The organism is Desulfosporosinus sp. HMP52, from assembly GCF_000765145.1.
Lineage (GTDB): Bacteria > Bacillota > Desulfitobacteriia > Desulfitobacteriales > Desulfitobacteriaceae > Desulfosporosinus.
The window spans coordinates 173,014-288,356 of record NZ_JMGA01000018.1 but is presented as its reverse complement, the minus strand read 5'-3'; the positions used below and the strand labels follow the sequence as shown (position 1 = coordinate 288,356).

General features: G+C 42.9%; 112 protein-coding genes, 1 pseudogene and 1 riboswitch (2 of these 114 only partly in view). Of the genes and pseudogenes, 9 read left to right on the top strand and 104 right to left on the bottom strand.

Annotated elements, in window-relative coordinates; genetic code table 11:
• From infB to ablA, 9 genes are all read right to left on the bottom strand, one after another.
• Nucleotides 1-1,909: the 5' portion of a translation initiation factor IF-2 gene (gene infB / locus DP73_RS08035; protein ID WP_034598686.1), read on the bottom strand. The gene continues 1,091 nt to the left of window position 1, outside the view; 1,909 of the gene's 3,000 nt are visible here — the first part of the coding sequence; its start codon is at nucleotides 1,907-1,909; the stop codon falls past the left edge of the window.
• A 44-nt stretch (nucleotides 1,910-1,953) separates the two neighbouring features.
• On the bottom strand, nucleotides 1,954-2,250 hold the full coding sequence (locus DP73_RS08030) for a ribosomal L7Ae/L30e/S12e/Gadd45 family protein (protein ID WP_034598685.1): 297 nt from the start codon (nucleotides 2,248-2,250) through the stop codon (nucleotides 1,954-1,956).
• On the bottom strand, nucleotides 2,247-2,510 hold the full coding sequence (locus DP73_RS08025; RefSeq protein ID WP_014904415.1) for a YlxR family protein: 264 nt from the start codon (nucleotides 2,508-2,510) through the stop codon (nucleotides 2,247-2,249). Before DP73_RS08025 ends, DP73_RS08030 begins: the two co-directional genes overlap by 4 nt.
• 4 nt (nucleotides 2,511-2,514) lie before the next feature.
• On the bottom strand, nucleotides 2,515-3,864 hold the full coding sequence (gene nusA, locus DP73_RS08020) for a transcription termination factor NusA (RefSeq protein ID WP_034598684.1): 1,350 nt from the start codon (nucleotides 3,862-3,864) through the stop codon (nucleotides 2,515-2,517).
• Between the two features lie 37 nt (nucleotides 3,865-3,901).
• Nucleotides 3,902-4,360: a ribosome maturation factor RimP gene (gene rimP, locus DP73_RS08015; RefSeq protein ID WP_034598683.1), complete on the bottom strand. Its 459-nt coding sequence runs from the start codon at nucleotides 4,358-4,360 to the stop codon at nucleotides 3,902-3,904.
• A 257-nt stretch (nucleotides 4,361-4,617) separates the two neighbouring features.
• The gene (locus tag DP73_RS08010) at nucleotides 4,618-5,706 is read right to left on the bottom strand and encodes a GIY-YIG nuclease family protein (RefSeq protein ID WP_052090471.1); all 1,089 of its coding nucleotides are present in this window, start codon (nucleotides 5,704-5,706) and stop codon (nucleotides 4,618-4,620) included.
• A 92-nt stretch (nucleotides 5,707-5,798) separates the two neighbouring features.
• Complete coding sequence (locus DP73_RS08005; RefSeq protein WP_034598681.1) at nucleotides 5,799-6,218, bottom strand: universal stress protein; 420 nt, start codon at nucleotides 6,216-6,218, stop codon at nucleotides 5,799-5,801.
• A gap of 8 nt (nucleotides 6,219-6,226) precedes the next feature.
• Entirely contained in the window at nucleotides 6,227-7,054 is an 828-nt protein-coding gene (ablB, locus tag DP73_RS08000; RefSeq protein ID WP_034598680.1) for a putative beta-lysine N-acetyltransferase, read from the bottom strand.
• Complete coding sequence (gene ablA, locus DP73_RS07995; protein WP_034598679.1) at nucleotides 7,047-8,324, bottom strand: lysine 2,3-aminomutase; 1,278 nt, start codon at nucleotides 8,322-8,324, stop codon at nucleotides 7,047-7,049. The genes ablB and ablA overlap by 8 nt, the downstream gene beginning before the upstream one ends.
• A gap of 352 nt (nucleotides 8,325-8,676) precedes the next feature.
• Between ablA and DP73_RS07990 the strand changes: the two genes are divergently transcribed.
• From DP73_RS07990 to DP73_RS07980, 3 genes are all read left to right on the top strand, one after another.
• Nucleotides 8,677-9,465: an ABC transporter substrate-binding protein gene (locus tag DP73_RS07990; protein ID WP_034598678.1), complete on the top strand. Its 789-nt coding sequence runs from the start codon at nucleotides 8,677-8,679 to the stop codon at nucleotides 9,463-9,465.
• Nucleotides 9,466-9,591: 126 nt separating this feature from the next.
• The gene (locus DP73_RS07985) at nucleotides 9,592-10,260 is read left to right on the top strand and encodes an amino acid ABC transporter permease (RefSeq protein ID WP_034598675.1); all 669 of its coding nucleotides are present in this window, start codon (nucleotides 9,592-9,594) and stop codon (nucleotides 10,258-10,260) included.
• 32 nt (nucleotides 10,261-10,292) lie between these two features.
• Nucleotides 10,293-11,018: an amino acid ABC transporter ATP-binding protein gene (locus tag DP73_RS07980; protein WP_034598747.1), complete on the top strand. Its 726-nt coding sequence runs from the start codon at nucleotides 10,293-10,295 to the stop codon at nucleotides 11,016-11,018.
• Between the two features lie 157 nt (nucleotides 11,019-11,175).
• Here DP73_RS07980 and DP73_RS07975 read toward each other — a convergent pair whose 3' ends face one another.
• The 21 genes from DP73_RS07975 to DP73_RS07875 all read right to left on the bottom strand — a co-directional run bounded on the left by DP73_RS07975 (nucleotide 11,176) and on the right by DP73_RS07875 (nucleotide 34,944).
• On the bottom strand, nucleotides 11,176-12,555 hold the full coding sequence (locus DP73_RS07975) for an alanine/glycine:cation symporter family protein (protein ID WP_034598673.1): 1,380 nt from the start codon (nucleotides 12,553-12,555) through the stop codon (nucleotides 11,176-11,178).
• Nucleotides 12,556-12,712: 157 nt separating this feature from the next.
• Nucleotides 12,713-12,805, bottom strand: a riboswitch (glycine riboswitch).
• 315 nt (nucleotides 12,806-13,120) lie between these two features.
• Nucleotides 13,121-14,848, bottom strand: coding sequence for a proline--tRNA ligase (locus DP73_RS07970; RefSeq protein ID WP_034598672.1), 1,728 nt, complete (start codon nucleotides 14,846-14,848; stop codon nucleotides 13,121-13,123).
• 67 nt (nucleotides 14,849-14,915) lie between these two features.
• Nucleotides 14,916-15,998 carry a flavodoxin-dependent (E)-4-hydroxy-3-methylbut-2-enyl-diphosphate synthase gene (gene ispG / locus DP73_RS07965; RefSeq protein WP_205623370.1) on the bottom strand — a complete coding sequence of 361 codons (1,083 nt, stop codon included), beginning with the start codon at nucleotides 15,996-15,998 and terminating at the stop codon, nucleotides 14,916-14,918.
• 37 nt (nucleotides 15,999-16,035) lie between these two features.
• The gene (rseP, locus tag DP73_RS07960) at nucleotides 16,036-17,106 is read right to left on the bottom strand and encodes an RIP metalloprotease RseP (RefSeq protein WP_034598670.1); all 1,071 of its coding nucleotides are present in this window, start codon (nucleotides 17,104-17,106) and stop codon (nucleotides 16,036-16,038) included.
• A 194-nt stretch (nucleotides 17,107-17,300) separates the two neighbouring features.
• On the bottom strand, nucleotides 17,301-18,449 hold the full coding sequence (locus DP73_RS07955) for a 1-deoxy-D-xylulose-5-phosphate reductoisomerase (protein WP_034598669.1): 1,149 nt from the start codon (nucleotides 18,447-18,449) through the stop codon (nucleotides 17,301-17,303).
• A gap of 58 nt (nucleotides 18,450-18,507) precedes the next feature.
• Nucleotides 18,508-19,614: a sporulation integral membrane protein YtvI gene (ytvI, locus tag DP73_RS07950; RefSeq protein ID WP_034598668.1), complete on the bottom strand. Its 1,107-nt coding sequence runs from the start codon at nucleotides 19,612-19,614 to the stop codon at nucleotides 18,508-18,510.
• A 10-nt stretch (nucleotides 19,615-19,624) separates the two neighbouring features.
• Nucleotides 19,625-20,407, bottom strand: a complete 783-nt coding sequence (locus DP73_RS07945) for a phosphatidate cytidylyltransferase (RefSeq protein ID WP_034598667.1) — start codon at nucleotides 20,405-20,407, stop codon at nucleotides 19,625-19,627.
• 9 nt (nucleotides 20,408-20,416) lie between these two features.
• Nucleotides 20,417-21,181 carry an isoprenyl transferase gene (locus DP73_RS07940; protein ID WP_034598666.1) on the bottom strand — a complete coding sequence of 255 codons (765 nt, stop codon included), beginning with the start codon at nucleotides 21,179-21,181 and terminating at the stop codon, nucleotides 20,417-20,419.
• A gap of 390 nt (nucleotides 21,182-21,571) precedes the next feature.
• Entirely contained in the window at nucleotides 21,572-22,129 is a 558-nt protein-coding gene (frr, locus tag DP73_RS07935; protein WP_034598665.1) for a ribosome recycling factor, read from the bottom strand.
• A complete protein-coding gene (gene pyrH, locus DP73_RS07930) occupies nucleotides 22,129-22,851 on the bottom strand; it encodes a UMP kinase (protein ID WP_034598664.1) in 723 nt (240 codons plus the stop codon). The genes frr and pyrH overlap by 1 nt, the downstream gene beginning before the upstream one ends.
• Nucleotides 22,852-22,949: 98 nt before the next feature.
• Nucleotides 22,950-23,603, bottom strand: a complete 654-nt coding sequence (tsf, locus tag DP73_RS07925) for a translation elongation factor Ts (RefSeq protein ID WP_034598663.1) — start codon at nucleotides 23,601-23,603, stop codon at nucleotides 22,950-22,952.
• Nucleotides 23,604-23,814: 211 nt separating this feature from the next.
• A complete protein-coding gene (gene rpsB / locus DP73_RS07920; RefSeq protein ID WP_014904437.1) occupies nucleotides 23,815-24,540 on the bottom strand; it encodes a 30S ribosomal protein S2 in 726 nt (241 codons plus the stop codon).
• Between the two features lie 183 nt (nucleotides 24,541-24,723).
• Nucleotides 24,724-25,191, bottom strand: coding sequence for a hypothetical protein (locus DP73_RS07915; RefSeq protein ID WP_034598661.1), 468 nt, complete (start codon nucleotides 25,189-25,191; stop codon nucleotides 24,724-24,726).
• 48 nt (nucleotides 25,192-25,239) lie between these two features.
• Entirely contained in the window at nucleotides 25,240-26,031 is a 792-nt protein-coding gene (codY, locus tag DP73_RS07910; RefSeq protein WP_034598660.1) for a GTP-sensing pleiotropic transcriptional regulator CodY, read from the bottom strand.
• A gap of 46 nt (nucleotides 26,032-26,077) precedes the next feature.
• Nucleotides 26,078-27,466: an ATP-dependent protease ATPase subunit HslU gene (gene hslU / locus DP73_RS07905; RefSeq protein WP_034598659.1), complete on the bottom strand. Its 1,389-nt coding sequence runs from the start codon at nucleotides 27,464-27,466 to the stop codon at nucleotides 26,078-26,080.
• Between the two features lie 11 nt (nucleotides 27,467-27,477).
• Nucleotides 27,478-28,008: an ATP-dependent protease subunit HslV gene (hslV, locus tag DP73_RS07900; protein WP_034598657.1), complete on the bottom strand. Its 531-nt coding sequence runs from the start codon at nucleotides 28,006-28,008 to the stop codon at nucleotides 27,478-27,480.
• 89 nt (nucleotides 28,009-28,097) lie between these two features.
• On the bottom strand, nucleotides 28,098-29,009 hold the full coding sequence (gene xerC, locus DP73_RS07895; protein ID WP_034598656.1) for a tyrosine recombinase XerC: 912 nt from the start codon (nucleotides 29,007-29,009) through the stop codon (nucleotides 28,098-28,100).
• Nucleotides 29,010-29,011: 2 nt separating this feature from the next.
• Nucleotides 29,012-30,331, bottom strand: coding sequence for a methylenetetrahydrofolate--tRNA-(uracil(54)-C(5))-methyltransferase (FADH(2)-oxidizing) TrmFO (trmFO, locus tag DP73_RS07890; RefSeq protein ID WP_034598655.1), 1,320 nt, complete (start codon nucleotides 30,329-30,331; stop codon nucleotides 29,012-29,014).
• A 22-nt stretch (nucleotides 30,332-30,353) separates the two neighbouring features.
• A complete protein-coding gene (gene topA / locus DP73_RS07885) occupies nucleotides 30,354-32,453 on the bottom strand; it encodes a type I DNA topoisomerase (protein WP_034598654.1) in 2,100 nt (699 codons plus the stop codon).
• Between the two features lie 207 nt (nucleotides 32,454-32,660).
• On the bottom strand, nucleotides 32,661-33,791 hold the full coding sequence (gene dprA / locus DP73_RS07880; RefSeq protein WP_034598652.1) for a DNA-processing protein DprA: 1,131 nt from the start codon (nucleotides 33,789-33,791) through the stop codon (nucleotides 32,661-32,663).
• Nucleotides 33,792-34,005: 214 nt separating this feature from the next.
• Nucleotides 34,006-34,944: a Ku protein gene (locus DP73_RS07875; RefSeq protein WP_034598650.1), complete on the bottom strand. Its 939-nt coding sequence runs from the start codon at nucleotides 34,942-34,944 to the stop codon at nucleotides 34,006-34,008.
• 125 nt (nucleotides 34,945-35,069) lie between these two features.
• Here DP73_RS07875 and DP73_RS07870 point away from each other — a divergent pair, with 125 nt between their 5' ends.
• Nucleotides 35,070-35,573 (top strand): DinB family protein, encoded by a 504-nt coding sequence (locus DP73_RS07870; protein WP_034598649.1) that lies wholly within the window; start codon nucleotides 35,070-35,072, stop codon nucleotides 35,571-35,573.
• Between the two features lie 96 nt (nucleotides 35,574-35,669).
• Here the strand turns inward: DP73_RS07870 and DP73_RS07865 are convergent, their stop codons facing one another.
• Together DP73_RS07865 and DP73_RS07860 are read right to left on the bottom strand one after the other, a co-directional pair.
• The gene (locus tag DP73_RS07865; protein WP_034598647.1) at nucleotides 35,670-36,275 is read right to left on the bottom strand and encodes a DUF3786 domain-containing protein; all 606 of its coding nucleotides are present in this window, start codon (nucleotides 36,273-36,275) and stop codon (nucleotides 35,670-35,672) included.
• 136 nt (nucleotides 36,276-36,411) lie between these two features.
• Complete coding sequence (locus DP73_RS07860) at nucleotides 36,412-37,239, bottom strand: TIM barrel protein (RefSeq protein ID WP_034598645.1); 828 nt, start codon at nucleotides 37,237-37,239, stop codon at nucleotides 36,412-36,414.
• Between the two features lie 249 nt (nucleotides 37,240-37,488).
• Here DP73_RS07860 and DP73_RS07855 point away from each other — a divergent pair, with 249 nt between their 5' ends.
• On the top strand, nucleotides 37,489-37,674 hold the full coding sequence (locus tag DP73_RS07855; protein ID WP_014904450.1) for a protein sspF: 186 nt from the start codon (nucleotides 37,489-37,491) through the stop codon (nucleotides 37,672-37,674).
• Nucleotides 37,675-37,724: 50 nt separating this feature from the next.
• Here DP73_RS07855 and DP73_RS07850 read toward each other — a convergent pair whose 3' ends face one another.
• The 48 genes and pseudogenes from DP73_RS07850 to DP73_RS07620 form a co-directional block, all read right to left on the bottom strand.
• Complete coding sequence (locus DP73_RS07850) at nucleotides 37,725-38,159, bottom strand: Hsp20/alpha crystallin family protein (RefSeq protein WP_034598643.1); 435 nt, start codon at nucleotides 38,157-38,159, stop codon at nucleotides 37,725-37,727.
• Between the two features lie 159 nt (nucleotides 38,160-38,318).
• Complete coding sequence (locus DP73_RS07845) at nucleotides 38,319-38,744, bottom strand: hypothetical protein (RefSeq protein WP_034598641.1); 426 nt, start codon at nucleotides 38,742-38,744, stop codon at nucleotides 38,319-38,321.
• Nucleotides 38,745-38,976: 232 nt separating this feature from the next.
• A pseudogene (locus DP73_RS07840) lies at nucleotides 38,977-41,594 on the bottom strand (HD domain-containing phosphohydrolase).
• A 384-nt stretch (nucleotides 41,595-41,978) separates the two neighbouring features.
• Nucleotides 41,979-43,541 carry a YifB family Mg chelatase-like AAA ATPase gene (locus DP73_RS07835; protein ID WP_034598640.1) on the bottom strand — a complete coding sequence of 521 codons (1,563 nt, stop codon included), beginning with the start codon at nucleotides 43,539-43,541 and terminating at the stop codon, nucleotides 41,979-41,981.
• 330 nt (nucleotides 43,542-43,871) lie between these two features.
• Nucleotides 43,872-45,689 carry an ATP-binding protein gene (locus tag DP73_RS07830; protein WP_081962989.1) on the bottom strand — a complete coding sequence of 606 codons (1,818 nt, stop codon included), beginning with the start codon at nucleotides 45,687-45,689 and terminating at the stop codon, nucleotides 43,872-43,874.
• Entirely contained in the window at nucleotides 45,690-46,379 is a 690-nt protein-coding gene (locus DP73_RS07825; protein ID WP_034598639.1) for a response regulator transcription factor, read from the bottom strand.
• 96 nt (nucleotides 46,380-46,475) lie between these two features.
• On the bottom strand, nucleotides 46,476-46,829 hold the full coding sequence (locus DP73_RS07820; RefSeq protein WP_205623368.1) for a YraN family protein: 354 nt from the start codon (nucleotides 46,827-46,829) through the stop codon (nucleotides 46,476-46,478).
• A 216-nt stretch (nucleotides 46,830-47,045) separates the two neighbouring features.
• Nucleotides 47,046-48,482, bottom strand: coding sequence for an NADH-quinone oxidoreductase subunit N (locus DP73_RS07815; RefSeq protein ID WP_034598638.1), 1,437 nt, complete (start codon nucleotides 48,480-48,482; stop codon nucleotides 47,046-47,048).
• Complete coding sequence (locus DP73_RS07810) at nucleotides 48,482-50,029, bottom strand: NADH-quinone oxidoreductase subunit M (RefSeq protein ID WP_034598636.1); 1,548 nt, start codon at nucleotides 50,027-50,029, stop codon at nucleotides 48,482-48,484. The genes DP73_RS07815 and DP73_RS07810 overlap by 1 nt, the downstream gene beginning before the upstream one ends.
• Entirely contained in the window at nucleotides 50,029-51,975 is a 1,947-nt protein-coding gene (gene nuoL, locus DP73_RS07805) for an NADH-quinone oxidoreductase subunit L (protein ID WP_034598635.1), read from the bottom strand. Before nuoL ends, DP73_RS07810 begins: the two co-directional genes overlap by 1 nt.
• Nucleotides 51,976-51,996: 21 nt before the next feature.
• The gene (nuoK, locus tag DP73_RS07800) at nucleotides 51,997-52,338 is read right to left on the bottom strand and encodes an NADH-quinone oxidoreductase subunit NuoK (RefSeq protein ID WP_014904462.1); all 342 of its coding nucleotides are present in this window, start codon (nucleotides 52,336-52,338) and stop codon (nucleotides 51,997-51,999) included.
• Nucleotides 52,335-52,838: an NADH-quinone oxidoreductase subunit J gene (locus tag DP73_RS07795; RefSeq protein ID WP_014904463.1), complete on the bottom strand. Its 504-nt coding sequence runs from the start codon at nucleotides 52,836-52,838 to the stop codon at nucleotides 52,335-52,337. Before DP73_RS07795 ends, nuoK begins: the two co-directional genes overlap by 4 nt.
• Before the next feature lie 2 nt (nucleotides 52,839-52,840).
• The gene (locus DP73_RS07790) at nucleotides 52,841-53,242 is read right to left on the bottom strand and encodes an NADH-quinone oxidoreductase subunit I (protein ID WP_034598634.1); all 402 of its coding nucleotides are present in this window, start codon (nucleotides 53,240-53,242) and stop codon (nucleotides 52,841-52,843) included.
• A gap of 4 nt (nucleotides 53,243-53,246) precedes the next feature.
• A complete protein-coding gene (gene nuoH, locus DP73_RS07785) occupies nucleotides 53,247-54,314 on the bottom strand; it encodes an NADH-quinone oxidoreductase subunit NuoH (RefSeq protein ID WP_014904465.1) in 1,068 nt (355 codons plus the stop codon).
• Nucleotides 54,315-54,339: 25 nt separating this feature from the next.
• Nucleotides 54,340-55,443 (bottom strand): NADH-quinone oxidoreductase subunit D, encoded by a 1,104-nt coding sequence (locus DP73_RS07780; RefSeq protein ID WP_034598633.1) that lies wholly within the window; start codon nucleotides 55,441-55,443, stop codon nucleotides 54,340-54,342.
• Between the two features lie 11 nt (nucleotides 55,444-55,454).
• Nucleotides 55,455-55,943, bottom strand: a complete 489-nt coding sequence (locus tag DP73_RS07775; RefSeq protein WP_034598632.1) for an NADH-quinone oxidoreductase subunit C — start codon at nucleotides 55,941-55,943, stop codon at nucleotides 55,455-55,457.
• On the bottom strand, nucleotides 55,933-56,454 hold the full coding sequence (locus DP73_RS07770; protein ID WP_014904468.1) for an NADH-quinone oxidoreductase subunit B: 522 nt from the start codon (nucleotides 56,452-56,454) through the stop codon (nucleotides 55,933-55,935). Before DP73_RS07770 ends, DP73_RS07775 begins: the two co-directional genes overlap by 11 nt.
• Nucleotides 56,445-56,804, bottom strand: coding sequence for an NADH-quinone oxidoreductase subunit A (locus tag DP73_RS07765; RefSeq protein ID WP_014904469.1), 360 nt, complete (start codon nucleotides 56,802-56,804; stop codon nucleotides 56,445-56,447). The genes DP73_RS07770 and DP73_RS07765 overlap by 10 nt, the downstream gene beginning before the upstream one ends.
• Nucleotides 56,805-56,996: 192 nt before the next feature.
• Nucleotides 56,997-57,779 (bottom strand): ribonuclease HII, encoded by a 783-nt coding sequence (locus tag DP73_RS07760; RefSeq protein ID WP_205623367.1) that lies wholly within the window; start codon nucleotides 57,777-57,779, stop codon nucleotides 56,997-56,999.
• Between the two features lie 113 nt (nucleotides 57,780-57,892).
• The gene (gene ylqF, locus DP73_RS07755) at nucleotides 57,893-58,720 is read right to left on the bottom strand and encodes a ribosome biogenesis GTPase YlqF (RefSeq protein WP_034598631.1); all 828 of its coding nucleotides are present in this window, start codon (nucleotides 58,718-58,720) and stop codon (nucleotides 57,893-57,895) included.
• Between the two features lie 43 nt (nucleotides 58,721-58,763).
• The gene (gene lepB / locus DP73_RS07750; protein WP_034598630.1) at nucleotides 58,764-59,294 is read right to left on the bottom strand and encodes a signal peptidase I; all 531 of its coding nucleotides are present in this window, start codon (nucleotides 59,292-59,294) and stop codon (nucleotides 58,764-58,766) included.
• 398 nt (nucleotides 59,295-59,692) lie between these two features.
• Complete coding sequence (gene rplS, locus DP73_RS07745; RefSeq protein WP_014904473.1) at nucleotides 59,693-60,040, bottom strand: 50S ribosomal protein L19; 348 nt, start codon at nucleotides 60,038-60,040, stop codon at nucleotides 59,693-59,695.
• Between the two features lie 131 nt (nucleotides 60,041-60,171).
• Nucleotides 60,172-60,729, bottom strand: coding sequence for an RNA methyltransferase (locus tag DP73_RS07740; protein ID WP_034598629.1), 558 nt, complete (start codon nucleotides 60,727-60,729; stop codon nucleotides 60,172-60,174).
• A 51-nt stretch (nucleotides 60,730-60,780) separates the two neighbouring features.
• Nucleotides 60,781-61,593: a tRNA (guanosine(37)-N1)-methyltransferase TrmD gene (trmD, locus tag DP73_RS07735; protein WP_034598628.1), complete on the bottom strand. Its 813-nt coding sequence runs from the start codon at nucleotides 61,591-61,593 to the stop codon at nucleotides 60,781-60,783.
• A gap of 66 nt (nucleotides 61,594-61,659) precedes the next feature.
• On the bottom strand, nucleotides 61,660-62,157 hold the full coding sequence (gene rimM / locus DP73_RS07730) for a ribosome maturation factor RimM (protein WP_034598627.1): 498 nt from the start codon (nucleotides 62,155-62,157) through the stop codon (nucleotides 61,660-61,662).
• 67 nt (nucleotides 62,158-62,224) lie between these two features.
• Nucleotides 62,225-62,455, bottom strand: a complete 231-nt coding sequence (locus DP73_RS07725; RefSeq protein ID WP_034598625.1) for a KH domain-containing protein — start codon at nucleotides 62,453-62,455, stop codon at nucleotides 62,225-62,227.
• Nucleotides 62,456-62,480: 25 nt separating this feature from the next.
• A complete protein-coding gene (gene rpsP / locus DP73_RS07720; protein WP_014904478.1) occupies nucleotides 62,481-62,747 on the bottom strand; it encodes a 30S ribosomal protein S16 in 267 nt (88 codons plus the stop codon).
• A 210-nt stretch (nucleotides 62,748-62,957) separates the two neighbouring features.
• Nucleotides 62,958-64,316 carry a signal recognition particle protein gene (ffh, locus tag DP73_RS07715; protein WP_034598624.1) on the bottom strand — a complete coding sequence of 453 codons (1,359 nt, stop codon included), beginning with the start codon at nucleotides 64,314-64,316 and terminating at the stop codon, nucleotides 62,958-62,960.
• 88 nt (nucleotides 64,317-64,404) lie between these two features.
• Nucleotides 64,405-64,773, bottom strand: coding sequence for a putative DNA-binding protein (locus DP73_RS07710; protein WP_034598623.1), 369 nt, complete (start codon nucleotides 64,771-64,773; stop codon nucleotides 64,405-64,407).
• A 72-nt stretch (nucleotides 64,774-64,845) separates the two neighbouring features.
• Complete coding sequence (locus DP73_RS07705; RefSeq protein WP_034598621.1) at nucleotides 64,846-66,150, bottom strand: amidohydrolase; 1,305 nt, start codon at nucleotides 66,148-66,150, stop codon at nucleotides 64,846-64,848.
• Nucleotides 66,151-66,226: 76 nt separating this feature from the next.
• Nucleotides 66,227-67,264: an S-methyl-5-thioribose-1-phosphate isomerase gene (gene mtnA / locus DP73_RS07700; RefSeq protein ID WP_034598620.1), complete on the bottom strand. Its 1,038-nt coding sequence runs from the start codon at nucleotides 67,262-67,264 to the stop codon at nucleotides 66,227-66,229.
• 15 nt (nucleotides 67,265-67,279) lie between these two features.
• Nucleotides 67,280-68,062, bottom strand: a complete 783-nt coding sequence (gene mtnP / locus DP73_RS07695; RefSeq protein ID WP_034598618.1) for an S-methyl-5'-thioadenosine phosphorylase — start codon at nucleotides 68,060-68,062, stop codon at nucleotides 67,280-67,282.
• On the bottom strand, nucleotides 68,062-68,997 hold the full coding sequence (ftsY, locus tag DP73_RS07690) for a signal recognition particle-docking protein FtsY (RefSeq protein WP_034598617.1): 936 nt from the start codon (nucleotides 68,995-68,997) through the stop codon (nucleotides 68,062-68,064). The genes mtnP and ftsY overlap by 1 nt, the downstream gene beginning before the upstream one ends.
• A 630-nt stretch (nucleotides 68,998-69,627) precedes the next feature.
• On the bottom strand, nucleotides 69,628-73,224 hold the full coding sequence (gene smc / locus DP73_RS07685; protein WP_034598616.1) for a chromosome segregation protein SMC: 3,597 nt from the start codon (nucleotides 73,222-73,224) through the stop codon (nucleotides 69,628-69,630).
• Nucleotides 73,217-74,002, bottom strand: coding sequence for a ribonuclease III (gene rnc / locus DP73_RS07680; protein WP_034598615.1), 786 nt, complete (start codon nucleotides 74,000-74,002; stop codon nucleotides 73,217-73,219). The genes smc and rnc overlap by 8 nt, the downstream gene beginning before the upstream one ends.
• Nucleotides 74,003-74,004: 2 nt before the next feature.
• Nucleotides 74,005-75,261 (bottom strand): beta-ketoacyl-ACP synthase II, encoded by a 1,257-nt coding sequence (fabF, locus tag DP73_RS07675; protein WP_205623371.1) that lies wholly within the window; start codon nucleotides 75,259-75,261, stop codon nucleotides 74,005-74,007.
• On the bottom strand, nucleotides 75,258-76,211 hold the full coding sequence (locus DP73_RS07670; protein WP_034598613.1) for a nitronate monooxygenase: 954 nt from the start codon (nucleotides 76,209-76,211) through the stop codon (nucleotides 75,258-75,260). Before DP73_RS07670 ends, fabF begins: the two co-directional genes overlap by 4 nt.
• Before the next feature lie 298 nt (nucleotides 76,212-76,509).
• Entirely contained in the window at nucleotides 76,510-76,737 is a 228-nt protein-coding gene (gene acpP / locus DP73_RS07665) for an acyl carrier protein (protein WP_034598612.1), read from the bottom strand.
• A gap of 41 nt (nucleotides 76,738-76,778) precedes the next feature.
• Complete coding sequence (gene fabG / locus DP73_RS07660) at nucleotides 76,779-77,522, bottom strand: 3-oxoacyl-[acyl-carrier-protein] reductase (RefSeq protein ID WP_034598611.1); 744 nt, start codon at nucleotides 77,520-77,522, stop codon at nucleotides 76,779-76,781.
• Nucleotide 77,523: 1 nt separating this feature from the next.
• A complete protein-coding gene (gene fabD, locus DP73_RS07655; protein ID WP_034598610.1) occupies nucleotides 77,524-78,462 on the bottom strand; it encodes an ACP S-malonyltransferase in 939 nt (312 codons plus the stop codon).
• Nucleotides 78,463-78,465: 3 nt separating this feature from the next.
• Nucleotides 78,466-79,422: an enoyl-[acyl-carrier-protein] reductase FabK gene (fabK, locus tag DP73_RS07650; RefSeq protein ID WP_034598740.1), complete on the bottom strand. Its 957-nt coding sequence runs from the start codon at nucleotides 79,420-79,422 to the stop codon at nucleotides 78,466-78,468.
• A complete protein-coding gene (locus tag DP73_RS07645) occupies nucleotides 79,419-80,420 on the bottom strand; it encodes a beta-ketoacyl-ACP synthase III (protein WP_034598609.1) in 1,002 nt (333 codons plus the stop codon). Before DP73_RS07645 ends, fabK begins: the two co-directional genes overlap by 4 nt.
• 37 nt (nucleotides 80,421-80,457) lie before the next feature.
• A complete protein-coding gene (gene plsX, locus DP73_RS07640) occupies nucleotides 80,458-81,441 on the bottom strand; it encodes a phosphate acyltransferase PlsX (protein WP_034598608.1) in 984 nt (327 codons plus the stop codon).
• Nucleotides 81,442-82,026 carry a transcription factor FapR gene (fapR, locus tag DP73_RS07635; RefSeq protein WP_034598607.1) on the bottom strand — a complete coding sequence of 195 codons (585 nt, stop codon included), beginning with the start codon at nucleotides 82,024-82,026 and terminating at the stop codon, nucleotides 81,442-81,444. It abuts the gene before it with no gap.
• A gap of 189 nt (nucleotides 82,027-82,215) precedes the next feature.
• Nucleotides 82,216-82,395, bottom strand: a complete 180-nt coding sequence (gene rpmF / locus DP73_RS22455) for a 50S ribosomal protein L32 (RefSeq protein WP_014904496.1) — start codon at nucleotides 82,393-82,395, stop codon at nucleotides 82,216-82,218.
• Between the two features lie 32 nt (nucleotides 82,396-82,427).
• Nucleotides 82,428-82,937, bottom strand: a complete 510-nt coding sequence (locus DP73_RS07630; RefSeq protein ID WP_034598606.1) for a DUF177 domain-containing protein — start codon at nucleotides 82,935-82,937, stop codon at nucleotides 82,428-82,430.
• 88 nt (nucleotides 82,938-83,025) lie between these two features.
• Nucleotides 83,026-84,219: an acetate kinase gene (locus DP73_RS07625; protein WP_034598605.1), complete on the bottom strand. Its 1,194-nt coding sequence runs from the start codon at nucleotides 84,217-84,219 to the stop codon at nucleotides 83,026-83,028.
• A gap of 161 nt (nucleotides 84,220-84,380) precedes the next feature.
• Entirely contained in the window at nucleotides 84,381-85,145 is a 765-nt protein-coding gene (locus DP73_RS07620) for a patatin-like phospholipase family protein (RefSeq protein WP_034598604.1), read from the bottom strand.
• A gap of 71 nt (nucleotides 85,146-85,216) precedes the next feature.
• Between DP73_RS07620 and ylbJ the strand changes: the two genes are divergently transcribed.
• The gene (ylbJ, locus tag DP73_RS07615) at nucleotides 85,217-86,365 is read left to right on the top strand and encodes a sporulation integral membrane protein YlbJ (protein WP_034598603.1); all 1,149 of its coding nucleotides are present in this window, start codon (nucleotides 85,217-85,219) and stop codon (nucleotides 86,363-86,365) included.
• Between the two features lie 153 nt (nucleotides 86,366-86,518).
• Here ylbJ and DP73_RS07610 read toward each other — a convergent pair whose 3' ends face one another.
• Together DP73_RS07610 and rsmD are read right to left on the bottom strand one after the other, a co-directional pair.
• Entirely contained in the window at nucleotides 86,519-87,013 is a 495-nt protein-coding gene (locus tag DP73_RS07610; protein ID WP_034598739.1) for an ATPase, read from the bottom strand.
• A gap of 16 nt (nucleotides 87,014-87,029) precedes the next feature.
• The gene (gene rsmD, locus DP73_RS07605; RefSeq protein WP_034598602.1) at nucleotides 87,030-87,581 is read right to left on the bottom strand and encodes a 16S rRNA (guanine(966)-N(2))-methyltransferase RsmD; all 552 of its coding nucleotides are present in this window, start codon (nucleotides 87,579-87,581) and stop codon (nucleotides 87,030-87,032) included.
• A gap of 345 nt (nucleotides 87,582-87,926) precedes the next feature.
• Here rsmD and gpr point away from each other — a divergent pair, with 345 nt between their 5' ends.
• Nucleotides 87,927-88,913 (top strand): GPR endopeptidase, encoded by a 987-nt coding sequence (gpr, locus tag DP73_RS07600; protein WP_034598601.1) that lies wholly within the window; start codon nucleotides 87,927-87,929, stop codon nucleotides 88,911-88,913.
• A gap of 141 nt (nucleotides 88,914-89,054) precedes the next feature.
• Here gpr and DP73_RS07595 read toward each other — a convergent pair whose 3' ends face one another.
• From DP73_RS07595 to DP73_RS07570, 6 genes are all read right to left on the bottom strand, one after another.
• Nucleotides 89,055-89,183, bottom strand: coding sequence for a small, acid-soluble spore protein, alpha/beta type (locus DP73_RS07595; protein WP_034598600.1), 129 nt, complete (start codon nucleotides 89,181-89,183; stop codon nucleotides 89,055-89,057).
• A gap of 181 nt (nucleotides 89,184-89,364) precedes the next feature.
• Nucleotides 89,365-91,929, bottom strand: coding sequence for an ATP-dependent DNA helicase RecG (recG, locus tag DP73_RS07590; protein ID WP_034598599.1), 2,565 nt, complete (start codon nucleotides 91,927-91,929; stop codon nucleotides 89,365-89,367).
• On the bottom strand, nucleotides 91,926-92,789 hold the full coding sequence (gene sdaAA, locus DP73_RS07585; protein ID WP_034598598.1) for an L-serine ammonia-lyase, iron-sulfur-dependent, subunit alpha: 864 nt from the start codon (nucleotides 92,787-92,789) through the stop codon (nucleotides 91,926-91,928). The genes recG and sdaAA overlap by 4 nt, the downstream gene beginning before the upstream one ends.
• Before the next feature lie 110 nt (nucleotides 92,790-92,899).
• Nucleotides 92,900-93,568, bottom strand: coding sequence for an L-serine ammonia-lyase, iron-sulfur-dependent subunit beta (sdaAB, locus tag DP73_RS07580; RefSeq protein ID WP_034598597.1), 669 nt, complete (start codon nucleotides 93,566-93,568; stop codon nucleotides 92,900-92,902).
• 108 nt (nucleotides 93,569-93,676) lie between these two features.
• Nucleotides 93,677-95,320 (bottom strand): DAK2 domain-containing protein, encoded by a 1,644-nt coding sequence (locus DP73_RS07575; protein WP_052090486.1) that lies wholly within the window; start codon nucleotides 95,318-95,320, stop codon nucleotides 93,677-93,679.
• 80 nt (nucleotides 95,321-95,400) lie between these two features.
• The gene (locus DP73_RS07570; RefSeq protein ID WP_034598596.1) at nucleotides 95,401-95,757 is read right to left on the bottom strand and encodes an Asp23/Gls24 family envelope stress response protein; all 357 of its coding nucleotides are present in this window, start codon (nucleotides 95,755-95,757) and stop codon (nucleotides 95,401-95,403) included.
• Nucleotides 95,758-96,035: 278 nt separating this feature from the next.
• Here DP73_RS07570 and rpmB point away from each other — a divergent pair, with 278 nt between their 5' ends.
• Nucleotides 96,036-96,224, top strand: a complete 189-nt coding sequence (gene rpmB / locus DP73_RS07565; RefSeq protein ID WP_014904509.1) for a 50S ribosomal protein L28 — start codon at nucleotides 96,036-96,038, stop codon at nucleotides 96,222-96,224.
• A 359-nt stretch (nucleotides 96,225-96,583) separates the two neighbouring features.
• Here rpmB and hslO read toward each other — a convergent pair whose 3' ends face one another.
• From hslO to priA, 16 genes are all read right to left on the bottom strand, one after another.
• Nucleotides 96,584-97,459, bottom strand: a complete 876-nt coding sequence (gene hslO / locus DP73_RS07560; RefSeq protein WP_034598595.1) for an Hsp33 family molecular chaperone HslO — start codon at nucleotides 97,457-97,459, stop codon at nucleotides 96,584-96,586.
• 550 nt (nucleotides 97,460-98,009) lie between these two features.
• Nucleotides 98,010-98,657, bottom strand: a complete 648-nt coding sequence (locus DP73_RS07545; protein ID WP_034598737.1) for a thiamine diphosphokinase — start codon at nucleotides 98,655-98,657, stop codon at nucleotides 98,010-98,012.
• Nucleotides 98,658-98,667: 10 nt separating this feature from the next.
• Complete coding sequence (rpe, locus tag DP73_RS07540) at nucleotides 98,668-99,327, bottom strand: ribulose-phosphate 3-epimerase (RefSeq protein ID WP_034598592.1); 660 nt, start codon at nucleotides 99,325-99,327, stop codon at nucleotides 98,668-98,670.
• A 1-nt stretch (nucleotide 99,328) separates the two neighbouring features.
• On the bottom strand, nucleotides 99,329-100,219 hold the full coding sequence (rsgA, locus tag DP73_RS07535) for a ribosome small subunit-dependent GTPase A (RefSeq protein ID WP_034598590.1): 891 nt from the start codon (nucleotides 100,217-100,219) through the stop codon (nucleotides 99,329-99,331).
• The gene (gene pknB, locus DP73_RS07530) at nucleotides 100,216-102,006 is read right to left on the bottom strand and encodes a Stk1 family PASTA domain-containing Ser/Thr kinase (RefSeq protein ID WP_034598589.1); all 1,791 of its coding nucleotides are present in this window, start codon (nucleotides 102,004-102,006) and stop codon (nucleotides 100,216-100,218) included. Before pknB ends, rsgA begins: the two co-directional genes overlap by 4 nt.
• On the bottom strand, nucleotides 102,003-103,442 hold the full coding sequence (locus DP73_RS07525; protein WP_034598587.1) for a penicillin-binding transpeptidase domain-containing protein: 1,440 nt from the start codon (nucleotides 103,440-103,442) through the stop codon (nucleotides 102,003-102,005). The genes pknB and DP73_RS07525 overlap by 4 nt, the downstream gene beginning before the upstream one ends.
• On the bottom strand, nucleotides 103,442-104,725 hold the full coding sequence (locus DP73_RS07520) for an FtsW/RodA/SpoVE family cell cycle protein (RefSeq protein ID WP_034598584.1): 1,284 nt from the start codon (nucleotides 104,723-104,725) through the stop codon (nucleotides 103,442-103,444). Before DP73_RS07520 ends, DP73_RS07525 begins: the two co-directional genes overlap by 1 nt.
• 4 nt (nucleotides 104,726-104,729) lie before the next feature.
• Nucleotides 104,730-105,449 (bottom strand): Stp1/IreP family PP2C-type Ser/Thr phosphatase, encoded by a 720-nt coding sequence (locus tag DP73_RS07515; RefSeq protein ID WP_034598582.1) that lies wholly within the window; start codon nucleotides 105,447-105,449, stop codon nucleotides 104,730-104,732.
• Nucleotides 105,430-105,879, bottom strand: a complete 450-nt coding sequence (locus DP73_RS07510) for an FHA domain-containing protein (RefSeq protein ID WP_014904519.1) — start codon at nucleotides 105,877-105,879, stop codon at nucleotides 105,430-105,432. The genes DP73_RS07515 and DP73_RS07510 overlap by 20 nt, the downstream gene beginning before the upstream one ends.
• A gap of 52 nt (nucleotides 105,880-105,931) precedes the next feature.
• Nucleotides 105,932-106,750, bottom strand: coding sequence for an FhaA domain-containing protein (locus DP73_RS07505; protein WP_034598570.1), 819 nt, complete (start codon nucleotides 106,748-106,750; stop codon nucleotides 105,932-105,934).
• Nucleotides 106,747-107,820 carry a 23S rRNA (adenine(2503)-C(2))-methyltransferase RlmN gene (gene rlmN / locus DP73_RS07500; RefSeq protein WP_128751389.1) on the bottom strand — a complete coding sequence of 358 codons (1,074 nt, stop codon included), beginning with the start codon at nucleotides 107,818-107,820 and terminating at the stop codon, nucleotides 106,747-106,749. The genes DP73_RS07505 and rlmN overlap by 4 nt, the downstream gene beginning before the upstream one ends.
• Before the next feature lie 48 nt (nucleotides 107,821-107,868).
• Nucleotides 107,869-109,233 (bottom strand): 16S rRNA (cytosine(967)-C(5))-methyltransferase RsmB, encoded by a 1,365-nt coding sequence (gene rsmB, locus DP73_RS07495; RefSeq protein WP_034598566.1) that lies wholly within the window; start codon nucleotides 109,231-109,233, stop codon nucleotides 107,869-107,871.
• A complete protein-coding gene (locus DP73_RS07490) occupies nucleotides 109,226-109,918 on the bottom strand; it encodes a zinc metallopeptidase (protein WP_034598565.1) in 693 nt (230 codons plus the stop codon). Before DP73_RS07490 ends, rsmB begins: the two co-directional genes overlap by 8 nt.
• 124 nt (nucleotides 109,919-110,042) lie before the next feature.
• Nucleotides 110,043-111,014 (bottom strand): methionyl-tRNA formyltransferase, encoded by a 972-nt coding sequence (fmt, locus tag DP73_RS07485; protein ID WP_034598563.1) that lies wholly within the window; start codon nucleotides 111,012-111,014, stop codon nucleotides 110,043-110,045.
• 51 nt (nucleotides 111,015-111,065) lie between these two features.
• On the bottom strand, nucleotides 111,066-111,518 hold the full coding sequence (gene def / locus DP73_RS07480; RefSeq protein WP_034598560.1) for a peptide deformylase: 453 nt from the start codon (nucleotides 111,516-111,518) through the stop codon (nucleotides 111,066-111,068).
• An 87-nt stretch (nucleotides 111,519-111,605) separates the two neighbouring features.
• Entirely contained in the window at nucleotides 111,606-113,885 is a 2,280-nt protein-coding gene (gene priA / locus DP73_RS07475; protein ID WP_034598557.1) for a primosomal protein N', read from the bottom strand.
• Between the two features lie 338 nt (nucleotides 113,886-114,223).
• Here priA and DP73_RS07470 point away from each other — a divergent pair, with 338 nt between their 5' ends.
• Nucleotides 114,224-115,343, top strand: partial view of a solute carrier family 23 protein gene (locus DP73_RS07470; RefSeq protein ID WP_034598555.1) — the 5' portion only. Its footprint extends 110 nt past the window's final position; 1,120 of the gene's 1,230 nt are visible here — the first part of the coding sequence; it begins with the start codon at nucleotides 114,224-114,226; its stop codon lies off the right edge, out of view.

The following is a 115,343-nucleotide window of genomic DNA, read 5'->3' as shown; positions in this document are numbered from 1 at the left end:
TTGTATCTCCGCCCCATTCTTCGACAACAAGACCATACTCTGTTAGTTCCTGTTTGACTTTTTCTGGGACAGCATTCTCTTTATCTATCTTGTTAATAGCTACAATAATAGGAACCTCAGCTGCTTTAGCATGATTTATAGCCTCAATAGTCTGGGGCATTATTCCATCATCAGCTGCTACTACTAGAATAGCAATATCCGTTACCTGAGCACCACGAGCACGCATAGATGTAAACGCTTCATGCCCCGGTGTATCTAAGAAAGTAATTTTTTGGCCGTTTATTTCAACTTGATAGGCCCCAATATGCTGGGTAATGCCCCCTGCCTCAGAAGCGGTTACATGTGTCGTCCGAATGGCATCAAGGAGAGAGGTCTTGCCATGGTCGACATGCCCCATTACTGTAACTACAGGCGGACGGGTAACTAGGTCTTGGGGATCATCTTTGATTTCCTCAATAACAGCCAATGACTTCTCGGCCTTTACCTCAATAGTTACTCCCATTTCACCGGCTAGGATTGTTGCAGTTTCAACATCCAATTCCTGGTTAATAGTGGCCATAACTCCCAGGTTCATAAGCTGTTTAATCAGTTCTCCGGCTTTACGGCTCATCTTAGAGGCTAAGTCCTGAACTGATATTGATCCCTGTATCACAATGTGCTTCGGCGTTGTATCCTTAACTTCTTTTTTGACATGTTTTTGCGGACGTCTATGGGGTGACCGAATTGCATTTTCTCTTTCTTTTTCTATTTCTCTTTTTCGTTCGTAAGCCTTATCCTGAGCTTTCTTATTTGCAGGCATCTGCCTTTTCGCTTGTTCAATAATAACGGGTGATGACGGCGGGGCACCCCCACCGGCACGCGGAGGCATTCCTGGACGAGCACCTTGCTGCTGGCCCTGGTACCCTGGGCGCGGACCTTGCTGCTGACCTTGATATCCCGGACGGGGGCCTTGTGACTGTCCCTGATATCCCGGACGGGGACCTTGCGGCTGTCCCTGATATCCCGGACGAGGTCCTTGGGGCTGTCCTTGATATCCCGGACGGGGGCCTTGGGGCTGTCCTTGATATCCCGGACGAGGTCCTTGGGGCTGTCCTTGATATCCCGGACGGGGGCCTTGGGGCTGTCCTTGATATCCGGGACGGGGGCCTTGGGGCTGTCCCTGATATCCCGGACGAGGTCCTTGCGGCTGTCCTTGATACCCCGGACGAGGTCCTTGCGGCTGTCCTTGATATCCCGGACGAGGTCCTTGCGGTTGTCCTTGATATCCCGGACGAGGTCCTTGCGGCTGTCCTTGATATCCCGGACGAGGTCCTTGCGGCTGTCCTTGATATCCGGGACGAGGTCCTTGCGGCTGTCCTTGATACCCCGGACGAGGTCCTTGCGGCTGTCCTTGATATCCCGGACGAGGTCCTTGTGGTTGACCTTGATATCCCGGACGAGGTCCTTGCGGTTGACCTTGGTACCCTGGTCGCGAACCTTGTGGCTGACCCTGACTCCCTGAACGAGGACCTTGTGGCTGACCTTGATATCCAGGTCGAGGACCTTGTGGCTGTCCTTGATTTCCTGGCCTTGGGGCTTGTGGACGCCCTTCGGCTCCTGGACGTCTTCCTCCCTCAATTTCCGGGCGAGCACTTTGAGGCTGCCTTTCCATTGCTGAACGGGGATCTTTCAGCTCTCCATCTTGTACAGATTCAGTTGTCATTGGTCTTGTTTCTTCAGTATTTTTGTGTTCAGAATGCTCCAAATTTGTCTCCTTTCCTTTCAGTTGGTTCCTTAAGCGATCTGCGTCTTTTTGATCGACCGTACTTAAATGATTTTTTACATCAGTTCCCATAGCCACGAGTCTTGTCATCACTTCTTTACTACTAAAATTTAATTCTTTTGCTAATTCATGAACACGAATACTCATTTAACCACCCCCACATAATCGGCTCCCACATTACGCTCCAAGCATCAGCTCCTTGCTAGTAATATAGCCTTAGCAAACCCTTGATCCAAAATAAGCACTGCTGAACGCGGCGAAAGTCCTATAGAACATCCCAGTTCTAGTTTTGTACCAGTGATTAACACCGGTAGTCTTATATCTTCAGCCCATTGAGTATACTTCTTTTGTGCTCCCTGGGCATCTTCCGCAATAATTAAGAGAAATCCTTTTCGTTTTTTAAGCATGGCCTCAATTTGAGCATCTCCGGAAGCGATTTTTCCAGCTCGTCGTGCAATTCCTACTAATGATTCTATCCGTGTATTCAAGAGGATATTTTCCCTTCTAAATTCGCGAAAACTGCAGGATCCACGTCGACTCCAAAAGCTTTACGAAAACGGCGCTCCTTAACAGCGGCTTGAAAACAGACTGAGTTTGGACAAAGGTAAGCACCGCGGCCATTCCGTTTTCCAGTTGGATCTAATTCCACAACCCCCTCTGGAGTTCTCACGACTCGCAAAAGCTCTTTCTTAGGCTTCATTTCTTGGCACCCCAAGCACATCCGCATCGGGACTTTTCGTGTCTTCATCCCCTCACCCCTTCTCTTTGGGTTTTTCGGAAAGCTCATTTGGGGCAAGCAATGTATCCAAATCCTCTGGGAGATCTTCTAACACTAAAGAATCATCATCATTTGAAAGAAGTTCTTCTTCATATGTTTCAACGTAATTGTCTTCATCTACTTTTGGCTTAGGATCCCCATTTATTATATCCTCTTGATACTCTTGCTCTTCCTGATATTCTTGATAATTATCGGAATCTACATACTCATCATATTCTGAGTACTCTTCATATTCACCGAACTCAGTATAAGTTTCATACTCTTGTTGCCCTTGAGGAATGATATTGTGGGCAATTGCTTGTGACTCACTCTTTATATCAATCTTCCAACCGGTGAGCTTAGCCGCCAAACGTGCATTTTGCCCTTCTTTACCAATTGCTAATGAAAGCTGATAATCCGGGACTACTACAACAGCAACTTTTTCATTGAGTTTTGGATAGACTTGTAATACTTTTGCGGGAGATAAGGCATTAGCCACAAATTCTTGAGGATCAATTGAGAAATTTACAATATCAATCTTTTCACCTTTTAATTCTGTGACAATGGTCTGCACACGTACTCCCTTAGGTCCAACACATGCCCCTACAGGATCAACATTTTGGTCACGTGAATGAACCGCGATTTTGGAACGCGCTCCAGCTTCACGTGAGACTCCTTTTATTTCAACAATTCCGTCATGAATTTCTGGAACTTCAAGCTCAAATAGACGTTTTATCAACCCTGGATGTGTCCGTGAAAGCATTATCTGAGGTCCCTTAGTCGTTTTTTTCACCTCTACGACATAAGTTTTAATGCGCTCGAACGACTGATATTCCTCCCCAGGTATTTGTTCCTGAGCAGGAAGTACAGCTTCCACCTTTCCTAAATCAACAATGACGTTTTTTTGCTCATACCGTTGGACAACTCCGGTAACAATGTCCCCTTCACGATTGACAAATTCATCATAGATCATACCGCGTTCTGCTTCTCTTATGCGTTGAACGACGACCTGCTTCGCTGTTTGAGCTGCAATTCGGCCAAATTCACGAGGGGTTACTTCGTATTCTACAATGTCTTCTAGTTGGTAATTAGGATCGAGATTACGAGCCTCTGCCAAACCAACCTGAGTCCGAGGATCCTCCACGATATCTGTAACGGTTTTTCGGGCATAAACTTTAAACTCACCGGTTAAACGATCAATTAGAACTCGCACATTTTGCAATGATCCGAAATTCTTCTTGTATGCGGAAATCAGTGCTGCCTCAATTGCCTCAAATAGAATTTCTGCAGAAATTCCCCGTCCTTTTTCTAACTCATGAAGGGCCTCGATGAACTCCATATTCATTTTTCAATTTTCCTCCTTATTCTGTTGTGCTTAGAACTCAAAAATCCAGTGCCAAATGGGCTTTCTTAACTAAATTGTATGGAATGGCAATATGCTCATCATTGTATTCTAAAACGATCTCATCATTGATTAGTCCAATAAGATTTCCAGAAAACTTTTTAAACCCCTTAAAGGATGATGTTGTATGAACCATGACCATACTTCCCCGAAAACGAACAAAGTCCTCTTCCTTTTTAAGAGGACGTTCCAGTCCAGGAGAAGACACTTCCAGCATATAGGCTTGAGGGATAGGATTCTTCTGATCAAGCATTTCACTCACAACGTGACTGATAGCCGAACAATCGTCCATGTCCACACCGCCTTCTTTATCTATATAAAGACGCAGATACCAATGTGCACCTTCTTTTAAGTATTCTACAGCGACCAATTCCAGGCCCTTTTCTTTTATAAGAGGTTCAACCATAGACCCAATTTGTTTTTCTATTACCTCACTCATATGAATTCTCTCCTTTAAACGCAACGTATGGACATTTTCCTATAGTCTTACGAAGATGTCCTTATGTTATACCAACGTTACGAATTGGACAAACGAAGGAGCGGGTTAGAACCCACTCCTTACCATCAAGACTACAAATTTCCTTATACTAATATAGCATATTAGTTATGACTGTGCAACCTGCTGCTAAATTCGAATCATTTAAATTGCCCTTTTTTTGCAAATAAATACTGTAAGCTATCATTAGAAAAGGCAGCTTAATTTATTCTTTGAGTAATTTGGGCAATTATCTTCTGAACGGCGGTATCCAAAGTTTTTTCGCTTTTTAATTTAGTAATCGGTATCGAAAATGTAAGGACTCGTTTCCTATTCTTTTTGAGATAAGAGAAAATTATTTGAGCCTCATCAATATCTCTCTCAGTCAGTTTGCAATCTTCTTGGAGTTCTGTTGTAAGGTACACCTTTCTGATTATTTGCAAAAAGGCTTGCTTCATTTCTGTTTTATCTATTTGGGTACTAATAACTTTTCCGCTAAGAAGTTGGTTTCCTTTAATGAAAAATAATTTGGCCTGTGAGCTGCCCATAAACTCTACTGCTAATATATTTCTATTTTTACTTGACTGGTTAACCAGGCGCTGCTTATTGATAACATGGCTAAGACCTTTGTAATACTCTCTATATTCGGACGCTTTTTCAAAATTAAGATTCTCTATAGCAATATCGATCTTCTTTACCAGATCCTGAATGGCTGATTGATTCTTTCCGTTTAAAAGCTGCTGAATCTTTTCAATGTACGTCCAGTATTCTTCAGTTTTTACCTGCCCGGTACAAACACCCAGACAGGAACCTAATTGCATAAAGAGGCAACCGTTATGTCTCTTGACTAATTTCGGGGTAAGACATTTTCGCAAGGGATAAAAGTCATTTAAATACCTAATTACATTCTCCACCCCACGAGAACTGGTAAACGGACCATTGTATGAACCCCCATTATCCAGGATTTCGTTAGTTACTGTCACCTGAGGGTATTGTTCATCGGCAATTCTTAAGTAAATATATTTTTTAGTATTCTTCATCTGACTGTTATAACGGGGTTTGAGTTCTTTAATTAAACGACACTCTTCAATAAAGGCATCTAATTCCGTATCAGTAGTTTGATAATGAAATGTATGAATGTGTTTTATCATATCTGCAACCTTGGGATCCCTATCCTTTTGGTCATAGAAATATTGAGATATCCTGCTTTTCAAATTTTTAGCTTTTCCGACATAGATAATATTCCCCAATGAATCGCACATCATATAGACCCCAGGGCTTTGAGGGAGTTGCTTCAGTTTTTCTTTCAAAATAATTCTCTCCAAAGCTTATTTCCATGTACTTGTAGTATATCACATGACTTTGGAGCATCAGTAATAATCATAACCTTTCTTGCTATGGGTTATTTTACGACAAGAACTGGACAAGTGGCATGTTTAATGACTGAATTGCTTATATTTCTAAATCCAGCTAGCCGACCAAAAAGTTTATTATCCATTACAATAAGATCTGCTCTTTCCTCTGCCGCTATTTTAATGATTAAAGTGGTGGGATCACCCGTTGCAGCTCTTCTATCAATAGCGTCAGGCGGAATACCCATATCCGCTATTATATCCTTTAGGATATCTAGGGCATCACTATTTTCTAAAGGCACATACTTTCTTACAGGTACTAGCCCAAAATTCAAGTATAGGGGAATGATGGGGTTTATATAAATCACCATGGGCTTAGAGCTGGTTTGTTGGGCTAACTTTATTGCATGAATTAAGGCATTTTTGGAATGTCCAGCGGAATCCACCGGAACTACAATTTTATGATACATAATCTGCCCTATTTAACCCAAAGATTCATGTCTTCAAAAGAACCAGCAATATCGCAGTTGTTTATTAAACGGCCTTGAAATCTGTATCCTAGTTTGTGAAATACTCTGTTCATTCCATAAGACTGTGCTCGTGCAAGAGTAAATAGGTTTAATGTTTGATGCTTTAGTACCTCATTTTCTAAAATGCCCAATAAACGTTCTGTTAGGGAATTTCCTCTATACTCTTCTAACGTTGCGCAATCCGTCATCTCGCAACGATTTAATTCTTTATCCGGATACGCAGCAGCAACACCGATCAGCTTCTTTTCAATAAACGCCCCAGCAAAAATATTACCATCTTTTATTAACGATCGAATATATTGAGAGTCTTCCACAGGAGAGGGATAACTTTCAAAGACACGGGTTAATAATTCAGATATTTGTTCTGCAAAGGATTGATTTAGGAGTTTCAACCTTATTCCTTCGGACAAACTTGACAGACGTCGGATAGGTTCAGTCCGAACACTATCAACAATGTCGTTTTCGCTCTGTAATTTATCGGAAAACGCCCTAACCGGATTTACATAATAGGCCAAGCTAATAGCAAACTCCTCGAAATTATCTCTAAAAAGACTTCCTTCCGTACGAAAGCCGAATCCTAGAAATTCAGGAACATCAGCGGGTAACGCCCACAGCCATATTTTTTCCAGCTTCTTATTGACCGCTAATTCAATCAATTCTCTGCTGAAGATAGCTGGCTTTATTCCTCGTATGTAGCCGTTAACAACCAACCGTTTATTCCTTACATCCACGATAATGTGACTTGAGGAAATAACCGAGCTCATCCTACTAAGCATTTTTACTACCTCCACTAGAAACTTTTTTTCGTCTCTGCTCTCTGCTATTCTCTTTAGGCGTAAGGCTAATCCTTTCACCCTTTAGAAGCTTAACCAAGCCAATCTTGTGATTTTTCGTACTTGTACAGGAGTTTGAGCATGTCTTGCAAGGGCCTTCTTTGTCATCAGGTTCCTGATATACACTAATGACTCCTTCATAGTTGCGTAGGATCACTTTGTCATTGGATTGAGAAATCAAGTAGTTTGGCTGTAAGGGAATTTTTCCTCCGCCTCCCGGTGCATCAACAACAAATGTTGGGACTGCGAAACCAGAGGTATGTCCCCTAAGCATTTCTATGATTTCTATGCCAGTACTGACAGAGGTACGGAAATGTTCGATACCACGAGATAAATCACACTGGTACAAATAATAAGGTCTAACCCGGCATTTGACCAGTTCATGAACCAGTTTTTTCATAATCACCGGACAATCGTTGATCCCCTTAAGTAAAACCGATTGGTTGCCAAGGGGTATACCAGAATTGGCTAGTTTGTTGAGAGCATTCCGTGCTTCAAAAGTAAGCTCTTGAGGATGATTAAAGTGTGTATTGATCCAAACCGGTTGGTATCTCTGCAAAACTTCAATGAGATGGTCAGTAATACGCATAGGCAGGACTACCGGGGTTCTTGTTCCAATCCTGATAATTTCAACATGGGGAATCGAACGAAGATTAGAAAGTATATAGTCTAAACGATCATCCGATAATGTAAAGGGATCTCCTCCTGATATTAAAACATCTCGAATTTGTGAGTTGGCACGAATATATTCAAGGGCAAGCTTAAACCGATTTAACGGCAAGGCCTTATCCGTTTGCCCGGCCATTCTTCTTCTGGTGCAATGTCTGCAGTACATTGAGCATTGATCAGTTACCAATAGTAAAACTCTGTCAGGATAACGGTGTGTTAATCCTGGTACCGGAGAATCAGCTTCTTCATGTAACGGATCCTCTAAATCACAGGAGGACTTATTTAATTCTAGAATTGAAGGAATTGCTTGTTTTCTAATAGGGCAGGTTGGATCTTGAGGATTCATAAGTGAAAAGTAGTATGGAGTAATTGCCATACGAAAATCTTCCAAACACTTCTCGATTTGATCAGCCTCCTCTGCGGGAAGAGACATAGATTCAAGTAATTCTTTATGATTCGTTATTCGATTAGACATTTGCCAATTCCAATCATTCCATAGGCTGTCATTGATATTAGGCCATATCGTTTCCCGTTGCTTATTCATTCTTCTACCTCCTCGTCTGGTTACCCGAAAGTTATTACAGGATAGCGCAGGCTTCGGTTAATAAAAGTGAGCGCCAAAAAATAAACACTGACAACTTTCAGTAATAGAATAAGTTGTTTGTAGATAATTGTCAACTAAAAGATTTGTAGAATTTTGATGCTAAAAATATACAATTATTGGTCATAAATCGTATTGTATGGTATACTATAAGTACTAACAACTTATCTTTTTTATATAAGTTGTATGTATGAATAATCTATAATTGCTCAGTTTCATTTGGAGGTGGTTTCATTGCTCTTTTAAAAGCTGTAATATATGATCCCAATTAAAAGGTACATAGGAGGTAGAAAGAATGAAAAAGTTCAGATTGCTTGTCCTTGTTACAATAGCTTTGCTGGTAATCACAGGCTGTGGTACGTCAAAAGGCAATTCCGAGAAAACCCCTACAGCAACCTTAGATCAGATTAAGGCTGATGGCAAAATAACCTTTGCTATGAGTGGGCAGTATCCACCCTTTAACTTTTTTAATGAGCAAAATAAGCTAACAGGTTTTGATGTGGAAATAGGACAGGAAATTGCCAAAAGAATCAATGTAAATCCAAACCCTATCGCAACTGAATGGGATGGAATTATCGCAGGATTAACAACAGGGAAATTTGATATGATTTTGGGAAGTATGGCCATTACAGACGAGCGACTTGAGAAAGTAAATTTTAGTACACCTTATTATCGATCAGGAGCTCAAATTATTGTACCCTCTGACTCAAACATCAGTGGATCCGCCGATCTTAAGGGTAAAAAGGTTGGGGTTGTGCTTGGCACTACATTTGAAACGAAAGCACGGGAATTGGGTGCTACTGTAAATACTTACAAAGGAGACCCCGATGCCTTTAACGATATGCTTAACGGAAGAGTTGATGCCGTGATTACCGACAAAATAGTTGGTTTAAATGCGATTAAGAAAAATAGTTATCCGTATAAACTGGTCGGAGATTTATTATATGTAGAAAAAATGGGTATTGCAATTCGTAAAGACAGTCCAAAATTGCTTGAAGCAGTAAACAATGCACTCATAGAAATGATGGATGATGGAACCTATAAACAGATTAGTGAAAAGTATTTCAATCAAGATATCCGTTAAACCCAATTAGATCTAAATAGCGGCTCACAGCAGATATTTCAACTTATTTACCACATATAGTTAGGAGCTTAAGATTAGACATATTCGGCAAAGGGGTGTTTATTGATCAGACTGGAGGCATTGGTTATGAATCTCGATTTTAGTATCATCATTAAATATCTTCCTTTCTTATTGCAGGGAGCAGGTCTGACTATAGAACTTGCTGTACTGGGAATTGCTTTTGGTATCTTTATTGGCCTAATTGCCGCACTTTTAAAGATATCTCATACCCCTCTGCGATATGTTGCTCACTTTTACATTTGGCTGGTTCGAGGAACCCCTTTGCTTGTTCAGCTATTTCTCATTTATTTCGGGTTACCACAACTTGGAATTACCTTAAGTGCTTTTACTTCTTCGGTATTAGGACTGGGAATTAACAGTGGAGCTTATCTGGCAGAGGTCTTTCGGGGTGGAATAGAAGCAATTCCTAAAGGACAAACTGAAGCTTCTTTATCACTTGGAATGGGAAAAATCTTAACCCTGCGCAGAATTATCTTTCCACAAGCCTTACGAATTTCAATTCCCTCATTAGGCAATCAGTTTATCATCTCTCTGAAAGATTCATCACTATGTTCAGTAATCACTATGTCGGAACTCCTTCAAACTTCGCAACGTTTTGCCAGTGTTACATTTGGTTCTTTGGAGTTCTATACTACCGCTGCTCTCCTCTATTTGCTGATGACAACTGTAATATCAGCAGTATTACGCAGCCTAGAATGGAGATTATCTAAAGAAAATAGGACAAGGGCGTGTTGATAATGGAATTAACTAAAATACATGAAAAGTCGATGATCAATGTAAACTGTTTAGTTAAAGACTTTGGCTATCATAGGGTTATAAACGGTATAGATGCTACAGTGTCTCCCGGTGAGGTTGTAGTGCTGATCGGAGCAAGTGGTTCGGGAAAAAGCACTTTTCTGCGCTGTCTAAATGGGCTTGAGGCCTTAACTTCGGGGGAAATATTGATTGATAGCGTCCCGTTGGAAAGGAACTCAAAAAGTCTGAAACAGATTCGTCGTCAAGTAGGTATGGTATTCCAGCAATTCAATCTGTTTCCCCACCTAACAGTCTTGGAAAATATCATCGAAGCACCTGTTCATGTTCTTAATCAACCAAAGAGCCAAGCAATCAAAGATGCCCAGGAGTTACTATCTAAGGTGGGACTTTTGGACAAACAGAACTGTTATCCTGGGACATTGTCTGGTGGACAGGGCCAAAGAGTTGCCATTGCGCGAGCACTAGCTATGCATCCGAAAATAATGCTTTTTGATGAGCCCACCTCAGCCCTTGACCCCGAGCTGGTTGGGGAAGTTCTTACTGTTATGAAGCAGTTAGCCGAAGACGGAATGACTATGGTTGTCGTAACCCACGAAATGGGGTTTGCCAAGGAAGTCGCGGACAGGGTAATTTTCATTGACGAAGGCCGGATCATAGAGGAAGGCTCACCTACTCAGATTTTCGGAAACCCTCAAGAAACCCGCACTCAAACTTTCCTTGGCCGGTTAAGTCATTAACTACTTGAACGTTGCATCAAATAAGATCCGTGGATACTCCCCTGGTATGACGGGCTCTTACGAATATATATTGATAAAAGTGCACTCAATTCAAAAAACGACCTTTAAGGTCGTTTTTTTTGAGTAAGATATAGTATAGAATTAATGTTACAGAATGTTAATTTTTAATAACCGGAATGGGATCCTTGGAAACCTCGTCTAAATTATCCTCCCACAGATACTTTTTTGTTTCTGAGACGATAACTCCACTTAACAGCAACAGGGAAACGAGGTTTGGTATAGCCATCAATGCGTTCATAGCATCTGCCATATCCCAGACCAGTTGAAGAGTCATTATGGACCCTAGGAATACAGCAAGTACCCAGACCCCTCGGTATGGCATAATCGCAGCCTTTCCAAACAAGTATTCAATGGCTCTTTCTCCATAATAGGACCACCCGAGGATCGTTGAAAACACGAAAGTTAAAAGCCCAACTGTTAAGACAATGGGGCCAACTACGGGTATTTGAGCAAAGGCGATTTTCGTTAGCGCTGCACCTTTTAATCCTTCAGTAGCAGCAGGATTGCTCATAATGCTGCTAACTACAACGATTCCAGTCATTGCACAGACCACAACAGTATCCCAGAAGGTTCCGGTTGCAGAGACTAAAGCTTGGCGAACTGGATTTCTTGTTTGAGCCGCTGCTGCCACAATTGGAGCCGATCCTAATCCTGACTCATTGGAGAACAGCCCTCGGGCAATACCGTAGCGTGCTGCCATCATGATAGAAGCTCCGATAAATCCACCCCCAGCTGCTTGAGGAGTGAAGGCTGATTTAAAAATCAGGCTGATTGCAGGTACTACAAATGAAGCATTCAGAACTAAAATAATAATACAACCAATCACGTAGAATATAGCCATAAAAGGCACAAGCCTTTCACACACTCGCGCAATGGACTTAACTCCCCCAAGAATAACAAAGCCAGTGAGAGCAGCCATTACACCGCCAGTAATATAAGGCGAAATATTAAATGTCTCATTGACCATTGTGGCAATGGAATTGGCTTGAACTGTGTTGCCAATTCCAAAAGCCGCAATCGCTGTAAAAATACAAAATAAGACCGCCAGCCACTTTTGACCCAAACCATTTTCCAAAGCATACATAGGTCCACCAAGCATTGTCCCATCTGAGGTCTTAACTCTATACTTTACCGATAACAGAGCCTCAGAGTACTTAGTAGCAATACCAAAGACTCCCGTTAACCAGCACCATAGTACAGCCCCAGGGCCTCCCAAAGCTACGGCAGTAGAAACCCCTACGATATTACCGGTTCCTATCGTTGCCGCTAATGCTGTGGTGAGAGCCCCGAACTGGCTTACATCTCCCTCAGAAGACGTATCTTTCGTTAGCGAAAGCTTAATGGCTTTAATAATGTGTTTTTGGATGAAGCGAGTACGAAAGGTTAGAAATAAGTGCGTACCGAAAAGTAAGATGAGCATTGGGGGACCCCAGAGGTATTCGTTTAGCCAAATGATAGTATTGTGAAATGATTCCATGTCCTTTTCCTCCTCCGTAAATATAATACCTTTGTGGATTGCTGCTATGCGCTCCATCTTATATATAAAAAGAGCCAAATCTTGCGATTTGACTCTGGATTTAAATAGTAAACAGTACAAGTTTATGGTGAGATCACAAATGTGATTGACCATTAAACTTCAATACTCTGTCCTTTTGCCTGAGAGATTAGCAAAGCATTTTGCGTTGCCCCTTCGGCGCCCATTAATGGATCTCTCCAGAGTCCTGTCAATTTACGGTCCTGCTTAAATGTAAGCTCCTGAAAGTACAACCTCTTCGGCAGGCAAATTTGCCTATCTCCCGTAAATATCATCCAGTAATTATTTAGTTAAGTTTTTAGCGAGCTAGGCTCTATTATAATTTTAATTAAAAGATTATTCAAGGATTTAACAAAATAACCATCAAATAATATTGTATTTTTTAGCAAGTGAATCTGCCTTAATTAAATTGCATTTCAAAAAGGGCAGATTCACTCGATTCTGAAAGTCTCCAAACTTGCATGTTTCCACGAATTGATGCTCCCGCAAGTTTTATGTTCCGAAATATTTAGTTAGCACTAAGAGCTTTTTCAATTCTTGTCTTTACCTCTTGCGAGAGATCCTCTACCCGTACCAGGTAGGTTTCACCGGATTTTCGTTCTTTAAGTTCAACTTGACCATTGGCCAAGGTTTTACTTCCCAAAGTTACCCTTATTGGATAACCTACTAAATCTGCATCCTTAAATTTCACACCAGCACGTTCATCTCGATCATCCAGAATGACTTCGACTCTCAAATCTTTTAACTCTTGATAAAGTTTCTCAGCAGTTTCAACAACCAATGAATCTTTATTACTAGTCGGTACGATTATGCAATGGTATGGAGCAATTGGCATTGGCCAAATAATCCCATTATCATCGTGGTTTTGTTCAATGGCAGCGGCAATTGTTCTGCTTACCCCAACACCGTAACAACCCATCACACAGCTTTTTTCGACTCCGTTCTCATCTAAAAAGTTCGCACCAAGTGCTTTGCTGTATTTAGTCCCAAGTTTGAATACTTGACCGACTTCAATTCCTCTGGCCTCTTTAAGTGGAGCCCCACATTTAAGACACGCTTCGCCCGGTTCGACCATTCTTAAATCAAGAACCTTGTCTATACGGATATCTTTACCGGGAACAACATTTACATAATGATGATCGGATTTATTAGCTCCACAAACAGCCCTCTTCATCAAAGGAACCTCTTGATCAGCTACTACCCAAAGTCCATCCGGTGCTCCGACTGGACCTACAGACCCAGGTTCACACCCTAAAGTCTGCAGAACTAACTCAGATGAGGCAAGCTGAAGGGAGACAAATCCGCCTAAAGCGTTATTCAGCTTTATTTCATTGAGTGTGCGATCCCCACGTATTAACACCAAAAAGATTTTATCATCCCCTTGGTAAAGCAACGACTTAATGGTGGAGCTCTTCGGTACTGCCAAAAACTCACTGAGGTCTTCAATGGTCTTTACTCCCGGCGTAGACACTAACTTACTCTTCTCTTCCGGAGCTGCATCGTCAATCACCTGAGGGCGACACTCAGATTTTTCCATATTAGCTGCATAATCACACCCAGAACAATGAACGACAGCATTCTCTCCGGAATCTGCTAGAACCATAAATTCATGGGTTCCCCCTGTACCTCCAATAGCGCCGGCATCTGCTTCAACGGGACGGAAAGTTAAACCACAGCGGGAAAAAATTCTACAATAAGCGTCATACATTTTTTGATAGCTTTCATGGAGTCCAGCCTCATCACGGTCAAAGGAATAGAGGTCTTTCATAACAAATTCACGGCCACGCATTAATCCGAAGCGAGGACGCCGCTCGTCCCGATATTTATTTTGTATTTGATAAAGAAGCATCGGGAGCTGTTTATAAGACCGAATTTCACCCCGAACTAGGTCTGTGATAATTTCTTCGTGAGTCGGACCTAGGCAGAACTCACGGTTATGACGATCTTTTAGCCGAAATAACTCTGCACCATATACATCCCAGCGACCACTTTCTTTCCATAATTCAGCCGGTTGCATAATTGGCATAAGAACTTCCTGTCCGCCTTTGGCATCCATTTCCTCTCGAACAATAGCTTCGATCTTTTTTAAGACTTTTAATCCCAAAGGCAAATAGGTGTAAAATCCGGAAGCCGACTTGCGAATTAAGCCTGCCCGGAGCATTAACTGATGGCTGATAACTTCTGCTTCAGCAGGTACTTCGCGAAGTGTAGGATTTAATAATTGGCTGACTAGCATTGTGTCCATTCCCTTCTATAATCATCAATTTATTTTTTAAGTTAGTATTATAGCTAATTCACTATGTCTATTTTCTCTGGTGTTCCTTAACATACTCCTCAATTTCGTGAAGCAAAGCTGCCAGTAACTCATGTTCCGGAAGGCGAGCTACTATCTCTCCCTTGCGAAATAAGAGCCCCATGCCTTTACCGCCGGCAATCCCGTAATCCGCTTCACGAGCCTCGCCAGGCCCGTTGACTGCGCACCCCATAACTGCTACCTTTAACGGCTTGTCCAAGGGGGGGAGTTGAGCTAGTCGTTCCTCGACTTGCTCTGCCAATCCGGCCAGATCAACTTGAGTTCGACCACAGGTAGGGCAACTGATTAACTCTACACTACGTTGCCGTAAGTCCAAGACATGCAAAATTTCTAAAGCCACCGGAATTTCGCGCACTGGATCACCGGTTAATGATACCCGAATGGTATCCCCTATGCCTTCGGCCAGAAGAGTACCGATTCCTATTGCCGATTTCACTACGCCGGAACTCACCGTCCCGGCTTCTGTGACCCCTAAATGTAAAGGATACTCGGTAACTTCGTGAATCTTTCGATAGGCTTCCAGCATCAAAGGAACAGAGGATGCTTTTAGAGAGACCTTAATTTTATCATATCCCTCTTCTTCCAGAAGTCGAATATGTCCCAAGGCACTTTCCACCATTCCCTCGGCAGTAGGCCCCCCGTACTTTTCCAGGAGTTCCTTCTCTAAGGAGCCGGCGTTAACTCCGATCCGAATAGGGATTTGCCGTTCCTTAACTGCCTTTACAACCTCTTGTACCTTCCAGCGAGCTCCAATATTCCCCGGATTCAACCTTAGACCATGAACCCCTTGCTCAACTGCTTGAATAGCTAAACGATAATCGAAATGTATGTCAGCAATTACCGGAAGTGGGCTATCAACTGCAATTATCTTTAAGGCCTCGCCGGCATCCTGATCTAGAACTGCCAGTCGCACAATTTCACACCCAGCTTTCGCTAAAGAATGAATCTGGGCTAGTGTGCTGACAATGTCTCTGGTATCCGTATTAGTCATAGATTGTATTACGATCGGAGCCCCTCCGCCTACTTTTACAGATCCAACCTGCACAGCTTTGGTGTTTTTTCTGTGAATCATGAATTCCGTTCCCCCTGTACATCAATCAAGGCAAGATCTAACCTGCTTTAACAAACAATCGCAGAACATCTTTATAAGTTACAGCCAGCATTAAACCCATAAGCAAGACAAAGCCCACCAAATGGATCATATTTTCCTTTTCAGGATTAAGGGGTTTGCCTCTCAAACCTTCAATTAATAGAAAAACGAGTCTGCTTCCATCAAGTGCAGGAATTGGGAAAAGGTTAATGAGACCTAGTTGAATACTCAAAACACCTGTTAAGCCTAATAGATTGGAGAAACCTTCTTTAGCACCTTCTCCAATAACCTGGGCTATCATGACCGGGCCACCCACGTCTGCAGGAATTTTTCCAGTGATCATTTGTACTAGGGTTACAACGATCAGCTTAGTGAAATCAACAGATCGTTGAATTCCGACTCTTGTTGCCTCCATAATAGAGGCGTGAACATAACTAACTTCAGGTGCGATCCCTATCATTCCGTACCCTGTCTGAGCATCCTTTTCGGTCTTTACGGAAACAGTATGATGTTGTTGATCGGTGCCTCTCTCGATAGTCAGGTTTATCACTTGATCTGGTTTAGAATGAATTACTTCAGTTAAACGTGTCCAGTCTGGAGTTGGGGCTTGATTGACAGCAATAATTCTATCACCGGCAAGGAGCCCAGATGCTGCAGCCGGCTTATCTTTTAGTAATGAGCCAATCGTGTTAGTATTGCTCTGAGCCGGAATCCCCATGTAAGCAAAAACACTGACAAACATAATAATTGCCAATACAAAATTCATAATAGGACCGGCAGCTATTACCGCCATACGTTGCCATATGGGCTTGTTCATAAAACTTCTGGCATCTTTGTTTGAGGCAATTACAGCTTGACCATTATCATTGATTTCCGGGTCCATACCATGAAGTTTGACAAACCCCCCAAGAGGAACAATCCGTAGAGAATAAAGTGTTTCTTTCCCCTGATAACCCACGATTTTCGGACCAAAACCAAAGCTAAACTCAATCACCTTAACTCCAATCCACTTTGCGACAATATAGTGTCCAAATTCGTGAATCATGACCATGCTTCCAAAGACAAAAACAATGGCTAGTGTCGTTAACACTTTAACCCCCCCTTTATCGATATTCGCGGCTCCAGATCGGAACCTGGTTCGTAGTTCATGGATCGAAAGGTTTTATGATCTTAATTCCACTGAATGATATTTATGTGCCAATCTTTAATTTAGAAATTATCTTGTTAATCTTCACAAAGTTTTTAAACAATAATCCTTTTATCCTTATCCCCTATCCCTTGAGCTTAGAATCTAGAAATTAATTCTTCGGCCCGTTGACGAGCCCAATTATCGGCATCGAGTATCCTACCCAAATCTAGATTATCTAAAACACAGTGTTCCGAGCAGACTTTTTCAACAATCTCGATAATTGCCGGATATGAAACCTTCTTTTGGAGAAATGCTGAAACTACAACCTCATTAGCCGCATTCATTACAGCTGGGAGAGTCCCCCCTCGTCGTCCGACTTGATAGGCTAAAGCCAGAGCTGGAAACGCTTCAAAATCCGGCTCATGGAAGGTCAAGGTTTTCCCCCGAAGATTGAGTCGCTCAAAGGGATTCTTCCATCGTGTTGGGTAACTTAAAGCATATTGTATTGGCAATCGCATATCCGGCCTCCCTAACTGAGCCAATACGGAACCATCCTGATATTCTACCATAGAGTGGATTACACTCTGGGGATGAATGAGCACCTCGATTTCATCATACTCCATATTGAACAAATGATGGGCTTCAATAACTTCCAATCCTTTATTCATCATTGTTGAAGAATCTATGGTGATTTTTGCACCCATTTCCCAATTGGGATGGCAAAGAGCCTTCTCTAAAGTGACAGTTTCTAGCCTTTCTCTTGTCCAACCAAAGAAAGGCCCCCCTGAAGCTGTCAAAATAATCTTTTCAATAGTTTCAGTACTTTCTTCTAAACACTGAAATATTGCGGAATGTTCACTGTCCACCGGTAGAATTTTGCAGCCATTTTTTTCAGCGGCTGACATTACCAAATCTCCGCCCGCCACTAGTGTCTCTTTATTGGCAAGTGCAATAGTTTTCCTTGCAGCAATTGCAGCTAGCGTAGGCTCCAGGCCTACTCTGCCTGATAGTGCAGTAACAACTATATCGACTTTCTCTGCAACAACAGAGTTAATTATCCCTTCCATTCCTTGAGCCACTTTGATCGGTAAATCTCTCAACCGACTGCGTAGATCACTGGCAGCAGATTCATCCATCATTATTACAACTTCAGGTCGAAACAACCGAGCCTGTTCTTCCATAAGCCGTACATTTTTCTCTGCTGCCAAGGCGTAAATTTTAAGGCGTCCTTCCGCATGATTGACAACATCTAATGTTTGGCGCCCGATCGACCCTGTTGATCCCAGGATTGTCAGTGTTTTCAAGACGAATCATCTCTTCCTGCTCATAAGCTTATTCTATTAATATCTGGTATCACGATAATTAATAATCTTTCGGAGGTCCAAATACACCAACTCTCCGCACAGCTTCGTAACATATTACCAGAGCCGGCCCAATAATCAGACCAAACCCCCCTATCAATTGAAGCCCTACGTACATTGAAATAAGAGTTGGCAGTGGATGAATCCCAATTCCTTTAGACAATACTTTCGGCTCAAGTAACTGTCGTATTGTCATTATAACTATCCACATAACTAAAAGCTTTAGGCCCTCTCCAAAAGAACCCATGATAATTAGTCCTACAGCCCAAGGCACGAATAACATTCCTGTCCCAACTATTGGCACAATATCCAGAAGGCCAGCTATAACGCCAAGGGTGACTGCATAACGATTGCCCATAAGCAATAATCCAGCTATGGTTGCCAGTGAAGTTACCGATACCAAAATTGCCTGAGACCTTAAGTAACCCACAACAGCTGCTCCCAGATCTGAGCTGATTGCTTGGGCACTTACATGCCATCTTCGTGGAAACAAGTTGGATATAAATCGCTTTACATCAGGATAGCTTGAACTTATCAGTAAAGTGGCAACAACTGACACCACTAATACTATAAATACTCTAGGCAAAGCAGTTAAAAACGACAATAAGAATGTGCTGGCAGATTTTGCCCAAGCTTGTAGGGTTGAAGCCAGTGATTGAGTCGCGGTAAACAAAGTATCTTGTATCTGGGGATTTACTTCAACAAACCTTTCTGCCGTCTCCACTTGCTTGGATACCAAATCCACCAGGTAGCCATAATTAGGTAAACTAATGGCTAACTCAGATAGCTCAGTATAAAGGCGGGCAACGATTAGAAAAACAAAAAGGCTTAGGCCAGCGATTGCCATAAGTAGCGAAAGCACCGCTGCATAGGGCCTTCCAATCCTTGCTGCTCTCATTAACCTGACAAGAAGCGGTTCAAGTAAAAAAGCAATGATTAGAGCAATAATAAAGGGGAGAAAAGCACTAAACAAATCACTGACAACTCCAACGAAAATCGGCAAGAAATCATGGAAAAAATATGTAAAAAGTTTCAGGAGGATAAGCAGACTTGTTACTATTGCCAGCCTATTGATATTTGCCCATAGAGGGTGTTTTTGAATACTCATTACTTTCACCTCATGACAGCAATATTATTCCATAGTATACCAATGGTAAGGCAAATATAAGACTATCAAAACGATCTAAAATCCCCCCATGCCCTGGTATAAGGTTCCCAGAATCTTTAACTCCTGCACTGCGTTTCAAGGCTGATTCAAATAGATCTCCAATTTGAGCGCTAATTCCAATTATTACGCCTATGACTATATAGATATGCCAAGGTGCTCCTCCGATTATGTTCCAGCTGACAAGGGCTACAATGACACTGAAGGCCAAGCCTCCAATTGAACCTTCTATAGTTTTTTTGGGGCTTACATTAGGAGCTAAAAGATGTTTCCCAAATTGTCTCCCTATAAGATATGCACCAGTATCTGTAGCCCATACCAAAAAGATTGTAAGCATTGTCCACTCTATTCCTCTCGGAAGTTGCCGAAGCAAGTAGAGGTGAGACAGCATGACTACTGCATAAAGAACCGCTAATAAATTAAAATTTGCTTCAGTGAGCTGAGTCTTAGGATATGTTAAGGCAAGGCGTCCCAGGCAAATAAGAAACCAAAATATAAGGGCCGCCATTATCCATTCTTCCCTACCAATGAATAAACTAGTCAGCCATACAGCAGTGGCTGTAGAAGTTTGTATATACCAAGGGGCTACTCCCATCTGAACACCAATTTGTAAATATTCTCGCAAGGCCAGGAATGTCAACACAGCTATCAGAAATGCTGTATAAGATCCCCCCAAATATATTAACCCCAGTAATATTGGCGCACCGATAAGTGCACTCATGGTTCGTTTAAACATGTACTATCCTCAATCTGTATGTATTCCACCAAAGCGGCGATCCCGTTGTTGGTACGCTTTAATTGCATCAAGTAATGACTTTTCCCCGAAATCGGGCCAAAGCTCCTCGGTAACTACAATTTCAGTATACGCTAACTGCCAGAGCAAGAAATTGCTTAGCCTCATCTCTCCTGAAGTCCGAATCATTAAATCAGGATCAGGCAAGCCCTTTGTAAAAAGTGCATCACTCATGGATTTTTCGTTAATGTCTTCTATTTTCTGTTTCTGATTTAAGACTTCGTTACTTATTTTTTTGACAGCATCTATAATTTCTGATCGTCCACCATAGTTTAAGGCAATATTAAGTATAAGGCCCGAATTATTTTGAGTACGTTTAATTGAGTTTTCTAACTCCTTCTGCGCTTCCGAAGGCAGAGCTGAAATACCCCCTATAGCCCGAATAACTACATTATTATGATGAAGTTCTTGCAGTTCTTTCCTTAAGTATTCTGTAAGAAGAGTCATAAGAACACCGACTTCATCCTTTGGCCTACTCCAGTTTTCCGTAGAAAATGCATAGACTGTCAAAACCTTAATTCCTAAGTTGGAACAGGTCTTCACAATCTTCCGTAAAGCCTCGACTCCCGCCCGATGTCCCATTGATCGGGGAAGCCCACGCTTTTTAGCCCACCGCCCATTCCCATCCATGATTATGGCAACATGGCGAGGAAGACGTTCGAGGGCAATCTGGTCAATGGAATTTTCTTTGTTTTGTTTCCAAGCCTTGAGCCACATCATTTACACCCCTAACTCGTCCTTCGATATTCGTTGTTCGTGGTTCATATTTTGAAGCAATACTCTTATACTACGTCCTAAATAAAAAATTTCGTCCCGCTTCTTAAAGCAGATCACCCCATTCAAGGTCTTTCGATCCACGAACTACGAACCTCGAATTACGACATTGACCCCCTTAATCTTAGGGGGTCAATGTCTGTCTAATCGAGAAATTCTCATGTGCTAATACGAAATCCAGATGGTCACAAAACTCTCTGATTCGAACAACTCGGTAGTTTCCCCACGATTCTATATTACCATGAGGACGTGTGATTTGGAAAGCGTAAGGTTTCGCTAACCTCTCAATTTCGGGTTTGACCTCATTCCAATCTCGACCGAGCCAAGACTCACTCATACTTCTACGATTTCACTTTCTTTTGTTTCCATGACGCGGTCTATCTCTTTAATAATTTTATCAGTAATCTTCTGTACCTCTTCTTGAGCACGTTTAACTTCATCTTCAGAAGCTTCATGATCCTTCTCTAACTTTTTCAACTGATCATTAACATCCCGACGTACATTACGTACGGCAACCCGGGCTTCTTCTGCCTTCTTCTTAACGGTCTTTACCAATTCCGTTCTTCTCTCGGCAGTCAGTTGAGGTATCATTAGACGTATAACATTTCCATCACTGGAGGGATTAAGGCCCAAATCCGATTTCATAATTCCCTTTTCAATTGCCGGTAAAACCGTTCTGTCCCAAGGCTGAATCAGCAACATTCTGGCTTCGGGAGTAGAAATATTGGCAAGTTGATTAATCGGAGTAGGAGCGCCATAATATTCGACCATTACCTTATCCAAGACACTCGGGTTAGCCCGGCCTGCTCGTATTGTGGTGTATTCCCTGCGCAATGCATCAACCCCTTTGTGCATTCGCTCGTTAGCGTCTTTAATAACCTCAGAAATCATTAACTATCCCTCCCAACATATGTTCCGATCGATTCACCCATAAGAACTCGACGAATATTACCTTGTTTGGTAAGGTCAAAAACAATAACCGGTATATTATTATCCATGCATAGTGATGTAGCCGTGGAATCCATTACCCCAAGACCTCTACTGAGTACATCTAAATAGCTCAATTTCTCAAATCTTTGAGCATCTGGATTTTTCATTGGATCAGAATCATATACTCCATCAACCCGTTTAGCCATTAAAATCACTTCAGCCTCAATTTCCGCTGCTCTTAATGCTGCCGTAGTATCCGTTGAGAAGTAAGGGTTACCGGTTCCGGCTGCAAAAATCACAATCCGCCCTTTTTCCAGATGTCGTATGGCTCGCCGGCGAATATATGGTTCAGCCACCTGTCGCATTTCAATAGCGGATAGAACCCGGGTATCTGATCCTGCTTTTTCCAGAGCGTCCTGTAAAGCCAAGGCATTCATCACTGTTGCCAGCATACCCATGTAATCAGCTTGAGAGCGATCCATTCCTTGTGCGCTACCTGTAATACCACGCCATAAGTTTCCCCCGCCAACAACCAGGCTGACTTCAACCCCCATGTCTCGGATTTCAGCGACTTGCTCCGCTACGGAAACCAGCATATCATGTTGAAGGCCAAATCCTTGATTCCCTGCCAGCGCTTCCCCGCTTATCTTAAGGACAACTCGTTTATACCGTGGTTTTTCCATGGATTAACCCCCATTATTCTATTTCTATCTTTATTTTCATTTTAGAATATTTCAAAAAGAGAACACCAGGGTGTTCTCTAGATTGCTAATTATGTCAATTATCGATTTAACTCTTTCATTACCTCAGCTGCGAAGTCATCTTGCCGTTTTTCGATACCTGCACCCAACTCATAACGAGTGAAGCGACGAATGACAATACGTTCACCGATCTTAGCTGTCTTATCTAGAACTAGATCTTTAATGCTCTTATCTGGATCTTTGACAAAAGCTTGTTCTAATAAACATACTTCTTTATAGAACTTTTCAATTCGACCTTCTACCATTTTTTCAATGATTTTTTCCGGTTTACCTTCATTAAGAGCTTGAGCCTTCAAAATATCTCTTTCATGTTGGAGCACGTCTGCCGGAACTTCTTCTTTGTTTAAGTATTGTGGATTTGCAGCCGCAATGTGCATGCCAATATCGCGAACCAATGTCTTAAATTCGTCTCCGCGAGCCACAAAATCAGTCTCACAGTTCACTTCTAAAAGTACACCGATCCGTCCGCCACCATGAATATAAGCTTCAATTAATCCTTCTGCCGCAACACGTGCACCCTTCTTCGCTGCTGCAGCAAGTCCTTTTTCACGGAGATAGTCACAAGCCCTTTCCAATTCACAACCACATTCTGTCAGTGCCTTTTTACAATCCATCATGCCTGCACCAGTACGTTCTCTGAGTTCTTTAACTAGAGCTGCAGTTACTTCTGCCATTGTTTTAACCTCCTATTTTCGAGGCGCAAAACGCGAGGGACGATCATCGATTTTATCTCAACACTCGATGTTTAACGCCAACTATATTATATGTGTTTTCTACAAAGCCAAACGCTTTAAGTAAATGTTATATCGAATAAGTTGTAAGTAATATCAAACATGCGAGGTTCGAACTTCGAACTTCGAACCTCGCATTTCAATAATACTTGACTTATGCTTCAGCAGCTTCTCCGGCTTCTTCAGCTTCCTCTTCATTGCCTTGTTGTCCTTCAATGATAGCATCAGCCATTTTAGCTGTTAACAGCTTGACTGCGCGAATAGCATCATCATTTGCAGGAATAACAACATCAATTTCATCTGGGTCACAGTTAGTATCAACAATTGCTACGATAGGAATATTCAAACGGCGTGCTTCTGCAACAGCAATACGCTCTTTACGAGGATCTACAATAAACAGAGCATCCGGGAGTTTCTTCATGTTTTTGATACCACCCAAGAAGCGCTCCAATTTTTCCATCTCGTGACGCAGTGCTGAAACTTCCTTTTTCGTAAGCACTTCAAAAACGCCTTCAGCCTCCATACGCTCTAAAACACGCAAACGATCTACACGTTTTTGAATAGTTTGGAAGTTAGTCAACATTCCACCGAGCCACCGCTCATTAACAAAGTACATGCCACAACGTGCAGCTTCTTCTTTAACTGATTCTTGTGCTTGTTTCTTGGTACCTACAAACAGCATGGTACCGCCTTCAGTGGCAAGATTCCGTACAAAGTTATAAGCCTCATCTACTTTTTTAACGGTCTTTTGCAGGTCAATAATGTAAATTCCATTACGCTCAGTAAAAATATAACGTGCCATCTTCGGATTCCAGCGACGAGTTTGGTGTCCAAAGTGAACACCCGCTTCCAGTAATTGTTTCATTGAAATTACAGCCATTTTAAATACCTACTCTCTTTTTGTTTTGTCCACCGCAGGTTCATCTCAAAGTACCCCTTGCCTCCCGACAAGGAACTGATACTTTCATCCCACTGCGTGTGTCATTAAATCACACTGTTACTAGCTTAACATATTCCCTTTTTCATTGCAACGATATCCATTAATGTTTTGGTGTTGTCTAAGTTAGCAGGCAGCATGCCTGGAAAGATTTGACCGGATATCATATTTCTGGATAAAGATCTCCAAATCACTCATAAGTTCAGGAAAGGGGAAATAGAATTCGCTCACATAATATAAGTCCTGGCCTGTCCGTATCTGAGCGATCTCTTGACCTTTATCATCAAAATAAAAGGCAACTCGTCTAATATCTTGTGGCTCCAAAACACGTTCTCCAAGTAAGGATTGAAAGATAATTTGCCCCTTATCAATAATAACATGTTTGCTCTTTCCAAATACCCACAAGGTTATAATACCGAGTACTGCAACAGCATAGATTCCAATCAGCACTCGAAGCTCTAAAGGAGGCAACTTACTAAAAGTGTGTATACCCCCAATAATCAAGGGATACAGAATAAGAAACACAAGGCCCGGTACAATAAGGGGCTTCAGTTGGTAAACATAATCATGTTGTTCCTCATCATGTTCTTCCATCGTAACACCTCCTAAAGAATACTGGCTGGTGTAGATTGCTGTGGAACTTTACTTCATGTGCTTAGTGTGTTTTTCCAATTCATCAAGTAAGTAATCGTTAAGAACGCGAATATAAGTTCCTTTCATCCCTAAAGATTTTGACTCGATGACTCCGGCAGATTCAAATTTTCTCAGAGCGTTAACAATTACGGAACGAGTGATTCCTACACGATCAGCAATTTTGCTGGCGACCAAAAGACCTTCTCCGCCTCCTAATTCGGCAAAGATATGCTCAACTGCTTCTAGTTCAGAATACGACAAGGTTCCTACTGCGATTTGCACAGCAGCTTTTTTACGCGCCTCTTCTTCAGCACGTTCTGCCTTCACACGTAAAATCTCCATACCAACGACAGTTGCTCCATATTCAGCAAGCACTAAATCATCTTCATTAAACTCCACATCATATTTAGCAAGTACTAGTGTCCCTACACGCTCTCCGCCACCTAAAATCGGTACAGTTGTGGTCAATTTATTGGTAAATCCACAGGATTCGGTGCTATTAAAAATACAGCCATTAGCAACTTGAGTAGTATTTGTCGTTGTTCCGGTAATCTTCATTAAACCTTCATTGTAGCTTTCCGGAAACCGCTCGCTATGAACAACAATGTCTTCCATGATTCCGCAAGCAAAACCATCCATAAAGCTGTAACCAAGGATTTTTCCACGTCGTCCTACAATGTAACAGTTGGCCGTTACAGCCTGCCTTAATACTTTGGCCATTTCCTCAAAATCTACTGGATTACCAGCAGCCCTTTGAATTAATTTATTAATAGTTCTTGTTTTTTCTAATAAAGTCACCATGTTAAATATCCCCCTTTATCTTTTAAGGTCATAGTTTAGTCGAATTTTACAAAATATAACGCGCCAGATCTTGGTTTTTGACGACATCGCCTAAGCGATGTTCAACATACTCCTTGTTGATAGTTACTGTATAATCTTCAGGGAGTTCAGAGGCTTCAAAAGATAACTCTTCCAGAACCTTTTCTACAATCGTATGGAGTCGTCGTGCTCCAATATTTTCTGTGGTTGAATTAACTTTGTAGGCAACTTCTGCTAATTCATCAATAGCATTCTCTGTAAAATCGACGTTTATCCCTTCAGTTCCCAATAATGCACTGTATTGTTTGATCAGTGATGATTGAGGCTCTGTAAGAATTCGTTTGAAATCCGCAACACTTAAGGATTCAAGTTCCACCCGGATCGGGAATCTCCCTTGAAGCTCAGGAATTAAATCTGAAGGCTTACTTACGTGAAACGCTCCTGCAGCAATAAACAAGATGTGGTCGGTCTTAACCGGGCCATATTTTGAGACAACTGTCGAACCTTCAACGATTGGAAGAATGTCACGTTGAACTCCGCCTCTAGAAACATCCGCTCCACTTGTACCTTCGCGTCCGGCAATTTTATCGATCTCATCTAAGAAGACAATTCCTTCTTGTTCAGTTCTACGAATTGCTTCCTGCACAGCTTCATCTTGATCAATTAAATTTTGGGCTTCTTCCTGAATAAGAATCTTCCGCGCTTCGCGAACGTTAACTTTTCTTTTTTTATGACGCTTGGGGAGCATACCGGACATCATGTCCTGGATATTAAGCCCCATCTCCATCATATTATTGTTACCACCAAGCATATCCGCAAGAGGGGTACTTTCCTCAACTGTAATATCAATTACCTTCTCTTCAAGCTCCCCACGCAGTAAGTGCTCTTTAACAAGCTTACGTTCTTTTTCAATTTCCGGAGTCACTTGCGGTTCCTTTTCCTGGTTTGATGCCTGGCCAAATAACATTTGAAAGGGGTTGCTCGATGTACTCTCGGCCCGCTTTTCCGGAACCAGTAACTCGAGCAAGCGTTTTTCGGCATTAACCGCCGCCTGAGCCTGCACCTGTTCCATTCGCTCGACCTTAACCATGCGTAAGGATATTTCAACTAAATCTCTGATGATTGATTCAACATCCCTGCCTACATAACCTACTTCGGTAAATTTTGTTGCTTCAATCTTTATAAAGGGGGCTCTGACGAGCTTAGCTAACCGTCTGGCAATCTCTGTTTTACCAACACCTGTAGGGCCAATCATCAAAATGTTTTTGGGTATAACTTCTTCTTGCAAATCTTCCGGCAAACAAGAGCGTCGGTAACGATTCCGTAAAGCAACGGCAACAGCTCGTTTTGCTGCATTCTGTCCGATAATATACTGATCCAATTCTAAAACAATTTGACGCGGAGTCAAGTGTTCCATAGTCACACCCCCTATAACTCTTCGACGATTATTTGATCATTGGTATACACACATATAGACGCAGCTACTAGCATTGCTTCTTTTACAATAACAGATGTGGGTAGATCCGAATGTTTAGCTAAGGCACGCGCCGCTGCCAGCGCATAGTTTCCACCTGACCCAATAGCTGCGATTCCATCATCTGGTTCAATCACTTCACCTGAACCGGATACAATTAAAAGATTTTGGGTATCGGCAACAAGTAATAAGGCTTCAAGATTCCTCAGCATTTTATCCATTCGCCATTCCTTCGCTAACTCTACAGCTGAACGCTGAAGGTTTCCATGATACTCTTCGAGTTTTTGCTCAAATTTATCAAAAAGAGTAAATGCATCCGCAACGGATCCGGCAAACCCTGCAATGACTTTCCCATGAAATAAGCGACGAACTTTGCGGGCCGTATGTTTCATAATGGTCGCTTGCCCCATAGTTACTTGACCGTCACCCGCTATAGCTACTTGTTCCCCTTTCTTCACAGCGACAATAGTTGTTGCATGAAACATAATCAACCCCCCTTAAATCAAGTTTACTAGGGCAATTTCAGCATGTCAAGTTGAATTGTAGGTAATTTACATTTTTTTGAGAAAACTTATCATTTCTCGTTGTTTATAGAGAGTTTTGCTCGAGGATGAGCTTGACTAAAAACCTCTTTAAGTCGTTCCCGAGTTAGATGAGTATATATTTGAGTGGAAGAAAGCTTCTTATGCCCTAATAGCTCCTGGACACTTCTTAAATCCGCTCCTCCATCCAACAAATGCGTAGCAAAAGAATGACGCAACATATGAGGGTGGACATGCTGTTCAAGGCTAATCTTAGCAACCAATTTATCTAAGATCCTACGAACCGATCTCTCCGAGAGCCGCGTTCCTTTGTAATTCAGCAACAGCGCTTTATTATGATTTGCCCGCATCTCCAGATAGGTTTTTATAGCTTGAATAGCGTAGTTTGTAACCGGCACCACCCGCTCTTTATTCCCCTTGCCAAGCACTCGTATCAAGCCGCTGTCTAAATCCAAACTGTCTCGATCCAGGCTAATCAACTCACTCACCCTAAGCCCCGAACCGTAAAGAAGCTCTAGAATTACTTTATCACGACAGCCTAAAAGATCAGAATCATCCGGAGCCTCAAGCAAACCTCCAATCTGATCTGTATATAGGAAATGCGGGAGTTTTCGCCCAAGCTTCGGACTTGCTACCCGCCGTACCGGATTATCTTCTAGAATGCCCTTGTAGCATAAAAATTTAAAGAATGAGCGCAGAGCCGCCAGTTTTCGAGCCATACTCTTTCTTGCTATGCCATGTTCGGATAGGATACCAAGAAAACTACGAACAGTATAAATATCGATCTGATCCACGGTGAGTGCTTCAGGCTCTTGTCCCAGGTCAGACGCCGCAAAACTAAAAAACTGGTTCAAATCCGTTTGATAAGCAACAATCGTATGCTCTGAACGATTTTGAGAGTTTTGATAGCCTATAAACAAACTTAACGCTTGATCGATAAGCATTTCTACCTCCCTATATCCTCTCTAAGGCAAAATTCCTCTATGGCAGCCAAGGCCCGTTCGGCAATCTTGGTATTCTTTTCCCGTTTATCTCTTATCCGCTGCGGCAAAGGCGGGAGTAAGCCGAAATTTATGTTCATCGGTTGAAAACTTTGACTCGGGGATCCTTCCAAATGACGTGCTAATCCCCCTATAGCCGTTTCAGGAGGGAATACCAAGGTCTCCATCCCATTTAGCCTCCTCCACACATTCAGTCCTGCCAGCAGCCCACTGGCTGCAGATTCCACATATCCTTCGACTCCTGTCATTTGACCGGCAAAGAAGAGCTCGGGGTTAAGACGTAAGCTAAAGTCAGCCTTTAGAACTTTCGGAGCATTCAAGAATGTATTACGGTGCATTACTCCATAACGTACAAACTCGGCCTTTTCTAAGCCTGGAATTAAAGCAAATACTCGCTTTTGTTCTCCCCATTTTAAATGAGTTTGAAACCCTACCAAATTAAATAAAGTTCCTGCCTGATTTTCTTTACGAAGTTGAACTACAGCATAGGATCTTTTGCCGGTTCTCTTGTCTACTAAACCCACTGGCTTTAAGGGGCCAAATGTTAGTGTCTGTGGTCCACGCTTGGCCATCACTTCAATAGGCAGACAACCTTCAAAAACTTTGCCTTGTTCAAAACCCTTAACTTCCGACATCTCTGCCTCAACTAAGGCCTGATAAAAAGACTCATACTCCTCCTTACTCATTGGACAATTCAAGTAATCTGCTTCTCCTTTATCATACCGGGAAGCCCAAAAAGCTTTCTCTAGATCAATAGATTCCAAGGTAACTATTGGAGCAGCCGCATCATAGAAGGATAATGCATCCTCACCGGTTGTCCTTAATATATCCTCTGCTAAATCATTTGAGGTTAATGGACCGCTAGCGACTATTGTAATTCCTGTTAACGGTAGCTTATGCACTTCTCTACGATGAATACTTACATTGGGATGTTGTTCTAATCTTTTTGTAACTTCACTTGAAAACAGTTCCCGATCGACAGCTAAGGCGCCGCCAGCGGGAACCGCATTATGATCTGCCGCACTCATGATCAAGGATCCTAAGCGGCGCATTTCTTCTTTCAATAAACCAACGGCATTCTCAATAGCAGCTCCTCTTAGTGAATTGCTGCAAACAAGCTCAGCAAATCCATCTGTTTGATGAGCAGGTGGCATTTTAGTCGGACGCATTTCAAATAACTCGACCTGAACACCGCGCTCGGCGAGTTGCCAAGCAGCCTCAGATCCTGCTAGACCTGCTCCAATAACAGTTATTGACTTTTGCATGTAATTTATTCGCTCCTAAAGTTTAATTAGATTCACTTTCCTCAATTACTTTTGTGTGTCGACATTCCGGATTTGTACAAACGTGCTTCTTTTGTCGTTTTGTTGATTTGATAACCATCAGTTGCTGACACTCTGGGCAAGGGTCAGGAGCCGGCATTTCCCAAGAAACAAAGTCACATTCCGGATAACCGAGGCACCCGTAAAATTTACGTCCCTTCTTGGAACGGCGAACCACAAGAGGTTTGGAACAGGTGGGACAGTTGGCCCCCACCTCTTCAAACAGAGGTTTAGTATTTCGACAGTCAGGAAAGCCTGGGCAAGCTAAGAATTTACCATACCGCCCCATTTTTATGACCATATTGCGGCCACAGCTTTCACAGATTTCCTCTGAAACCTGATCCTCTATCTTTACCTTACCAATCTTCTCTTCAGCTTCTGCCAAGGCCACTGAAAAGGGATCATAATAGTCTTGAACTACTGCCTTCCAAGGGGCTTTGCCTTCTTCGATAAGATCCAGACGCTCTTCTAAATTCGCTGTAAACTCCAAATTCAGGATGTCTGGAAAATGCTCTTTAAGCAAAGTTATGACAATATCACCAAGTTCGGTAAGCAGCAACTGTTTTTCCTCTTTAAGAACATAACCCCTTGTTTGAATGGTCTCAATAGTTGGGGCATAGGTACTTGGTCTTCCGATCCCCTCTTCCTCCATCTTTCGAACAAGAGATGCCTCCGTGTATCGTGGCGGTGGTTCGGTAAAATGCTGTTTCTCTTGGAGTTTAATGACCTGCAGTTTTTCTCCTGGAGTAACTGAAAGGGTCAAAGAGCTTTGTTCGTCCTCAGTCGATTCAGCATCATCATTGCCTTCTTCATAGATCGCCAAAAAACCTGGGAATCGAACGCTGGAGGCATTTGCCCTAAATAAGTAATCCTCCACTTGAGATTCTACTGTCAAGGTATCAATAATGGCTACACTCATCTGGCTAGCCATAAAGCGCTCCCAGATTAAACGATATAATCTCAGTTGATCACGAGACAAAATCCCCTTTAAAAAATCAGGAGTTCGCAAAGGGAGAGTCGGTCTGATTGCTTCATGGGCTTCTTGAGACCTCCCTTTATTAGCAAACTGACGGGGTTCCGGCGGATAATACTCATTACCGTAGTTAGCCAGAACCCATTCCTTAGCCTCCTCCTGAGCCACTTCTGCAATTTTAACCGAGTCTGTACGCATGTATGTAATTAAACCGACAGTACCTTCTTTGCCGAGATCAAGACCCTCATACAACTGTTGAGCTAACATCATGGTGCGCTTTGGTGAAAACCCTAATTTCCGATGAGCTTCCTGCTGTAAACTACTTGTAGTAAAGGGTGGCGCAGGAAGTCTTTTTTTCTCTTTAGTACGCACATCAGAAACTTCAAACACTTTTCCAGCTAAATCCGCTAAAACAGTGTCCATTTCTGTTCGGCTGGAAATAGATATTTTCTTGCCGGATTTCTTCATAAGTTTAGCAAAAAATTTCCCCCCGGCAGATTGAAGGTTCGCATTTAAACTCCAATACTCTTCCGATACAAATGCTTGTATTTCTTCTTCTCGGTCATCAATTAAACGGACTGCGACAGATTGAACCCGTCCGGCACTTAGTCCTTTCTTAATCTTCCGCCAGAGTAATGGACTTAGTTGATAACCCACCAAACGGTCTAACACCCTGCGCGCTTGTTGAGCATCCACTCGATCCTGGTCAATCTGACGGGAATGTTTGATCGCAGATTGAATAGCTTGTTTAGTAATTTCGTGGAATTCGATCCGATTTTTATCCTCTTTGTTAAGACCCAACAAATGGGATAAATGCCAAGCTATTGCTTCTCCTTCTCGATCCGGGTCAGAAGCTAAGAAAACCTTGTCCGCTCCTTTAGCAGCGGCCCGTAATTCCTTAATCAGATCTCCTCGTCCACGAATGGCAATGTATTTCGGTTCAAAATCATTTTCTAAATCCACACCTAATTGACTTTTTGGCAAGTCTCGTAAATGTCCCATTGAAGCTTTAACGGTATACCTGCTTCCTAGAAATTTGCTGATGGACTTTGCCTTAGCTGGAGACTCTACTATTACAAGCGTTTTTGACATTATTTCACCTCTATAACATAAAGAAAACTCTTTGGAGGTTCGAAGCCCGATACACCGAGAATCGAACTTGAATGTTTTCTTTCAGAAAACAGTAATAACCTAATTGCTTTCTTATACTACACTTATATCCAGAATAGTTTATTCTCAGTACTTAAGAATAAAAATGATAAAACTAAGCCCTATCTTAACGCCTTTTTCGTAGTATGTCTAGCGTTCTCGAGCTAATACATAATGTTGTCCCGGTAATTGAGTCACTTTTCCCCCTAATTGAAGTTCTAATAGGGCCAAAGAGATTGCCGATACCGTGAGGCTGGAATTCATTGTAAGTTGGTCAATATGTATTGGTACATCACTTAATTGACTTAAAAGAGACTCATGGTCTAATTCCTCTTTTGCAAGACCAGAGCCCTCTTTACTGGCGTCTGAAAGCCCTCTAAGCAACGAACTATATCCCACATGGTTTGACCATGCAGGCAGTTCGTTGCAAATGTCATCAATACCTTCAACAATTTTTGCCCCTTGGCGAAGCAAATGATGAGACCCCCGACTTACCTCGCTAAAAATCGGTCCCGGAACCGCAAATACTTCTCGCCCTTGTTCTAGGGCAAAATCAACTGTTATTAGGGCACCGCTTCTTTCAGCTGCCTCTACAACCACAACTCCTCTGGAAGAACCGCTGATCAAGCGATTACGGGCGGGGAAATGTACAGCATTAGGTGGAGAGCCCGGTACAAATTCACTGATTAAGGCTCCATTTTTCAGTATTTCTTCAGCAAGTCCTTTGTTTTCTTGAGGATATATTTTGTCAAGGCCACAACCGAGGAAGGCCCAGGTTATTCCATCTGCTTGCAGACTCCCTTGGTGAGCAGCAGTATCAATCCCTCTTGCCAGGCCGCTGATAACAATGATTCCTTTGGCAGCAGCATCCCGGGCAAGCATCTTGGCAACTGCTTTTCCATAAGGAGTCGCCTTTCGAGATCCTACAATGGCCAGCCCATCCCCATCCCCTTTTAATTGCCCACGATAATATAATAGAGGAGGCGCATCCGATAACTCAGCTAACAAAGAAGGGTATTCTTTCTCATCTGGTGTTATTATCTTAATTCCTTGTCTTATTAGCGCATCCCCTACCTTTTGAGGGTCAATTGATAGTCTGGCTTTTAGTAATTCCTTAATCCACGTTTCCTGATTAAATATATGCAGATATTCCTGCGTAGAAGCTTCCCAAGCTTTGACTGCACTGCCAAAGCAGGCAATAAGCTGACGTAAGTGCTGGCTTCCCAGGCCCTTAACTGTCCGAAATGCCGCCCTAACTATTTTTTCTCGTTCTATTCCCATACCCGCGCCCCCCTTAGCCTCCTCTTCGGGACAATAGGCTACTTCTCCTGCGCAGAATATTGTTGCATTTTCAGATTTTATGCATAATACCGTAAGATGTAGGGGAAATCGTTGGTTTTAGTCATAACTTATCTAAATCCTCAATTTTTCAACGTTTATGCATGGAATCTACTGTCATAGGGTGAAACGGCAATCCTATTAATTGAACCCTTCCCTATGCTTCCTTTGCTCGTCGGGAAGTTCTTTTTCGAGGTGTCAATGTGGATTTGGGTTTGTTGATAATTTTATCTTGTGAATTGTCTGCATTTCTTTCCTCAAGGCCATCACCATCGTTAACTGAATTAATTAAACTTATTGTTTCATTGGGTTTTATTGGCTGTGATTGGCTTTTTTCGTTTCCGGTCAAAACAATGCTAGCTTTGAGAGCTTCCATTAAATCGACAACTTTTCCACCTTTGCTTGGGGTTTCTACTTGATATGTTTCTCCAGTGACCTTGCTTTCTATTAAGCCAACCATTTGCTCATGTAATTCATCATGATATTTGTCGGGGTCAAAGGGGCGAGCCAGATTCTCTATTAATTGCCTAGCCATAGTTAGTTCCGCTTCAGTTAGAGCTACACGATCCGTAACTACGTCCATGTGACGAATTTCTTGCGGATAATACATGGTTTCCATCACCAGGCCATTTTCAAATACACGCAAACAAGCTAGATGCTGTTTAGAGCGCAAGGTTACCCTCGCTAAGGCGACTTTTCCACTCTCCTCCATGGATTGACACAGTAACCGATAAGCTTTCAAAGCAGTTTCTTCGGGGGAAAGATAATATGATTTTTGATAATATATCGGATCAATCTCCGGAAGATTAATAAAATCAAGAATATCAATGGATCTGCTCATAGGTTTTTCTAAAGAAGCAAGCTCCTTCTCGTCTAAGACAACATATCGATCCTTTTCATACTCAAATCCCTTAACTAAATCCTCTGACCCAACCTCTAAATCACAAACGGGACATTTTTTGATTTGACGAATGCGGTTCTTACACTCTTTATGCAGATAATTAAACTTAAGATCTCGTGCTTCCGTGGCAGCATGCATTTTGACTGGAACATTAACTAAGCCAAAACTAATGGAGCCTTTCCATAATGTATGCATTTGACATTCCTCCCCGTTTTATTGTGATCTACAAAGGAGGTAATAATGCATTGTGTTTGATTGACCTTTCAGATCATTAACTGGTAATATTAAGATTAATTTAAAGTTCTAGGAGGACTATGCATATGTTTACTTCTTTAGCAACATTTATTCTCAGCTGGGAAAAGGAATCGGAATCTACCCAAAAACTATTAGACTGTTTAACTGACAAATCCCTTGGACAATCTATAACAGTTAATGATCGCACTTTAGGTCGCATTGCTTGGCATATTGTGACAACAATTCCTGAGATGCTCGCAAAGACCGGTTTGGAATTTGATGGTATTCAAGAAGATGCCCCCGTGCCAAAGGATGCAAAAACAATTGCTCAAACCTACACAGACATTAATAAGACAATCCTTGCTGAAATAAAAAGACATTGGAATGATCAAACTCTTTCCGAAAAACGAGATATGTATGGAGAATCCTGGACCATCGGCACTACATTAAGTGTCCTTATTAATCATCAAATCCATCATCGTGGGCAGATGACTGTCCTTATGCGTCAGGCAGGACTTAAAGTACCCGGGCTAATGGGGCCGTCCCGTGAAGAGTGGTCTCAATTCGGTATGGAGCCTCCTTCGGTATAGATAGCCAAAAAATCTTTGCTCATATTATTAAGGCCCAAGCAAATTGAAGTTTGCTTGGGCCTTAATATACAAGCTCTTTAAACACGAAATTATCCTTTATAACCTTGCCTTGATCCGCTTAAAGCCAAAGACAACCGTACTGGCTAAGACTGCAAAATCCTCAGTTGGCAAAACAGTTGGTGCAGAAGCATCAAAAAGGATGTTTCCTGCGGCAGGAAATTCCTCATCTGCTCTCCAAAGGATCAACGCTATCGGAACGCGGGGAAATACCTTATATGTAATTCCTACGTCTCCCAAACTATTGGCTTGCCCTCCTAAGTGCTTCGCTACTGCAAGGAGGCTCTCCGGGTCAGACCCAAAAATTCTAACCAGTGGGTCTATAGCCCTTCCGGTAAATGGCTTAATATAAATAGCTCCTCCGGGTAATTCCTTGTAAGAAATAAATGAACCTACTTCAAAGGGTTCATTAAGATTCGAAACGTAGTGCAGAATTAATATTTGAGTTGCTATCGGAAGTTCTCCGTCTGAAACCTGTATCGGCTTAAAAGTACCCCTCGGATAGTCTAATTCAAAATGCTGGCCTAAAAAATCTATCAGTAATGAATTGTCTTTTATTGGATAGCCTGAACAGCGGGACATTTCTTCCAAAGAACAAGACTGAAACTTATCTAGGGCTACCTCGTGAGCTGCAGAGTAATTCATTCAATCTCCTCCTACTCGTTCCTCTTCTAACCAAGATATTCTTTCTTTTCTTTAAATTGTAGTGACTAATCAGCCAAAGCTGAACATCCCTCTCTATAGATACTAAGGCGTCCTATCAAGTACATTTTTCTGATTTCTATTGTACTGTGTATACCTTTTGTAATAAGAGTGCATCCTCCTCCAAATTGGGGCTCTCGCAGATCGCCAACCCATCCACACCAAAGCTATGACAGGCTTTGATAAGTTCCTCATACCGGCAATCAGATTCCCTTAGGGGAAGATGGCGTTTTTCACCCTTTAATCCATATTCAATCCCAGAAATGTGAAAATGAACATTCTTTACCCACCGATCTCCTAAACTCTCGGCGGTTATATCCAAGATCTCACAAAATTCGTCATAGGAATTGTACCGGCCATTTGACCGGGCATGAAGATGTCCAAAGTCAATACAAGGTAAAACTCCAGGTACTTCTTGAGCGATCAAAATAGTTTCTTGCAGATCCCCAAATTGTGTCCCTTTTCCAGTAGTTTCTGGACGAAGGATGACCTCATTACCCTCTGCATCAAGGGTTTCTCGCACGAGAGATAGTTCACGAACTACTCGCGCTAAGACTATCTCAGATGAATTATCGTGATTGAAAGCTGGATGAAATACTACACTACGCACACCTAAAATTTTTGCAATTCGTGCAGTTTGTAAAATACGATCCCGGCTTGCCGAAATTTTCTCAGGTTCGCGAGAGTTTAGATTAATATAGTAAGGAGCATGACAACTTAAAGCAATATTGTTTTCTTGGGCAATCATACCAACTTTTCTTGCTTTCTCTTCCCCCATTCGTACTCCCTGGACAAACTCTAACTCTAAGGCGTCGAGATTTAACTCTCGTATACGACGCACCCCTCCTTCACTGGAACGATCTTTCGAAGAGAGCGGGACACCTGCTGTTCCAAATAATAATGGCAAAAAGGTTCACTCCATTACTGTTTTTTCTAAACATTATATCCTTTTTCTTCTAAAAAGCCAATGAACCCTAAGCAGAGTACCTAGTGTTCATGCCCAATTATTTTAAATTTCAAGCCCCTAATTATTGCTCAATTTCCAATAATAGTTGATAGGTTAACTACATACTGTTTTGAAATATTGTTATACTAATAGTACTTTCATCATAAATGTTGAAAGAAACTGACCCCACTTTGAAAGGAGGATTCCCTTATGTCAAGACGTCGTAGCAGCATTATGTCTGATGCCTTAAAAGAACAGATTTCTCAAGAGTTAGGTTTTGCGGGAACCCTTCACCAAGAAGGATTTGGCGGTGTTTCTTCAAGGGATTGTGGCAATATGGTGAAGATGGCTATTGAAATGGCAGAACGTAATCTGCCCGGAAAAAGCATGACGTAATATTTTCAGAGCCGAGCAATTTAATGCTCGGCTCTGACTCTAAATCTGGACTAATGAAAATCTACTTCTATGTTACGTGCTGCCGGGTGAGCATCTTTTAAAAAGCTCAGTTTTAATACCCCGTTTTTATAACTGGCATGAGCACCATCAGTTTTAACCATAACGGGAAGTGTTAACAATCTTGAAAATTTCCCGAAATGCCTTTCCGAATGTCGAGAAATACTCTCTTCATCGCCGTCATAAGTGGATTTTCTGACCTCTCCCTGAATTGTTAATCGATTTTCATCTAATGTAATATTAAGATCCTCCGGTTTTTCAATTCCAGGAATTTCTGCGACTACAATAACTTTATGTTGGGTTTCTTCAACATCTATACGATACAAACCTTCTGTAAATAGTTCCTTTCCTTGCTTCAAAAATCGATCCATCTCATTCCAAAAAGGATCAGACAAACTAAATGGTTCGTTAGGAATCAATGACGACATATTACTCACCTCTTGTTTTTAACCTTAGGATACACTTTTTTAACCTTGATTATCCTTGCCATATATACAGAGAATTATGATAAACGAACTAGTTGTTAAATTATTAAAAGGGTGAAGCAATCGACTTGATAAAGCAGTTTGCCCCCCCCTTTCTTTAGCTTAACCGATGACTTTCCCGGAAATATTAGCTGGCCCAATAATTGTTATTGTCCCTTGAGAAGTTTGAAGGTTACGAGCAAATAATTGATAGACATGATGCCCTGCAGCAACATTAGTTAGGACAGCTTGAAATGTGCTTAAATTCTCCAGAGGTGTATCTGATCCATCTTCAATTGATTCCTGATTAATTGAGGCAACAACTAAGCCATCTTGTAGAATGGTAAGAGCAATAATCGGTTGATCTGGTTCCAGTGGGGTGACATTGGTGACAGTCCAACCAATCGTTGTCAGCAGTTCGACAAAATTTGTTGATTGAGGAACAAAGAGTCCAAATTGTAAAATTAATTGGTCAAAATCATCGAGTACGATAGCAGAAGTATAAGCTTCATTCGTTAGAATACTTCTGTTGTAATTTAAGAGGGCCATTTATAATCCTCCCTAAATAAATTAATAGAGATTTATTTTTGTTAGTTCCCTTTTTCTCTATTTAATGTTAATATATGTAATTTATAAAGGGTTGGACATTATTGTCTGATATTTTTAGGATTTCCCGCTTATTTTCGTATCGACACCATTCAAGCAAAAAGCAACAAAACCTACAACAAAACGCAAAGATATCTATCCAAGAAATAAGTTTCCAAGAATAGATACCTTTTGATCATCGCTTAACGCCTAATTCCATGGTAAATATTCGGGCTAGTTCTGGATCAAACTGTGTCCCCGAATTCTTAAGTATCTCTTGTAAGGCAGCTTCCTCACTTAAAGCTATTCGATAGGGGCGTTCACTTATCATTGCATCATAACTGTCAGCCAGAGCAATGATTCTTGATACTTTAGGAATTTCTTCACCTTTTAACCCTTTTGGATAACCCTTACCATCCCACCGTTCATGATGAGCCAAAATACCTTCGGCTAGTTCTAACATTTCATAGGAAGTACTCAATATTCTATAACCGATATCAGGATGCTTCTTAATTTGTTCCCACTCGTTCTTGGTAAGCTTTTCGGGTTTATTGAGAATATGTTCTTCAATGGCGATTTTCCCTATATCATGCAACAAGCCTATAATCTTTAGACCACTTACTTCGATTTCGGGTAAGCCTATTGCTCTCCCAATATCTTGACATATTTGACTGACTCTTTTGGAGTGTTGTTCCTCCCGAGGGTTCTTTTCATGTAAGGTATTAATGATGGTATTAATTGTATTTCCTCTCATGCCTTCATTCTCGATAATTTTATTTTTGTACATCGAATCTTCAGCACTCTTAAGAACTTTAAATATACTTTCATCCGATTTTGTTTTGGTATCCCATCCAAATGAAATACTGACACGTATTGAGTTTACTTGTATATTGGCATATTTTTCTCTTATTCTTGTTACAACTCTTTCCGCGTCTTCCATCGTTGTTTTTGGCAAAAGGATAACAAATTCGTCTCCACCCCAGCGGGCGACAATATCATCTGCTCTGCACGCCCGCTGAATCACCTTAGCTGCTTTTACCAGGAGTTCATCCCCTTTATCATGTCCAAATGCATCATTTAAGAGTTTAAGTCCATTCACATCCCCTACAATTATTGAAATTGGAATGTTACGCTCTGTATCCAAACGTTTAATTTCTTCTTCATAGAACCTTCGATTATAAAGACCAGTCAAAGAATCATGATAGCTCAAATAGCGGTTTTCATCTTCCTTTTTCTTGCGATCTGTGATATCTCTCACGATACTGAGAAGAACTCTTTTTTCACCTAAGTAGGTACCTTGTGAACTTACTTCAACATTAATCGGAGTTCCATCTTTTAAGTAATGAATTGCGTCAAAAATAATTCCCTCGTTATCCGCCAAAGCCATTTGATCAACAATTTTTGAGGGATCGATACGCCTTAAATCAAATATTTTTAAGTTGAGGAGTTCAGAATATGTATAGCCATAGATCTTAACCGCGGCATCATTAGCTTCGAGAATATTTCCTTCCTTATCGATAAACAGCATTGCATCATTAGCCTTTTCGGCTAAAACCTGATACTTTTTAACTCTTTCATTTAACTGCTTCCACTCTGTAGTATCAATTCCTAATCCTGCAAAATATTGTTTACCATTGATAACTACAGTACTTGCAGTAAAGTACATAGGAATTTTTGTACCGTCCTTTGTTTGTAAGTTGGCTTCAGCGGTTCCAAAGCCATTCTTAGAAACCATTCTGATTCCTTTTAAAACAGCACTCTTGCTCTTCTCGTCTCCTTCGTACCAGTCTAATAAACTCTTATGAGCTAACTCTGCAGAAGTATACCCGGTCATCTCCTCATGCTTCTTATTCCATCGAATTAGTCTTTGCTTATCATCGTAAAGAAAAATCATTCCTTGAGCACTGTCAAATAAGGCATCGGTGAAAACTCTTTCTTGACTCAACTCATTTTCAGCTCTTATCTTCTCAATTATCTCCTCTTCAAGGATTGCATTGATATCCTGCAGTTGGTTTGTTCGTTCAATTACCTTATTTTCTAGATCTTCATTTAATAGCCTAATTTCATGTTCAGCCCTTTGACGTTTAGCGATTTCTTCTTCAAGCATTGCATTAATCTCTTCAAGTTCGGCATTTGTTTCTTCCAATACAGCATTTGTTTCTTCTAGCATAGCATTGCTGTCTTGCAACTCTATATTAAGCTCTTCGAGTCGTGTAGTTCTTCTTTTTACTTTTAGTTCTAGTTCCTTATTTAACTCTTTAATTTCCAATTCCGTATTAATTTTACTGGCTATTTCATGCTCTAAGGAAACTCCTTTGAGAGCATATTTAGAAAGCATTTGAGCATTTAGATACAAATAATTACAAACTGGGATTTGCTCATACGCTTTACTTGCCCTAATTCTTTTGCATAAATATTCCGCTTAATTCCTATCAAATCCGCATAATTATTTAGGTTTATATCACATTCGTCATCAACGATTTGACCGATTAACCAGTTAGCAATGTGTTTACCACCAACAATGATACTTGCTCCTCCATCAAGCAGTCCTCCACTTAAACATCGCTTGATATTCGGCCCTTCCTCATTAGGACTTCCAATGATCGAATCCGAGATAAGGCAATTTCTAAGACCTATTTCAGTCTTTCTTATTTCGTTACATAAACCACAAAAGCCACTGGGTTCGGTAATGGGGGTTCCATCAGGTTCCGTTATGAGTGAAGCTACACCCATCGCATCCGAAAAAAGATCCTGCAGCTTCTGGATTTCAGATAGATCGAAAAAGTCTGTGAATTTGTATTCCATGCTTTTCATATTTCACCAACCTTGCAAATAAAGTTGTCAATAGCCTCTGACAAATCGCCCCCCCGGGCTCCGGATCTTGGGTCATTCCTCTCAGAAATCATTAAACTTAACCATTTTCTTGAAAATTATACTTTCTAATAAAGACTTTCATTTTGTAATCTTATTATTTAAATAGTTCCACAAATCTATCTTTTTTCCTCTTATTTTAGACAACATATTTCTACAATAATTCGTTACATACTTTAAAAGTTCGACAATTATCCACTAATACTGTAAATGAAAGTGACAGACGATTGTTACTTACACGAACATAAAGAGGACGCGCGAAAAAACTCACACAACGTCCTCTTTGGTTTTTTAACCAATTGATCCCGTACCAATTTCTAATGACTATTACATTCGTTTATCCAATGAACGCAACTGTATTGACTCAGCTAAATGCTCTGGAAGAATCTCTCTCTTGCCATCCAGGTCAGCAATCGTACGTGCAACTTTTAAAATCCGGTCATGTGCACGACCACTAAGATATTGAGCATCAAAAATCCTCTGCAAAAGTGACTCACCAATGGAAGTTAGTTGAGTATGATCTTTAGACTCTTTGGCAGTCATTTCTGCATTGGTTTTTGTAGATCCCAGGCGACTCCATTGAAGCTGGCGGGCTGCCATTACTCGCTCCCTGATCACTTGAGAAGATACTTGGTTATTGCTAGTTCTCAACTCCGAAAAACTAAGTCTGGGAACTTCGATATGTATGTCAAATCGATCTAAAAGCGGTCCTGAAATTCTACCTCTATAGTTTTGTATTTGAAAAGGCGTACACTGGCAGACTTTCCCCTGATCGCCATAATAACCACACGGACAGGGATTCATGCTGGCTATAACACTTACATGAGCTGGATAAGTAATACTTCCTGATTGCCGAGTAATCGTTAATTCCCGATCCTCTAGAGGTTGCCGGAGGCACTCTAAAACTTCACGTGAGAACTCCGGCAGTTCATCTAAAAACAATACACCATGATTTGCCAAGCTAAGCTCACCCGGGCGTAACTTACGTCCTCCTCCAATCATACCAGCTTTAGTAACTGTATGATGAGGATTCCTAAATGGTCGTTTTCGCACTAGAGAACCATTAGTATTTAACAACCCACAAACACTATAAAGCTGTGTAACCTCAATACTCTCTTGCTCATTTAACTGGGGAAGTATCCCTGAGTAAGCTTTTGCCAGTAAAGTCTTGCCTGATCCCGGTGGTCCAATGAGAATTGTATTATGACCACCCGCCGCAGCTATCTCCAAGGCACGTTTAACATGTTGTTGTCCATGAATATCAGACCAGTCTATTTGTTTGGTGGTATTTTCTTCAGTTTGATTCAGATGACCATGACCAACTGGTTCATCCTCAAAGTTGATCTTGTTTTCAAGCGCCATAACTATATTCAACAGTGTGGAAGAGCAATGTGTTTCGACAGCACTTACTAAGCGTGCTTCAGCTAAATTATCGGGGGGAATTATTAGAGCTAACCCTTCTGAATTCCTCTCCTCATCAGAGTCTAAGTGGGAATACTCTTGATTTAAAGTAATGGCCATAGTCAAAACACCGGGTACAGGACGGAGAGTTCCTTCTAAGGATAATTCACCGGAAAAAACATAATGATTTACTGAAGGACATAAGCACTGTTGGGTTGCAGCTAGAATTCCAATCGCAATCGGGAGATCAAGTCCTGCGCCTTCTTTTCGTAAATCGGCAGGAGCCAAATTGACGGTTACCCGCTGAAATGGAAATTGATAGCCTGAGTTACGGATTGCAGACCGAACTCGATCTCTAGCCTCTCTAACAGCTGTATTTGGCAAGCCAACAATGTCAAAACATGGAAGACCATTCGCTACGTCAACTTCAACACGTATCAAATGAGCTTGTAAACCAAGGACTGTCATCCCATAAACCGCAGCAAACATACGGATCTCCTCCTTGTATAAAGAAGTTCGTGATTATTCTGTTTTTTCCTTCCCTATTCAATATATAGTAACAATTAATAACTTTATAGCAATATAATTCCAAATACTATCTAGAAAAAGGCTGTCTCATAATGAGAGTCCTCAGACATTCATTATGAGACAGCCTTAGTGTATGTGAATAATATTGTTGTACAATGATAGACCCTAATTTGAAGGCAAAAACAAAACCTCATTCACAGCATGTCCCAGAATCGTAAACGTTGACGTGACGATTCTGGGACATGCTTAATTGCCTTTAGATGGCAACCCCTAGGACAAATTCTTATTCAATCATAACCGGGGAAGAGAAATCCAAAAGGCAGTCCCTCTTCCCATGTCACTTTCCACTCGGACGTTGCCTCCATGAGCTTCTACGATTTGACGAACGATAGCCAGACCTAACCCCATACCTCCGTCCTTTCGAGTCCTAGCTTTATTGACTCTAAAGAAACGATCGAAAATGTAGGGCAAAGCTTCTTTGGGAATTCCTTCTCCTTCATCTTGGACTACCATACGCATTTCATTTTGCTCTTCCAACATAAAAACTCTAACCGTTTTTCCGCTGGGGGTATGACTCAAAGCATTATCTAAAAGATTAATAAAAACTTGTAAGAGACGATCCTGATCTGCATACAGTTCTCCAAATCCTTTGGAAACCTCTAGTTTGACACCCAATTCTTGTGCTCTGCCTTGAAAACGATGATCCAATTCTAACATAAAGTTCTCCATGTTTATGGCCGTCGGCTGCATAACCTGTCCCCGTTCGAGCCAGTTAATTTCTTGTAACTCCTGGACTAAACGAGCCAATCGTTTAGCTTCTTCAAGAACGAGGTCAATATATTCTTCACTTTGATCTTTTGGTATCACCTCGTCTTGGATCGCTTCCAAATAACCTTGAATTAAATGCAGCGGTGTCCTTAGTTCATGTGTCACACTAGCTAAAAATTCGCGCCGGTTTTTTTCTGCCCTTAGAGAAGCTGTAACATCTCTAAGCACTGCTACATGCCCCCGAATTCCTTCATTTTCGGACATCGGCGCCATAACAATCTGTAGCACTTGAATTCCTATTGTAACTACTTCGAAATTTTCAGCTTGATTCTCACGTACTGCCATAGCTTGAAGAATGGTTACAATCTGAGTTTTTCGTTCCTGAACTACTATCTCATTTTCTTGCCATAAAGCCTTAGCAGAATCATTCGCATATAGTATTGAGCCGTCTATACTCAACATTACGACAGCATCACTGATACTTTCCACGATTCCCTGAAGTAAGTTCTTCTCTTGAGAAAGCCAAGCCATATGATTTTTCAGGCTCTCTCCCATCCAATTCAAGGCCTCTGCTAACTCCCCGATTTCATCTTTACTCGTCACACCTTGAATAGGCAAGAAATCTCCTTTGGCCATTCTTGACGCTCCTCGCTGCATTAAACCGAGGGGACGCGTAACATGCTGAGCAAAAATCAAACTAACCACCGTAGCCAGGAAAACCGCTATTAAAGATGCATAGAGAATTAAGCGTCTAAAAGTTGCAATGCTCTCTTGAATGGGGATTGGAGAGCTCCCTAAGAGCACGACTCCTTTAACGGGGTTTAGTCCTACAGGGGTGGCAGCCAGCAACATAGCCTGGGCACCACCATTAATAGGCAAGGCTTTGATCGAGATTGTTTGACCTGACAGCACCTGATCTAGGTAGTTCTCGGTAAAAAAATCAGATGGGCGCAAATCCCTAGACAAGCCGTTTAGAGATCCTCCCAATAGACTCTTAGGGTACCATTCTATTGTGTTCTGGGAACCTTTCTGGGATATTGATCCTGCCAATACGATAATATTCCCTTGAGGGTCAAGGAGAACCAATTGAGTTCCCGATGTAAGCTTAAGAGATTCTAACAAATTAAGCCGGCCGCTCCAGTTTGGGACGGAAGCCAGCTGTGCTGATATTTCTACAGCTTCCGAGCGCAGGGAATTTAACTTCTGCTGAAGATAAAAATCTCCAAATAACCAAGTGAGGGTAAACCCTAATCCACCTAAGACAGCTAAAATTAATAGCGTCATAGCAAACCATAGTTTTATAGAAATCGACCATGAATGATGCCTTCTCATAATCATCATTTAGTGAACCTGATCAGGATCAAATTTATATCCCACACCCCATACAGTAACTATCATCCCTTTAACACTTGGATGGTTAAGTTTCTCTCTAAGTTTTTTGACATGTGTATCAACAGTTCGGGCATCCCCATAAAAATCATATCCCCAGACTGTCTCCATAAGCTGCTCCCGTGAGAAAACCCGTCCTCTGTTCTTGGCCAAGAAATATAGCAAGTCAAATTCTAAGGGGGTCAAATTAACAACCTCCTCACCAATGCATACACGATGCCTCTCCTTATCGATGCAAAGTAAACCTGCCGTTATCTCCGAAGACACAGGCTGGAGTTGTCCTCTAGATCGTCGTAAGAGAGCTTTGACTCTGGCCACTAATTCCTTAGTGCTAAATGGCTTGACAAGATAATCATCCGCCCCAAGTTCAAGACCAAGAACTCTGTCAAATTCTTCTCCCCTTGCTGTCAGCATAATAATAGGAAGTCCAGAGCTTTCTCGAACCTCACGACAAACACGCCATCCGTCTATATCAGGCATCATAAGGTCTACGATCAAAAGTGAATAATTACCTGCCCGAAATTTTTCCAGTGCAATCCGGCCGTCCTCCGCCTCGTCAACAACAAAACCTTCGCGCTCAAGATATAGTCTAACTAAGCTTCTGATTTTTTCTTCATCATCTACGATTAAAATCGGATCCAATTTGCTACTCCCCTTTGGTTGACCGATTGTAGTTTAATATCCTACTTAACTCAAGTTTAACATGTATCCGTGAATTTTGTGTGATAAAACTATGTATTATATCGATTTAATCCAATTAATCTCTGGCATGTCTCCAATCCATCGAATAGCAATTACGTCGAATCTTATAGATGGCCAGTTGGGGTAGCCTTGCTGAAGCAGATAATAAGATGCTACAGTCTGTATGCGCTGAACTTTTCTCGGAGTAATACTCTCTTCACCCCATCCTCGAAACGACGACCGGCGGGTTCGAACTTCTATAAATACTAGTACTTCTCCATCACGGGCAATTATATCCATTTCCCCTTTTGGACATCGATAATTTCGGGCAATTATTCTTAAGCCAGATTCGGTTACGAAACGAGATGCAAACTCTTCGCCGGATTTCCCTAGAGATTGTTTACTCTCCACCAGGAAAAACTCCTTTCCCAACGCCTGTCGCACATTAGATCCAGCACTTGTTAGCTTCTCTTGAAAATATCAGATAGGTCATTTTACTAATTGGCACATTTGATATTCCCCTAAAAGCCGTCAAGTTAGCTGTAACGTATAAAACTTAACCCCTTGCAAAAGAGATTCTCAGTAAAAACTGAGAATCTCTTTAATGATTATAATAAACTTTTTAAATTAAAATAGGCTTTGGGCTGCAGCAATTGCCATCTTAGCAAGAGGAGTTGGGTAAAGACCGATGGCAATTGTTATCAGCATAGTGAAGACCATCGTAAACTTCATCGCTCCATGCACTGGAACCTCTGGCAGGCCGTCCCCTTCAGCAAGGAACATAACTTTGACAACCGAGAGATAATAGTACACAGAGATCATGCTCATAACGAAGCCGATATAAGCAATGGCTACATTTCCTTGGTCCATGGCAGCTGAGAAGAGGTAGAATTTCCCTACGAAGCCGGCAAGAGGTGGAATTCCCGCTAAAGATAGCAAGGAGGCTGTCATGACAACGGTTGCCAAGGGAGAACGATGCCAGAAACCAGCCAAATCCTTGATCTCACTGCTGCCTTGTTTCTCTGCCACAAGAGTTGCTACCGCAAAGGCCCCCATATTAGCGAAGACATAAATCATGGCATAGAAGATAACCCCTTTGATTCCTGAGATTCCCCCGGCAATAATACCAACCATTAGATAACCAGCCTGAGCGATACTGGAAAAGGCTAATAAGCGTTTAATGTTGGTTTGAGGAATCGCAATTAAGTTACCAACAATCATTGTAATCGCGGCCAGAACGAATAAGAGTGTTTGTCCTGTGGCCGAAAAAGTTTGACTGTTCATCGTTAATAGGTAGACACGAATCAGGACTGCGAAGGCCGCTGCTTTTGAAGCTATAGCCAAGAAAGCTGTAACCGGTGTCGGGGCACCTTCATAAATATCCGGTGACCACAGGTGGAAAGGTACAAGAGAGATCTTGAAGCCCAAACCTGCCAATATGAAAACCGTAGCCAAGAGGGAAGCAGGGGTTAGGTTTCCACTAAGTTTACTGGCAATCTCCAACAGTTCTGTGGATCCCGTTAAGCCGTATATGAGACTGATTCCGTAAAGCAGTATAGCTGATGAAGTGGCACCGAGAATGAGGTACTTGACACCAGCTTCAGAGGAGCGTGCATCCTCTGCCAAATAAGCTACAAGGATGTAAAAGGAAATCGTCATTAGCTCTAAACCTACATACATGGTGATCAGTTCGCCTGCTCCGGCCATAAGCATCATGCCTAAAGTCGCCATTAAAAGCAAGGAATAGAACTCTCCCCGATGTTTGGGCAATTTCTGCACATACCCCCCTGAAGAGAGTACCACAAGCAGTGCCGCAGCTAAGAACAGGATTTTGAAGTAGACCGCGAACTGATCGTGCATATAAAGCCCGCCTAAGAAAGCTGCTTCCGGTCCATAGAAGAAGTCATACAGGGTATAGCCAAGTACCCCCATTAAGGAGAAAACAGTGAGAGGCATCATGCCTTTACGGGCACCGGCAGGAATCAGCAGTCCAATGGCCAACAAACTCAAGGATAGCACGGCCAGCGCAATTTCAGGCGTAAGCACTGTAGTAATATTGAACATTAGAACAACCCTCCAATCTTCGCCTGACTCACCGTCTCAAGTACCTTGGCAAGGCCTGAAGAGGTAACTCCGCTATCGATCATACCCAACAGAACATTCGGGAATATTCCTGCAAAGAAGATCACGAACCCGAATATCACTAGTGGTACTAGTTCTGGGCCTCGAATGTCTGTTAAATGATCCCATTCCGCACGGCGCGGCCCAAAGAGTACGTTAGCAATCGTCCGTAAGATGTATACGGCGGTGAAGATAATCCCGGCAATACCCAGGATTGCGTGTACGGGTAGAACGTTAATAACTCCCATGAAGATTGTAAACTCTGTGATGAAATTTACAGTTCCCGGTAATCCCAGGGAGGCCATACCGGCAATCATGAACCCAATTGCTAAGCGTGGCATCTGATGAGCCAGTCCACCCAGATCGGCAATATTACGAGTATGGGTCTTCTCGTAAATAAACCCTATCATGGAAAAGAACAGCGCTGCCATAACACCATGGGCAAACATCATGCCCACTGCTCCTGTAGCTGCTGTGGGGTTCAAGGCTGCAACAGCGATGATAACATATCCCATATGACTCACGGATGAATATCCGACAACATACTTGAGATCTTTTTGGGCTAAAGCGATGAAGGCCGCATACAGCACGCTGATTACCGCTAAGGTTGCAATATAAGGCGCCCAAAAGCTTGCTCCGACAGGAAGGACATAAATCCCTAAACGGATTAAACCATAGCCTCCGATTTTCTTCAGAACCCCTGCGTGAATCATACTAACAGCAGTAGGTGCTCCGGCATAACCGTCAGGTGACCAGGAGTGGAAAGGAAACATGGAGATTAGTGATCCAAAACCAACAATCATTAAAGCAAAGGCAACCTTTTGAAAGGCCGGACTGTAGAGATCTTGCCTAGCTGACAGTTGATCAAACATAAAGGTGGGATTACCGTTAGCCCCAGCTGCCAAGTAAAGAGCAACCATTCCCACAAGCAGGAAGGCAGATCCAATTAACAAGTAAATGGTTAACTTCATGGCGGCGTATTCCTTAGTAACCCGCTTCGTACTTCCCCAAATGATAACCATGATATAAATTGGAATAACCACAATTTCATAGAAAAGGAAGAAGATAAACAGGTCGCGGGCAATGAAAGTTCCCATTACTCCGGCAATAAGAATGAGCAACAGTACGAAAAATTCTTTAACACGCTTATCGATATTCCAAGAAGCGTAGATGGAAGCGAAACCAATGAGGTTGGTTAAAAGAAGCATAGGCAAGCTTAAACCGTCAACCCCTAAGGCCAAGTTCACACCCAGATCCGGAATCCAGGGAATGGTTAGAGTGTACTGCATTCCACCCGGCTCCCATTGATAGTTTAAGAAGGCGTAAAGAGAGAGCACTAAAGATACTAACATTCCCATGGCCGCTACAATTTTGATTGTTTTTGTTTCTTCCTTAGGCAGGAAAACAATCAACAGCATTGCAGCTAATGGTGCTAGCAGAGTGAAGGGCAGAAGCATTGACATTGAACTCACTGTTGGTAGAGCAGTCATTATTTCACACCTCCTAGCGTCGCTAAGGGGTTAAGCGCCGACAGTTGACCTTCCCCAAAGGCGAAGACCATGAATATGATCACTACTGCAAAGAAGAACACCATAGCGTAGGTTTGTAGTTGTCCTGTATTTGTTCGACGAAGGACTCTGCCACTTCCGCGAGTAATTAGAGCTAGTCCATTGACAACTCCATCAACGATATAGATATCAAACCAGTACAAGATCTTAGCCAGACCATCCATGATGTGATGAATCAACCAAAGATATAACTCATCGACATAATATTTGTTTTTGAGCAGCTTATAGATTCCAGAGTATTGAGCAGCCACCTTCTCAGCCGAAATGGCTTTTTTAATATAGGTTGCATAGGCCAAACCAATACCTAGAAGTCCAGCAACAACAGAAATTCCAGCTAAGCCCCAAGCAATCGGTTCATGATGGAATGTTCCATAGTGAATAAAGAAAGCAAAGTTATGCTCCGGTAAAGCCACAAATCCACCGAAAACACTGAAGAAAGCTAGAATCATCAAAGGAATTGTCATACTCCAAGGTGATTCGTGAGGATGGTTTTCCTTCTTCTCCGGCCCCATAAACACCACAAAGAACAATCTGCTCATATAAAATGCGGTTAAAAAAGCAGTGAACAGACCTACTCCATAGATAATCGGATGACCATTATGCAGGGCATGAGCTAAAATCTCATCCTTGGACCAGAATCCTGCAAAAGGTGGGACTCCGGAAATAGCTAAAACACCTATGAAAAAGGTCGTTCCGGTGATAGGCATCTTTTTCCAAAGTCCGCCCATTTCCCAAATATCCTGTTTATGGTGCATAGCGTAAATAACGGAACCGGCACCTAAGAACATTAAAGCCTTGAAGAAGGCATGGGTCATCAGGTGAAACATAGATGCTGTCAGCGAACCGACTCCCAAGGCAAACATCATATAGCCAAGTTGACTTAAGGTTGAATAGGCCAAAATACGTTTAATATCATCTTGAGCAATTGCAATTGATGCGGCAAAAATTGCCGTGAAAGCTCCCAAGCCTGCTATAAACTGCAAGGCCATAGGGTCAGCATGATCAAAGAGGAAAAACATTCGCGCTACTAAATAGACACCTGCAACAACCATGGTTGCAGCATGAATCAAAGCACTTACCGGTGTCGGGCCTTCCATGGCATCAGGAAGCCAAACATGAAGGGGAAATTGTCCGGACTTCCCAACGGGACCCATAAAGACGAGAAAAGCCATGACAGTTACATACCCGGCAGTTCCAATGACTGCAACATCTTGGATATTTGTGTTCATCGCTGCCGAAAGTGCAACAAAATCAAGGGTGCCAAATTTTACATAGAGGAAAAGCATCCCTAAAAGCAAACCAAAATCTCCAACCCGGGTTGTTATGAAGGCCTTTTTTGCGGCTTCCCGTGCAGAAACTTTAAAGAACCAAAAACCTATCAGCAAGTAGGAACAGAGTCCCACCAGTTCCCAGAAAATAAAGAGCTGCAAGAGATTGGTGGCCAGCACCATTCCCAGCATAGAGGATGCAAACAAGGATTGGTATGCATAGTAACGTGAAAAGCCTTCATCTCCATGCATATACCCTAGTGAATAGATCTGAACCATAGATGCTACCAAGGTTACAACAAACAACATCATGGCGCTTAGAGGATCGACGATAGTTCCAAAATCGATCTGTAAACCCACAATATTTAGCCAATTCACATTTACGATCGCAGGATGTTCCACAATTTTCTCACCCGACTGAATCACACCTAGCCCAATAGCAACGGCCAGGCTCAATGAGGAGAGAATAGCGAGAATAGATATTGTGGAAGATAGTCTTTTGGATCGTTTCGTGACAAAGGCGATGATTAGGAACGACAAGAAGGGCAAAAAAGGAATTAACCACGCCCACTGAAAGAGATCATGCATTTCCTTGAACACCTACCTTCTCCATAGTCTCTCTTACCACTTCAACCAGTTTAAATCGTCTACGTCAGTCGATTGCCGATTGCGATAAATAGTAATAATCAATGCCAATCCTACGGCAACTTCAGCAGCTGCAACGACAATTACAAAAAGTGCCGCTACGTGTCCTGTCAGCAAATAGTTAACACCAATCTTTTCGTTCCAAATAAATCGATTGAAGGCAATAAAATTGATATTAACGGCATTTAGCATCAGCTCAATGGACATGAGAACAGCAATAATATTTCTCTTGGCAAATACTCCGTACAGTCCGATACAAAAGAGCATAGCCCCAACCAAGAGGTAGGTCGAAAGCCCAACACTAAAATTTCCTATCATTTGCTCTCGTTCACTCCCTTCGCCAAGATCACAGCACCCACTAAAGCTACTGTAAGCAGTACGGCTGCTGCTTCAAAAGGAATCATATACCGAGTGAGCAAGAGGAGTGAAAAGTCCTCAGCTGATCCGCCGCTAGTCCAGGGTGCAGCCAAAACTCTCCAATCCGCATTCGTAAAAACTACTAACCCAATGACAACAAAGAGCAAGCCAGAAACCAACGCTCCTGCAAACCAACTCTTGTTTTCAGTATTGCTCTCACAAATATCTCCACGCAAGGTCAACATCACTGCGAAGATGACCATAAGCGATACTGCTGCTGTGTAGATCAACAACTGAACAGCTGCCAGGAAATCTGCATTCATCAAGATATAAAGCACAGCCACTCCGGAAAAAGATAGAGCTAGATAAAGCGCGCTGTGCACAATGTTTTTGGAGGTGACAACCATCCAAGCCGCTGCAATCGATAGGATTGCAAAGATAAAGAAAACGATAGTGCCCATGCTCACTCCACCTTTCCTTTTCGCTCGGCACGCTTAATCATATCCCATTGCATGTCTTCCGGCTCATATATTGCGTTTTCAAATTCTTGAGTCACTTTTAAAGCCTTAGTCGGACAAACTTCGGCACACATACCACAGAACAGGCAACGACCTACGTCCATATGATAGGTCTTAAGAACTTTTTTATTAGCTTCATTCTTCTCGCTGGTCAATTTGATAACTGAGTTAGGGCAAGCCATAGCGCACATATTGCAGGAAATGCACTTATCCTTTTCAAGCCCCATGGAACTACGCACCCGAATCGGAAGATTAGGCTTTTCCTCCGGGTAGAACTCAGTGATATTCGGACCGACCATGCGTTTGAAGGTGATGCCTAAACCTTGTAGTAAACCTTTACCAAACACTGTGTCACCCTCCCATCACGAATCGATAGATGTAAATCCCCAGACCCGTTAACAAAATGTTTACTATTGAAAGCGGTAACAAAACCTTCCAAGCTAAATGCATCAGATGGTCAATACGAATTCTTGGGAAGGTCCAGCGAACCCACATCATGATGAAAATCATAACTCCAACTTTCATAAAGAACCAAACATAACCAGGCAAGAAACCGGGACCTTGCCATCCGCCTAAAAAGACTGTCGCAGCAAGTGCTGACATGGCTGTCATGTTTCCGTATTCACCGAGAAAGAATAATCCCCAACGGAGTCCGGTGTACTCTGTAAACGGACCGGCAACTACCTCCTGATCCGCTTCTACCAGGTCAAAGGGTGCTCTATTGAGCTCCGCCAAGCCAGCTATCATAAAAATAACAAAGGCTATAGGTTGAAGGACAATAAAAGGAATCGTACCCTGTGCTTCTACGATAACCCCTAAATTAAAGGACTGAGTGATCATAACGACCCCAAGTAAAGAGAAAAGTAAAGGGATCTCATAACTGATCATTTGAGCTACTGCCCTCATACCCCCTAATAAGGAGTATTTGTTGTTGGAACCCCAACCAGCCATTAAGAAACATAGGGTCGAAATGGAGGAGATCGCTACAAAATAGAAAATTCCTAAGTCAATATCGATTGGCGCCATTCCTCTTCCATAAGGTATAACTGCCAAGGTCATCATCGGGAGGCAGAAGATAATCATCGGTGCAATCTTAAAGATAAACTTATCCGCACCAGCCGGGGTAACATCTTCTTTACCCATGAGTTTTAATGCATCAGCTATAGTCTGAAACCATCCCCGCGGACCGAGACGATTGGGCCCTGGCCTTTGTGAAGTCCAGCCTGCTACTTTACGTTCAAGTAAGATCAAAATTAAAGCAGCTAAGACAACAATAATAACCACAATGATAAAATTAATGACATTCATGGTTAAATTAGCCCAAACTGAGTGGGGATCCGCAAAAAGACCACGGATGAACTCCGCAATAATCAAAAACAGATTATTTAGAGTCTCCATCAGGTATTTTAGAGTCTCCATCTTATTCTCCCCTCATCGCAATTTACTACTTATCAACTTCACCCAATACAGCATCCAGGGTGGCAAAAATAGCGACAACATCTTGAATTTTCCATCCTTTAGCTACTATCGGAAGCATCTGTAAGTTAATGAATGTAGCGGGTCTGATACGAAGTCGTGAAGGTTTGGTCGTTCCATCACTGACGATATAGAATCCTAGTTCCCCTTTAGGGTTTTCTACACGATGATATACTTCCCCAACAGGAGGTTTGATAACCTTAGGAACCTTGGCCATGATTGGACCGCCTGGGATATCACGCACTGCTTGCTTAATAATTTTTATACTTTCCACTATCTCATCCATCCGAATTATGGTACGATCATAACTATCGCACCCTGTCCGAACCGGAACCTTAAAGTCAAACCGATCATAGATACTGTAAGGTTCTGCTTTTCGCACATCAAAATCAACACCCGAGGCTCGTAATACCGGACCGGTAATTGAAAGGTTTTCAGCCATTTCCTTGGTCAGGATACCAACATTCTTTAAGCGCCCCATGGCAATTTCATTCCCGAAAAAGATGCCATAGTATTCTTCCAGCATTTCTGGGGTGTCATCTAGGAAGGATTGTAAAGCAGGCCAAAATTCTTCCGGCGGCTCTGCACTCATTCCTCCAATTCGCATAATATTGACGGTTAAGCGACTTCCGGCAGTCATTTCGTACATATCGCAAATTCGTTCACGATCACGGAAAGCATAAGACCAAGCCGACCAGCCCGCCATATCAAGTGCCGTACTCGCAATACATACTTGATGGCTGGCAATTCGGGCAAGTTCACCAAAGATAATTCGCAGGTATTCCGCTCGTTCCGGAATTTCAACCCCCATGAGCTTTTCAACAGCTTGTACGTAAGCCCAGTTATTATGTGGAGAGGCCAAGTAATCCAAGCGATCCGTATATGGAATAAACTGAGAGTAGGTACGACTTTCAGCTAGTTTCTCCATTCCCCGATGCAAATACCCGAGTTTAGGATCAATATGAGTTACGGTTTCTCCTTCTAAATGGACCACCATGCGGAACAAACCGTGCATACTCGGGTGCTGGGGGCCCATGTTTAATACAAGTTCTTGTGTTTTATCAATAGACATGACCTTACCCCCTATTCCCCTTCTATTCGTGTACGCACTATATTTCGAACCTCAATTGGTTCAGTCACGTAGTCTTTACGCAGTGGATATCCTTCGAAATCATCCCACATATAAATTCGTTTCAAATTGGGATGACCTTTGAACTTTATGCCAAACATGTCATAAGCTTCTCGTTCCAGATAATTGGCCCCCCCCCAAACCGGAGTTGCAGAATCAATCACCGGATTTTCACGATCCACTATCGCCTTTACGCGTAAAAGCTGTGGCCCATGAAGACTAGACAGCTGATAGACAACCTCGAAATGATCGCCACAGTCAACTCCACATAAGTCGTGCAGAAAATCACATGGAACAAAGGGGAATTCTTTAGCCCCCCTTAATACTTCAATGATATAGGGCGCTTGAACTTTTAACACAAGTACCCCAAGACTTTCTTCGACCACACCATTAACCCGAGCGGCAAGTTCGTCTACATATCGGCTTAATTTTTTATTTTCCATGTCTCATTAACCTCACCTTAGCGGGATTTGAAACTTTATACTGCAGTTGCAAAAGCCCATAAATTAAGGATTCCGGCCTCGGAGGGCACCCGGGAATGTAAACATCTACCGGTAAAAACTTATCAACACCTGCCAACATAGAGTAGGAATCTACAAAAGGTCCCCCTGCATTTGCACAGCTTCCCATCGCAATGACCCATTTTGGCTCAGGCATTTGATCATAGATTCGTCTTAATAGTGGAGCCATCTTTCGGGTACAGGTTCCCGCTACAATCATGAGATCCGCTTGACGTGGTGAAGCACGGAAAACCTCATAGCCAAAGCGTGAAATGTCATACCGAGGTCCACCAGTTGCCATCATTTCAATAGCACAGCAAGCCAAGCCCAAAGTAACCGGCCAGAAGGAATGGCCTCTTGCCCAGTTCAAGGCCTTGTCAATAGTTGTAACTAATACATTTTTTTCCATTAATGTTTCTTCTTCACGAAGACGTTTCTCAGAGACTACATCCACTCTAGAGCACCTTCCTTCCATGCATACCAGAAACCAACTAAGAGGATAACAATAAAGATGAACATTTCTACAAAGGCAAATGTCCCCAGTTTTTGGAATGTTAAGGCCCAAGGATATAAGAAAATCGTTTCTACACTAAAAGCTGCAAAAACTAAGGCGTACATAAAATAATTGCTCTTAAACCCGAGCCACGTTTTTCCGATGGTTTCGTTACCACATTCGTAAGTCGTTAACTTTTCTTTATGTGGTTTATTAGGTGCCAACAGTTTCGGCATAATCATCATAATTATCGAAACTGCAATCGCACCTACTAGAAACACACCTACCCCAGCGAAGTTATTATCAGGCATTTACTTCCCTCCCTTCATAAAAATTTCCGATTGCATGCTTCTATTAGCTAAGAATATTGTGCCACAACCATGGAATTAGGTCAATTTAACAGTATTTTCTTTTCTTTCATTAATTTCTTTAATTTCTTTTGTTTCTTTACTTTCTTTTCCCTTTTTTTAGTTTCTTTTCTTAACTTTCCTAACTTTCTTTTCTTAGCTAATAGAAGTTTCCTGCTTCACCGGAGCAAAGCTTTTGCGGTGAAGCGGACAGGGCCCCAAGCGCTTTAGAACCTGCATGTGGTCGCTGGTGCCATATCCTTTGTTTTTTGAAAAAGAGTATTCTGGATAGAGAGAATGGAGTTGAACCATTAACCGATCACGCGTCACTTTCGCTAAGATTGAAGCCGCGGCAATTGAAGCACTTATGCGGTCTCCACCTATGAGCGGAAGCTGGGGAATTTGCACGTCTGTAAGGTTCAATGCATCTATTAGTAAATGATGAGGGCGAATTGTTAAACCTTCGATGGCGCGTTTCATCGCTAATTTTGTTGCCTGTAATATGTTTAAAGCGTCAATCTCAGCTGGTTCAGCGCTTCCGACAGCATAATCAATCGCCTGTTTTTGAATTTGAATAAAGAGCTTTTCACGTTTACTTTCCGTTAGCATTTTGGAGTCATTCAGTCCGGGTAGTTCAAACTTTGCCGGAAGTATACAAGCTCCGGCAACAACCGGACCGGCGAGGGGCCCACGGCCAGCCTCATCCACACCTGCTAACAACAAATAACCCTGCTTCCATAGTTTTTTCTCTTCAACGAGTAATTGCTGGATACGAGCTTGTTCTTGTTCTTGAACTTGCTGGAACTTAAGTAGTTTTTCAGCAAGCTTTTGAACCCCTTGACGCGGGTCGTTCTTACAAGCACATATCATACGAGGGGAAGGATCCTTATAGAGTGCTTCTTGAACTTCCCGAATACTCATTTGGGATAACGGTTCCACACTTTTCTCCTCTTCTCTCCCTAAAAATTCAGTTCGACATGCAGAGACATTTCCCTTTATTTAGGTATCAGTCTTCAATATACACATAATAATCTGAATATTTTGCAATAGTACTAATTCAGATGATCCATGGTTATTGATCCCAGTTGTCCCATGCGCAGATCTCTTAAAAATATTTGAGCAGCCTTAAGAGTGTCGACACGCCCACCATGGATCAAGCATCCGCGTTTACGTCCTATACTTTCTAAGGTAACCTCCGGTTCTGAGATTTTGTACCGGGCTAATGAATCAGGGGAATATTGATTAAACCACTCAAGAACCCAACTTGATAATTCCTCAATATCAAACACATCATCTTTTATTGCTCCAAGGGCGGCCAGTTTGCGGCCCACCTCCAGATCGTCAAATTTTGGCCATAGCATTCCCGGTGTGTCTAACAACTCTACTCGTTCGTGAATCCTTACCCATTGGTTTCCTCTTGTAACACCGGGTTTATTACCTACTTTTGCTTGACCTCCACCCGTCAGTTGATTAATTAAAGATGACTTTCCGATATTAGGAATACCGACAATCATTACTCGTATCATCTGTTGACGAATACCCTTTTCAGCTTGTCTTGCCTGCTTAGCAAGAACCATCCGTTCCAATTCCGGTACAATCTGTTTGATACCAACCCCTGAGGTTGCACTCACTGCATAAACTGGGCCTGATTCTTTTAAGTACTTAACCCATTTCGATGTCCAATTAGGATCTGCTAAATCAGCTTTATTTAATAGCAAAAGCCTTGCCTTACTACCAAGCAATTTATGCAGCATCGGGTTACGACTACTTACCGGTATTCGAGCGTCGGCTAGTTCTAAAACAACATCCACCCACTTTAGCTGTTCTGTCAAAAGCCGTCTCGTTTTAGCCATATGTCCTGGAAACCATTGAATACTCATTTAAATCCTCTTCATTCCTCTAAAACTTTATTGTCTATTTAATTCAAATCGCTTTAGATATAAATCTAAAACGATTTAATGGATAGTATACTAGCCAGGCCTTGCCTAAAAGATATTCTTTTGGAAGGAGGCCCCATTCCCTTGAATCTTCACTCTCCCGACGATTATCTCCCAAGACAAACACTTTACCCTCTGGCACAACCTCTGGGCCATAGGGTGGATAATCCCCTGGCTTAACATATGGCTCAGGAATATCTTCCCCATTTACAAAAACTTTATTATCTCGCAGTTCTACCGTTTCCCCTTCTGCAGCAATAACCCTTTTGACAAAGGTTCTCTTTATATCCTTAGGAAAAGCAAAGACAACAACATCTCCACGAGTTGGTGCCCAAAAACGATATGACAAACGATTCACTAGGATATGATCCCCCGGAGCCATACCCGGTTCCATGGAAGGAGACGGAATTAAATATGGTTGAAATACCCACAAACGAAGTCCCCCACCGATTAAAATTAGTGCGCCGATGATTCCTAGCAGCCATTTTGCTTTTGATCTTGATCTTTTATTTTCCATTTTAACGCTCCCCTCTTGAACTACTCTTTAGTATTAACAAGATTCTTCGGAGCATACACAATAAAAGATAAAAATCGTTTATAACCTATTCTCGGGCAGATAGGGCTTAAAAGTACTATATGTAAATGGGGAATTATACTCCTGATTTAGTATTAGAAAACTTGGCAGGCACCCACGAATACATTGTATTCGCACGTATTAGCCTTTCTTGTAGACACTATCTTTGGGCGAATTAACCTTTTTGCAACCTTTAGGCGAAGTCGGCCGTCATAGTTGCACTTATGCTTAGACGTAGATACTGTCTTCGCACGGGTTAAACCTTCTTGCAGTATATGGCGCAAGTTTATACTTTCTGATAGTAAAAAAAAAGAGCCAGATTGCTCCAGCTCATTTTTTCCCTAGCCGATACGACGGTCGCGAATCCGAGCCGCCTTACCTGAAAGACCACGTAGATAGTTAAGCTTAGCCCGGCGAACAATACCTCGACGAGCCACCTCGATTTTTTCCAAGCGAGGTGAATGTAAAGGGAAAGTTCGTTCTACCCCGACTCCAGCGAAGACACGTCGAACTGTAAAAGTTTCACGAATGCCGCCATTTTTCATTGCAATGACAACCCCTTCGAAAACTTGGATACGTTCACGAGTTCCCTCAACAATACGGACATGTACACGAACTGTATCACCCGGCCGGAAGTTAGGAAGATCCTTTTTCATTTGTTCTTCTTCAATCATGCGAATATAATCCATTAAAAAACCCCCCTTCCTTGCCTAGATGTTCATACACTGATTCTCAGCCAGCGGACCATCTATTATCAGACCTATTTATTTTATCACAACCAATTATGATATGCAATAAATTTTGATTCGATAGTGTTTTTTTAATGCCCTCGTAAACGATCTAAGATAATTGAAACTGCAGAACGTACGGATAAGTGATTGTAATCTGTCGGTCCATAAATCGGCTCTAAGATACGATCCATCTTTTCAACATCCTCTTTTAGCAATCCCCAACCCGTTCCGAATAATAGCAGAATGGGAGCCCCGTTATTCTCTATGTCCTCTCGAAGCTCAGAATAAGCAATAGTATTGGCATACTTTCGAGCATCCGTTGCAACCTTTATGGGCCCAACTCCATGTTCTGCTTCGATCTCTGCATAGACTTGAGCCAGATCAACTGCAATCTTCACTCGAGAGAATGCTTCCTGACGATCGGGATTATACTCTGCCCCATATCCCTCTTGCCAAAAACCCATAATACGTTTGGCTAAAGCACGCTGAGCTTCTGCCGGATGTACTACATAATATCGTTTTATACCATAAGTCGTTGAGCATCTGGCTATATCATGTAAATCCAAATTAGTGATTGAGGTAGCAACTGTCTCCATGTTTTTATTGTAGACAGGATAATGAACTAAAGCCAAGTAGACATCTGACATATATTAAAAATCACTCCTAACGAACTACTAAAACAGAGGCAAAACTCTCGTCTATTTGTTCCTATTTGAAGACCGCCTCTGTCGTTTTGGTGGAGGGGAAAGGTGCTGCCATTTCGTACGCCATCTGGCAAATTCCTCGTGTTCCAGGGTAAGTTCCTCTAATAATGAATAGTCTTCCAGGCCAAACACCAGGTCTTTGATTAGGTCCGGGCGTCTTAAAAATGTTCGCCTGAGTGACTCTTTTCTCCTCCAGCGCTTTATCAGGGCATGATGACCAGACAACAAAACCTCCGGCACCTTACGTCCTTCAAAGTCCGCCGGACGAGTATACTGAGGGTATTCCAACAACCCTATACTGTGCGAATCCTCCTCAGCAGATACCTCTTCTCCTAGAACACCAGGAATGAGCCTCACTACAGCATCAATCATTACCATGGCAGCTAGCTCTCCTCCTGTTAAAACATAGTCCCCTAAGGACACTTCCTCATCAGCCAATTCGCGAATGCGTTCATCAAATCCTTCGTAATGCCCACACATAAATACAAGCTCTTGATGAGTAGACCACTCTTCAGCTTTCTTTTGATGAAACACATGTCCCTGAGGAGACATAAGGATTAACTTCCGATGATGACTAACCTGAGGCAAATCTCTTATAGCTGCAAAAATCGGTTCAGGCTTTAAGAGCATTCCCGCTCCCCCTCCATAGGGAATATCATCAACATTTTTATGCTTACTAACTGCATAATCACGAAAATTAACCAAGTTAATCTCAACTAACCCAGCTTCTTGAGCTCGTTTTAGAATACTTTCATTTAAAGGAACAAACATTTCAGGAAATAGGGTTAAAATTGTTATTTTAATCATATGTAGGATATCCTCCAGCAAAGTCAGGCTCAATATGTCGTTTGCAATTCTTGCGATTCGAACTCCTTAATCTCGAAGCCCGGGTGGAAGAATAACATCCATGCGCCGTCCAGAGACGTCAACATTCTTTACCACACTTTTAAGAGCTGGAATGCATAGTTCTCCTTTAACCCCTTTAACAACATAAACATCGTTTGCACCAGTTTCTAAAACTTGGCTGAGGGTTCCCAGCAATATATCTTCTTCATAAACCTGCATTCCCTCAAGCTCAAAATAATACCATCCCTCTTTAAGAGGAAGCACTTCTGAGCGATCAATCCGAACTTCCCATCCTCGGTATTTCTCCGCTTGATCGGCAGTAGCTATTCCCTCAACCGCCAGCAATACAAACTCCATTTGTAAACGGGCTTCGATAACTTTAAAGCGTTGATTGGTCGTCCCGCTCCGCAAAATAACTTCCTGCAGTTTATGAAATCGTTTAGCGTTATTAGTCAACGGATAAACCCTCAACTCCCCGCTAATTCCATGCGGACGCAACACTTCTCCAATCAGTACTTCATCCATAATCCCAGCCCCCTTCAGGTGATAGATAGGTTTAAAACGTTGAGAAGGGCACAAGCCCTTCTCAACGTTATTGATCAATGTCCATATGAACTCGGCGCCCATCTTTAACGGCAGCCGCTTTAACCAGCGTACGAATAGCGTTCGCGATCTTCCCTTGTTTCCCAATCACTTTCCCCATGTCATCAGGTGCGACTGTGAGCTGTAAATGCACAGTCTTTTCAGTCTCCGTTTGAACAACGAGAACTTGATCTGTCTGATCCACCAACGCTTTCGCGAGGATTTCTACAAGTTCCTTCACAGGAACCACCCCCCAAACTCTACACTTAGTTCTTGGACTCGTGGAATTTGGTTAAGATACCAGCTTGACTCAGCAAAGACTTTGCAGTATTTGAAGGCTGAGCTCCAGTTGATAACCATTTCATAGCCTTTTCCTCATCAATGTTCAGAACTACAGGGCTTTTTGTTGGATCGTAATATCCAATTTGTTCAATGAAACGACCATCACGGGGAGCTTTAGCATCAGCAATTACCATACGGTAGAAAGGATTCTTTTTAGCACCCATGCGGCACAGACGAATTTTTGTAGCCATGTTTTTCACCTCCTCCAGTTCGAGGTTCGAAGTTCGAAGTTCGAGGTTCGAATGTTTGTCATTCTATATCTCACATCGCCCATTTACCCCTAGATTAGTTAACTAGACTTTAAGACAGAGTATTTAACTCGATTAAAGTAAGTTTATTATATAAACAACGCTAGATTATAGCGTGTGTCCATCAAATTTGAGGTCCTAAGCAGTCCCCACTTACACCGTCGGGAACGGAAATTTCGGTTTCTTACCCTTCTTGCCCTTTTTTCCGCCTCCAAGCATACCCATGCCGCCACCTGAAAATTGCTTCATCATCTTTTGCATTTGTTCAAACTGCTTTAAGAGACGTCCTACGTCTTGAACTGAAGTTCCGCTTCCTTTAGCGATTCTCTTTTTACGCGAATCTTTTATAATGGCTGGCTTCCGACGTTCTTCTGTCGTCATCGACCGGATAATAGCTTCAATATGTGCAGTGTCTTTTTCATCTATATTAACATCTTTTAGCTGCTTCCCTACTCCGGGAATCATTTCTAAGATTGAAGAAAGAGGGCCCATTTTTTTCATCTGCTGCATCTGATCAAGAAAATCGTCAAGGGAAAATTCTTGTTTGCGCAGCTTTTGTTCCATTTCTTTGGCCTTTTTCTCATCAAAAGATTCCTGAGCCTTCTCAATTAAAGTAAGAACGTCACCCATCCCCAGAATCCTGGAAGCCATACGATCAGGATGGAAAGCTTCAAGGGCATCCATCTTTTCCCCGAGGCCAATAAATTTAATGGTACACCCAGTCACTGCTTTGATCGAAAGAGCTGCGCCCCCACGAGTATCTCCATCTAACTTTGTGAGAATTACACCATCAAGTCCTAGGTCTCCGTGGAAGGACTCCGCGACATTAACCGCATCTTGTCCTGTCATAGCATCTACAACCAGCAAGATTTCGTGAGGTTTGACAGACCCTTTAATATCCCGCAGCTCGCCCATCAATTCTTCGTTAATGTGCAAACGTCCGGCTGTATCAATTATGACCACATCTTGTCCATTCTGATTGGCATGGGTAATACTTGCTTTAGCAATATCTCTTGGATTTTCCTCTCCCATGGAAAAAACCGGCACATTCAGTTGAGCTCCTAGAACCTGCAACTGTTTGATCGCGGCTGGACGGTAGATATCACATGCAACAAGCAGAGGATGTTTCCCTTGTTTCTTGAGCATGTTGGCCAACTTAGCTGCGTGAGTAGTTTTTCCCGCTCCTTGAAGACCAACCAACATAATCACTGTAGGAGGCTTTGAGGCAATCAAGATTTTACCGGATGCCCCTCCCATAAGGTCGATCATTTCTTCATGAACAACTTTAATAACATGTTGTGCCGGTGAAAGAGATTCTAGGACTTCTTGACCAATTGATCGTTCCTTTACTTTGGCAACAAAGTCCTTAACAACTTTAAAGTTAACATCCGCCTCCAATAAAGCAACGCGAACTTCACGCATAGCCTCGTTAACATCTGCTTCCTTTAACTTGCCCTTTCCTTTAAGCCTCTTAAATGTTTCTTGGAGTTTTTCGCTTAGTCCTTGAAACATGCCTGTCCTCGCTTTCGATTTGATCCACTTACAGTATCTCTACATAGCCTGTGTTTAATTACAAGGCTTTATCTTTTAACTTCTGCTATTAGATCGCTGAGATCTTAACAAAAACATCTTCAATCATCATCCGGATTTTAAGATGTCGCTCATAGGCTTCCTGACAGGAAAAATCCTCTTCTTTTAGTTCTTCCAAAACACTCTGAACTTCAAGCAGTTTCTCCCGTTCAGTCCAAAACCTCTGGACGAGACCTAGTTTATCCTCGTATTCTGTGAGGATCCTTTCAGTACGTTTGAGCAAATCATGTATAGCCTGACGGCTTATATTTTCAACCTCAGCAATCTCAGTCAACGAAAGATCTTGCTGATAGTGAAGGTCCCAGACATTTCTTTGCTTATCTGTTAGCAGCGGGCCATAAAAATCAACTAAGAGAGCCCTTTTGGCGAGTTTCTCCATGGCAACCCCCTGTAAAGCGTTTTTACTTTACAACGGAATATTAGACTAAATTCTTTTCTTTGTCAAGTGTTATTACTTAACATTCAATTCCAGCTCGATTCGCTTTGCTCTCATCTCTGCTTCTTGACAAATTTTACTTAAATCCAAGGTTAATAGTTTACGCTCTTCCATCAGTAACTTTCCATCTACCATCACCGTTCGGACATCACCGGCATGGGCCGAATAAACTAAGTGGGCGGGAATCGAAAAACGCGGATAAAAATGCGCTTGATCCATATCGATTGTGATCAAATCTGCCTTAAATCCCGGAGCTAATACTCCGACATTTTCAAATCCTAAAATTTGCGCACCACCAACTGTTGCCATTTCCAGAACCTCATAAGCGGGAAGTGCCGTTGGATTCACCTTAAGTTTTTGCTGGAAGGATGCTGAGCGCATTTCTCCAAATAGATCAAGATTGTTATTACTTGAGGCACCGTCCGTACCAAGGCCTACGACAACTCCCTGGGATCGCAGTTCAGTAATAGGTGCTGTTCCACTGCTCAACTTCATATTACTTTCCGCATTATGGGCTACACAGACGTTTTGGCGATGAAGTATTTCAATATCTTGTTGAGTTAAATGCACACAATGGGCGGCCACGACGTGCCCACCAAATAGCCCAAGTTCATCCAGCCATTGGACGGGGGTTTTCCCATATTGTTCTTTCAGTATATTAACTTCATCTTGAGTTTCCGCTACATGAATATGAATCCCTACATTTAATCTGTCGGCTTCCGCTTTAACTTTCTTCAGATACTCTGCAGAGCAAGTATAAGGGGCATGAGGACCAAACATGATGCTCACTCTGCCATTACCTGCTCCGTGATATTGGCGAACCAGTCCGATATTCTCTTGTAAGGCATTATCTCCGTTAGGCCCATTACCGATTAGTCCTCGCGAAAGAACAGCACGAGTTCCCGCCTGAAGGACTGCCTCAGCAACCCGTTCCATTGAAGCATACATATCCAGCATCGTCGTAGTTCCGGAGCGGATCATTTCACAAAGCGCTAATAAAGTACCCCAGTAAATATCCTCATCCGTCAATTTATCCTCGAAAGGCCACACCTTCTCATTTAACCAAGGCATTAGCGGCAAGTCATCGGCATAGCCCCTGAGAAGCGTCATCGCAGCATGAGTATGAGTGTTAATCAAGCCGGGCATAACCACGTCATTTGGTAGTTCCAAAATCCGATCAGGTACAAACCCATCTGGAGATGAGCCTTTCTCACCTACTGAAACTATTAGATCATCTTCTATACAAATCTCTCCCTGAGGAAAGAAGTCATCCACTCCGGTCATGGGTAAAATCATAGCACGAATTAGAATTTTAGACATTGTCTTCCGTCTCCTTACAGCCATCATCAAGAATTTAAAGATTAACGGCGTAGACTATGGGATTACTCCCATTAATTTAAGATCGAACCATTAATTTAAGGAGATTAACCGAATACGGCGCTGTTACAATTCCCTTTTCGGTAATTATTCCTGTAATGTATTTTGCTGGAGTGACATCGAAGGCGGGATTAAAGACTTTCACTTCTTCAGGTGCTACCGCTACCCCAAAACACTCTCTAACTTCATGTGCCGGCCGTTCTTCAATGGGTATTTCCTGACCATTGGCTACTTTCAAATCTATCGTAGATGTTGGTGCTGCCACATAAAAAGGTATTCCATGGGCATTTGCCAAAACAGCTACGGAATAAGTACCAATTTTATTTGCTGTGTCCCCATTAGCAGCAATTCGGTCAGCACCAACAATAACAAGATCAACTTTCCCCTGTTGCATCAAATAACCTGCCATGTTATCCGTAATAAGTGTTACCGGGATTTTTTCTTGCAGAAGTTCTAACGCAGTTAAACGCGCTCCTTGTAAAAGAGGTCGTGTTTCGTCTGCATAAACATGAACCATTTTACCAGCAAAATGAGCACTTCGGATAACCCCCAGAGCAGTTCCATACTCTACGGTAGCCAAAGCTCCAGCATTACAATGAGTGAGGATATTTGCTTTATCAGGTACAATCTCATTACCGACTTCCCCTATCAGTCGATTCATCCGACGATCATCTTCAGCTATTCGATTAGCTTCTTCAGTCAGAACTCGACGCACATCGTCTAAGTCATCCATATCCCAACATTCACGCAATCTATCTTCCATTCGCCTTAGTGCCCAAAATAGGTTAACAGCCGTTGGACGAGTTTCCGCCAATCTGGACTGTACCTTTTCCATAAAGCTGGGCAAACCATCTCTATCTCCTTGGTACTCTAACGCTCCTAATACAAAACCATAAGCAACAGCGGCTCCAATTGCCGGCGCACCACGTACTTCCATATTTTCAACAGCTTCAGCTACACCCTCATAAGACACTGCATCCCGATAAAGGATTTCTACTGGAAGCTTGCTTTGATCTAATATGCGCAAAGCATTTCCTAGCCATTCAATCGATTTCAACGTCCCACCACCTCTCTAAAATTTACCGACTTCGGCATTTGCCGAGGCACATAGACATTTCTGACTAGGTGTCAATAACTCAAAGGTTGCTTGAATGAGCTGTGCAACATCTATCTCTAATTTCTTAATACTCTCCATTACCTCAGAATGGCTTAAGGGATGATCAGCAATCCCAGCTGCTTCATTGGTAACCATTCCAATGGAGGCGTAACACATCCCAAGTTCCCGAGCTAAAACAACTTCAGGAACACTTGTCATTCCGACAAGGTCAGCTCCAAGATATTGAAACATCCTAATTTCAGCTGGAGTCTCAAACCTGGGGCCTTCTGTACAAACATAACATGCTCCGTTCTTAACCACAAGTCCCAGATGTTCTGAAGCATTAATAATTATTTGCCGAACAGCGGCGCAATAGGGGTCGGTCATATCCACATGGAGAACACCGTCCGGTCCTCCTTCGTAGAAGGTCTGGGGTCGACTCTTTGTGAAATCAAGAAACTGATCCAGTAAAACCAAATCGCCCAAACGATAATTAGAAGACAGGGAACCTACTGCAGCAGTTGCTATTATCTTTCGTACTCCGAGCTCACGCAGGGCCCAAATATTACCTCTATAATTCACAAGATGTGGAGGAGTTGCATGATTTTGCCCGTGACGACTCATAAAAACTAATTCACGATCAATATCTTTCCCAATAGTAGCTTCTACCGTTCCATAGGGAGTTTTAACAGAGATAATCCGTTGTTCGCTCAAGGCAAAGTGGTCAAGCCCTGTCCCCCCAATAAGAGCAAAATCTATCAGAATCTCTCCCCCTCGTCATTTTTTCCGAAAAGTGCCGCGGCAAAATCCTCAGGATCAAAGGGACGCAAATCTTCCATACCTTCCCCAATTCCAATCCATTTCACAGGAATTCGAGTCTCCCCTTGAATTCCTAACACTACTCCTCCTTTGGCAGTCCCATCCAACTTAGTCAGGACTATTCCAGTAACACCAGCCACTTCCTGAAATAGCTTTGCTTGCTGCAAAGCATTTTGTCCTGTCGTGGCATCTAATACCAATAATACCTCATGCGGAGCCCCAGGAATTTCTCGTTCCATAACCCGTTTAACCTTCCGCAACTCTTCCATCAAGTTCACTTTATTATGAAGACGCCCGGCAGTATCCACAATCACAACATCAACACTCCGCGACTTAGCTGCTTGTACAGCGTCATAGGCAACTGCCGCAGGATCAGCACCTTCACGTTGCTTAATTATTTCAACTCCGGCTCTCTCACCCCAAACCTCCAATTGATCAATGGCAGCCGCCCGAAAAGTATCCCCGGCAGCCAACAAAACACGCTTGCCATCCTGTTTCAACCAATTAGCAAGCTTACCAATTGTGGTAGTTTTGCCCACCCCATTAACCCCAACAACAAGAATAATACTTGGCCCTTGCTTAGCGAAAGTAATGCTTGATTTCTCTCCCAGTAATTCTGAAATTAATTCTTGAAGCACCGCAGTCAGCTCATTGGGATCTGAAATTTTACGTTGTCTAACTTCCTTACGCAACCGTTCAACCAATTCGAAAGAAGTGTTAACACCCACATCTGAACGAATTAACACCTCTTCCAGTTCCTCATATAACTCTTCATCAATTTTCTTACGCCCCGTGAAAACCTCTTCAACCTTTTCCACGAAATTCTGTCTTGTTTTAGTAAGACCTTCTTTAAGCTTTGCAAAAAAACCTGCCATGGTTTAATCCTCCCTAATCGTGGTTGGTAGTTCGATAATTCGAACGGCATTATTAAGGTGTAACTTGCGCCTTTACCAGTTAGTATTCCTCGTATTTATATTCTCATTATAAGCATTGTAATACAAGCACTATATTCAATAAGTTACCTATTATTCGAATTAAACCTAATATGTACATGAACATGTATCAAGACCCAAGCCGGAAGGCGCACAATGAAATGTGCCTTCCCCCTAGCAACGTCCCCCCATTCCCTAGACCCAGGACGCAGTGTCACACAAGCCCGACGTCTTTTACGTAAACAGCTATTTCCGCAAGAGTATCTACTAATCCGACATGCACCAAGACCCAAGCCGGAAGGCGCACATAAAATGTGCCTTCTCCCTAGCAACGTCCCCCCGTTCCTAGACCCAGGACGCAGTGTCACACGAGCGCGACGTCTTTACGTAAGCAGCTAAGCAAACTTCCGTTCAAGCGACCCCAGACACGGGGCAGTGTACAAGGATGTACACTGCCACCAGTGAGCCAAGGATGGCTCATCTGGTGGGAACCCCGCTCCCCAAAGACAAGAGCTTGAACGGTTAGTTTGCTCTGCGTCGTAAGCACCGAGCGCTGTGTCACACTGCGTCCGGCTATGCACTCTCCGGCCTCTCTCCTCGTCCATCAAGCTTAACAGAAAATAACTTCGAAACTCCGGATTCTTCCATGGTTATTCCGTATAATACATCAGCCGATTCCATAGTTCCTTTACGATGGGATACAACAATAAACTGAGTTGAATGTGATAGCCGGTGAATGTATTGAGCAAAGCGCTGAACGTTAGCATCGTCCAGTGAAGCTTCAATCTCATCTAGAATACAAAAAGGACTGGGTTTTACTCTTAGGAGAGCAAATAGAATTGCGATTGCAGTTAAGGCCCTCTCTCCCCCCGACAAAAGAGACAAGAGTTGCGGCTTTTTACCTGGAGGCTGAGCGATAATCTCAACACCTGTTTCCAGGATAAGTTCCGGATCAACTAATTGAAGTTCGGCATGGCCGCCAGCAAATAGTTCCTTAAACACTTCTTGAAAAGCCTCATTAACAGCATTAAAGCTTTCAGTAAAGCGTTCACTCATTGTTTTATCAAGCTCCGAAATTAATTGCCGTAACGTTTGATTAGCTTCAATTAAATCATCTTGCTGAGCTAACATAAACTCTCTTCGTTTAAGGATTTTGGGGTATTCTTCAATAGCTGCCTGATTTATTGGGCCCAATTCCTCAATTTGTTGTTTAATATCTTGAACCCGTTTCCATAGAACCGTCCTGTCCTCATCTGTTTGATACAGCATTCCCTCTTCCCAAGTCAGAGAAAATTCCTCGGATAAGCGATTTAGAGCTGCCTCGCATTCAGTTTCCCAACGAACGACTCGGATTTCATGGGCGTGAAGACGCTGTTCAAAAGTACGGGCCTCTTGCCGAATACTATGAAGCTCCTGATCCAATTCCAGGACTCTGCTCGACAACCCTTCTCTGGCCTGTCTGGATTGCATTAGCTCATACTGCTGATTCTCCTGGGCTTTCGAATGGTCAACCAGTTGTTGGCTGAGGGACTCTAACTCCTGCTCAACACTCCATCGAGTTTGCTCAATATCTGCTTTTCTCTGTTTTTTCTCCGCCAGGTTCAGCTCACTTTCACGAACCCCTTTGCGTTCTTGGGAAAGCTGATCCATGCATTGCGTCAGCTCTTGCTCCCATTTAGCCAGCTGGATCTTTTCTTGAGTAAGCTTTTCGGCATAGGTTTCAATCTCTTCTGCTACGATCTTAGCTTCAGATTCTCTGCGGTTATATGCCTCGCGCAAATCAGCCGAGGTTCTTTCCGCAGCCTCCATGCTTTCAGTTAAACTGTTTAAGCGTAAGGTTAGTTCATCCTTCTGGGTTATAGCTTCCTTATATCGCTGCCTTAAGCCCAATAAATCCCCAGCTAATCGACGTAATTGACTTAACACGTTTTCGTGCTGGGCCCTAAGCTTGACCTGCAGTTCTTGCTCATTCCTAAGTTTGAGGCCCAAGGACTCCAGAATCTCCTGTTGTTCCCTCAGGCGTTGATCATTAGTTAGACATTCGCGCTCTTTCTGAGTTAAGTCTTTCTCCATTTTCCCCAGAGATATGCGCAGCGTCTCAATTTCCCGAGAGCGGCCGAGCAAATTTCCACCTTTACGCTGAATACTTCCCCCACTCAGAGACCCACCCGGATATACCTGATCTCCCTCAAGGGTCACTATCCGAAGTTTATATCCAGAGGCTCGTGCAATCCTAGTTGCTGCCTCCATATCTGTTACAACAACAATCCGTCCCAGCAGGAACTCCATGGCTGGCAGGTATGAATTGTTATACGTAATTAAATCTACTGCGAGACCGATATAACCCTCATCTTGGGCAACAACCTTACTCACAGACATCCGATTTCCTTGAATAACGTCTAGAGGAAGAAAGGTCACTCGTCCTAATTGATGGGCTTTTAAATAAGCAATAGCTCTTTTTGCCGACTGTTCATTCTCTGCAATAACATTTTGCATCCCTGCTCCGAGAGCAGTTTCTACAGCAAGTTCATATTTCTCCTCAACAGTGATCAGGTCAGCAACCGTCCCGCATAGACCTTGGCAATCCTTTAATCCCTTTTTCTTAGCTAGCATCACCTCTCGAACCCCTCGCTGATAGCCTTCAAGGGAGTCTTCTAAGGATTGCAAGGCATGTAGTCTGGCCCTAGCTTGATCACTAAGAGTTCTCTGTTTCTGTAGATCTTTTGCTCTTTCAATACCTAAAGCTTTAAGCTTATTTAATTCCGCTCTATGCTCTAACTCTTCTTTTTCTGTAGCTTGAGCTTTGATTACAAGCTGATTGAGGTCTCTTTCCTGGTCAGCGCTTGTGGCAAGCAGAGATTCATTTTCTTGGTTTTTTAACTCTTGCTCTTGTTCTAGGCGGAAAATGTCCTGCTCCAGAGATGCAAGTGTATGACGAGTCCCTGTCAATTCATTTGAACAATTCGCTTGCTCAGTTAAAGCTTGGAAAAGGTCTGCTTTTAAACCTTCGATATCCTTGGCTAAGGTATTTTCTCTAATACCTGATAATTTCTGTTCCTGGTCTGCTACTTTGCGCCGAGTTTCTTCAACGGTATGATTTAAGACGGCTTGTTTCGCAACTAGTGTTTTAATCCGCTCCTGTAAAAGCTTAACCCTTTCTTCATCCCCATTGATCTCTTGGGTTAACCTATCCGTTTGCTCGTCAAAATAATTAAACCGCTCTTTGCGGAGGTTCTGGTCATGTTTTAGAGAATTCAGAGCTTGTTCTGACTGAAAAACTCGCTCTTGCTTTTGCTGAAGTAGAGTGTCTAAGCCTTGCAATTCATCCTTTAGTTGTAAACTTTGAGCTTCTTTCAGACCTACTGTTGCTTGTGCTTCCAAAGCACTGGCCTGAAGATTACCAAAATCTTGGCTAGCTTTTAATAGTTTCTGTTTGACCTCAGAGATGTCTTGAACAACCCCAAGGATTTCAAGACGTTTTTGCTCTTGCATCAAGGCAAGGCTCTGTTCGGCCACTTGGGCTTGGGCAGCCAGAGGAGTCAGTTGTCCCTCAATTTCTTGTACAATATCATTAATACGTTCGAGGTTCAAGGTCGTTGCATCCAGACGCTTTAAGGCCTCACGTTTTCGCGAACGATACTTAGTAATCCCCGCCGCCTCTTCAATTAATGATCGACGTTCTTCCGATTTGAGGGTTAAGATTTCCTCAACCCGCCCCTGCCCAATGATCGAAAACCCTTCTTTTCCGGCCCCCGTATCCATAAAGAGTTCTTGAATATCTTTAAGACGACAAGTTGCCTTGTTAATGAGGTATTGCCCTTCTCCATCACGATAAACTCTGCGGGTAATTGTTAACTCGCGAAAGTCCAATGGAAATATTCCAGTTGTATTATCAAAAATCAGAGATACCTCTGCCATTCCAACTGGCCGGCGCTGGGTACTTCCCGAAAAAATAACGTCTTCCATTTTTGATCCACGCAGGCTTTTGGCACTTTGTTCCCCTAAGACCCAGCGAACTGCATCTGCAACATTACTTTTTCCGCTCCCATTAGGACCGACGATAACGCTTAATCCCTGACCAAGCTCTAATTTAACAGCATCAGCGAACGACTTAAATCCCTGAATATGAATCCCCTTTAAGAAAACCGGGAAATTCTCAGGTTTAGTCATCGTTCTCACTCCCCCAAAAGTCTAAGACTTGCTTCGCGGCATGTTGTTCCGCTTCCTTTTTCGTCCGGCCTGTACCTTTCCCCATTAAATCCCCTTCCACAAAAACCCCCGCTGTAAAGCATTTATTGTGGTCAGGCCCTTCTTCTAAAAGAATCTGATAACTGACCTCTTTTTCGTCCCGTTGAGCCTTTTCCTGCAAAACGGTTTTGTAGTCTCCATAATTTCCCTTGGCCACTTCTTCAATAGCTGGTTTAAGTAACTCTAGAATTACTCTTCTAGCCTCCTGAAAACCGTATTGAAGATAAATAGCTCCAATCACTGCTTCCCAGGCATCGGCCAAAATCGACGGCCGTTCTCGCCCGCCTGAAACCAGTTCTCCCTTACCTAATAACAACTCTTGCCCTAACTCAATCTCATGTGCCTTGCGTGCTAAGGTTGTTTCATTAACCACAGCAGCTCTCATTTTCGTAAGTTCTCCTTCCGGCCGATCCGGATAACTTAAATATAAGTACTCTGCTATGACAAAATCTAAGATAGCATCTCCCAAAAACTCCAGGCGCTGATTATTTTCTCGGCCAAATTGTGGATTTTCAAATACATAGGAAGGATGAGTTAGAGCAGTGGTAAACAACCGATTAGGAGGAATACCTAATTCTAAGCGTTTAGCCAACTTAACTCCGGGTTCAATCTTAAGAGATGCCAAGGCGAATTTTTTTCGCCCTGACCTCCCTCCTGCTTTCTTCGAATTATCTCCTAGGCCTGATTTCTTTTCAACCATGCTTAGATCTCCTTGTCTTTAGGCAATTTCTGAAGAACGATGGTGGCATTATGTCCACCAAAACCTAATGAATTGGACATCGCTACATTTACATCATGCTGACGGGAACAATTAGGAACATAGTCCAAGTCACATTCGATATCTGGTTCACCGTAGTTCGTTGTAGGCGGGATCGCTCCTCGTTCAATGGCCAAGGCACATATGACCGCTTCAATAGCACCTGCAGCTCCCATTAAGTGCCCCGTCATAGATTTTGTCGAGCTAATTGCCAACTTTCTGGCATGTTCTCCAAAAAGACTTTTTATAGCCACAGTTTCCGTCACATCATTTGGCCCGGTACCTGTTCCATGGGCATTAATATAATCGACCTCTTCTGTACTTATTCCTGCATCTTTTAAGGCTGAACCCATAGAACGAATAGCTCCGGCGCCGCCGGGAACTGGGGTTGTAATATGATACGCATCCGAAGTACTGGAATATCCCGCTAATTCAGCATAGATATGAGCTCCCCGTGCTTTGGCATGCTCTAAGGATTCAAGGACTAATACCCCCGCCCCTTCACCCATGACAAAACCGCTCCGGCGTTTATCGAAAGGACGGCAAGCTTGATCAAGAAACTCCGTTTCAGTGGACATTGCTTTCATTGAGCAAAAACCCGCAAAGGCCAATTTAGTAATCGGTGCCTCTGTCCCTCCACAAAGCACAACATCGGCTTCCCCACGTTGGATTAGCCTCAAGGCTTCACCAATTGCATTTGTTGCAGAAGCACAAGCTGTAACAACCGTCAAACTAGAACCTTGCAAGCCAAACTCAATCGATATATGCCCTGCAGCCATATTGCCAATAAGCATTGGGACAAAAAACGGACTGACTCGACTGCTTCCTTTGCTCATTAACACCTCTTTTTGATCTTCAAAGGAGGTTACTCCACCTATTCCGCAGCCCATAACTGTTCCTATGCGTTCTTTGTCTTCCTTGTCTAAATCCAGCTTAGCATCTTGAATAGCCATCTTTGCAGCGGCTATGGCAAATTGGGCAAAGCGATCCATATGACGACTTTCCTTTTTACTGACCCAATCAGTGGGCTCGAAGTCTTTGACCTCTGCGGCGACCTTCGTTGGTAAATCTGATGTATCAAAACGTGTCAATAGGCCGATTCCGGATTTCCCTTCCATCAAGTTGTTCCAAAATTTATCCAATTCATTTCCCAAAGGGGAGATTACACCCATTCCCGTAATAACTGCACGCTGCACACTTATACCTCCTTAAAAGTGAGTATTCCTTTTTTAATATCTTCAAAAATCTCGTGTACAGACAAAACCTCATTAATTTTGTGGACTCTAGCGCCCGAAAAGATAAGGCCCTGCTGAACATCTCCCTGTTGTGCCATAATTAAGCGATCCATAATACAAAAGTTCCCTTCACAACTTTTGAGACAACCTTTGCAGTCTGTTGGCGTAACATCCTCATCACTGTCAAGGGCCGAGGTAAAGGGATTTTTTATTCCCCGCCCAGGCAGCCCTACCGGGCTATGAATAAATACAATATCCTTTTGGGTTGCCTTTAGCATTTCAGATTTCCAGGCCAGTGCCGCACTGCTCTCTTCACTGAGTGCAAACCGGGTTCCCATTTGTACCCCGGCAGCCCCCTTCTTTAACATTTCCGCTACACCTTGTCCATCGATAACTCCTCCTGCGCCAATAACAGGAATATCCACCGCTTCAATGACTTCCGGAAGAATATCATGGATGGAACGGTCTGTTCCCAGATGTCCACCAGCCTCTACACCTTCTACAACAACAGCTGCAGCCCCTAGCTTTTGGGATAACTTAGCAAGTTTTGCCGAGGACACAATCGGCACAACCGGAATGCCTTTTTCTTTACCCCAAGTAAACATGTCTCGGGAAAAACCTGCTCCCGAAACTAATAAATCTATTTTCTCTTCAAAGGAAGCCTGGACTAATTGGGCAAATTCACGAACTGCAAACATAATGTTTACTCCGATTATCCCCTTTGTGCGTTTCCTAGCTTCTCGTATTTCTGCCCTAAGCTCCTCTACAGACAGACCACTGCCTGCTATTATCCCTATCCCTCCCTCTTCAGCTACCGCTGCAGCGAGAGGAGCCATTGATATTTTCACGGCCATTCCTCCTTGGATAACAGGAATTCTAGCCACTAAATTTCCAATACGAAGGTCGGGTATTTTCACAATCTTTCCCCCTGTTCAAGTTCTACCACACTCAATGAATTCTTTTAGAGCTTTACTCATATATTTAAACCCTCCAATCGATATTCGATATTCGTGGTTCGAGGCACGAATATACAGCTGAATATCTAAACCCACATCACCTTTTAAAGAAGCATCAATCAGAAGACTTTAACCTTTAATAATATTTGGATAAGTCTAATCTAAATCTAAAGATACTTTCAAAGGCTTAAATTCTTGGTAAAGGAGAGAGAAATATCTTAAAAGAAAGTCCCGCATTGAATACGGGACCTTTTTGTGTTTATTTGTTTTCCGTGATGTAGTTAACTGCATCTCCAACTGTACGGATTTTTTCGGCTTCCTCATCCGGAATATCCATGTCGAATGCCTCTTCTAAAGCCATAATCAATTCAACGATGTCCAAAGAATCTGCATTTAGCTCTTCAAAGGAGGTTTCCGGGGTAATAGTTACTTCATCTACCCCCAGTTGATCTACGACGATGGCTTTTACTTTTTCGAAAACTCCCATGCTGCTTCTTCACCTCCTCTCAAAAAAACTACAAAAACCATTTACATTTCCATTCCTCCATCAACACTCAAGGTCTGTCCAGTAATGTAGGAGGCTTCTGGGGACACAAGGAACCGAACTACGTTAGCAACATCTTCAGGACTCCCTATACGGCCAAGTGGTATTCCTTTCAAAATGTCTGCCTGAGTCCCTTCTGGTAATGTCCCCGTCATATCAGTTGAAATATACCCCGGTGCAACCACATTAACGCGAATTCCACGCGAGGCAAATTCTTTAGCGACAGACTTAGTAAAGCCAATGATTCCTGCTTTAGCTGCCGCATAATTAGCTTGTCCTGGATTTCCGGAAAGACCCACTATCGAAGATATATTTACAATAACTCCTGAACGTTGTTTAAGCATTCCCTTGCTCACAGCCTTAGTACAGAGAAAGACTCCTTTTAAATTCGTTTCCAAGACTGCATCCCAATCTGCCTCTTTCATTCGCAGGAGAAGTGTATCCCGGGTAATCCCAGCATTATTGACAAGAATATCGATCTTACCATACTTTTCTATAGCTGTTTTTATCAAGCGGTCTACATCAGCCTGTTGGCTGACATCAGCCTGTACCGCCACCGCTTCCCCGCCGGCGGCCCGAATTAACTCGACGGTTTCCTCGGCTTTATCAGACCGCCCTGCATAATTGACAACCACTTTTACACCTGCAGTTGCCAAATTCACAGCGATGGCTCGCCCAATTCCTCGCCCGCTTCCTGTAACAATACCCACGCTATCTTTCAGCATCATTTTAACGACTCTCCTTCAAATATGCAAGTGACTTTTCTAAGGACGCATTATCTTCCACCCGCAGAAGTTGAACAGTTGGAGCAATTTTTTTAATCAAACCTGTTAGAACCTTCCCCGGCCCACACTCGATAAAGGTATCAACTCCCAGTTCGAGAAGATGACGAACGGATTGTTCCCATAGGACAGCTCCGCTAACTTGTTTGACCAAAGTATTAACTATTCGATCCGGGGAAGTAACCTCTTGTCCATCAACATTCGCAATCACAGGGCAACGTGGAGTTTCCCAGGTTATTCCCTCTAAAACTAAGCGCAATTCGTTTCCCATTTTCTCCATGAGACGAGAATGAAATGGCCCGCTCACATTGAGAGGTAAGGCTCGTTTAGCTCCTAAATCCTTAGCAACCTCCATAGCACGAGTTACGGCTTGTTTTTCCCCCGAAATAACAATTTGACCCGGACAGTTATAGTTGGCTGGGGCTACTACCCCGTAGTCTGAAGCCAAGCGACAAGCTTGCTCTACTTGATCAGTAGAGAGTCCAAGGATTGCCGCCATCCCCCCCTCACCCTGGGGAACAGCTCCTTGCATAAGCTCTCCCCGGGATCTTACCACGCGCAAAGCTTCAGCAAAACCTAGGCTGCCGGCAGCCACATGGGCTGAATACTCACCAAGGCTATGCCCTGCCACGTAGTCAGGTTTGATTCCCTCATCGTGGAGCAGCTGCCACGCCACTACACTTACCAGTAGTATGGCCGGTTGGGTATTTACCGTCAGCTGAAGTTCATCCTCCGGCCCCTCTTCGATCAAGGAGATGAACTTATCTCCCAGGATTTCACGTGCTTTCCCAAGAGCACTCCTGCCAGCAGAAGTGCTAAAAAGCTCTTTCCCCATTCCAACGTATTGGGATCCTTGTCCCGGAAAAACAAAGGCAAGTTTACCCAAAATTTAGGACCTCCTATCTCCAAACCGCGCAGTAAGCCGGTGGTATTCTTGTTCAGCTGAACGCATAATATCTTGAATAATCTGGGCTGCCGGTTCAATACATCTTACTGCCCCAGCAACTTGTCCTGCCATGATTGAACCATTTTCAGTATCCCCTTCTACCATGGCTAGTCGTAGTTTTCCAACTCCAAGCTTCTCAAGTTCTGCTGCCAACATTCCTTCTCGCTCATATTGATCCATTTCACGAGTAAACTTGTTATCTAAACAGCGAACCGGGTGACCGGTTGAACGTCCGGTAATTACAGTAGACCGATCTTTGGCTTTAAGAATTCTGTCTTTGACCAGCTGAGAAATCGTACATTCTTCGGCACACATAAAGCGTGTTCCCATTTGCACTCCTTCAGCCCCCAGTGCTAAAGCCGCAACTAAACCTCTCCCATCCACTATTCCTCCGGCGGCTATAACCGGGATGGAAACAGCATCTACTACTTGAGGAACTAGTGGCATTGTTCCGATCTCTCCGATATGTCCCCCTGACTCCATGCCTTCTGCAATCAGCGCATCTACCCCAGCCTTTTCCAAGCGCTTGGCTAGGGCAACTGAAGCCACTACAGGAATCACCTTTGTCCCGACTTCTTTAAGCATGGGTACATATTTCCCCGGATTCCCTGCCCCGGTGGTAATGACAGGTACACGTTCTTCCAAAATAACCTGCATAACCTCATCTACGAAGGGAGACATAAGCATGACATTGACACCGTAGGGTTTTTGGGTAATCGCTTTCACTTTGTGAATTTCTTGACGCAGCCAGTCTGCCGGAGCTTGTCCCGAGCCAATAATTCCTAACCCTCCGCCTTCCGAGACCGCTGCAACCAGTTCTCCTGTCGAAACCCAAGCCATTCCGCCTTGAAAAATGGGATAGTCGATTCCGATCAGTTCACATAACCTTGTTTTTATCATACTTTCAAGCCTACTTTCGTCCATTTCAAAACACATGCTCCCCAAGTAAGTCCCGTTCCAAAACCAACCATCACAATAATATCCCCCTCATTAATACGCCCTGCTTTGAATGTCTCATCTAAAGCAACCGGAATAGATGCGGCCGACATATTTCCATACTTATCTAAATTTATAACCATTTTATCGGGAGAAATACCTAAACGCTTAACAGCAGCATCAACAATTCGAATATTGGCCTGGTGGGGTATAAGAAGATCCACATCTTCCTTTGCCAATCCGGCATTTTCTAAAACCTTTACTGACACATCCCCCATAATTCGGACAGCAAATTTGTAGACTTCCTTGCCCTCCATCTGAAGAGTGTGTAAGTTCTTCTCTATCGTTTCCAGGCTGGCAGGATGTTTTGATCCTCCAGCAGGTTGACTAAGCAGTGAACCGCCGGAGCCATCTGAACCTAATTCAAAGCTTAAAAAGCCAAACCCGTCTTTTACAGGTTGTAAAACTGCCGCACCGGCGCCGTCTCCAAAAAGAATACAAGTAGATCGATCTTGCCAGTTGAGCACTTTGCTTAAGGTTTCCCCGCCAATGACCAGCACTGTTTTATACATCCCTGTAGCGACAAACTGGCTGCCGGTTACAACTCCATAGATAAATCCACTACATCCGGCTTCCAAATCAAAGCCCGCGGCATTTTTGGCTCCCAACCGATCTGCTACCAAACAAGCAGTGGCCGGAAATGCATAATCCGGGGTTATCGTCGCCACGATAATTAAATCAACCTCTTCAGGCGCGATCTGAGCGTCCTCTAAGGCCTTTAACCCTGCTTGGTAACACAATTCCGAAACAGGCATGTCCTTCGGAGCAATATGCCGTTGCCTGATCCCTGTACGGGAAATAATCCATTCGTCATTGGTGTCTAAAAACTGTTCAAAATCCTTGTTTGTTACAATATTTTCAGGAACATATGACCCTATCCCAACAATTCCTACGCTACGCATCGCAGTCCTCTTTTCTCGTTAACTAGTCAAATCAAACTTATCTAGGGAGGTCGTCGCGAATTTGTTCGATCAAACGCACTTGCACACATTCTTGAGCTACCCGGATGGCATTAGTGATCGCCTTGGCTTTAGAACTTCCGTGGCAAATAATACTGATACCATTGACTCCAAGTAATGGCGCTCCACCATATTCAGCATAATCCATCATTTGGGCAATCTCTTTTAAACCGGGTTTGACAGCCAAGGCACCAAGCTTACGCACTACGTTCGAAGTAATCTTCTCCTTTATCTGCTGAAACAATACTCCAGCAAGACCTTCTGCTGTTTTCAGGAGGATATTGCCAGTAAATCCTTCACAAACAACTACATCTGACCGGCCATAGGGAACATCCCGCCCCTCAACATTGCCGATAAAATTAACAGGACTGGCCTTTAACAAGGGGTAGGCCTTTTGGGTCAAATCATTTCCTTTTCCTTCTTCGCCACCTACATTAAGCAGCCCAACCCGAGGATTAGAAATTCCTAAAATTTTTGCAGCATAGATGCTGCCCATTAATCCATATTGACAAAGCTGTTCTGGAGTGGCATCCATATTTGCCCCCACATCGAGAATTAGCTTTCCACCTTCAGGAGTTGGCAGGATAGTAGCAATAGCCGGTCGTTCAATTCCCTTAATACGCCCCAAGCCTAAAAGCGCAGCAGCCATTTGGGCACCTGTACTTCCGGCACTTACGACGGCATCTGCTTCACCTTGTTTAACTAATCGTGTAGCGACAACTATAGAAGAATCCTTTTTCTTCCGCACTGCATTGGCCGGATGCTCATCCATTGCTATAACTTCCGATGCTTCATACAGAGATATATTTTTGGGCAGTGAGCCTGATAAAAACTTTTGCATATGTTCTTTTTGCCCGACTAATATAATTTGAACATCAGGACTTGCTTCGGCAGCAATTAGGGCTCCTTTAATAATCTCTTCAGGAGCATGATCCCCACCCATGGCATCCACTGCAATTTTCATCTACTCCATCTCCCCTCTTATACCTGCCGAATCCTCTATAGCAAAAAGAATCCAGCTTCCACGAAGTACGTCCTCCGCTCCAACACTTAATCTTATTTCAACCCAATATTTATTCAGCTTGCGTTTAAGGACTACTCCTTTTGCTAGAACAACTTCCCCTAACTGGACAGGCCTTAAGAATTTCAACTCAACACTCCCTGTCAGAGCCATTTTAGCATCCACCAAGGCAATAGCTAAGGAATTCGCTTGGGCAAATAAATAATGGCCTCGTGCTACTCTAGCTTTAGTGAGTACCATACTTTCATCAACTATAAGCTTTGAACAGGCTCTCTCTCCAATTACAAGTTCCAGCAATTCCCCGATTAATTCCTGATCATCTAAAGACTTCAAGGTAGAATACGCTTCCTGAGCAACTGCCCGAGTCCGTTCCCGAACCTCAGGAATCCCAAGTTCTCCGCGATCTAATCGAATTGTGGAAACGCTCACTATAAATCGTTCCGAAAGTTCCTCATCCGTAAAAAACGGATTCTCTGCAAGAGCCTCTATTAAGAGTTTACGGCGTTCCTCTTTACTATACCGAGCCATATATATCACCAATTTCTTGCTGTGTTAGTTGGATTGTCAATTTAGTACCTGGTCACAATTATAAACCATAAAATCCTTCTAATCAAGAAATAAGCTTGTCGAATCATGAATTGAGTCTTCACAAGTTGTGAAGCATGCAAAAAACCAAGAGCCCCTCTTAAAAGAGCTCTTGGTTTTATGTGCCATACCTTATGATTCCACTGTAATAACAGCCTTAGAATTATAGTACCCACAGCTAGGGCAAATATAATGCGGCATTTTTGGTTTATGGCATTGGGGGCATTCGATGTGGTTTGGTGCGGTTATTTTCCACATAGCCCGACGTTTACGAACCCTTGATTTTGATTGTCGATGTTGCGGAACACCCATAATTACACCCCCTTTATGTTTTCTGAAATTAATCAGTCATTGGATTGCCACTTGGCCAGTGCTGCTAACCGGGGGTCAACTGTACCTTCCTCGCAATTACATGGAGTTAGATTTCTATTTACACCACAGGTTGGGCAGAGCCCATGACATTCTGCTGAACAAATAAACTTCATCGGTAAAGCTAACACAATTTGTTCAAAAATTCGATCCTTTATATCGATCTCATCTTTGTCTAAAAGGAGTGCTGTCTCAAGGAGATCTTCTGTTGCTAACGCCCGAAATGCCCACTCATCTTCATAAAGAAGTTCTACAGGATAAATGAACGATTCTAAACAGCGTCCACAGGTTGCTTTAAGCTCTGTGTGAATAGTTCCTTTTACTAACATAGCTCTACTGGTGTTGTTCACCTGAAGTTGGACGTGTACCGGTGCTTGAAAAGAGATAGATTCCATTCCCAAATCGAGAGCAGAAAAATCCTCCACTAAATCATAATGGACAGTTTCTCCACCATTTAAACGAACCTGGGCTACGTTCACTTTCATAATACCACCCCAATACACATTCATTATTATAGTTGGCACAATTTTCTTTGTCAAGGAAAACTCTTTACATAGCTACTATGCACTAAAACTATTGAATTAACTCATGCGTTTCTAAAGCAATCATTAATTCCTCGTTAGTCGGAATCACCAGGGTACGACAACGGGCATTTGGTTTGGAAACATCGACTTCCTCGCTTCTGACCTTGTTTTTCTCTGCATCCAGATCTACACCAATGTAATCAAGGTTTTTACAGATCGCTTCCCGCATGGGTCCCGAGTTCTCTCCAACTCCCGCAGTAAATATAATTGCGTCAACTCCACCTAGTACAGCAGCATACGCACCGATAAATTGTCTGACATCATGTTCAAAAATATCTAAAGCAAGCCGTGCACGTTCGTGCCCTTGTTCAGCCGCTACTTCAATATCTCTGAAATCAGAGCTTACTCCCGAGACCCCTAAGGCACCACACTTAGTATTTAAAAAATCATTCATTTGGTCGACGGTAAAGTTTTCTCTGCACATGATATAGGTTACAATTGCCGGATCCAGAGCACCTGAACGAGTACCCATCATAAGACCGTCTAAAGGCGTAAAGCCCATAGAAGTTTCAATTGATTTCCCCCCACGAATAGCACAAATCGAAGCGCCGTTACCTAAGTGACAGCTAATAAGCTTCAGATCGCTTAAAGGCTTTTGCAGAAGGACTGCAGCCCGTTGACTGACATATTTATGAGACGTCCCGTGGAAACCATATTTCCGAATTCCATATTTCTTATAATAATCATAAGGCAATCCGTAAATATAACTGTTAGGTCTCATGGTTTGATGAAAAGCTGTGTCAAAAACTGCCACTTGAGGAACTCCTGGCATCATTTTTTGGCAAGCCATAATTCCGGCAATATTGGGAGGATTGTGTAAAGGAGCTAACTCTACGCATTCTTTAAGGGCTTTCATGACCCCTTCATCAATGACTACAGACTTAGAAAACTTTTCTCCCCCATGAACTACTCGATGACCAATCCCACAGATTTCTTTTAGATCTTTAAGAACACCATAGATAGGTGACACTAAGGCTTCTAAGACAAGTTTAATGGCCACGGTATGATTTGTTATCTCAGCCGTAATCACTTCCTTGTCGCCGAATCCATTACGATGTGTAAGCACTGATCCCGGAAGACCTATTCGTTCAACCAGACCCTTTCCTATGGCATTTTTTGTCGCCATATCTATAACCTGATATTTTAGCGAAGAGCTTCCACAATTAATAACAAGAATCTTCATTTTCTATACCCCTTTATAATCCAAGCTGATAATATTATAAGATTTAGTAAACTATAGTCTTCCCCGAAAAAAGCATTTTCCATTTAGATAATATCGCAATTTCTTTCCACACAGTTGTTTCATTTTAGAGTGTAGCATAAAAACCAAGCTTTTTTAACCCCTTACGCCATTATTCTCTTAATCTCAGAACATTTAGTTAATGCAATATTCCGTCCAAGCCTAATACCTTCTTCAGCTCGATCAAACTGAAAACTTCCGATATGTCCGATATCAGGTTGTAATAACAGATCAGCTCCATGACATTGCACCCGAAACACTTCATCCTCTAAAATCTCGATGGATTGCAGCAAGATGTCCATAGCACTGTTGAGTTTATTCATTAACCCTTTTTTAACGTCGACAGCTAAAACTTTTTCTGCTCCCATTTCTCGGGCAACATGAACGGGTAATCGATTTTTAACAGCCCCGTCAACCAAAAGCCGACCTTGATAACGGTAGGGTTTAAAAAAACCTGGAATAGAAATGCTGGCCCGAACTGCTTGAGCTACACTCCCTTCTTTAAATATAACAAGTTCCCCTGTTTCAAGATCTGTCGCCACAATAGCTAATGGAATTTTCAGATCAGCAAAGGTCATATCTCTGGTTAAAAGACGCAGGACTTCTAGTATCCTATCCCCTTTGATTAATCCTTCTTTGGAAACGGCGGGATCTAATATCTTTTTAGCAAACCCCGGGTAGGTCAACAGGCGCTCAACCCGATAGAGATCCATTCCGGCGCACCATAAGGCACCGAATATAGCCCCTGCACTACACCCGACTACGAGATCCATACTTATCTTTTCTTCCTGAAGCACTTGCAAAAAACCTAAATGGGCAAAGCCCCGTGCACCTCCGGCACCTAAAACAAGCCCTTTTTTTGGATTCACAGATTTTCCCTCCCCAAGACTTCTAGGGACAGCCATTCTTCCATATAAATTATGAAGGAAGGTGGGTTTTCATGTCCAATCTCATTCGTGTCATAGCTTTAAGTCTTCTTGCCCTGGGAATGTTTATATATCCACAGGAAGTCCTGCGCTCAGCCGGTGAGGGGTTGACTCTCTGGTGGCGCTTCGTTCTCCCGGCATTACTCCCGTTCTTTGTTCTTTCAGAACTTTTGATGGCCTCTGGCTTCGTCCACTTTTTAGGAGTTCTTCTGGAGTCTTTTATGCGTCCAGTTTTTCGCCTTCCCGGCAAAGCAGCCTTTGTTGTGGCCATGGGATATACTTCCGGATTTCCTATGGGGGCAGTACTTACTGCTAAGCTGCGCAACAACAAAGAAATAACCCGCGAAGAAGGGGAACGTCTCTTAGCATTTACTAACAATCCCAGTCCGGGTTTTATGTTCGGAGCAGTCGCTTCCGGTATGCTCGGTGAACCGACCCTAGGGATAGTATTAGCAGGTTCTGTATATCTTTCCAATTTAATTGTCGGATTTCTCTTTCGATTCTATAAGGCAGCTCCTAAATCCCTGCAAAGTTCTTCAATCCCGTCATTTAGAAGAGCTTGGCAGGAGATGAACCATGCCCAAAACAGAGAAAGCCGCTCATTTGGGCAAATCCTAAGTGATGCCGTTAAGCAAAGTACAAACACAGTCCTTATGGTAGCAGGTTTTATGGCGATTTTTTCAGTAATCCTTCGTCTATTAAACCTTTGGCATGTTCCCTTATTATTAGCTACCCTCAGCCACAGGATTATCCGAATCCTAGAAGTTCCGGTTCTACAGGCCTTTTTTAATGGACTCTTTGAAATGACCCTAGGATGTCAAGAAGCAATTCAAGCTCTTTCGACACTCAATCAGCAAGTTGCCATGCTCGCCCTTATTATGGGCTGGGGTGGACTTTCAGTATTTGCCCAAATTGCCGGTTTAATAAGCGGCACCGACCTGCGTTTTTCCTCATTTTTAATAGCCAGGGCGCTTCATGCAGTCATCGCTCTTGGGCTTAGTCAGATTTTCCTTTCAGTTGCAAAGGTTCCCACCTCAAGCCTACCAGTTCGAATTGTTGACCCGTCCACCCTTTTCTGGAATAGTTGGCAGATAAGTGCTCTGGTATTCTTAGGTTGCATGTCTGTTCTTTCCATTCTCGCTATTGTTCGCTTTCGCAACTAGGCGATAGGAATCTACTATATAACAAATAAGTCATATTTTCAAATCAAGTAATCAAATTCAAGCCCAAGTCCCCAGCAAGGTGTCTCCCTCAGTACTACACTTCTGAAATCTACGACCTTATACTATAAAGCACAAGGAAAAAGAGTGAGTACTTTACTCACTCTCCTCCACTTCAGACCGAAGGGTTCGCTCTTCTTTTGCTAACCCCTTCAGCTCTTCTCTGTTCTGACGTAAGGCCTGTAGGGTTTCATACAGGCTTTTCTCAACATGTTTAAGCATTTCATCAGCATATTGAACAGCGCCGGTTTTAACTTCCCTGGCAAATGTTTGGGCCTGTTTAACAATGTTTTCGCCATAGTCCTGAGCCTGTTTAACCACTTCATTTTCTAAAGCCATCTTATCAACATAAGTTTTTCCTTGTTCAATAAGTTTCTGTGCTTCTGTCTGTGCTTCATCTAAAATACGCTGTCTCTCTTTTAAAACCCATTTGGCATTGGTAATTTCTTCCGGCAAAGCTGCCCGCACACGATCCAGCAATTCAAAAATTACAGCATCATCAACCAAAACCTTACCTGTCATAGGAATCTTAGTCCCATGATCGACAATTTCCTCAACTTCATTAATCAAACTTTGAATATCAGTTTCCATTATATCCTCTCCCTCGTCATACATCCATTCTCTGTAGGTACCATATTTTCGTATCTCCATATTCCCCTGTTTTGCGAATTTCGAAGGGATAAATAACTCCTGTTAAATCTTCATCTTTGGCAGTCTCAGCGACAATCACTCCGTCAGGTGTTAAATAGGCTAAATCCTTTATAGATTGGATTACTTTGGGAATAAGTTTCTGCCGATAGGGGGGATCCAAAAAGATTAAGTCGAAAACTTCATTTGGATATCTATCAATGAACTTAAAAGCATCCATCAAATGTAGTTTTGTCTTATCAGTTACTCCAAGAAGACCAAGATTTTTCTGAATAACCTGATAGGCGTCATGATTTTTTTCTACCAAAACCGCTTCACGAGAGCCTCTGGAAAGAGCTTCAATAGCCAAATTCCCCGTTCCTGCAAAAAGATCTAATACACGAGAATTTAAGACCTTTTCTCCAAGTACGCTAAAAATCGCGCCTTTTACTTTATCCGAGGTTGGGCGAGTATGTATTCCTTCAACTGCCTTAAGTTGTCGACCACGCATTTCTCCAGCAATAATCCGCATAAATCCTCCAAGATACATTATAGCAGTAATAATTTAACAGCTACAAGGACTTGTCCTATTTTAGTTTTTTTTCAATATTTTTCAACAATTTAAGACTCAATATATATTATTTTCTATAAAATTAGTATACCACAGGCAAAGATTAAATTCCTTGTATTAAGTATATCGTTTTACATTTTATCACATACTAGACTTGGCTAATGATGAACCATATAACTCATCAAAATGCCCTTCCCCCATCCAGCTCTTCCTTCGTTTTTCCTCTGTTCACTGGGTGCTTAAACAGCCCCAGTGACTTTTTTACAATTGCCATTATATATTCTAAAGAATAAAGGAGTTTAAACCATGAAGAAATCAGAACTTTATCAACATCTTAATGTACAACTTGATCTGGCAGTTGAAGCACACCAGATGTTACGTGGAGAAAGTGGCGAAGAAATACCGGGCGTCTTAATGAATGAACAACAACTTGAACACGCTAAAGTTACTATTATCACGGTAGAAACTGATGAAGGTGTAGAAGCTATCGGCAAACCAAAAGGGCAATACATAACCATTGATGCTCCTGAAATCCGGACAAACAATTATATTGTACATGAAGATATTACACATGTTCTTGCAGATAGATTAATTGAGTTAATGAATCTCAAGGAAGACGCTAGTATACTAATTGTCGGCTTGGGTAATTGGAATGCAACTCCCGATGCTCTGGGCCCTCAAGTTATCGACAAAACCATGGTGACACGTCATCTGTTTAAATTATCTCCCGATGAGTTAAAAGGGCAGCTGCGAAAAATAAGCGCTATTGCCCCAGGGGTCTTAGGTCTTACCGGTATTGAAACCGCAGAAATAATTAAGGGACTTGTAGAACATGTCAAACCGGATTTAGTCATTGCTATTGATGCCTTGGCCGCTAGCTCCCTAGAACGAGTTGGTACAAGCATACAGCTATCAGACACCGGAATTCACCCCGGTTCGGGCGTCGGTAATAGAAGAGCTGGGATCACTGAAGAAACAATCGGTTGCAAAGTAATTGCAATTGGGCTTCCGACGGTTGTTAACGCAGGTCTCATTGCTCACGATGCAGTGGAAGGTGTGTTTAAAGAATTCGTAACCAGTCCCCAGCTTTATAAGCTCTATAAGGGTATAAAACCCGAAGTATTTAGTCAAATCATTGACGATGTTCTTTCCCCATTTCAAGGCAATCTAATGGTGACACCTAAAGAGATCGACTCCCTCATTAAAATTGTTGCCAAGATTATTGCCGGCTCTTTAGCTATCAGTTTACATCCTGGAATTGATCGGGAAGACTATGAGCGGTATTTGCAATAGATGAGAGAATGGATAATTCGTTTTTGGGACTACTTGAGGTTGGTTCTCTAACAAATTTTAGTTATTCTCGGAATTATGAGTAAGGATAGTTGTTAGAATTTATGAAAGGGTCAGGATATACCTGACCCTTTCATATTTATTCTATTCCTGCGGCGAATTCGGGAAACTTTTGTGTTTTCGATTAGCTATTCCAATCTCTTGAGCAACCTCGTACTTGAACCTCTCTAACTCGGGTGTCAACGGAATCATTGGTTTAGTCGATTTAGCCAAAAGTTTCCCCTCCTTAGATTTTTTTAGAACAGCAGACCTACTTCGCTACTGTCATGCTTAGTAATTCTTTTTAAGATTTGCTCTTATTATTAGACATTATGATTAAGTTCATACTCGGCAATTCCTCCCAAAAAAGAGAGTAAAATAATAATCATCAGTTGCCTATACTTAACTATTTCTGCTAATGTACGCCGATATCCTCCGGAGGAAACTTTTTTTGTACTTCTTTAAGAATCAAATCATATCTCTCAGGACTTTGCAAAATCTTTTGAGCCATCTGATAAGCTTTTTCAACAAGGTGTCCATCTCGAGAAAGATCAGCAAGACGCAATTCAGCTAATCCGTGCTGTCTAATCCCTAATAACTCCCCAGTTCCTCTCAGACGCATATCCTCTTCAGCAATTTTAAAGCCATCTTCAGTCTGACAAAGGATATCTAAGCGTTGACTTCCCTTGCCTCCCGACATTAAAAAGCAATAAGACTGTTCACTCCCCCGACCAACTCGTCCTCTTAGTTGGTGTAATTGGGCAAGGCCAAACCGCTCAGCTGATTCAATAACCATAACTGAGGCATTGGGTACATTTACTCCTACTTCCACTACTGTAGTAGCTACCAGTATATCAATATCTCCAGCATTAAAAGCCGCCATAATTTCTTCTTTCTCCAACCCCTTCATTTTGCCATGTAAAAGGGAGACGCGGTGATTAGGAAATCTTTCCCGAAGTTCTGTCGCTTTCTGGGTTGCTGAAATAAGATCCAGAGTTTCGGATTCTTCTACCAATGGACAAACCACGTAAATTTGCCTGCCTAGATTAATTTGCTCATCTATGAATTTTTCCATTTTCGGACGAGCTCGTTCTGTCAACTTTCTAGTAATTATAGATTTTCGCCCCACAGGCATCTCATCAAGGATTGAAAGCTGCAAATCCCCATAGAGTGTCAAGGCTAAGGTTCTCGGTATTGGAGTGGCGGTAAGCACTAAAACATGAGGACTTTCACCTTTGCTTTGTAACAAAGAGCGCTGTCTTACACCAAAGCGATGTTGTTCATCGGTGACAGCAAGTCCGAGGGCTTTAAACACAACTGTCTCTTGGATAAGTGCATGAGTTCCCACGGCGACATGGGCCTCACCGTTAGAAATCTTCTCCAGTATACTCTCTCTGGAACTCTTACTCTGACTTCCTAGCAAACAAACCACACAAATCCCCAATGGGGTGAATACTTTCTCAAGAGCTTGAAAATGTTGTATAGCCAAAATTTCTGTCGGTGCCATCATGGCCCCCTGATACCCCGAACCTACCGCACGCAATAATGCTGCCATAGCAACTGCTGTCTTACCGGATCCCACATCCCCTTGAACCAAGCGAGCCATTCCTTGGGATCTGGATAAATCATCGAATATCTCTTGAATTACACGCTGTTGAGCCAAAGTTAGTTCAAAAGGCAACCCTTTATAAAAGCTCTGAAGCAATTCTTCTCCACCAGTAAGAGAGGGGCTACCCATTCGCACAATTCCTTGGCGCAGCCCGGCAACTGCTAATTGCAAGAAAAGCACCTCTTCCCAGACCAATCGTTCCCTCGCCTGGGCTAGGCTGGGATAAGTCTTGGGGAAATGAATCTCTCGGTGAGCTAGAGAACGTTCCATCCAATCTCCTGATACCTCCGAGGGCAAGATCTCAGGAAACTCTCGCTCTACATTCTTTAGTACTCCTTGCATTAAGCTCCGGATTACTTTTGAAGATAGGCGGGCTGTCTCGGGATAGACCGGCAAAATAGTTTGTCCTTGGTCAGGTTTATCCGATGAACTACTAATATTCACCTTTTCAATATCTGTCGCCAATAATTCCGGAGTCTGTTGCTGCCAATTTACTTTACCTGTCACTATAACTTGAGTCCCCACCGGGTATTGTTTGAGAATAAATGGTTGATTAAACCAAGTTGCCTGAAATAAGCGGCCAGATTGCTCGATACTTAACTTTACCACTTTTAGCTTGCCGCTATGCACATTCCCTGCGACTACTTTTCCCTCAACGGTTGCTAATTCTCCGTCTTTCAGCTCGCTAATCATCCGCTTACGACGATCCTCGTACCTTCGCGGATAATATTCCAGCAAATCTTTTATCGTATGTATCCCAAGCTGGCCCAGAAGCCTAGCCCTTTCTGGACCAACCCCTTTGAGAAATTGTAAGGGGTTATCTTTTTGGGCTGTAGTCTTACTCTTAGAATTTTTTTGATCCTCCAGCGACGGATTAGTCAACTGATGTCCCTTGCTTGTTTTTAGTTTATCATGATCTTGAGGATTCTCCGGCCTTTGCTGGCTTTGTCTAAAAGACCGAGACTCATTAACATCAATATTCCGCCCTTCCTGAACGAGAGACATCAGAAGATTATCCCTTTTAGACGTCCCATTTTCCGATATTTTCTTGCTAGAGGTACGTTCATTTTCAGCTAAAACACTGTTTATAGCGTTCTGCTCTACTTCACCTGTTATTTCTGTCATGAACCGTCGAAGTTCGGAAAAGGCTTCTCTACGGCGGAGAGGACTTAAACTTGAATAGTTTTGCGCCAGGTTACTCAGCAACTCCAAATCCTTACCGGGGAATAATTTTTCCAGTCTGGGAATAATCCCTTTTAAAAAAGCATTAAATCCCCCTAATACCCCCCCATTGGTGAAACCTTGTCTTTCCTCGGCAACCAATGCCTTTTGAAAATTGCTTAAAACTAATTGAACTTGGGTAAGTTTCATAGAAAATCCGCCTGAATTCGTCGTCCTGTTGGCGTTACTGCTAAGCCACCCTGGGCAGTTTCCTTTAAAGCACAAGGCATTTGTTTACCCACCCGGCCCATTGTATCTATTACCTCATCAATTGGAATTGCACTCCTCACTCCGGAAAGTGCCATTTCAGCAGCGGCTAAAGCAATAGTAGCACCTGTAGCATTCCTTTTAACACAGGGTACCTCTACTAACCCTCCTACAGGGTCACAAACTAAACCAAGCATTGACTTCATAGCAATAGCAGCAGCATCAGCAGTCTGGCGTGGAGACCCTCCCGCTAATTCAACTGCAGCCGCCGCGGCCATAGCAGCAGCCGAGCCAATTTCAGCCTGACACCCGCCTTCTGCGCCCGAAACGCTGGCACGTTCAGTAAGAACCATCCCTAATCCCGCCGCTGTGAAAAGGGCTAGGATTATATCTCTCTCCGAAGACCGGCATACTTCCTCAACCGTCAACAAGACAGCCGGAAGGACTCCGCAAGACCCCGCGGTGGGTGCTGCAACTATCTTACCCATACAAGCATTAACTTCTGCTACAGCAAGAGCTTTAGCAATAGCACCGCTGATTTCCGTCCCAACTAAGCTATCACCTATTTTTCTGCGCTCTTCTACTTTAGCTGCGTCTCCTCCCACCAGGCCTGACACGGAGCGCCGTTTCCCACTTAACCCTGCTTCTACGGATCCTCTCATAACCTTTAGGTTATTATTCATTCGTTCGAAAAGGGTTTGTTCCGATTGCTCCAATTCTTCCATTTGATCTTCAAGTATAACTTCACTAAGTTTTTTTCCTTTAGATTCAGCCTCAATTACCCAATCTTCATAGGCTCGCATCTTGATTTCCTCCTATTATAACTTGGCTAACGCCAAGCCATAGGCTCAGGCGACAACCGTAGTTGTACTGATATTCGGTAAGCAGTGCTTTCTGCCCATAATTGCCATTATTATAAAGGCTCTATTGCCATTGCTTGCTCAATTTTAGGCAATTTCCTCAGTAATTCAAGAACAGCTTTGTCAATAGTCTGGTCAGTTTCTAAAATCATTAGTGCTTGGGCTCCCTTTTTTTCTCGTGCAACACGCATACTGGCTATGTTAATTTGGGCAGTTGCTAAAAGAAGAGTCACTTGAGCAACTACGCCTGGGAGATCCTGATGCAAAACTACAAGTGTCGGATAACCCCCCCGAATATCCACTTCATATTCATTAATTTTGCCAATGACTATGGTGCCTCCACCAATCGATGAACCGATTACCTGAAGATGAACACCATTCTTTCCTTTCAAATCAAACTTCACCGTGTTAGGATGAACTTCCCCTAGATCAATGACTTCATATTTGACGCTAAGGCCCCGTTCCTCAGCAATTTTCCAAGCATCCGGTATTCGTTCATCATCAGGAAGCATGCCTAGCAGGCCAGCCAGCAATGCTAGATCTGTGCCATGCCCTTTGCCTGTCTTGGCAAAGGAACCATGTAGAAAAATTGTTCCTTCGACAGGTTCTTCCCCTAGGATTTTTCGAGCCATTCCACCTAAGCGGACTGCTCCCGCTGTATGTGAACTAGATGGACCTACCATAATTGGCCCAAGCAGATCAAAAACATTACTCTTTGCCAAAATGATTCCCTCCCGTATGTAGAAAACTTGGCAGACGCCAAGTCTAAAAACCACAACCTTAGTTACACTTATATAAAAGAACCTCCGGAATAAATTCCGGAGGTTAACCTATTCCACACCAAAGATATAATAGTAGAGCGGTTGCCTACCGGGATGAATCTCAACTTCGATGTTCGAATTCTCTTCTCGGAGCCAATCTTGGAGTCGTTCAACATCTTCAAGTTTTGTCTCTTCTCCATAAAATATTGTAACCAAGTCATGGGTTTTCCATTCCATCTTATCCAGTGTGGCTTTTGCCACTTCATTGATGGATTTTCCAGTAGTCACTATAACATCTTCAACCAAGCCTAAAATATCACCGTCTGAAATAGTTAACTCGCCGTATTGAGAGTCCCGAACAGCATACGTTACTTCTCCCGAACGAACACTCTTTAGTCCCCTCTCCATATTTTTAAGATTCGTCTCAGCGTCTCCCTCGCCATTAAAGCTTAGCAGCGCAGAAATCCCTTGAGGTATAGACTTACTAGAGATTACATGGACTTGCTGCTCTTGTACAACATCTTTTACCTGACGAGCAGCCATAATGATGTTCCCATTATTAGGAAGGATAAAAACTTGTTTAGCAGGAACTTTTCGGACTGCTTCCGAAAGGTCTTCCGTACTTGGGTTCATGGTTTGCCCACCAAAAACAACTTCATCAACTCCGAGGCTCATAAAGACCTCAGCAATTCCTTCACCCATTGCAACGGCTACTACTCCAAATTCTTTAAGAGGATGGTCTTCATCGTTGGTTTCCTTAATACTCTCTTCCACATTTTCCGTGTTTTCTTTCATAGCATGAGCCATATTTTCATTTTGTTCTAACATATTGTGAATTTGCACCTGGTGCAATGTACCCCATTGAATAGCATAATCTAAGATCTTGCCCGGATTCTTTACATGCACATGAATTTTTACAACTTCCGGTGTTCCCACAACCAGCAGACAATCCCCTCGATCCGATAAATCATGCTTAATTTGCTCAACACGTAAATCTGTTCCCTTTACTAAGAATTCTGTACAGTAGGGATAGTCTAAGTTCTCAATCTGCAGAAACTCAGGTTTAGCTTCGGTAGCCCCGGCATCACTTATCTTGGAACTATCTATTTCGTTGGGAGTATCTAGGATTAGAGTTTCTCCGGTCAATACTCCAATCCAACCACCTAAAATAACAAGGAATCCCTGCCCCCCGGCATCTACTACCCCGGCTTGCTTAAGTACTGGCAGCATTTCCGGAGTTTTGGCCAAACTCTTAAAGCCCTGTTTCTGGGCCTCCTGAAGAGTCTCTAATATGGTTCCACCATTTTTGGCTATAGTTAAAGCAGCCCTTGCAGTCTCCTTCGAAACTGTAAGAATAGTACCTTCTACGGGTTTCATCACTGCCTTATAGGCTGTGTCAACTCCCGCTTGGAGAGCTTGCGCAATTTGAAGAGCATTTGCAGTATTTAGCCCTTCTAAGCCTTTCGCAATGCCCCTTAATAGCTGAGACAATATAACACCCGAATTTCCGCGAGCACCCATTAAAGACCCCATTGACGCTGCTGATGCAACTTCACCAATAGATTGGCTGTTATTTTTCTCGGCGTCTTTCGCCGCAGACTGAATAGTCAAGAACATATTTGTTCCTGTATCTCCATCTGGTACAGGAAACACATTCAGAGCATCAACATCATGCTTTTTTAGTTCCAGGGCTTTCGCGCCCGACACCATCATTTGTTTCCATAGTTGTCCGTCAAGAACACTTAATATCTTTGTAGCTGCTGGTCTCAAAACCGTATCCCCCTAATCTTTGCCTACTCTAAAACGCGAACACCTTTTACGTTCACATTCACTTGGGACACGTTTAATCCCGTGAGCTTTTCAGTGGTATAACGAACGCGCTCCATAACACTAGCGGCAACTTCAGAAATCTTTACACCATATCCAACAATGATATAGAGGTCAATAACAACCTCATTGTCTTTAACCGTAACCACCACTCCACGGGCTAAATTCTCTCGTCCCAACATATCAGCCACGCCATCCGTAATTTTACGTGAGGCCATACCGACTAAGCCGTAACACTCAACTGCTGTGGCACCCGCAATCGTGGAAATGACTTCTTCAGAGATTTCAATTTTACCCAAATGATTAATAATTTCTTTTCCCATAAAGGACCCTCCCCTTCCGGTATCGTCCACGTTGAACTTATTCTACCAAGGAAATGAAAAATGTTCAAAGAAAAAGTAAAAAAAATTTTCTAGATCCCAGAATTTTTCAAAAAAATTATCTTCTTACAAAAAAAACAAGTAACTTGTTTCTAGTTAATCTGCCTTAATGAATTATTATCCCCTGATAACCTGAAATTTCTCCAGGGAAGGCTTGCCAATCCGAAGGACTTTTGATAGAATGTATAAGTGTCATTTCGGCTGCAAAGGAGGTTTAGCGCATGGCTAATGTTTGTGCTGTATGCGCCAAAGGAGTAGTCACTGGATTTCAAGTCAGCCACTCTCATATAAGAACAAAGCGAACTTGGAAACCAAACTTGCAAAATGTTCGTGCTATTGTGAACGGCACTCCTGCCCGGATCAAAGTTTGCACCAGATGCTTACGTTCCGGAAAAGTACAACGCGCTTAATGAATCAAAAGCCCGACATTTTGCTCGGGCTTTTTTCATTTTGCCCTCAATCCCAAAAACATAATCTAAAGCCTTTACGTCCTCCAAGGAAATCTTCGGAGGACTTTCTTTTTTCCCCCGCCCCCGTCGTCCTAAGCTCCCCTTCTACCTCAGCCCAGAGGGCATGATTTTGCGCAGCGAACCCTTTTGGCAGAGTCGCGTCAATCGCGCTCAGATTTCGAAGCGCCAGCGTGGCAGTGGGTTCACATGCAGTAAAGCCCAGAGGTTTGCCAAGCTCGCTTCGTAATCGAGGGCGATAGCGACGGCGCCACGGGTGAGCGGAGCAACATCATGCCCCCCCCATCATGCACTCCCCAACATCATGCCCTCCCCCAAATCTCCCGCAGCTCATCCACATCAAAATGATAATGTTCATTGCAAAAATGGCACACCATCTCGGCTTTCTCATCCGAGATTAGGTCTGCTATTTCTTTTTTCCCCAAGGACACCAAGGTACCACTCAACCGTTCTTTTGAACATGTACACGAAAAACCGATAGGACGCCGTTCAAGGACATGGTACGAAAGCTGCCCCATCAAACGACTCAATAGCTGATCCATATTTTCACTCTGAGCTACTAGCTCACTAATGCCCGTCTCTAATTGACCCAAGAGATTTTCTATCGTCTGAATAACCTCTTCAGAGGCTCCCGGCAATAGCTGGATCAAAAACCCACCTGCCCCCGCAACGTGATAATCCTTCTCCACTAAAACCCCCAGCAACAAAGCTGAAGGAATTTGTTCAGAGTTTAACAGATAATGAACTAAGTCTTCAGCGATCTCCCCGCTAACCAAGGGAACCATCCCCGTATAAACCTCGCCATTCTGTAAACTTCTGCTAACGGACAACTCGCCACGACCAACCGCAGCCCCCACATCAAGTTTGCCAGAATCCTTAAGAGGCAGGTCAACCAAAGGCTCACGCACATAGCCTCTCACTTGCCCTTGCGCATTCCCCACAGCAACAACCCCTTGCAAAGGACCATCACCTAATAAACGCAAAGTAATACTCTCATCCCCTTTAAGGGAACTAGCTAATATAAGAGCCCCTGTCATTAATCTCCCTAGAGCCGCTGTAGCAACCGGAGACATACCATGACGTCTGCGAGCCTCATCTGTTGTATCCGTCGACTTCACTAAAACCCATCGAGCATTTCCCTCAAGCATGGTCCCAATCCATAATTCATCTTGTTGCATAATCGTCAATCCTTTATAAAAATCTATTTAAACCTAATTAACAATAGCATCAGGCACATAACATTAGCCTATCCCTATAACACAATCATTACACCTATAAGTCAAAGCAAAAATCATGCCCTCCCCCCGTCGTCCCCAGCCTAGAGGGCATGATTTTGCGCAGCGAACCCTTTTGGCAGAGTCGCGCCAATCGCGCTCAGATTTCGAAGCGCCAGCGTGGCACGGGTTCACATGCAGTAAAACCCAGAGGTTTGCCATCGCTCGCTTCAGAATCAAGGGCGATAGCGACGGCGCCATGGGTGAGCGGAGCAACATCATGCCCTCTCCCATCACGCCCTCCCCCGACCCACGTCCCACGCTCCTCGTCGTCCCCAGCCCAGAGGGCATGATTTTGCGCAGCGAACCCTTTTGGCAGAGTCGCGCCAATCGCGCTCAGATTTCGAAGCGCCAGCGTGGCACGGGTTCACATGCAGTAAAACCCAGAGGTTTGCCATCGCTCGCTTCGGAATCAAGGGCGATAGCGACGGCGCCATGGGTGAGCGGAGCAACATCATGCCCTCCCCCTCGGCAAAACCACCATAACCCAACCCTCATGAACCTCGACCACTGCCTTCTCACCTTTGAAAACATTGCTAATACCTCTAGGACGCTCCTGTAGTAGAACACCCTTATGCAGCGGATAATATAACCCCTCTGTCGTAACCACGGCCTTCTCCGAAAGAGCTATCAATGAAATTTCCTGCCCTGGGGCCCCTTTTACCTCTTCCCGCCCTTGAACAATCCATAACTCTTGTTCCGGATCAATTACGCGCAACCGATATCCCTTCCGAGCATAAGCAAGCATCAGCGCTACATTCCCTAAGAAATGATCGATTCGTTTTCCTGTGGCCCCATAGAGCCATATGTCCTGTTCGCCAAGCAGGCCAGCCTTTTCCTCAGCGCGCAAAAGAGCTAACTCTAGATCCGTCTCATCCTTTTCACAGGGGTAACGTTCTATGACACATCCGGAATCTTCGCATCGACTTAAATTTTCTGGCGAAATAGAATCTAAGTCCCCAATTACCTGATCTGGCATACGCAAAGATAGGGCAGCATTGTTCGCTCCCCCATCTGCGCAAATTAAAAAATTAACGTCTTCAAGAGCTTGAATCCCCCATTCATAATCCCAAGCTCCATTTGCTAAAACGGCAATCTTAATCTTACTCACCTTACCTCAAACTAGCAGCCTGGCGAATATCTTTTACAGCCTGTTGGGGATCGGGTTGAGAGAACACAGCTGCGCCAGCCACCAAAATATGGGCCCCAGCTTTGCCAACCACCGGTGCCGTTTCTAAGTTAATGCCGCCATCCACTTCAATCTGACAAGCGGATCGGGTTTGAGTAAGATGATGGTGAAGCACCTGAATTTTGGGGACAACATTAGTGATAAATTTTTGTCCACCAAACCCGGGGTTGACTGTCATCAAAAGCACCATATCTAAATCTTCTAGAATATACTTTAATCCGTCAAGGGGAGTGGATGGGTTAAGGGCAACTCCAGCGGTCATTCCATGTTCCTTAATCTGCTGGATTACGCGGTGAACATGAGGAGTCGTCTCCAAATGAAAGGTGATATGGTCGGCACCGGCAGCTGCAAAATCCGCAATAAATTTTTCCGGCTCATCAACCATCAAATGGACGTCAAAACGCATCTGTGATTGAGCCCTGATGGATTTAACTAAGGCCGGCCCAAAGGTAAGATTAGGTACAAAGTGTCCATCCATGATATCGATATGCAAGACCTCAGCGCCGGCTTCCTCAACCAGACTCACCTGCTCTCCCAGACGAGAAAAATCGGCGGATAATATAGAAGGTGCCATTTGAATCAAATTAATACTTCCTCTCTGCTTCGATTACTTCTTTTAAGAATATAAGATAATGGTCGTAACGTATAGGAGAAATTTCTCCTGTCTCTAAAGCAGCCTTAATCGCACAATTGGGTTCTTTATCATGTAGACAGCTGTTAAACCGACATTGGTTGCGACGAATGGCGAATTCAGGGAAACAATCGGCTAATTCCGCTCGCTTCATCTCCGGCATAAAGAGCGATGAAAAGCCGGGAGTGTCTGCTACTAACCCCCCTGAACAAACCATTAATTCTACATGGCGTGTGGTATGGCGACCGCGCTTTGATTTGTTGCTGATTTCTCCCGTTTTCAACTGAATCCCAGGAGACAGAGCATTGAAAAGGCTGGACTTACCCGCTCCGGAAGGGCCTGCCAGCACACTGATCTTATTGGTCAGACGTACAGCAATGTCGGCAATCCCTTGACCGGTTTTACTGGAAACTTCGAACACAGTGTATCCAATATTGCGGTAAACATCCGTGATCTCAAGACCCTCTTTAGGGGCTGTTTCAGAATCCTGATTATACTTATCTAATTTCGTAAAAACTATAATGGGCTCAATCTCTGCATCTGTCACTTGAATCAATAGGCGATCTAAAAGATTAAGATCAGGCTTAGGCGAGGTCATAGCAAAAACCAAAATTGCTTGATCTACGTTAGCTATTGTTGGTCGGGATAATACGTTGCGCCTAGTTAGCACCGACTCAATAGTAGCCTTATCCTCCTGTTCCGGTAGAATCTTCACCCGGTCACCAGGGATAAACTCTTGATCTTTAATACGAAAGCGACCGCGCAGGGAACATTCCCATACTCGGTCCTCCGCGTAAACATAATAGAAGCCTCCATATCCTTTGAGTAAAACTCCATCGATCATTTCTTTTCCTCACTGACCATCGAGTTAGGGATGATAATATTGAAAAACCTTGTCAAGGACTGGGCCAACATTACTTTACTGCTGCTTGCTTGATCAAACATTCCTTGAGCCAATGGCCCCGGCCCACTCGAGACAACCACATTTACCTCCGAACCCTGTTGAATACTTTCCCCTGGGTTAGGAGTCGTTCTTATCACAACATCTAGTGGATAGGTATTAGAACCTTCTGTCTGTATGTTCAGAACTAACTTATTCTGATCCTGAAGTATGGTTTTCGCTTCAGCAGATGACCGACCAATAACATTAGGCATATTGATAATTTGCCATTGGGGGCCCACGCTAATAGTTAAAGTAATATTACCATTTCTAGGCCAAGAAGCTTTAGGTGCCGGATTTTGATCAATCACTGCATCCTTTGGCAGATTAGGATCCGGTATGGGCACAAAGGTTATTTCCCCTGTAAAACCTGCATTTTGAATGAGATTTAAAGCGTGTTCCTTTGACATATTTCCTGTTTTGACATCAGGAAATTCTCCTTTATCAATCCCCTTGCTAACGGTAAGTTTTACAACCCTGCCAACCTTAACTAAGGATTCTGCTTCAGGATCCTGGGAAATAATCCGATCCTTTTCAACTTTATCGCTAAACTCATAGGTAATCTCCGGATCACGAACTAATTCTCTCTGCTTCAAATAATCCTCGGCAACGGGAACGGTTTTACCTGCTAAGTCCGGAACCTTTGTGGACTCCACTGCAATGAAGCTTTTTAACCAAAGCCCTCCGCCAACTAAAACAAAGAGAAGTACAAGGCTACCAATAATCCAAAACTTACGTTTATTATTAGGATTATCGTTGGGTTTATTCGCTGCAGAATCCTTTACATCAAAAGTCGCCAGAGCCTTGCTCATCCCTTGATGAGTCCGTGTTGCTTCCGGATCATCCTCAGGAAAAAGTCCAAACCACTCAATGGGCTGCCCAGCTTGAATACGGTTTAGATCTTCAAGCAATTCTTTAGCTGACAAATACCTTTTTTCTGGCGTCTTGGCAATCGCTCGCATAATGACCGCTTCAAAGTCTTTTGTGATCCGAGGGTTAAGCTTACTCGGCGGAAGGGGCTCCTGTTGTAAATGCTTTAAGGCTATAGCAATAGGAGTTTCACCGTCGTAGGGAACTTTGCCCGTTAAAAGTTCATAGAGCACGATACCCAGAGAGTATATGTCCGATTGTTCATTGCTTTGAATTCCTTTAGCTTGTTCAGGTGACAAATAATGAACCGAGCCTACAATATCTCCCGTATGCGTAACAGTAGCTGAAGATACTGCTCGAGCAATCCCGAAATCTGTTACTTTAGCATGTCCGTCTGCGGTGACTAATATGTTGTGGGGCTTAATATCCCGATGAATAATATGATTTTCATGAGCGTTTTGAATAGCACCTGTTATTTGACGGGCAAGATTAATAGATTGCTCTGTGGAAAGAGGGGCATATTCACGAATAATTTCTTTAAGATTACGACCTTCCACAAATTCCATGACAATGTATTCTGTATCTCCGTCTTTTCCCACATCATAAATTGACACAATATTGGGGTGAGACAAGCTAGCAGCAGACTGAGCTTCCCTACGAAAACGACGAATAAAGTCTTCATCTGTTACAAACTGCTCTCGGAGAACCTTGATAGTCACAACTCGGTTAAGTAAAAGATCCTTAGCCTTGTAAACAATCGCCATTCCTCCGGCTCCAATTCTCTCTAAAACCTCGTATCGTCCTCCGAAGATTTTACTCATTTTTTGTCACCTACTTTCTGATTCAGTGCTTCCTGAATAATCTGTCGTGCAATAGGAGCGGCATTCCCGCCCCCGGTTCCTCCATTTTCCACGATTACAGCTACTGCAATCTGAGGATCTTCAGCCGGAGCAAAGGAAATATACCAAGCATGTGTCAATACATCCCCACCAGGTTCAGCAGAGCCTGTCTTTCCTGCAACCTGAACATTAGGCAAGGCCCCTGGCGCCGCCGTTCCGTCTGTTACTGCAGTGACCATAGCACTGGTAATCTTATCTGCCTCCTCTTTAGAAAGGGCAGTCAGCCAGGGCTCCGGCTTTTGTTCAAATAATACATCTTGCGATGAGTCTAGAACTCTCTCAACAATATGCGGTGTCATAATCACACCGTGGTTGGCAATTCCCGCTGTCATTAGGGCCATATGAAAAGGACTTACTAAAACCTCACCTTGTCCAAAGGTACTGGCCGCCAACAGGTTTGTATTTAAAGCTGTTGGATTCATAGACTCCTTCGTAATTGAACTCCGAGGTACGTTTAGTTCGAAAGGAATCTTCTGACCAAATCCAAAACCTTTGACAACGGAAAGGAAAGTTTTATCTCCCGCCTGAACTCCAAAGGTCGCAAAATACGTATTGCAGGATTCAGCCAAAGCCATATTATAATTGACCCAGCCATGGGCTTTATCATTTTGCTCGGGAATCACTTGTCCATTAATAATTGTTGATCCCTGACATTGATATAAATCGGTTGTATTCACTCCACTCCGAAATAAAGCTGCAGAGGTAACAACCTTCATAGTCGATCCTGGTGGAAAGAGAGAAAAATATCGATGCTCTAAGGGTCTTTGCTTTTCAGCCAGAGACCTCTTTTCCTCTTGGCTAATTAATTCACTCCATTTTTGATCAAGGTTAGTAGGGTTAAAGCTTGGTTGGCTTACCATGGCCAATACTTCTCCTGTTCGAGGATCGATAGCTACCGCAGTTCCCATTTTTCCTTTAAGGGCATTATAGGCTATACTCTGCAAACGTGAATCTAAAGTAAGAACCACATCATTCCCTTGCCGAGGCAAAGCAAAAAGTTGCTGAACTGCTTGGGTGGGAGTTGCATTCTTAATTCCTAATAACCAGTCAGCCAGACTTCCCTCCAGTCCCGCTGCCCCGAGCTTTACCGATGAATAACCCAGGACTGGTTCAAACATTTCACCTTTAGGGTAAGTTCTAACCTTTTTTCCTTCTACCGTTTGAGTTTGGGCTATTATTTCGCCGTTGCGATCAAAAATTCCTCCCCTTGTCACACGGCTTTCCATAAGAATCAATCTTCGATTGGCGGAATTCTGAAGTAACGTATCTGCCTGAACAACCTGCCAATAGACTAACCCAAGACTTAAAACAAAAAAACTAAAGGCCATGCCTAATGCTACTTGACGTACTCCTCGCATTATGTTGCATACTCCCTTCCGCGATTCTTGCTGCTGTGTGAACTAACCGCAGTTGCGTTTGAAATATTCAGTAAAACCCCCAATAAAATAAAATGGACTATCAGGGAACTACCGCCATAGCTCACCCAAGGAAGAGGAATTCCCGTCAAAGGAAGCAACTTTGTGACCCCAGCAAGAATTATTAGGGTTTCGGTACCGAGAAGAATTCCAATCCCAGCAGCCAAAATTTGCCCAAAACGATCTTTAGCCTTAAGACTTATGGAGAAGGCTCTCATAACTACAATCAGAAAAAGCACTAGTACAGCCATTGCTCCGGCAAATCCCAGCTCTTCGGCAATGACAGAAAAGATAAAATCGCTTACTGCTACAGGCACCGTCGAGGCACCAATCCCATTCCCCAAACCCGTGCCTAAAACTTTCCCACCACCAATAGCAAACAAGGATTGGGCTATTTGGTACCCCATGCCGTTGGGATCTTGCCAGGGGTTCAACCACACGGATACTCTAACCCGAACATGTCTAAAAAGCATATATCCAACAGTGCCCGTTAACAGAAAAATAGGCAACGAAATTCCTAAATACAACTTCCGTTCTGTTACAACATAAAGCATGAGGACAAAAAGCATATAAAACACTAAGGCTGTTCCTAGGCTTTTCTGGGCAGCCAGAATCCCCAGGACAAAAGCAACCATAATCATAAACGGTCTTAAAGTTCGCCAATCAGGCAAGGAAATTTTTCCCCATTGAACTGTCCCAACTCGAAGTAATTCTTCATTTTCTTCTAAATATGAAGCCATAAATAAAAGCAAGACCAGCTTAACAAACTCTTCGGGCTGAAGTCCAATTCCTGCGATCTTAAATGAGCTTGTTGCACCACCTTGCTCCGAGCCAAATAAAAGGGTAACTAACAATAGGCCCACCGCTAAGAGTCCCCATATATATCTAAACCTGCCAAAATAGCGATAATCTCTAATTGACCATAACACAACATAAAAAATTAACTGACCGATATTAGCCCACCAAAACTGATGTAAAGCTACATCCGGATTAATTCTCACGACAAAAACCAACCCAATTGCCATAATAGCCTGGACTACAGGAAGAATATAGGGATCTCCTTGAAAATGGAAAAGGTGCTCCAGGATGCTGCCAATAAGAACAATCCCCGTAAAAATTAATGCTTGCCAAAGAAGCCTGCTTGAATCAGCATCTAAATTCAGCAAACCCAGTCCTATCCACATCATTCCTAAAATTAATACTCGTAAGATTAAACGCAGAATCATAGTATTACTCCATAATACAGCACAAGGCTGTAAAATTATCCGGGGCTCCTCTTTCCAGCGTCAGATTTCTTAATTTTTCAAACCGTTCTTCCCAGGAGCTGGGTTCAAGAAATTCTTCCGTTAGTTCCTGGTCGCTGATCATATTTGAAAAGCCATCTGTGCATAGGAGGAATACATCTTTCGATTGCAAACCAATGCTCCTGCAATCTACTTCAATGGTGGGATCTGCTCCAACTGCACGCATTAAAACATTGCGTTGAGGGTGTTTTTTAGCTTCATCGAGGGAGATCTGGCCTAATCTAACAAGTTCCCCAACTAAGGAATGATCCATAGTTAAAGGTGTTAGCATCTCATTTCGCCATAGATACGCTCGACTATCACCGACATGGGCAATAACCACTTTCTCATTTCTGATCAACAATACCGTCAATGTTGTCCCCATCCCGGCATTATCCGGTTCAGTCAATGACGATTCATGTACAACCCGATTTGCTTGAACAAAGGCTTCAGTTAATCCGTTTTCCAAGGCCAGCTCTTCCAGACCCTCCAAACGGGGGATCCACATCTCCAGCTCATGCAAGGCTACGGATGAAGCCACTTCGCCTGCTCGGTGTCCTCCCATACCATCAGCAACAGCATAAAGACCTTCCGCCGATAACACCAAAAAAGAATCCTCATTATTTTTTCGAATACAACCTTTTTCACTAAAGCTTAGAACTCTCATTTTGCCACCTCGAGTATTGGAAGGTAATGCTTCCAATTTTCACATAGTCTCCAGCTACCATTTGAACCGGAGAATGGATTTGCTCTCCATTAACCCAGGTTCCATTCGTACTTCCCAAGTCTTCCAATATGGTTTGTCCTTTTTGCAACCGAAAAACAGCGTGATCAATGGATGCAAAATGATCCGGCAAAACAATATCGTTGTGCTTGCCTCTTCCTACACGCAGCCCCTTCCCATCCACTTTAAAGACGCGCCCTCGTGAAAGGGTTTCTCCTCCGGTAAGAACCTCTAAACGCCCACATTCATTGGATGAGCGTTGAAAAACTCCCTTCATTTGGAGATCCGCCAAAAGAGCTGTAAAAATGCGAAATATAAAAAGGTAGATAAGGGCAACAAAAGCAAGCCGTCCTATCACTAAAACAAATTGCATACAAGCCTCCCAGTCGAAAATAGAGGTTGAACACCACTAATTCTCTATAACATCACGGCAGAGGGGATCTTTGTATAACCAATGTACTTTGTCCGATGGTTATACGATCTCCGGGAGCGGTTGTATGATGGGTGATTCGTTGACCATTGACAAAGGTTCCATTCGTACTTCCTAAGTCATCAAGCCACCAACCGTTATCTCCTCCCGGGGCAATCTTTAGGTGTCTTCTGGAAATTTCAGGATCATGAAGCACCAAATTACATTGGCTATGACGACCAACAATAGCTTCTTCATCCTGAAGTGAAAACTTCTGCCCCATATCCGGCCCTTCTATAATTTCTATATAGTAATTTGAATTCCTGCCGGCTATTCCCTCGACTGACAAGTTATTCTTGACACTATCTCTAAAGATTGTCGTGCTTTCTCGCCAATTCGATTGATTAAGTTGAAGTTGTTCGTTATCTTTTGCTGTCTCCTGATCATCCTCTCCCCAGTCAACGACAATTGAGTCATCAAAGTCGACTTCAATAGCCATTTGCCGGGGACTAACAGTCTCATCAGAATGCAACTCGATAGCAGGCTTAGTTAGGAATGTATAACCATTACGTTCTGCCTCTGCAAACAAGTATTTTGATAACTCAATGAGAAAAGCATCTCCAAAACTTGCTATTGGCCCCCAATCCTTGGAATGGAGGTATACCCGATAAATGTTGGGTACATATACTTGAGAGATGCTTACCTGCTTATTTTTAAGCATTGCCTTCACAAGTTCCTTGGCGATTTCCACTGGTTGAAGGCGGGAGGCACTTTTTTTAAATGCTTCAGTAAAGAGAAACTCGGCCATCCCTTCAAATCGGGCCAATAGGCTCATACTAACTTACCCTCCCACTGTCGGCGAAGTTGACCGCAAGCTGCATCAATATCTGTACCCCGTTCTTCACGGGAAGAAACAGAAATCCCTGCATCTTCTAACACCTGGGCAAACTTCACAATTTTCTCTTGACTAGGACGCTCCATACCAGTTCCAACTACTGGATTGACCGGAATCAGATTAACATGTCCTAACTGACCCTTTAATAATCGAGCAAGAGCCTCAGCTTCAGCTGGCTTCGAATTATCAGCAGTCAAAGCAACTTCAAAGGTAATCCGGCGATGAGTTATTCTGCTATACTCCCGACATGCTTCCATTAGTTCACTCAAAGGATAGCGGCGATTCATAGGAATTAATTTATCTCGCGTGCTATCGTCTGCTGCATGAAGGGATACTGCAAGACCCACTTGAGAATTATCCTTAGCTAACTGAATAATTTTTGGTACAACTCCAGACGTAGAAATTGTCATCCTCCTCATACCAATATTCAACCCCTGAGCTTGATTCAAAACCCGGATTGATTTAAGAACCTGATCGTAATTGAGCATGGGTTCTCCCATTCCCATAAATACGATATTCGTTACTTGAAAATCAGGATCCTCTTGCCGAATATCTTGAGAAATATCTAATACTTGACTTACAATTTCGGCAGCACTCAAGTTGCGCCTAAAGCCTTCTAAGCCTGTAGCACAAAACGCACACCCCACAGGACATCCAACTTGAGTTGACACACAAATCGTATGTCTATCCCGAGCTTTTAACCTGGCATAATCCATCAAGACACACTCAATCGTCTCACCATCTTCAAGACGAAACAAATATTTTCGTGTACCGTCCTTAGAGCGTTGCTCACGAACCTTATTTAAGACAGAAAAATGTAAGTGATTGCTTAATGTTTCCAGGTCACTTTTACTTATGTTTTTTATATCATCCCAGGAACGCACAGCTTTCTGTTGCACCCATTGAAACAATTGGATTGCCCGAAATCTTTTTAACCCTATTTTCTGACAGATCTCAATCAGTTCATCTTCTAAACAACCCCGCAACTCAATTCTTTCCATAATAGTTATTATTCACCCAATTCATTCCAGTTAAACTTCCTGATTAATAAAATTGTTTTATTCTTGCGGATTAGTTCGCCGAAATTTTGCTAAAAAGAATCCATCAGTTCCATGACGATGAGGCATAAGCTGTAACATCCCTTTACTTGCTTGTTGAATATCTCGCTTCTCCTCAAGTCTAAAGGGGAGATCTTCAACCAGATTAACCGGTTCAAACTCCGGATGGGCGGTCCGAAACTTCTTAACAAGTTCGAAGTTTTCCTCAGGCTCGATTGTACAAGTTGAATAAACGAGAGTTCCACCTTCTTTGACACAAGATGCAGCCCGTTCTAAAATTGCAAATTGCAATGAAGGTAACTCCTGAAGGCCTTGTTCTTCTTTTTGCCAGCGCAGATCTGCTCTGCGTCGAAGAACTCCCAATCCGGAACAGGGAACGTCAACAAGAACACGATCTTGAGATTCCAACCTTATCCCAGGCAAATCTCGGGCATCGCCGAACTGAGGCTGAATAATTGTTATACCCAGTTTCGTCGCTAACTGCCCAATAAGTTCTAATTTGTGATTATGGATATCAAAGGCTTGGATCTCACCTTTGTTTTGCATTAGCTGGGCCAGGTGAGTAGATTTTCCACCCGGAGCACTACAAGTATCTAATACAGACTGTCCCGGTTTCGGATCAACCACATGGGCAACCAACTGGGAGCTTTCATCTTGAACGGTAAACAGCCCCTCCTGAAAGCTTGCCAATTGTTCTAAAGCACCAAAATCTTGAATCTTTAAGCTCTCAGGCACTAAGAGCCCTAATTCCACGCTAATTCCCTCACTAATTAAACGCTCTTTCAAGGCCTCTCGTGAAATTTTCAAGGTATTTGTTCGAATCCAAGTTTGAGCTGGCTCATTATTAACTTTGCATAAAGCTTCAGTTTCCTCAGCTCCCCAGCGTTTCAGCCAACGTTGAATCAACCATTCGGGATGTGAATAGCGTACTGAGAGATAACGAGCCGGTTCACGTTTCAGATCCGGCCAAGGAATATCCCACCCTTTTTCCATAACTTTACGTAAGACCACATTTACTAACCCAGGAAATTTAGGATAGTTTTTGGCTAATTCAACACTTTCATTAATTGCTGCCGCTGGGGGCACTTTATCCATATAAAGAATTTGGAAAGCCCCAATTCGTAAAATTGCCCTGACTTCGTGAGGAAGTGACGACATTGGTTTGCTCAAATGCTTTCTTAGAGCGTAATCTAGGGTTAATCTATGTTTTAGCACACCATTTACCAGAAGCGTTACAAATTGTCGATCTCTAGAATCTGTCAACCTGGAGATGTTTTTTTGCAAAAGAAGATTAGCATAGGCGCCCTCTACTTCGACACGTGTCAGCAGATTGACAGCCATTCCACGAGCAGTCTCTTTAATCATCACTTCTACCCCGAGCTATCAGCATGAATCTCAGTAATTGGAGGATCGCCGCCAAAGCGGCTGCCACATAAGTTAAAGCAGCTGCATTTAACACTGAACGTGCTCCACCGATTTCCTCACTTCCCAGCATTCGCCCTTCTTGTAAAAGAGATAAAGCTCTACTGCTGGCATTATATTCTACCGGAAGGGTAATCACTTGAAAGAGTACAGCAAAGGCAAAAGCAAAGATCCCTAGTTCCAGAAGCCACCCATAGGTCGGCATAAAAAGACCAATCATAATTAAAATCGGACCTGCCCCACTGCCAATATTGGCAACAGGCACAAATGAAGACCTGAGCTGCATGGGAAAATACCCTGAGGCATGCTGTAAAGCGTGCCCTGTTTCATGCGCCGCAACAGCGATAGAAGAAAGAGAGCTGCCATGAAAAACGTCCTCACTAAGTCTAATAATCCTGGTTCGCGGATCATAATGGTCAGAAAGTCGGCCTCCAACCGGTTCTACCCGTACATCGTAGAGACCATTGCTATTTAAGATACCTCGGGCTACTTGAGCCCCTGTAAGCCCTGACTGTGCACGAACTTTAGAGTAACGATTATAAGATGAAGATATCTTAAATTGAGCAAATAACGAAAGTAATATCGCCGGAATTAGAAGAACCATCGTCGGATCCCAAAAAAAAGGCATAAGCGAACCTCCTTTTAATAGTTAATAGTTAATAACAAGCTAATTGAAAATTTCTAACCGCTAAAAAGGCTTAGGGATAGAATCTCCCCTTGAAGCCTCGGTGTTCAACTTTAGCTAAACGAGTTTACTCAAAAACTTCTCCTACTTGACCGTGGCGACCGTTTATGAAGTCCCGTGCCGGCATCGCGCGTTTCCCTGCCGGTTGAACCTCAATCACACGGAGTATCCCCTCACCGGTCTGAACAAGTAAACTGTCTCCAAGCACTTGAATAATCTGACCTGGACAATTGACCGTTGCCTTTGATTCTACATGTTCTGTTTCCGTTTCTACAACCTCAGCTGGTGGGAAAAAGGGTAAGCTCCGCCAAACTTTGAAGTTTTCTCCTCGAAATTTAGCAAATGCACCCGGCCATGGGTTTAATCCACGAATTTGATCATGTAAATCAACCGCCCTACGAGACCAATCTAATCCTTCATGCACTCGTTTTAAAAGAGGTGCATAATTGGACTCCCCTGTTTGAGGTGTCGGTATGACTCTCCCTACTTCAATCAGGTTTAAAGTATCAATTAGAAGCTCTGCACCTATAGTCGCCAACTCATCGTGAATTTCTCCCGTGGTTGATTCAGGTTTAATGATGATTTCCCGTTTTAGGAGCATATCCCCTGTATCCAGTCCTTCATCCATCAGCATAGTGGTTACTCCCGTAACGGTTTCTCCCTTCATTACCGCCCAATGGATTGGAGCTGCTCCGCGATAAGCCGGAAGCAGTGAAGCATGGACATTAATACATCCATGTTTAGGCAATCCAAGGATCTCTTTAGGGAGAATTTGCCCGTATGCCACCACAATAATACTCTCGGGAGCTAAATCCTTTAGTTGTTGAATCCAGTCCTGAGTTTTTATTGAGCTGGGTTGAAAAATAGATAGACCTAATTCTTCAGCAGCAACTTTTACGGGACTGGGTTTTAAGTTCTTTCCGCGGCCCGCCGGTCGATCAGGTTGAGTGAAAACTCCCACTATATCTTGACCACTCTCCGCTAAGGCTCTCAATGTAGGTACAGCAAAATCAGGGGTACCCATAAAAACTACACGCATACTACTCCCCCTTTACTCGTGATTCGTTGTTCGTAGTTAGTGGTTCGAACTTTAGGCTCGATAGGTTTTCTTCGCAACATCTACAAAAAGTATTCCTTCTAGATGATCGATCTCGTGCTGTAAAGCGCGAGCTAATAATTTCTCCGCCCGAATATCGACCATCTCTCCTTTTCGGTTCAACCCTTGCACTCGAACTTTCGCAGCCCTTACCACGTCTCCGGTCATATTGGGAATACTTAAACACCCTTCCTCTGCGCTGTTAGCTCCTTCTTTTTCTAAAATTTCCGGATTAATCAGCTCTACCAGCACATCGTCTACTTGAACGACAATTACTCTCTTAGAAACCCCTATTTGCGGGGCTGCCAACCCTACTCCCTCTGCGGCATGCATTGTATCCACCATGTTATCCAAAAGCTTGATGATTGATTCGTTAACTTCTTTAACCTCTTTAGCCTTTTCACGCAGAACATCTGCACCAATTTCTACAATTTTATAAACAGCCATTTCTGATTACTCCTTTCATTATAAAACCCTTACAAAGAATCCAATGAATTAATAAATTCAAATGCAAATTCTAGGAATATTACACCATTAACTTGAGAGTGGATCAACCTCAATGTTTAATATAATTCCATTACTAGCCGAACTTCTAAAAAACCTTTGTACTCCCTGATGCAAAAACTCTCTCAGTAAATCCTGCCGTTTTCCTTTGACAGAAATTTGCCATCTCCACTGGTTCCTGAGTCTAACTAAGACGGCAGGCGCGGGGCCAAGAATATCCAAGTCAGTATTTCCAAATTTAGGTTCTCGCATTCCTTGTTGTAAGCAAGCGCCTAATTCATTAGCACCTTTAATAACACGATCCTCTTTCTCATGCAACAATAAAACTCTTAAGATATGTGTATAGGGTGGGTATTTTCGTTCTTTGCGATAACGGATCTCCTCCCAAAAAAAACCTTCAAAATCATGGTGTGAGGCTCTTAGAATAGCACTATCCTGGGGAGAGTAGGTTTGTATTACCACCTCACCGGGTTTTGTACTCCGGCCCGCCCGCCCAGCAACCTGAGTCAAAAGTTGAAACGTGCGCTCCCGGGCTCGAAAATCCGGCATGTTAAGGGTTTGATCAGCGGCAATCACCCCGACCAAAGTAACATTAGGAAAATCTAAGCCTTTGGCCATCATTTGCGTTCCTACAAGTATTGAAGCTTCCTGGCGCCTAAATTTATTCAAGATTATGTTATGCCCTTCAGCAGACCTGGTTGTATCAAAATCCAAACGCAAGATCGGAACCTCTGGCAAGAGACCTTGGAGCTCTTCCTCCACACGTTGAGTTCCCTGCCCGAAAAACCGAATAAATCTACTTTTACAATTTGGGCACGTATGGGGCGGCAATTCTTGATGGTCGCAATAATGGCATCGCATCGCCTGCCCTTGAGTATGATAAGTCAAGGCAATCTCACAATTGGAACAACTGACTACATACCCACAGTCACGACAAATTACAAAGGTTGAATACCCTCTCCGATTTAAGAAAAGCATAGCTTGCTCTCCTCGAACCAGCCTTTCCTGTAATTTTTGCTGTAAGGTCAGGGAGAATATACTGCGGTTGCCCTGGCGAAGTTCCTCTCGCATATCCACGATTTCAACAGTCGGCAATACACTCTTTCCGATCCTCGAAGTCATAGTTACCATACGAATTTTACCTGATTGCGCCGCCGCATAGGCTTCTAAGGATGGTGTTGCACTTCCAAGGAGAACCACACCTTTGAGTTGATCCATCCTTTTACGAGCAACATCCCGCGCATGGTATTTCGGGTTTTCATCCTGTTTATATGCCCCATCGTGTTCCTCATCCAAAATAATCAGGCGCAAATTGGGCAAAGGCGCAAACACTGCGGAACGTGCACCAATCACAATTCGTTTATTCCCTGACACAATGTCCGCCCATGCCTTCATCTTATCCCGCTGACGTATACCCGAGTGTAAGATAATAACTTGCTCCCCGAATTGACTCTCGAAATAACGTGCAACTTGTGATGTTAAAGATATCTCAGGCACCAGAAGAATGGCATCTCCACCTTGAGCTAAAACCTGAGCAATCAATTCTCGATAGACTGCTGTTTTTCCACTACCAGTTACACCATGTAATAATACTGTTTGAGACGCACCTTCTTCTAACGAACTCAATACACCCTGCACAGCTGATGACTGTTCCTTAGTCAACTCGTAGGTTCTATCCCTCGAAGTATCCACATTTTTTGTCTCGTTTTTTGGCCCTTCAGCAGTGGACTGCTTAGGAGAAGAATCTTCTCTCGTCGTAAGAAAGCGAACCTCTTTTTTTACCCATCCTTGTTTGAGTAGTTTCTCAAGCATCCCCTGGGTGACATCCGCTCGCTTTAAGAAAGTTTTCAGAGGAATAGCTTTTTTTCTTGCTCGGTTAAGAACAGTTAGGGCCCTAAAAGCCTCGGAATCCAGCCATTGCAGAGCCTGAATATCTGTATCCTCCATTGTTGCTAACGGAACAATCCACTCTTCCACCTTCCCTTTTAGGAGCGGCCAGACTGTATGTAGACTTTGGGCTACAGAACAGACTGTTGTTTGCGCCAGCCATTGGGCAAGTTCAATTAAATCTTCAGGAACCAGACTATCCCTCTCGGCAATTTCCAGCACAGGTTTTAGATTAATACTGTCTAATCCCTCTGGCAGATCATTCAGCACGTTGACTACCAGCCCTTGAACCTTTCGATTTTGAAGCGGGATCAGTACTCTCATTCCAGACTTTATACAAAGATGTTCTGGAATACTATAATGATAGCTCTGATCCAGACGCCGATTTGCTACATCAACCAATACTTCAGCATAGCGAAACATGATGTGGCCTCCTTAATTAAACGATGTTAATCAACAGCGCTAATGTCAATATTGGTCAAAATACATTATATCAAATCTTAGCTTCGGATTACAACGTAGGTTAACATCTATAAGTTGCTATAAATCGGCATTATTAAGATTTATTTCACAACTAATAGCAAATTTCTCTTGTCAAAGTAGAATAACTTGTGATATGCTTTAGGACAGTTAAATCCCTAACCTTTAAATTAGTCCCGTGAGACTAAGAAGGGAATGGCGAACCATGATTTTTACATGGACACCTCTTTCTTGCTTGCGGGCGGGGAAGAGGTTTTTTGTTAGAAAGAGGAGGTAAAATTATGTCGACAGAAGTTCAGATTCACGAGAAGCTCCCCCTTGCCCAAGCGATTCCCCTCGGTTTACAGCATGTCTTTGCCATGTTTGGCGCAACAGTTTTAGTTCCTTTTTTAACCGGTCTGAGTCCATCAGTAGCTCTCCTTTCCTCAGGAATCGGTACTATTATATTCTTATTACTGACCAAAAGCAGAGTTCCCGCCTATCTCGGTTCCTCATTTGCTTACATTGCTGCTTTAACCACCTTCGTTCAATCCGGTAACACTTCCGGAGCTATGGGCGGAGTTTTAGCAGTTGGCGTTGTGTATATCGTCCTCTATCTGCTGATGGCCGCTTTCGGAACACAATGGATTCATACTATTGTTCCCCCTATAGTAGCTGGGCCGGTCGTTGCCATTATCGGCTTAAGCCTGACTCCGGTAGCTGCCGATATGGCCTCCGGCAATTGGTATATCGCCGCTTTTACTTTAGCCGTTGCAGCTCTCCTTTCCGTTTATGCTAAAGGCTTTTTCAAGATTATTCCCATCTTAGTTGCAATCATTATCGGTTATATCGTTTCCGCGGGCATGGGACTTGTGGATTATGCACCTATTTTAGCCACTTTAAAGCCCGAAAAGTTTTTCCTCTTTCCCGTTCAGTTAGGAAGCGGCTTTCAACTGCCCAGCTTAGACAAAGCAGCCATCTTAGTAATGGCCCCCTTAGCCATGGTGACCATCATTGAGGATTTAGGACACATGATAGTTCTGGGCAACATCACTCATTCGGATCCTATTAAAAACCCGGGATTTCACAGAGTCCTCTTTGGTAACGGGTTAGCTACTGCCGTAGCCAGCTTTATCGGCGGCCCTCCTGTCACCACCTATGGTGAAAACATTGGAGTCTTAGCAGTAACAAGAGTATACAGCACTTTTAATATCTGGATTGCCGCCTTTCTGGCCATCGCCTTTAGTATGATTAACCCTTTACAAGCTGCTATCATGTCTATTCCTACAGCGGTAATGGGCGGAGTTTGTATACTCCTTTTCGGGATGATCGGCGCAGCAGGATTACGTACGCTTATCGAAGCTAAAATAGATTTTTCCGAAACAAAAAACCTCATTATTGCCTCAGTCATCTTTGCTCTCG

Excerpts from the sequence above, each read along its gene's own strand:
- DP73_RS08025 (WP_014904415.1), bottom strand. The coding sequence starts at position 2,510 with ATGAAGACACGAAAAGTCCCGATGCGGATGTGCTTGGGGTGCCAAGAA.
- nusA (WP_034598684.1), bottom strand. The coding sequence starts at position 3,864 with ATGAATATGGAGTTCATCGAGGCCCTTCATGAGTTAGAAAAAGGACGG.
- rimP (WP_034598683.1), bottom strand. The coding sequence starts at position 4,360 with ATGAGTGAGGTAATAGAAAAACAAATTGGGTCTATGGTTGAACCTCTT.
- DP73_RS08005 (WP_034598681.1), bottom strand. The coding sequence starts at position 6,218 with ATGTATCATAAAATTGTAGTTCCGGTGGATTCCGCTGGACATTCCAAA.
- ablB (WP_034598680.1), bottom strand. The coding sequence starts at position 7,054 with ATGCTTAGTAGGATGAGCTCGGTTATTTCCTCAAGTCACATTATCGTG.
- ablA (WP_034598679.1), bottom strand. The coding sequence starts at position 8,324 with ATGAATAAGCAACGGGAAACGATATGGCCTAATATCAATGACAGCCTA.
- DP73_RS07990 (WP_034598678.1), top strand. The coding sequence starts at position 8,677 with ATGAAAAAGTTCAGATTGCTTGTCCTTGTTACAATAGCTTTGCTGGTA.
- DP73_RS07985 (WP_034598675.1), top strand. The coding sequence starts at position 9,592 with ATGAATCTCGATTTTAGTATCATCATTAAATATCTTCCTTTCTTATTG.
- DP73_RS07980 (WP_034598747.1), top strand. The coding sequence starts at position 10,293 with ATGATCAATGTAAACTGTTTAGTTAAAGACTTTGGCTATCATAGGGTT.
- DP73_RS07975 (WP_034598673.1), bottom strand. The coding sequence starts at position 12,555 with ATGGAATCATTTCACAATACTATCATTTGGCTAAACGAATACCTCTGG.
- DP73_RS07970 (WP_034598672.1), bottom strand. The coding sequence starts at position 14,848 with ATGCTAGTCAGCCAATTATTAAATCCTACACTTCGCGAAGTACCTGCT.
- ispG (WP_205623370.1), bottom strand. The coding sequence starts at position 15,998 with ATGATTCACAGAAAAAACACCAAAGCTGTGCAGGTTGGATCTGTAAAA.
- ytvI (WP_034598668.1), bottom strand. The coding sequence starts at position 19,614 with ATGAGTATTCAAAAACACCCTCTATGGGCAAATATCAATAGGCTGGCA.
- DP73_RS07945 (WP_034598667.1), bottom strand. The coding sequence starts at position 20,407 with ATGTTTAAACGAACCATGAGTGCACTTATCGGTGCGCCAATATTACTG.
- DP73_RS07940 (WP_034598666.1), bottom strand. The coding sequence starts at position 21,181 with ATGTGGCTCAAGGCTTGGAAACAAAACAAAGAAAATTCCATTGACCAG.
- frr (WP_034598665.1), bottom strand. The coding sequence starts at position 22,129 with ATGATTTCTGAGGTTATTAAAGACGCTAACGAGCGAATGCACAAAGGG.
- pyrH (WP_034598664.1), bottom strand. The coding sequence starts at position 22,851 with ATGGAAAAACCACGGTATAAACGAGTTGTCCTTAAGATAAGCGGGGAA.
- tsf (WP_034598663.1), bottom strand. The coding sequence starts at position 23,603 with ATGGCAGAAGTAACTGCAGCTCTAGTTAAAGAACTCAGAGAACGTACT.
- rpsB (WP_014904437.1), bottom strand. The coding sequence starts at position 24,540 with ATGGCTGTAATTTCAATGAAACAATTACTGGAAGCGGGTGTTCACTTT.
- DP73_RS07915 (WP_034598661.1), bottom strand. The coding sequence starts at position 25,191 with ATGGAAGAACATGATGAGGAACAACATGATTATGTTTACCAACTGAAG.
- codY (WP_034598660.1), bottom strand. The coding sequence starts at position 26,031 with ATGGTGACTTTATTAGAAAAAACAAGAACTATTAATAAATTAATTCAA.
- hslU (WP_034598659.1), bottom strand. The coding sequence starts at position 27,466 with ATGGAACACTTGACTCCGCGTCAAATTGTTTTAGAATTGGATCAGTAT.
- hslV (WP_034598657.1), bottom strand. The coding sequence starts at position 28,008 with ATGTTTCATGCAACAACTATTGTCGCTGTGAAGAAAGGGGAACAAGTA.
- xerC (WP_034598656.1), bottom strand. The coding sequence starts at position 29,009 with ATGCTTATCGATCAAGCGTTAAGTTTGTTTATAGGCTATCAAAACTCT.
- trmFO (WP_034598655.1), bottom strand. The coding sequence starts at position 30,331 with ATGCAAAAGTCAATAACTGTTATTGGAGCAGGTCTAGCAGGATCTGAG.
- topA (WP_034598654.1), bottom strand. The coding sequence starts at position 32,453 with ATGTCAAAAACGCTTGTAATAGTAGAGTCTCCAGCTAAGGCAAAGTCC.
- dprA (WP_034598652.1), bottom strand. The coding sequence starts at position 33,791 with ATGGGAATAGAACGAGAAAAAATAGTTAGGGCGGCATTTCGGACAGTT.
- DP73_RS07875 (WP_034598650.1), bottom strand. The coding sequence starts at position 34,944 with ATGCATACATTATGGAAAGGCTCCATTAGTTTTGGCTTAGTTAATGTT.
- DP73_RS07870 (WP_034598649.1), top strand. The coding sequence starts at position 35,070 with ATGTTTACTTCTTTAGCAACATTTATTCTCAGCTGGGAAAAGGAATCG.
- DP73_RS07865 (WP_034598647.1), bottom strand. The coding sequence starts at position 36,275 with ATGAATTACTCTGCAGCTCACGAGGTAGCCCTAGATAAGTTTCAGTCT.
- DP73_RS07855 (WP_014904450.1), top strand. The coding sequence starts at position 37,489 with ATGTCAAGACGTCGTAGCAGCATTATGTCTGATGCCTTAAAAGAACAG.
- DP73_RS07850 (WP_034598643.1), bottom strand. The coding sequence starts at position 38,159 with ATGTCGTCATTGATTCCTAACGAACCATTTAGTTTGTCTGATCCTTTT.
- DP73_RS07845 (WP_034598641.1), bottom strand. The coding sequence starts at position 38,744 with ATGGCCCTCTTAAATTACAACAGAAGTATTCTAACGAATGAAGCTTAT.
- DP73_RS07835 (WP_034598640.1), bottom strand. The coding sequence starts at position 43,541 with ATGTTTGCTGCGGTTTATGGGATGACAGTCCTTGGTTTACAAGCTCAT.
- DP73_RS07830 (WP_081962989.1), bottom strand. The coding sequence starts at position 45,689 with ATGATGATTATGAGAAGGCATCATTCATGGTCGATTTCTATAAAACTA.
- DP73_RS07815 (WP_034598638.1), bottom strand. The coding sequence starts at position 48,482 with ATGTTCAATATTACTACAGTGCTTACGCCTGAAATTGCGCTGGCCGTG.
- DP73_RS07810 (WP_034598636.1), bottom strand. The coding sequence starts at position 50,029 with ATGACTGCTCTACCAACAGTGAGTTCAATGTCAATGCTTCTGCCCTTC.
- nuoK (WP_014904462.1), bottom strand. The coding sequence starts at position 52,338 with ATGATAGGAAATTTTAGTGTTGGGCTTTCGACCTACCTCTTGGTTGGG.
- DP73_RS07795 (WP_014904463.1), bottom strand. The coding sequence starts at position 52,838 with ATGGGCACTATCGTTTTCTTTATCTTTGCAATCCTATCGATTGCAGCG.
- nuoH (WP_014904465.1), bottom strand. The coding sequence starts at position 54,314 with ATGGAGACTCTAAAATACCTGATGGAGACTCTAAATAATCTGTTTTTG.
- DP73_RS07780 (WP_034598633.1), bottom strand. The coding sequence starts at position 55,443 with ATGTCTATTGATAAAACACAAGAACTTGTATTAAACATGGGCCCCCAG.
- DP73_RS07775 (WP_034598632.1), bottom strand. The coding sequence starts at position 55,943 with ATGGAAAATAAAAAATTAAGCCGATATGTAGACGAACTTGCCGCTCGG.
- DP73_RS07765 (WP_014904469.1), bottom strand. The coding sequence starts at position 56,804 with ATGCCTGATAATAACTTCGCTGGGGTAGGTGTGTTTCTAGTAGGTGCG.
- ylqF (WP_034598631.1), bottom strand. The coding sequence starts at position 58,720 with ATGAGTATTCAATGGTTTCCAGGACATATGGCTAAAACGAGACGGCTT.
- lepB (WP_034598630.1), bottom strand. The coding sequence starts at position 59,294 with ATGGAAAATAAAAGATCAAGATCAAAAGCAAAATGGCTGCTAGGAATC.
- rplS (WP_014904473.1), bottom strand. The coding sequence starts at position 60,040 with ATGGATTATATTCGCATGATTGAAGAAGAACAAATGAAAAAGGATCTT.
- DP73_RS07740 (WP_034598629.1), bottom strand. The coding sequence starts at position 60,729 with ATGTCAGATGTCTACTTGGCTTTAGTTCATTATCCTGTCTACAATAAA.
- trmD (WP_034598628.1), bottom strand. The coding sequence starts at position 61,593 with ATGATTAAAATAACAATTTTAACCCTATTTCCTGAAATGTTTGTTCCT.
- rimM (WP_034598627.1), bottom strand. The coding sequence starts at position 62,157 with ATGGATGAAGTACTGATTGGAGAAGTGTTGCGTCCGCATGGAATTAGC.
- rpsP (WP_014904478.1), bottom strand. The coding sequence starts at position 62,747 with ATGGCTACAAAAATTCGTCTGTGCCGCATGGGTGCTAAAAAGAATCCT.
- ffh (WP_034598624.1), bottom strand. The coding sequence starts at position 64,316 with ATGTTTCAAGGACTAAGCGAAAAACTCCAAGAAACATTTAAGAGGCTT.
- DP73_RS07710 (WP_034598623.1), bottom strand. The coding sequence starts at position 64,773 with ATGGAGAAACTCGCCAAAAGGGCTCTCTTAGTTGATTTTTATGGCCCG.
- DP73_RS07705 (WP_034598621.1), bottom strand. The coding sequence starts at position 66,150 with ATGTCTAAAATTCTAATTCGTGCTATGATTTTACCCATGACCGGAGTG.
- ftsY (WP_034598617.1), bottom strand. The coding sequence starts at position 68,997 with ATGGCAGGTTTTTTTGCAAAGCTTAAAGAAGGTCTTACTAAAACAAGA.
- smc (WP_034598616.1), bottom strand. The coding sequence starts at position 73,224 with ATGACTAAACCTGAGAATTTCCCGGTTTTCTTAAAGGGGATTCATATT.
- rnc (WP_034598615.1), bottom strand. The coding sequence starts at position 74,002 with ATGGTTGAAAAGAAATCAGGCCTAGGAGATAATTCGAAGAAAGCAGGA.
- acpP (WP_034598612.1), bottom strand. The coding sequence starts at position 76,737 with ATGGGAGTTTTCGAAAAAGTAAAAGCCATCGTCGTAGATCAACTGGGG.
- fabG (WP_034598611.1), bottom strand. The coding sequence starts at position 77,522 with ATGATGCTGAAAGATAGCGTGGGTATTGTTACAGGAAGCGGGCGAGGA.
- fabK (WP_034598740.1), bottom strand. The coding sequence starts at position 79,422 with ATGATAAAAACAAGGTTATGTGAACTGATCGGAATCGACTATCCCATT.
- DP73_RS07645 (WP_034598609.1), bottom strand. The coding sequence starts at position 80,420 with ATGCGTAGCGTAGGAATTGTTGGGATAGGGTCATATGTTCCTGAAAAT.
- plsX (WP_034598608.1), bottom strand. The coding sequence starts at position 81,441 with ATGAAAATTGCAGTGGATGCCATGGGTGGGGATCATGCTCCTGAAGAG.
- fapR (WP_034598607.1), bottom strand. The coding sequence starts at position 82,026 with ATGGCTCGGTATAGTAAAGAGGAACGCCGTAAACTCTTAATAGAGGCT.
- rpmF (WP_014904496.1), bottom strand. The coding sequence starts at position 82,395 with ATGGGTGTTCCGCAACATCGACAATCAAAATCAAGGGTTCGTAAACGT.
- DP73_RS07630 (WP_034598606.1), bottom strand. The coding sequence starts at position 82,937 with ATGAAAGTGAACGTAGCCCAGGTTCGTTTAAATGGTGGAGAAACTGTC.
- DP73_RS07625 (WP_034598605.1), bottom strand. The coding sequence starts at position 84,219 with ATGAAGATTCTTGTTATTAATTGTGGAAGCTCTTCGCTAAAATATCAG.
- ylbJ (WP_034598603.1), top strand. The coding sequence starts at position 85,217 with ATGTCCAATCTCATTCGTGTCATAGCTTTAAGTCTTCTTGCCCTGGGA.
- DP73_RS07610 (WP_034598739.1), bottom strand. The coding sequence starts at position 87,013 with ATGGAAACTGATATTCAAAGTTTGATTAATGAAGTTGAGGAAATTGTC.
- rsmD (WP_034598602.1), bottom strand. The coding sequence starts at position 87,581 with ATGCGGATTATTGCTGGAGAAATGCGTGGTCGACAACTTAAGGCAGTT.
- gpr (WP_034598601.1), top strand. The coding sequence starts at position 87,927 with ATGAAGAAATCAGAACTTTATCAACATCTTAATGTACAACTTGATCTG.
- recG (WP_034598599.1), bottom strand. The coding sequence starts at position 91,929 with ATGAAACTTACCCAAGTTCAATTAGTTTTAAGCAATTTTCAAAAGGCA.
- sdaAA (WP_034598598.1), bottom strand. The coding sequence starts at position 92,789 with ATGCGAGCCTATGAAGATTGGGTAATTGAGGCTGAATCTAAAGGAAAA.
- DP73_RS07575 (WP_052090486.1), bottom strand. The coding sequence starts at position 95,320 with ATGATGGTGTCGGGCGCGAAAGCCCTGGAACTAAAAAAGCATGATGTT.
- DP73_RS07570 (WP_034598596.1), bottom strand. The coding sequence starts at position 95,757 with ATGGGAAAAGAAATTATTAATCATTTGGGTAAAATTGAAATCTCTGAA.
- rpmB (WP_014904509.1), top strand. The coding sequence starts at position 96,036 with ATGGCTAATGTTTGTGCTGTATGCGCCAAAGGAGTAGTCACTGGATTT.
- hslO (WP_034598595.1), bottom strand. The coding sequence starts at position 97,459 with ATGCAACAAGATGAATTATGGATTGGGACCATGCTTGAGGGAAATGCT.
- rsgA (WP_034598590.1), bottom strand. The coding sequence starts at position 100,219 with ATGATCGATGGAGTTTTACTCAAAGGATATGGAGGCTTCTATTATGTT.
- pknB (WP_034598589.1), bottom strand. The coding sequence starts at position 102,006 with ATGAGTAAAATCTTCGGAGGACGATACGAGGTTTTAGAGAGAATTGGA.
- DP73_RS07525 (WP_034598587.1), bottom strand. The coding sequence starts at position 103,442 with ATGCGAGGAGTACGTCAAGTAGCATTAGGCATGGCCTTTAGTTTTTTT.
- DP73_RS07520 (WP_034598584.1), bottom strand. The coding sequence starts at position 104,725 with ATGATTCTGCGTTTAATCTTACGAGTATTAATTTTAGGAATGATGTGG.
- DP73_RS07515 (WP_034598582.1), bottom strand. The coding sequence starts at position 105,449 with ATGAGAGTTCTAAGCTTTAGTGAAAAAGGTTGTATTCGAAAAAATAAT.
- DP73_RS07510 (WP_014904519.1), bottom strand. The coding sequence starts at position 105,879 with ATGCAATTTGTTTTAGTGATAGGACGGCTTGCTTTTGTTGCCCTTATC.
- DP73_RS07505 (WP_034598570.1), bottom strand. The coding sequence starts at position 106,750 with ATGAGCCTATTGGCCCGATTTGAAGGGATGGCCGAGTTTCTCTTTACT.
- rsmB (WP_034598566.1), bottom strand. The coding sequence starts at position 109,233 with ATGATTAAAGAGACTGCTCGTGGAATGGCTGTCAATCTGCTGACACGT.
- DP73_RS07490 (WP_034598565.1), bottom strand. The coding sequence starts at position 109,918 with ATGCCTTTTTTTTGGGATCCGACGATGGTTCTTCTAATTCCGGCGATA.
- fmt (WP_034598563.1), bottom strand. The coding sequence starts at position 111,014 with ATGCGTGTAGTTTTTATGGGTACCCCTGATTTTGCTGTACCTACATTG.
- def (WP_034598560.1), bottom strand. The coding sequence starts at position 111,518 with ATGGCTGTTTATAAAATTGTAGAAATTGGTGCAGATGTTCTGCGTGAA.
- priA (WP_034598557.1), bottom strand. The coding sequence starts at position 113,885 with ATGTTTCGCTATGCTGAAGTATTGGTTGATGTAGCAAATCGGCGTCTG.